Raw genomic sequence first — 111,816 nt, 5'->3', positions numbered from 1 at the left:
AACTTCTTTAGACCTTCTTAGTGACCTGGCAATGGAAAGATTTGTATAGTTGAAGGCTGCCGAAAGAATGACTATAAATGATAAACCGGCCAGTACCCAAAGTACCTCTGCCCCCATACTATTACCAATCTGATTGGAAATATTGGTCGGGCCGGTCATGATGTTGGTGATAGGCTGAATGGTAGTTTGGATAGTGGTATGCTCCATCTTGTCACTTTCTTCTTTGCAAATGACATCGAGTCTTGTCTGAATATCTTCGAGGCTTACGCCTTTCTCGGGACGAAAGTAGACATAGTTCGTCCACATACTTCCGAAGGTGCTCCAGTTGGTATTATCTGGGTTTGCGTTCATCCGCTTTTCAAAAGTAGACAGAGAGACCAGTGCTTCAAATTTCATGTGTGAGTTGAAGGGAGGCTTTTTGACTATGCCAGTTACCGTATAGTCTTCATCTCCTAGTTTTAAGACCTGGTCTAATGGATCGGCTGACTTGAAAAGCTTTTCAGCTGTTTCGTCTGTCAACACAATTGAATTGGGCTCAAGAAGTGCAGTGCTGCTGTTACCTCTGGTCAGGTTGAATGTGAGTACGTCAAAGAAGCCTTCATCGGCATAAAATGCGTCAATAGGGAAGGTGTTTTCTTCAACGGTGGCATCGCCACCTGCACCATTACGGATCAGTGTAATTGCTTCCAGTCCCGGTACATCTTCTTTCATGCGGTTGCCTAAGTAGAGCGAAGTTGAGGCAAAACGCGTTTGCTCTCCCTGCATATACTGGTGCAGGTTGTTGATCCTGTAAAGGTTGTCTACCTCTTTATGGAAACGATCGTAGTTAGAGATCTCTGTGAAGATGGAGATCATCAATAGACAAACAGACATGGATACGGCCAGGCCGAATACATTGATGGCCGAGAAGAGTTTATTTCTGGAAATGCTTCTCAGCGATGTTTTGAAGTAATTTTTAAACATGATGACTTGAGTTAATTGATCAGGAATATTGAGTTTTTTGACCGTGTAGGGCCTGAAAAACCTGAGCACATTCAGTATGAATATGATGCGGGCTTTTCTTGTCCCTTTTTCTTCTATGTGCCTGTAGAAGTGTTCATATAAATCTCCCTGTAAGTCTTCAAAGAGGGAGGCTTTACAATACCACTCTAAAAAGCGGTCGGCCCATTGGGGTGGTATCGGTTTTTTCTTTTTCAAACAATCTTTAAGTTAAAGTCTGGAATGAGGCTCCACAGTTGATCTCGCTGTTCCTTGGCTCTGGTTAGGGCTACTTTGCCTGCGTGCGTTACTGTGAAAAAACGCTTTCTGCGTCCACCTCTTTCCTGTGTGGGTTCTCCCAAATGAGACTTGACGAATCCTTTCTTGTCGAGTCGGTTTAAAACAGCGTGTACAACACTGAGCTTTACCTTTCGTTCTGTGACTCTTTCTATTTCATCACAAATGGCGACACTATAAGCATCGTCTATCAGGGCTGCGATGGTTAGTAAAACTATTTCTTCAAACTCTCCCAGATTGGTTCCTTTCATTTCAAATCTTATTTATTCATTAAATGTATAAAAAATTGATACGGCTAAATTGCTTTTTTATACAAATAGAGAATATATGATTGATCCGTATTTTCACGATGCATAGATAAACCATCATTGACCTGGCTCAAAGCCTGACTCCCTGAGTTGTTACAGGTATGTCTTGAATTGTTGAAAAGCTGTAGGGAGAGAAATTGGATTTTATACGTATAAACTTTTTTTCTTTGTCGTATATTAGAGTGTGGATGCCAAGGTTACACTCAGTTTTGACAAGGAAGTCATTCAATCTGCCAAAGAGTTTGCAGAGCAGCATAATATTAGTCTTTCCAGACTAACCGAGTTTTTATATCGCCAAATTACTTCTAATCATTATAAGGCTTTGGATGATTTGCCTATTGCAGATTGGGTCAATGCTGTAGCAGAGGGGGAGGCTGAATATCATACCAGGCCACGTCAGTTAAAAAAGTCGGATTTCTACGAGAAGAAGTAAGTTGCGAATCTTTATCGATGCCAATGTTCTGGTTTCTGTACTAAATAAGGAGTATCCTCTGTTTACGCATTCTTCCAGAGTTTTGAGTTTAGCCGGGCAGGATGGCTTTGAGTTGTATTCATCCTCTTTGTGTCTGGCCATCGGTTTCTATTTCTCTTCCAAAAAGTCAGGAGCAAAATTGGCCAGAAAGAAAATTGAGCTTCTGAGTAATTACCTTTCCATTGCGCCTATTCATGACTCAGCGGTAAGGGCGGCTATCAATAATCCTAAAGTGGTCGATTTGGAGGATGGGTTTCAGAATTATGCGGCTGTTGATGCTGACTGTTCTTGTATTGTCTCTGAGAATGGAGCCGATTTTTACTTTTCGGACCTGGAAATATTAAGCTCGGAAGGCTTTTTGTCAAAATATGTATTTAAAAAATAAGGCGACCATTGGTCGCCTTGTGTTCTTTTAAGTAAATCTGACTTACACGGTCATAATCTCTTTTTCTTTATGATCGTACAGTTCATCCATTTTCTTGACGTATTTATCAGTCAGTGATTGAACATCGTCTTCGGCACCTTTAACCGCATCTTCAGAAACACCATCTTTCAGAAGTTTTTTCAGTTCATCGTTGGCTTCTTTTCTGGCATTTCTAATGCTGATTTTTCCTTCTTCAGTAACCGATTTAGATTGCTTAGCCAATTGAGCCCTTCTTTCTTCTGTAAGTTGAGGCACATTGAGGATAATGTTTTCTCCATCGTTCTGAGGGTTAAGCCCCAGGTCACTGTTGATAATGGCTTTCTCGATTTCGCCAATCAGCGACTTTTCCCAAGGCTTTACGAAAATGGTTCTGGCATCGGGTGTTGAAACGGAAGCTACCTGGTTAATAGGGGTTGGTGTTCCGTAATATTCTACCATCAGACCATCAAGCATGCTAGGCATGGCTTTACCTGCTCTGATTTTGGACAATTCAGTTTTTGTGTGAGCTACCGCTTTTTCCATCATTTCGCGGGCGGTGTCCAGATATATTTCAATCTCTTCCATCGTATTTTTAACTGATTAGGGTTCCTACTTTTTCTCCGTCAATTAGTCTTTCCAGGTTGCCTGGTTTATTCATGTCGAAAACGATGATTGGTACATTGTTTTCCTGACATAGCGTGAAGGCTGTCATATCCATAATACTGTAGCCTTTTTGTATCACTTCATCAAAGGTAAGATTTTCAAACCTTTCTGCATTCGGGTCTTTTTCCGGATCGGCAGAATAAACGCCATCTACTCTGGTTCCTTTCAATACAACATCTGCCTCAATTTCGATGGCTCTCAAACTGGCAGTGGAGTCTGTTGTAAAATAAGGATTACCAATCCCTGCTCCGAAAATAACAATACGTCCTTTTTCAAGGTGTCTTACAGCTCTTCTTCTAATGAATGGTTCACAAACGGCTTCCATTTTAATACCAGACATCAGGCGGGTATACATACCATGTTTCTCTAATGTACTCTGGATGGCCATTGCATTGATTACTGTAGCCAGCATACCCATGTAGTCTCCCTGAACGCGATCGATACCGGAGGCTTCTGCCTGTACACCTCTATATATGTTACCGCCTCCGATAACAATAGCTACTTCAACTCCTTTTTCTCTTACCCGGTCAATTTCCAGAGCATACTGCTCTAATCTGTCTGGGTCAATTCCATAGCTCTGCTTTCCCATGAGAGCTTCTCCACTTAGTTTAAGGAGTATCCTTTTATAAGACATCTGCTTTTAAAACTTTATTAGTACTTGATTCTTTTCTACGCTATCGCCCTTTTTGACTTCTATGCTGCTGATTTTTCCTTCACCAGCCGCTTTCAGAACATTCTCCATTTTCATGGCTTCCAAAATGACCAGCTGATCTCCCTTCTTAATCTCATCTCCCACGGATACCAATATATCAAGGACCAGCCCGGGCATAGGGGCTTTAAGGTCATTAACCGCACTGGTTAGCGACATGTCTATCCCCATTTTCTCCAGGAGGATATCCATTTTGTCTTTCAGGCTTATTTGGTAGATGCTTTTATTGATTTTGATTTCGGCAGTCTTGGTGAGTTGGTCGAGACTGAGTATTTCACACTTAAAAGTCTTATGATCTTTAAAGATCAGGTACTTCTTATTACCGTCTTCAGTGATTGACCAATTAACGGGAGTTTCATTGATGAAGGGTTGCTTTCCTTCAAAAGAAATTTCGACTTGATCTCCCGCAGCAGTTTCCGTTCGATACATTTATCCAGGTTTGTTCAGAGACTTAATGAGAGCAGTAAAATCTACCCTTCCAAATCGCACAAATATAGGTAACTATTTTAATTAGGAACTGTAAAACTCCTTAGACTTTCAGGATAATTTGTTCAACTTTGCACCCGATCAAAAAAGCTTGATTCCTGAGCCTCAGGGCACTATTTAATAGAGGGGTGAAAAAGAAATATCTTTTTCTGGCAAATGTTTGAATAAAATAAAAAAGGGTCTAATTTTGCATTCCCTTTCGCTGAAAGGCTTTTTTATATCGTTCTTTTAAAGACTGATCGGGGGGATACCAAAGCGGCCAACTGGGACGGACTGTAAATCCGTTGACTTATGTCTTCGCAGGTTCGAATCCTGCTCCCCCCACAGAGTCTTCCGAAGCTTTAGCTAAGGGAGGCAAATGCCAGAGTTGATGTAGGTGCTTGTGCATCTATGCTGAAGCTTCGGTACACAAGCGGGTGTAGCTCAGTTGGTAGAGCGACAGCCTTCCAAGCTGTAGGTCGCGGGTTCGAGCCTCGTCACCCGCTCGATCCTTTGAGTTGTTAGTTCAGGGTTTCGAGTTTCAAGTCAATACTTTAAACCTGAAACTTGAGCTTTTAACTATTTAAGCCGATGTAGCTCAGGGGTAGAGCGCTTCCTTGGTAAGGAAGAGGTCACGAGTTCAAATCTCGTCATTGGCTCTTTTAAGAAATTAAAGAAGTATCCGGTTGGATACCTGATTGTAGAATTATATAAACATTAATATTAACTAATTTCAAACATGGCTAAAGAAACCTTTGACCGTTCCAAGCCGCACGTTAATATTGGTACTATCGGTCACGTTGACCACGGTAAGACCACTTTAACTGCAGCTATTACTACAGTTCTAGCAAATACGGGTCTTGCTGAACTAAGAGACTTCTCTTCAATTGACAACGCTCCTGAAGAGAAAGAAAGAGGTATTACTATCAACACGTCACACGTTGAATACCAAACTGCTAACAGACACTATGCTCACGTTGACTGTCCAGGTCACGCTGACTACGTTAAGAACATGGTAACTGGTGCTGCCCAGATGGACGGTGCTATCCTTGTTGTGGCTGCTACAGATGGTCCAATGCCTCAAACTAGAGAGCACATTCTTTTGGCTCGTCAGGTAGGTGTACCTGCTCTTGTTGTTTTCATGAACAAAGTTGACTTGGTTGACGATGAAGAACTTCTTGAGCTAGTTGAAATGGAAGTAAGAGAATTGCTTTCTTTCTACGAATTCCCAGGTGATGACATTCCGGTAATCCAGGGTTCTGCTCTTGGTGCATTGAATGGTGAGCCTAAATGGGTTGAGAAAGTTGAAGAACTGATGGCTGCTGTGGATGATTACATTCCACTTCCAGAAAGATTGGTTGACAAAGACTTCTTGATGCCTGTTGAGGACGTATTCTCTATTACTGGTCGTGGTACTGTTGCTACTGGTAGAATCGAGAGAGGTGTAATCAACTCAGGTGATCCTGTTGATATCATCGGTATGGGTGCCGAAGGTTTGAAGTCAACTGTTACTGGTGTTGAGATGTTCCGTAAGATTTTGGACAGAGGTGAAGCTGGTGATAACGTAGGTCTTCTTCTTAGAGGTATTGAGAAATCAGATATCAAAAGAGGTATGATCATTTGTAAGCCAGGGTCTGTAACTCCTCACGCTCACTTCAAAGCTGAGGTTTACGTTCTGTCAAAAGAAGAAGGTGGACGTCACACTCCATTCTTTAACAAGTACCGTCCTCAGTTCTACCTAAGAACTACTGACGTTACTGGTGAGATCAAACTTCCTGCTGACATCGAAATGGTAATGCCAGGTGATAACGTAACTATCGAAGTAAACCTGATCAACGCTGTTGCTCTTGAGAAAGGTCTTCGTTTCGCTATCAGAGAAGGTGGTAGAACCGTAGGTGCAGGTCAGGTAACTGAAATCCTAGACTAATCATCTAATAATAGATAAATTTATATCAAACGCGCCTTTCGATTTTTCGAAGGCGCGTTTGTTTCATTAATTAAATTTATCTACATTTGCAGCCCGTTTTGGGTCAGTGCTCGAGCGGCTGTGCATAGACTTTTCGGAAAGAAAAGTTTCCTAAATTATTGTAAAACATTGATGGTCAGTTGATTGACTGATTATCTTGAGATACACGGGTGTAGCTCAGCTGGTAGAGCAGTGGTCTCCAAAACCAAAGGTCGTGAGTTCGAATCTTACCACCCGTGCAAAAATTGAGGAGTAAAACCAATGAGTAAATTAGTATCCTTTGTGAGTGAATCATACGATGAGATGAGACACAAAGTAAGTTGGCCGAAACTGTCAGAGCTTCAAAGTAGCTCTGTGCTGGTTCTTGTGGCCTCTTTAATATTCGCCCTTGTAATCGGTGTTATCGATTTGGGCTTTGATACAGTTATGGAATGGTTTTACGGCCTATAAGATAAGGAGCGATGTCAGAACTGAAATGGTATATGGTTAGGGCTGTGTCGGGCCAGGAGCGTAAAGCAAAAGAGTATCTGGAAAACGAAATTGTTCAGGAGAAATTCACGGAGCAAATTCCACAGGTGCTAATCCCGTCTGAAAAAGTATTCGAGATCAGAAATGGTAAGAAGAAATCGAGAGACAGGAATATGTTTCCGGGCTACATCATGGTTCAAGCCGATTTATCTAACGGTGAAGTCGTTCATTTAATTAAGAATATCCCAGGTATCATAGGGTTCCTAGGTCAAGCTGCTGGCAATGCTTCCACACCGCCAGTTCCATTACGTCAACCAGAAGTAGACCGTATCTTAGGTAAGGTTGAAGAGATTGACGAGTTTGACGAACAACTAGATACGCCATATATAGTCGGAGAGACCGTGAAAGTAATGGATGGTCCCTTTAGTGGTTTTACGGGTACTATAGAGGAGGTATTTGAAGAAAGAAGAAAACTGAACGTAATGGTGAAGATCTTCGGCCGAAATACCCCTGTTGAATTAAGTTACATGCAAGTCGAAAAACAAGATTAAGATGGCTAAGGAAATTTCTGGTTATCTGAAGTTGCAAGTCAAGGGTGGCCAAGCCAATCCTTCTCCTCCGGTAGGTCCTGCTTTGGGTTCAAAGGGACTGAACATCATGGAGTTTTGTAAGCAATTCAACGGACGTACTCAGGATAAAATGGGTCAGGTTTTACCTGTTCTCGTAACTATTTATTCTGATAAGTCTTTTGACTTTGTAATTAAAACTCCTCCAGCACCAGTAATGTTACTGGAAGCTTCTAAGGTAAAGAAGGGTTCAGCTGAGCCTAACAGAGCCAAAGTTGGAAGCGTCACTTGGGCTCAAGTGAAAGAAATTGCTGAAGTGAAAATGCCGGATTTGAATGCTTTCACTGTAGAATCTGCTATGAGAATGGTAGCTGGTACAGCGAGAAGTATGGGTTTGAGGATTTCAGGTAAAGCCCCTTGGGAAAACTAAAGATTTAACAAATGGGAAAGTTAACTAAAAAGCAAAAAGAGGCTTTAAGTAAATATGACCCAACAAAATTATATGCGCTTGCTGAAGCGGCAGGAATTGTGAAAGAGGTAAACTCTGCCAGTTTCGATGCTTCAGTAGACATTGATATAAGATTGGGTGTGGATCCGCGTAAAGCAGACCAAATGGTAAGAGGCGTTGTAGCCCTTCCTCATGGTACTGGTAAAGAGGTGAAAGTGTTGGTGCTTTGTACTCCAGATAAGGAGCAGGAAGCTAAAGATGCCGGAGCTGACTATGTGGGTCTTGACGACTATATAGCAAAGATAGAAGGTGGTTGGACAGATATTGATGTAATCATTACTATGCCAACTGTTATGGCGAAAGTAGGTCGTTTAGGTAGAGTACTTGGTCCTAGAGGTTTGATGCCAAACCCTAAGGCAGGTACAGTAACTCTTGAGGTGGGTAAAGCCGTTCAGGATGTTAAAGGTGGTAAAATCGACTTTAAGGTTGATAAGTATGGTATCATTCATACCAGTATTGGTAAAGCTTCTTTCTCTCCGGAGAAAATCGCTGACAATGCCATTGAAGTGATCCAGACTATCTCTAAGTTGAAGCCTGCATCTGCGAAAGGAACATACTTTAGAAGTATCAACCTTTCAACAACGCAAAGCCCTGGTATTAAAGTAGATAAAAACTCTATTTCCGGACTATAATCATGACTAGAGAAGAAAAAGCAGTTGTTATTGGTGAATTGGTAGAGAAATTTTCTGCCAATATGAACTTCTATATCACTGATGCTTCCGGAATGTCGGTAGCTGAAACCAACTCATTGAGAAGACTGTGCTTCGAGAAAGGTATCGAGTACAAAGTGGTTAAGAATACTTTGATCGCAAAGGCATTGGAGCAAATGAGCACCGATTATACGCCTTTCGATGAGAAAGTATTAAAAGGGTTTTCTGGAGTGATGTTTTCTGGTGAAAACGCGAATACTCCGGCAAAATTGATCAAAGAATTTAGAAAAAAATCGGGCGGACAATCTCCAGTATTAAAAGGCGCTTCCATCGACACAGATCTTTTTATTGGAGAAGAGAATTTAGATATGTTGAGCCAGCTTAAGTCTAAAGCTGAGCTTATCGGTGAGGTTATTACCTTGCTACAATCTCCTGCGAAGAATGTTATTTCTGGTCTTAAAGGATCAGGTGGCAAGCTTGCTGGTATTCTTAAGACTTTGTCTGAACGTGAAAACTAATTATTTAACCAAGATTTAAAACTTTATAACATTTAATAAAATGGCAGATTTGAAAGAATTCGCAGAACAGTTGGTAAACCTTACTGTGAAAGAAGTAAACGAATTGGCTGATATCCTTAAAGAAGAGTATGGTATCGAACCTGCAGCTGCAGCTGTAGCAGTAGCTGGTCCTGCCTCTGGTGGTGGTGACGGTGAAGGCGCTGGTGAAGAGAAATCTTCATTCGATGTTATTCTTAAGGCTCCAGGTGGATCTAAACTTGCTGTAGTTAAGCTTGTGAAAGAATTGACCGGCCTAGGATTGAAAGAAGCTAAAGAAGTAGTTGATGGTGCTCCTAAAGCAGTGAAAGAAGGAGTTGCTAAAGACGAAGCTGAAGCGCTTAAGAAGCAACTTGAAGAAGCTGGCGCTGAAGTAGAGCTTAAGTAATTTGAACAGCCATAAGTAATTATGGCAATGGATCAGGCCCTGGTCTCAGTCCTGATCCCGATAGCTATCGGGAGGGGTCGGGATCACGGGTCTTTTCCTGTTTGTACACACTTGGGAGGTGTTTTACTCCCTCAGCACTGTCTAAGTGCATTTTAATTATTTAGAACAAAAATTATACGGCCTTGGCTATTCTAGCAAATCAATCAGAAAGAATAAATTTCTCTTCGATTAAATCAGTATTAGACTATCCTGATTTTCTTGATGTGCAGATAAAGTCGTTCAAGGATTTCTTCCAATTAGAAACCCCTGCCGACAAAAGAACTCAGGATGGACTGTTCAAAGTGTTCTCTGAGAACTTTCCTATCTCTGATTCACGAGAAAATTTCGTATTAGAATTCATTGATTATTTGGTCGATCCCCCGAAATATTCTGTTTCAGAATGTATCGATAGAGGTCTGACTTACTCAGTGCCTTTGAAGGCAAAACTTCGTCTTACCTGTAATGACGAAGACAATGAAGACTTCGAGACAATTGAACAGGAAGTTTTCCTTGGTAACATTCCTTATATGACTGAAAAGGGATCATTCGTAGTGAATGGTGCTGAAAGAGTTATTGTGTCTCAACTTCACAGGTCTCCGGGTGTGTTCTTTGCTCAAAGTAAGCACACAAACGGTACTACCCTTTATTCGGCCAGAATTATTCCTTTCAAAGGAAGCTGGATTGAATTTGCAACGGATGTGAATAGCGTGATGTACGCTTACATCGACCGTAAGAAAAAATTCCCTGTAACCACGCTTTTAAGAGCTATCGGTTACGGAACAGATAAAGATATCCTGGATCTGTTCGGCCTTTCTGAAGAAGTAGCTGCCAAGAAAACTACACTTAAGAAAGCTGTAGGTAGAAAGCTGGCTGCAAGAGTGCTTAGAACATGGGTAGAAGACTTCGTGGATGAGGATACCGGAGAGGTAGTATCTATTCATAGAAATGAAGTGTTGCTCGAAAGAGATTCTGTATTGTCAGAAGAAGATATCGAGTTGATCATCGAGGCTGATGTAGAATCAGTAATTCTTCACAGAGAAGATATTAACATCGCTGACTACACTATTATCTATAATACACTTCAGAAAGATAATTCAAACTCAGAAAAAGAAGCAGTAGAGCAAATCTATCGTCAGTTGAGAAATACTGAAGCGCCAGATGAGCAAACTGCCAGAGATATTATACAATCACTATTCTTCTCTGATAAGAGATATGATTTGGGTGAGGTTGGTCGATACAGAATCAACAAGAAACTCAATCTGGAGATCGATTCAGAGAAAAGAGTATTGACTACTGAAGATATTATCTCAATTGTGAAGTACCTGATCGGTTTGATCAACTCAAGAGCAGTTGTCGATGATATTGACCACCTTTCAAACAGAAGGGTAAGAACAGTTGGTGAGCAACTTTATGCTCAGTTTGGTGTAGGTCTGGCTCGTATGGCCAGAACCATCAAAGAAAGAATGAACGTTCGTGATAACGAAGACTTCAAGCCGGTTGATTTGATCAACGCAAGAACCTTGTCTTCTGTAATCAACTCATTCTTCGGAACCAACCAGCTTTCTCAGTTTATGGATCAGACTAACCCATTGGCTGAGATTACACACAAAAGAAGAATGTCTGCTTTAGGACCAGGTGGTCTTTCAAGAGAAAGAGCTGGTTTTGAGGTGCGTGACGTTCACTATACTCACTACGGTAGACTTTGTACCATTGAGACTCCTGAAGGTCCGAATATTGGTTTGATCTCGTCTCTTTGTGTGCACGCTAAAGTGAATAGCATGGGCTTTATCGAAACTCCTTACAGAAAGGTGACTGAAGGTAAAGTGAACATGTCTGAAGATGTAGTGTATTTGACTGCTGAAGAAGAGGATACTCACAACATTGCCCAGGCCAACGCGCCTTTAGAGGACAATGGTATCTTCATCAACGATAGAGTAAAGGCGAGATTCGAAGGTGATTTCCCTGTGGTTGAGCCAAAAGAACTGACTTACATGGATGTGGCGCCAAACCAGATTGTTTCTGTGGCTGCTTCATTGATTCCTTTCCTTGAGCATGATGATGCAAACCGTGCTTTGATGGGATCGAACATGCAACGTCAGGCTGTGCCATTGTTGAAACCAGAAGCTCCAATTGTGGGAACTGGTTTGGAAGGTAGAGCTGCCAGAGACTCCAGATCTTTAGTGATTGCTGAAGAGAATGGTGTAGTGCATTACGTAGATTCTGCTAAGATTATAATTAAGTACAATCAGACCGATGAAGACGAATTAGTCAACTTCGATTCTGAGTACAAAACATATGACCTGATCAAGTTCAGAAGAACCAACCAGGATACTTGTATCAACCTGAAGCCAATCGTATTGAAAGGTGAGAAGGTACAAAAAGGACAAGTACTTTGTGAAGGTTACTCAACCCAAAACGGTGAGCTTGCTCTAGGTAAAAACCTTAAAGTGGCTTACATGCCATGGCAAGGATATAACTTTGAGGATGCGATTGTTATTTCTGAAAGAGTAGTAAGAGACGATGTGTTTACTTCAATTCACATCGATGAATACGAACTTGAAGTAAGAGATACCAAGCGTGGTGAAGAAGAATTGACCTCTGAAATTCCTAACGTTAGTGAGGAAGCAGTGAAAAACCTTGATGAGAATGGTATCATCAGAGTAGGTGCTGAAATTAAAGAGGGAGATATTCTGATTGGTAAAATCACTCCTAAAGGTGAAACAGATCCAACTCCTGAAGAGAAACTCTTGAGAGCTATCTTCGGTGACAAAGCCGGTGATGTTAAAGATGCTTCATTGAAAGCTTCGCCTTCACTTAGAGGTGTTGTGATTGATACCAAACTCTTCTCAAGACCTAAGAAAGACAAAGACTTGAGAGCTAAGTCTAAGAAAGAGGTTGAAGTACTCAAAGCACAATTCAGCAAAGACCTGACAGCTGTTAGAAATCAAATGATTGAAAAACTGGTTGAACTTCTTGATGGTAAAGTATCACAAGGTGTGAAACACAAGTTTGGAGATGAGATCATTTCTAAAGGTGTCAAATTCAATAAGAATAATATCTCACAAAACCTCTTCCCTGAGAAGAACATCTACAGAGACGAAAGTAACTATAGTGTTCAGGAAGAAGTGAACCTGATTGCTGACCTTAACCTTGATGGTTGGACCGATGACGAGAAGACAAATGAGCTACTCGTTAGAATGGTGAAAAACTACAACATCAAGAGAAACGAAATTGCTGGTGAATTCAAGCGTGAGCGTTTCACTATTGAGGTGGGTGACGAACTACCAACAGGTATCGTTCAATTGGCCAAAGTTTACATTGCTAAGAAGCGAAAGCTGAAAGTAGGTGATAAAATGGCTGGTCGTCACGGTAACAAAGGTGTAGTTGCCAAAATTGTGAGAGAAGAAGACATGCCATTCCTTGAGGATGGTACTCCAATGGATATCGTATTGAACCCACTGGGTGTACCTTCAAGGATGAACATCGGTCAGATTTACGAAACTGTACTGGCATGGGCCGGAGAAAAACTGGGTAAGAAATATGCTACTCCAATTTTCGATGGTGCCAGTATGGAAGAGGTAGATGCAGAACTTACTGCGGCAGGATTGCCGAAAGCAGGTCGCGTTTATCTGTATGATGGTCTGACTGGTCATAAATTCGACCAACCTGTAACAGTAGGTGTTGCCTACATGTTGAAACTGGGTCACCTGGTTGACGATAAGATGCACGCCAGATCTATCGGACCTTACTCATTGATTACGCAACAACCATTGGGTGGTAAAGCTCAGTTTGGTGGCCAGCGTTTCGGTGAGATGGAGGTTTGGGCACTTGAGGCCTTCGGTGCATCTCACGTACTTCAGGAAATCCTGACCGTGAAGTCGGATGACGTAATTGGTAGAGCTAAGGCGTATGAATCAATCGTTAAGGGAGATTCTATTCCTAAGCCTAATATTCCTGAATCATTCAATGTACTGGTTCACGAATTGAGAGGTTTGGCCCTTGAAATTACGCTAGACTAAGGCATGTTTATTTGGCTTCGGCCACAAAATTGAATCAAAAAAGCTATGGCATTTAAAAAGAATAGAAAACTTAACAACGACTTTAACAAAGTCACTATTAGCTTGGCTTCTCCGGAATCTATATTGGAGTCTTCACATGGTGAAGTAACTCAACCGGAGACGATTAACTACAGGACTTACAAACCTGAAATGGGTGGTTTGTTCTGTGAAAGAATCTTTGGTCCGGTTAAGGACTGGGAATGTCATTGTGGAAAATATAAGAGAATCAGATATAAAGGCATTATCTGCGACCGATGTGGTGTTGAAGTAACTGAGAAGAAGGTTCGTAGAGAAAGAATGGGACACATCGAATTGGTGGTTCCTGTTGCTCATATCTGGTATTTCAAATCGCTTCCTAATAAAATAGGATACCTTCTTGGCTTGCCAACTAAGAAGCTGGATCAGATTATCTATTATGAAAGATATGTTGTGATTCAGCCTGGTATCAAAGAAGAGGAAGGCATCAGCTACATGGATTTCTTGACTGAGGATGAGTATCTGGATATCCTGGATAAACTACCTCGTGAGAATCAAATGTTGGATGATGATGATCCACAGAAATTCATCGCGAAAATGGGTGCTGAAGCACTTGAGATGTTGCTATCCAGATTGAATCTGGACGAGATGTCTTATGCTCTTCGTCACCAGGCAGCTACTGATACTTCTCAGCAGAGAAAGGCTGAAGCCTTGAAAAGACTGAGAGTAGTAGAAGCTTTCCGTGATGCCAAAACCAGAATTGAAAACCGTCCTGAGTGGATGATCATCAAAATGGTACCGGTTATTCCACCGGAATTGAGACCATTGGTGCCATTGGATGGTGGTAGATTTGCTACCTCAGATTTGAACGATCTGTATAGAAGAGTAATCATTAGAAACAACCGTTTGAAGCGTCTCATCGATATTAAGGCACCTGAGGTGATTTTGAGAAACGAGAAGCGTATGCTTCAGGAGGCTGTTGACTCACTCTTCGATAACTCAAGAAAAGTAAATGCAGTAAGATCAGATGGTAACAGAGCCCTGAAATCTTTGAGTGATATGCTTAAAGGTAAGCAAGGTCGTTTCCGTCAGAACCTACTGGGTAAAAGGGTTGACTACTCTGGCCGTTCGGTTATTGTTGTAGGTCCTGAATTGAAGCTACATGAGTGTGGTCTTCCCAAGGACATGGCAGCTGAGCTTTTCAAGCCATTCATTATCAGAAAGCTGATAGAGAGAGGCATTGTTAAGACAGTTAAGTCGGCCAAGAAAATTGTAGACAGAAAAGATCCTGTAGTTTGGGATATCCTTGAAAACGTATTGAAAGGACACCCTGTATTGCTCAACCGTGCTCCAACATTGCACAGATTGGGTATTCAGGCCTTCCAGCCAAAACTGATTGAAGGTAAAGCTATTCAGTTGCACCCCTTAGTATGTACAGCCTTCAACGCTGACTTTGACGGTGACCAGATGGCTGTTCACGTTCCTCTTGGACACGATGCTGTATTGGAAGCCAGCATGTTGATGCTTTCTTCTCACAACATCCTGAACCCTGCAAACGGAGCTCCTATTACAGTACCTTCTCAAGACATGGTTTTGGGTCTGTATTATGTAACTAAGGGAAGAAGGTCTACTGATGACTTCAAAGTTGCAGGTGAGGGTATGAGATTCTATTCTGCTGAAGAAGTAATCATTGCATTGAATGAGGGCAGACTATCTAAGCATGCTTACATTCATGTAAAGACCAAAGTTCGTGAAAATGAGGAGTTGGTAGAAAAGACTATCGAAACGGTAGCTGGTAGAGTACTGTTCAACCAGACAGTGCCTGAGCAGGTAGGTTTCGTTAATGAGCTATTGACTAAAAAGAAACTACAGAAGATCATTCAAAATGTAGTTAATATCTGTGGTGTAGCTGAGACAGCAAGATTCCTTGATGATATCAAAGAACTTGGTTTCCAGACAGCTTTCCAGGGTGGTCTTTCAATGGGTCTTGATGATATTCACATTCCTGAGAATAAAGACGGACTGATTGAAAGCGCCAAAGAAGAGGTAGATGCTGTTTGGCAAAACTACCTGATGGGTCTTATCACGGATAATGAAAGATATAACCAGGTAATTGATATCTGGACTCGTGTAAATACCAGATTGACTAACGGATTGATGCAGGAGATGGAGGAAGACCGTCAGGGCTTTAACTCAATCTACATGATGATGCACTCAGGAGCTCGTGGTTCAAGAGAGCAGATTCGTCAGTTAGGTGGTATGAGAGGTTTGATGGCTAAGCCACAGAAAAACCTTGCAGGTTCTGTGGGTGCCATTATCGAAAACCCGATCCTTTCCAACTTTAAAGAAGGTCTGGATGTACTCGAGTACTTTATCTCTACACACGGTGCACGTAAAGGTCTTGCCGATACAGCCTTGAAAACAGCTGATGCTGGTTACCTGACCAGACGTCTGGTAGACGTTGCACAGGATTGTGTGGTGAATGAAGAAGATTGTGGAACACTCAGAGGTCTTACAGTATCTGCTTTGAAGGACAACGAAGATGTTGTTGAAGCACTTTCTGAAAGAATCCTTGGTAGAGTATCAGTTCACGATATATATGATCCAATTACCGAAGAACTGATCATTGCATCAGGTGAAGAATTCACTGAGAAAATTGCTGAGCAATTGGATGAGTCAGCAATTGAAGATGTAGAGATCAGATCAGTATTGACTTGTGAATCTAAGAGAGGTGTTTGTTCCAAATGTTATGGTAGAAACTTATCTACCAACAAGATGGTACAAAAAGGTGAAGCTGTAGGTGTAATTGCTGCTCAGTCAATTGGTGAGCCAGGTACTCAGCTTACACTAAGAACCTTCCACGTGGGTGGTACTGCATCTAACATTGCAGTAGATGCCATGATTCAGGCTAAATTCGATGGTGTTATCCAATTCGAAGAGCTGAGATCATTGCCAACTACCGATGATGAAGGCAACAAGATCAATATTGTAATGGGACGTACCGGTGAGATTCAGGTGATTGATCCTAAATCTAAGAAAGTATTGATCTCTAACCACGTGCCTTATGGTGCTGTATTGAAAGTCAAAGAGGGAGATAAAGTTGAAAAGGGTCAGGAACTTTGTAAGTGGGATCCGTACAACGCTGTAATCCTTTCTGAATTTGATGGTACTATCGACTTCGAATCCATTGAAGAAGGTATTACTTACAAAGAAGAGTTCGATGAGCAGACAGGTCACAGAGAGAAAGTAATTACAGATACTAAAGACAAGAACAAGAACCCTGCGGTGATTGTGAACTATAAGGATGACTCTAAGTCATACAACATTCCGGTAGGAGCTCACTTGTCAGTAGATATCGGAGATAAAGTTAAAGTTGGTCAGCCACTGGCTAAGATTCCAAGAACCATGGGTAAATCGAGAGATATTACCGGGGGTCTACCAAGAGTAACGGAATTATTCGAGGCCAGAAACCCATCTAACCCGGCAGTAGTGTCTGAGATTGATGGTGTGGTAACTTACGGTGGTATTAAGAGAGGTAACCGAGAAATCTTCATTGAGTCTAAGGACGGTGTGAAGAAGAAATACATGGTGCCACTTTCTAAGCACATCCTTGTTCAGGATAATGACTTTGTGAGAGCAGGTTATCCTTTGTCAGATGGAGCTATTACTCCAAATGATATCCTTAACATTCAAGGACCAACAGCTGTACAGGAGTATCTTGTGAATGAAATTCAGGAGGTATACCGACTTCAAGGTGTGAAGATCAATGATAAGCACATTGAAGTAATTGTTAAGCAAATGATGCAGAAGGTTGAAATCATCGATGCAGGTGATACACAGTTCCTTCCAGGTCAGGTAGCAGATAAGTTCGTCTTCATGGAAGAGAACGATTCTATCCTTGACATGAAGGTGGTATCTGAAGCCGGTGACTCTGAAAATCTGAAGCCAGGTCAGATCGTAACTCCTAGAGAATTGAGAGATGAAAACTCAAGCTTGAAGAGACGCGATTTGAAACTGGTAGAGGTGAGAGATGCACAACCAGCAGTATCTAAACCTAAATTGCAGGGTATTACTCAGGCATCTTTGGGTACAGATAGCTTCATTTCTGCAGCATCATTCCAGGAAACTACCAAAGTATTGAGTGAAGCCTCTATTAAAGGTAAAGCCGATACCTTGAATGGACTGAAGGAGAACGTGATCGTAGGTCACTTGATTCCTGCAGGTACCGGAATGAGAGAGTATGATGACCTGATTGTAGGTAGCAAAGAAGAGCTCGAAAGACTCGAAGCTGCTCAGCAGGCTTATCACTCAGAAACAGAGCAAAGCGTAGAACTTTAAGCAATGGCTGAAAAGGACGAGCAAAAGCAACAGAACCAGTTAAATATTGAGCTTTCAGAAGAAATTGCTGAAGGCCAGTATGTGAACCTGGCAATGATTGCCCACTCGAACAGCGAGTTTGTGATCGATTTTATTAAGATGATGCCTGGCGTTCCAAAAGCTAAGGTAAAGTCGAGAATCGTGATCACTCCGGAACATGCCAAGCGTTTGCTATACGCCCTGAAAGACAATATCGACAAGTTCGAAAGCCATTTCGGGGAAATTAAGCAGGCCGATGCTCCTCCCAAGTTTCCGATGAATTTCGGAGGCACTGTTGGAGAAGCTTAAAGGACTCAAATGAGATCATATAAAAGGGTTACTTTGGTAACCCTTTTTTCTTGTCAGAAGCCTAAAATACAGTCGGTTGACAGTCGGAAACGGGTTCGTTTTTATTTGATAGCAACTGTTTGTTTACAAAACTTCTTTCACTACCTTTGCAGTCCAAAATTTGTAACTAGGAAAAATAAAATCTAAAATTCTGTAAATGCCTACTATACAACAACTAGTAAGAAAGGGCCGTAAAAAATTGACTTCCAAGTCGAAGTCTCCAGCTTTGGATAGCTGCCCACAGAGAAGAGGGGTTTGTACTAGGGTGTATACAACTACTCCAAAGAAACCTAACTCAGCTATGAGAAAAGTAGCAAGGGTAAGGTTAACTAACGGAAAAGAAGTGAACGCCTACATCCCTGGTGAAGGTCACAACCTTCAGGAACACTCAATTGTACTCATCAGAGGAGGTAGAGTAAAAGACCTTCCGGGTGTAAGATATCACATCATCCGTGGTGCCTTGGATACTGCCGGTGTGAATGGTCGTCTGCAAAGAAGATCTAAATACGGTGCAAAAAGACCAAAAGATAAAAAATAAGATAACGCTATTATATAATGAGAAAAGCTAAACCAAAGAAGAGATATATTCTTCCTGACCCGAAGTTCGGAGATACTTTGGTGACAAAGTTCGTGAACTACCTTATGGTGGATGGTAAGAAGAGTATTGCCTACGGAATTTTCTATGATGCAGTGGCATTGGTAGAAAAGCGTACTGGTGAGAATGGTCTTGAGACTTGGAAAAAAGCATTGAGTAACATCATGCCTTCTGTCGAAGTAAAGTCAAGGAGAGTTGGTGGAGCCACCTTCCAGGTGCCTACCGAAGTTAGACCTGCCAGAAAAACATCACTAGGAATTAAGTGGATGATCTCTTTCGCCAGAAAGAGAGGTGAGAAAACCATGACTGAGAGATTGGCCGGAGAGATTGTTGCAGCTTCTAAAGGAGAAGGTGGAGCAGTGAAGAAGAAGGATGATACTCACAGAATGGCAGAAGCAAACAAAGCATTTTCACATTTTAGATTTTAATTCCTAAACTAATCATGGCAAGAGATTTAAGATTAACTCGGAATATTGGTATCGCTGCGCACATCGATGCCGGAAAGACCACTACTACCGAGCGTATCCTATATTATACTGGTGTTTCACACAAAATTGGTGAGGTTCACGATGGTGCTGCCACCATGGACTGGATGGAGCAAGAGCAGGAGAGAGGTATTACCATTACTTCTGCAGCGACTACAGTTTTCTGGCCTTACAAAGGTGACGAATACCACATCAACATTATTGACACTCCTGGTCACGTTGACTTTACCGTTGAGGTAAACAGATCACTTCGTGTATTGGATGGTCTTGTGTTCTTGTTCTCTGCGGTTGACGGTGTTGAGCCTCAGTCTGAGACCAACTGGAGACTGGCAGATAACTATAAAGTTGCTCGTTTGGGCTTCGTGAACAAGATGGACCGTGCTGGTGCTGACTTCTTGAACGTGTGTAAGCAGGTGAAAGAAATGTTGGGTACTAAAGCTGTGCCTCTTCAGTTACCAATTGGTGCTGAGGATACATTCAAAGGAGTAGTTGACCTTGTTGAGAACATTGCTATCGTATGGAACGAAGACGATATGGGTATGACCTATAGCGAAATCGAAATTCCTGCAGATATGGTAGACGATGTGGCTGAGTACAGAGAATACTTGTTGGAGGCTATCGCTGAGTACGATGATACATTGATGGAGAAATTCTTCGATGATCCGGATTCAATTACTAAAGACGAGATTCTTGCTGCTCTAAGACAAGCTACTATCAACTTGGACTTTGTTCCAATGCTTTGTGGTTCTGCTTTCAAAAACAAGGGTGTTCAGTCAATGCTGAACTACGTGATGGAATTACTTCCTTCACCACTTGATAGAGATAACATTGTAGGAACTGATCCTGATACTGAAGAGAAGATTTCAAGAAAGCCAGATCCGAACGGTCCGTTTGCTGCTTTGGCCTTCAAAATTGCAACTGACCCATTCGTAGGTCGTCTTTGCTTTGTGAGGTCTTATTCAGGTATGCTTGATTCAGGTTCTTATGTGTACAATACAAGAACCAGTAAGAAAGAAAGAATTTCAAGAATCTTCCAGATGCACGCAAACAAGCAGAATGCTATTGATAGCCTTCATGCGGGTGATATTGCTGCTGTGGTAGGATTTAAAGATATCAAAACCGGAGATACACTGTGTGACGAGAAACACAAGATCGTTCTTGAATCTATGGTGTTCCCGGATCCTGTAATCGGTTATGCTATTGAGCCTAAGACTCAGGCTGATGTTGATAAACTAGGTATGGCTATCGCTAAGTTGGTAGAAGAAGATCCAACTTTGACGGTGAATACTGACGAAGAAACCGGACAGACTATTCTTAGAGGTATGGGTGAGCTTCACCTGGATATTATCATGGATCGTCTGAAAAGAGAATTCAAGGTAGAGGTGAACCAAGGTGCTCCTCAGGTAGCTTACAAAGAGTCTATCAACTCTAACGTTGAGCACAAAGAGGTTTATAAGAAGCAAACTGGTGGTAAAGGTAAGTTCGCAGATATCGTATTCGAATTGAGCCCTGCTGACGATGAGTTCGAAGGTTTAGGACTTCAGTTTGTAAATGGTATTGTTGGTGGTGTAATTCCAAAGGAATTTATCCCTGCTATCGAGAAGGGCTTCAAGTCAGCGATGGACAATGGTCCATTGGCCGGCTATCCAATCGAGAGAATGAAAGTGAGACTATTCCACGGTTCATTCCACGATGTGGATTCAGATGCACTTTCATTTGAAATGGCAGCCAGACTTGGATTCAAAGAAGCGGCTAGAAAAGCTGCTCCAAGATTGATGGAGCCAATTATGTCAGTTGATGTAGTTACTCCTGATGAGTATACTGGTTCAATTACCGGTGACTTGAACAGAAGAAGAGGTATTATGAAAGGTATGGATACCAAAGGTACTTCAACTGTTGTTAAAGCGAGTGTTCCTCTTTCAGAACTATTCGGTTATGTAACTGACTTGAGAACAATGTCTTCAGGTAGAGCAACTGCTTCATTGACATTCTCTCACTATGATGTTGTTCCGAATAACATTGCTGAAGAGGTTATCAAAAAGTCAAAAGGAGAATAAGCTGTAAATTTTAATAGAATGACACAGAAGATTAGAATCAAATTGAAATCATACGATCACAACCTGGTGGATAAGTCATCTGAGAAGATCGTGAGAGCTGTGAAAACAACTGGTGCTATTGTTAGCGGTCCTATTCCGTTGCCAACAGTTAAGGAGAAATTTACAGTATTGAGATCGCCACACGTGAACAAGAAGTCTCGTGAGCAATTTCAGCTTTGTACTTACAAGAGATTGGTAGATATCTACTCATCTAGTGCAAAGACTGTTGATGCTTTGATGAAACTTGAGTTGCCGTCTGGTGTTGATGTAGAGATCAAGGTGTAATCATACACCCTAAAATAAAGTGAAAGGCCACTCTGGTAAGGGTGGTCTTTTTTATTACTGAATTTCTAGTGATTGAGAGAAATTGTCGGTACTGAATTGGTAGGAAAAATAAGGAAAATCAGGTTGTCTGCGTGGTTTCCGGAGAGTCTAAGCTGGAAGAGCTAAATGTCTGAGAAAAAACTACATCTAATTTTTGTAGCACCCTTGTCTTCCACAATTAATTCTCTATCTTTGCAGTCCGTTTCTCGGAAGCGCTAGATATATAGTGCTTAAAATGAAATAAAAGATGTCTGGAATAATCGGAAAAAAAATCGGAATGACTAGCATCTATGGTGCCGATGGACAAAATGTCGCATGCACGGTTATAGAAGCTGGTCCTTGCGTAGTGACGCAAGTAAAAAATGAAGAAACAGACGGATACAGGGCTGTACAACTTGCTTATGGAGAGCGTAAAGAAAAGAATACGCCAAATGCGTTAAAAGGCCATTTTAAAAAGGCTAATACAACGCCAAAGCAAGAGGTTGTTGAGTTTCGAGATTTCCGTGAAGAATTCGAAGATAAAGTCGTTCTGGGTAACGTCATCAACGTGAGTGATGTGTTCGTAGAAGGCGATTTTGTTGATGCGATTGGAACCTCTAAAGGTAAGGGTTTCCAGGGGGTTGTTAAAAGACACGGCTTCGGTGGTGTTGGACAGGCAACTCACGGTCAGCACAACAGAATGAGAGCTCCGGGTTCTATTGGTGGTGCCTCTTATCCTGCAAGAGTATTTAAAGGTACTCGTATGGCGGGTAGAATGGGTAACGACAGAGTGAAGGTTTTGAACCTGAAAGTGATGAAAGTTATGCCTGAAAAGAACCTCATTGTAGTGAGTGGTTCTATTCCGGGTGCTAAGAATTCAATCGTAGTACTAGAGAAATAAGAAGATGGAGATTGCAGTATTAAAAAATAGTGGAGAAGACACTGGAAGGAAAGTAAATCTTTCAGACGATATCTTCGGTATTGAGCCTAACGATCACGCCATCTACCTGGATGTAAAGCAGTACCTGGCTAACCAACGTCAGGGTACGCACAAGTCCAAGGAAAGAAATGAAATCGCTGGTTCTACGAAAAAGATAAAAAGACAAAAGGGTACTGGTACAGCCAGAGCTGGTAGTATTAAGTCTCCTGTTTTCAGAGGTGGTGGTCGAGTATTCGGTCCTCAGCCTAGAGACTACAGCTTCAAGCTAAACAAGAAGTTGAAAACTCTTGCCAGAAAGTCTGCATTGGCTTATAAGGCTAAAGATAATGGAGTAGTAGTCCTTGAAGATCTTTCTTTCGAGGCTCCTAAGACCAAAGAGTTTATCAAAGTGCTTAATGGTTTATCTGTAGCTGATAAGAAGACGCTTTTGGTTCTTCCTGAGTCTAACAAGAACGTAGTTCTTTCAGGAAGGAATATTAAGAATGCTAAAATAACTACGGCTGACTCTTTGAACACCTATGATGTGTTGAACGCTGATAGCCTATTGATTAGCGAGAGTTCAATTGAAAAGCTTGAAAACCTTCTAAAGTAATTTGAGATGAGTGTTTTAAAGAAGCCATTAGTTACAGAGAAAGTTTCAGCCTTAAACGAAAAAGGTAAGTACGGTTTTATTGTAGACCTGAACGCTAATAAAGTTGAGATTAAGAAGGCTGTTGAAGATATGTACGGTGTAACTGTAGAGGATGTAAATACCATGAAGTATCAGGGTAAAAACAAGTCGCGTTACACAAAGTCCAGAGTAATAGCTGGAAGAGCGAATTCATTTAAGAAAGCAATTGTAACTGTTGCTGAAGGAGAGGTAATCGATTTTTACAGCGGCATTTAATTGAAGTAAGATGGGTGTAAAGAAATTAAGACCAATGACCCCAGGCACTAGAGGCCGTATAGCTCCAGACTTTGCTGATGTTACTGCATCAGCTCCTGAAAAGTCTTTGCTTGCTCCTTTGAAAAGATCTGGTGGTAGAAATAATACCGGTAAAATGACCATGCGCTATATTGGTGGTGGTCACAAAAAGAAACTGAGAGTTGTTGATTTCAAAAGAGACAAGTTCGAGGTTCCGGCAACTGTTAAAAGTATTGAGTACGATCCGTCTAGAAGTGCACGTGTTGCATTGCTTTATTACGCTGACGGTGAGAAGAGATATATCATTGCTCCTCAGGGATTGAAAGTAGGCCAGCAAGTAATTTCTGGCGAAGCGGTAGCTCCTGAGGTAGGTAATGCACTTCCATTAGCAAAGATTCCTTTAGGTACTATCGTTCACAACGTAGAGTTCAAACCTGGTAAGGGAGCTGCTTTGGCAAGAAGTGCTGGTTCTTATGTTCAATTGGTTGCGAGAGAAGGTAAATATGCTACTGTGAAGCTTCCTTCTGGTGAGATGAGAAATATCCTTTCTTCTTGCCTGGCAACAATTGGTTCAGTAGGTAATGCTGAGCACATGAACGTGAGGTTAGGTAAAGCTGGTAGAAACAGATGGTTAGGAAGAAGACCTAGAGTAAGAGGTGTTGTAATGAACCCGGTCGATCACCCAATGGGTGGTGGTGAAGGTAGATCATCTGGAGGTCACCCAAGATCAAGAAAGGGCCTTTATGCTAAAGGTCAGAAAACCAGAACACCTAAGAAATATTCGAATAGACTAATAATCGGTAAAAAGAAATAATCTAGCATGGCACGTTCATTAAAAAAAGGACCATATATCGATTTTAGATTGGCAAATAAGGTTGAGACTATGGAAGCGTCTGGCAAAAAGTCAGTCATCAAAACCTGGTCAAGAAGATCTATGATCTCACCTGATTTCATCGGTCATACCTTTGCTGTACATAATGGAAATAAATTTATCCCTGTGTTTGTTACTGAAAACATGGTAGGTCACAAACTGGGTGAATTTGCTCCAACCAGAAACTTTAGAGGTCACATTGCTAAAAAAGACAAGAAGAGATAATGGAAGCAGTTGCAAAACTTAATAATGTTCCTACTTCTCCTCGTAAGATGAGAATGGTCGCTGATATGATCAGAGGCGAGCGCGTGAATACTGCGTTGAACATCTTAAAATTTGAGCCGAAGGAAGGTGCTGCTAGACTTCAGAAATTGTTGCTTTCAGCAATCTCTAACTGGCAATCTAAAAACGAAGACGAAAGACTGGAAGACGCTGATCTGTATATTAAGGAGATTCGTGTTGACGGTGGTAGAATCTTGAAGAGATTGAGGCCTGCACCACAGGGTAGAGCTCACAGAATTAGAAAAAGATCAAATCATGTAACTATCGTTGTTGCTTCTAAGAATGCAGCCGAAGTTACCGCTGAGGAAGTAGTTAATAACGAAACTGATAATTAAAAACAGATGGGACAAAAAGTTAACCCTGTTGGTTTCAGATTAGGAGTTGTACGTGGCTGGGATTCTAGCTGGTACGGTGGAAAAGACTTCTCTGATAAACTGGTGGAAGATCAGGAAATCAGAAAATATATCGATGCCCGAATTCCTAAAGGTGGTATCTCAAAGGTTATCATTGAGAGAACTATCAAGAGAATCACAATTACTGTTCACACTGCCAGACCTGGTGTTGTGATTGGTAAAGGAGGGCAAGAAGTTGATCGTATTAAAGAAGAGTTGAAAAAATTGACCGGCAAAGACGTTCAAATCAACATCTTCGAAATCAAGAGACCTGAGCTTGATGCTAAATTGGTAGGTGAGTCAATCGCTCAACAATTACAGGCAAGAATCTCTTACAGAAGAGCTATGAAGCAGGCAATTGCTTCTGCGATTCGTGTAGGTGCTCAAGGAATCAAAGTGAAATGTTCTGGTAGACTTGGTGGTGCTGAAATGGCACGAACTGAGATGTATAAAGAGGGAAGAATTCCTTTACATACGCTAAGAGCAGATATTGATTATGCTATCTCTGAGGCCGATACTGTTTACGGTAAAATCGGTATCAAAGTCTGGATCTTCAAAGGTGAAGTTTACGGTAAGAGAGATCTTTCTCCTAACGTAGGCATCTCTAACCAAATGGGTGGTGGAGACAGAAGATCTGGTGGTGGTAGAAGACCAAACAGAAATAAAAAGAAGTAACCCAACTGTAAAAAGGAGAGAAGATGTTACAGCCAAAAAGAACGAAGTTTAGAAAAATGCAGAAAGGTCGCGTTAAAGGCGTGGCTGGACGCGGACATAGCTTGGCATTCGGAACCTTCGGTATCAAGTCTCTTGAGCCGGGTTGGATTACTAGCCGCCAAATCGAGGCCGCTCGTATTGCAATGACAAGAGCAATGAAGAGAGAAGGTCAGGTATGGATCAGAATTTTCCCAGACAAACCAATCACCAGTAAACCTGCTGAGGTAAGGATGGGTAAAGGTAAAGGTGCACCAGATTACTGGGTAGCTGTTATAAAGCCTGGTACTGTGCTTTTCGAAGCGGCAGGCGTGAATATTGAATTGGCGAAAGAAGCCTTGAGACTAGCTGCTCAGAAGTTGCCTCTTTCAACCAAGTTTGTTGTACGTAGAGATTACGTGGGATAATTATGAAAAATTCAGAAATCAAAGCGCTCACTGTAGAAGAGCTTAGAGAAAAGATAAATACGGAAGTTAGCGGTCTGCAGAAGCTTAATTTTGCTCATGCTATTTCTCCGATTGAAAATCCTATGAAAATCAGACACAGCAAGCGTCTGATTGCAAGATTGAAAACTGAGTTAAGGGCTAAGGAACTTGCTAACTGATATAAGCATGGAGACCAGAAATCTTAGAAAAGAAAGAGTCGGTGTTGTAACCAGTAACAAAATGGATAAGACCATTACAGTTGCTGTTCAAAGAAGAGAGAAACACCCGATCTATGGTAAGTTTGTTAAGAAGACAACAAAATTTGCCGCTCATGACGAAAAGAATGATTGCGGTATCGGTGATACTGTGAAAATCATGGAGACTCGTCCGCTGAGTAAAAACAAGCGTTGGAGACTAGTAGAAATTATTGAAAGAGCCAAGTAATCATGATTAGACAGGAATCAAGACTAAGCGTAGCCGATAACAGTGGTGCCAAAGAGGTGCTCTGTATTCGTGTACTTGGTGGTACTAAGAAAAAGTACGCCACAGTAGGTGATAAGATTGTGGTCTCTGTAAAATCTGCTCACTCATCTAGTAACCTCAAAAAAGGTACAGTTTCAAAAGCTGTTATCGTGAGAACTAAGAAGGAAGTGAGAAGAAAAGACGGATCTTATATTCGTTTCGAAGACAATGCTGCAGTATTACTGAACAACAACGATGAGCCAAGAGGAACTCGTATGTTCGGACCTGTAGCCAGAGAGTTGCGTGAAAAGCAATTCATGAAAATCGTTTCATTAGCCCCTGAAGTACTATAATTATGACACAGGCTACAAAACTTCATATCAGAAAAGGAGACAAGGTAAAAGTTCTTTCTGGTAACTATAAAGGAAAAGAAGGTGAAGTACTGGAAGTTAACACTGCCAAGTACAGAGCCATCGTGAAGGGTGTAAATATGGTATCTAAGCATATCAAACCTTCAGCTTCTAATCCTAATGGTGGTATTGAAAAAACAGAAGCTTCTATCCATATTTCTAACCTTATGGTAGTAGATCCATCTACTGGAGATGCAACAAGAATTGGTAGAAAAGCTGATGAAAACGGAAAACTAGTTAGATACGCAAAAAAATCTGGGGAGGTAATTAAAAATGGCTAGTCCGAGATTAAAAGAAATATACAGCAAGGACATTGTTCCTGCGCTGAAGGAGAAATTCCAGTATTCAAGCATCATGCAGGTACCTAAGATTACTAAAGTAGTAATCAATAAGGGTATTGGTGCCGCTGTGGCTGATAAGAAATTAGTAGATGTAGGTGTTGAGGAATTGACTACCATCACTGGTCAGCAGGCCGTTCCTACAGTAGCTAAGAACTCAATCTCGAACTTTAAGTTGAGAGATGGTATGCCTATCGGAGCTAAGGTTACCTTGAGAGGTGACAAGATGTACGAATTCATCGATAGACTTTTGAATATTGCTCTTCCTCGTGTAAGAGACTTTAGAGGAGTGAAAGACAAAGGTTTTGACGGAAGAGGTAATTATACTTTAGGAGTTAAAGAGCAAATCATCTTCCCTGAGATCTCTATCGATAAAGTGAACAAAATCACCGGTATGGACATTACGTTCGTTACCACAGCAAATACTGACGAAGAAAGTTATGAGTTGCTAAGGGCTATGGGAATGCCTTTTGCATCTGGTAAAAAACAAAACTAATTATGGCAAGAGAAGCAGTAAAAGCTAGAGAAAGAAAAAGAGAAAAACTCGTTGCTCGCTATGCCGAGAAAAGAGCCAGGCTAAAGGCCGAAGGCGATTACGAGGGTCTTGATAAGTTGCCTAGAAATGCGTCTCCAGTGAGACTTCACAACAGATGTAAGCTTACCGGAAGACCTAAGGGTTACATGCGTAAGTTTGGTATCTCTAGGGTTACTTTCAGAGAAATGGCTTCTGCAGGAAAAATTCCTGGAGTGACCAAAGCAAGCTGGTAATCTTTCTTTTTTATAACAGAAAAAAATTAATACCTTTGCAGGCCGGTTTCGGCCGGAAGGTATTTAACATTTTATAAAAGGGCATACCTGGGTGATATCGCCAGGATGTCAGCGTTTAAAAGGCGTAAAACAATTGAAAAATGACTGATCCAATAGCAGATTATCTGACGCGTTTAAGAAACGCAATCAAAGCTAAGCACAGAGTGATCGAGATTCCTGCTTCTAAATTGAAGAAGGAAATGACCAAAGTGCTTTTCGACAAAGGCTACATCTTGAACTATAAGTTCGAAGATGATGGTGTTCAGGGTAAGATTAAAATCGCCTTGAAATACAATCAGCGTACTAAAGAACCAGCTATCATTAAGTTGGAGAGAATCAGTAAACCTGGTTTGAGAAAGTATGCAGGTGCTGAAGAGCTTCCAAGAGTATTGAATGGTCTTGGTATTGCTATCATCTCTACTTCTAAAGGTATTATGACCGATAAAGAAGCGAGAACACAGCACATTGGTGGGGAAATATTGTGTCACGTATACTAGAATATAGATAGATGTCACGAATTGGTAATAAACCGATTGCTCTTCCTTCAGGCGTATCTGTAGACGTAGCCGGAAACACGGTTACTGTTAAAGGACCAAAGGGAGAATTGTCTAGGGAGTTAGATCCTGATTTCAAAGTAACTGTTGAAGACGGTGTCTTAACAGTAGTAAGACCAACAGATCAGAAGAGACACAAATCTCTTCATGGCCTTTACAGAGCCCTGATCAATAATATGGTTATTGGTGTTAACGAAGGTTACTCCAAAGAACTGGAACTAGTGGGTGTAGGTTATAAGGCCGCTGTTGCGAATAATGTATTGGAGCTTAACCTGGGTTATTCTCACAGTATTTATCTCCAGGTTCCTCAAGAGGTTTCTGCTGATGCCAAGATGGAGAAAGGTAAGAACCCAATCGTTACTTTGAATAGTAGCGATAAAGAACTAATTGGACAAGTAGCTGCTCAGATCAGATCATTGAGAAAAATTGAACCTTACAAAGGTAAAGGTATCAAATTCGTTGGTGAGAAGATTAGAAGAAAAGCTGGTAAAACTGCTTCTAAATAAAGGGAATCATGGCTATTAGTAACAGTAGACTTAGAATCAAAAGGGGAATCAGAAAGAAGATTTCCGGTACGGCAGCAAGGCCTAGAATCTCTGTATTCAAGAGTAATACAAGAATATATGCACAAATCATTGATGATGAGCAAGGACATACAATTGTATCTGCATCATCTGCTGAGTTAGGTGCCAAGAAAAACACTAACATTGAAGTGGCTAAAGAGGTTGGAAAGAAACTTGCTGAAAAAGCAGCTGCCAGTGGAATTAGTGAAGTAGTATTTGATAGAAACGGATATATCTACCACGGTAAAGTGAAAGCTTTGGCAGATGGAGCCAGAGAAGGTGGTCTTAAATTTTAATAAGAGATGACACAAAAAATGAACAGAGTTAAGGCTAGTGACATCGACTTGAAAGAAAAAGTTGTTGCCATTAAGCGTGTGGCCAAAGTAGTTAAAGGTGGTAGAAGATTCAGTTTCTCTGCAATTGTTGTTGTAGGTGACGGTAACGGTGTTGTAGGTTACGGATTGGGTAAAGCCAACGAGGTAACTGACGCTATCACCAAAGGTATAGATGATGCTAAGAAGAATTTGGTAGAAGTACCTGTATTTAAAGGTACTGTACCTCATGAAGCACTCGGTAAATTCGGTGGAGGTTTTGTATTGGTGAAGCCAGCTTCTGAAGGTACTGGTGTAATTGCCGGTGGTGCAATGCGTGCTGTTTTTGAATCAGCAGGTGTGCACAACGTGTTGGCAAAATCAAAGGGTTCTTCTAACCCGCACAACGTAGTGAAAGCAACTTTCGATGCATTATTGCAAATGAGAGATCCTTACACTGTAGCGGAGCAAAGAGGTGTTGAATTGGATAAAGTTTTTAACGGGTAAGAACAATGGCTAAGGTTATTATTACACAAACTAGAAGTACCATCGACCGACCTGAAAAACAAAAGAGAACTATTCAGGCCCTCGGCTTAGGTAAAATCAACCGATCTGTAGAAGTTGAAATGACTCCTCAGATTGCTGGTATGATCGATAAAGTAAATCACCTTGTATCTGTAAAGGAAGCATAAGATGAAACTGAATACATTAAAACCTGCAGAAGGTTCTACAAAGACAAATAAGAGACTCGGTAGAGGTGCTGGTTCCGGAAAAGGCGGAACTTCTACAAGAGGTCATAAGGGTGCAAAGTCAAGATCAGGTTACAAAAGAAAGTCTGGTTTCGAAGGTGGTCAAATGCCACTTCAAAGACGTGTTCCTAAATTCGGTTTCACTAACCCTAACAGAGTAGAGTACAAGGCTATTAACCTTGATACCCTTCAGCAACTGGCTGAGCAGACGGGAGAAAGCGCTATCACTGTTGAAGTATTGGCTTCACATGGTCTGGCAGCTAAGAACGATCTGATCAAAGTGTTGGGTAGAGGCGAATTGAAATCAAAGGTAGACGTGACAGCTCATAAATTTTCTGCTACTGCTGAAGCAGCTATTGAGAAAGTAGGAGGTACTGTTACAAAGCTTTAATCAGATGAAGAAATTCATAACCACTCTTAAGAATATTTTTGCAATAGAGGAACTAAGAAACAGAATCCTGGCTACGCTGGGATTCCTTGTCATTTTTAGATTGGGTTCTTTTGTGGTGTTACCTGGTGTAGACCCGACCCAGCTATCTGAAGCTGACAGTGGTATTCTTGGTATCCTGAATACACTATTAGGAGGTTCTTTCAGTAGAGCGTCCATTTTTGGTTTAGGTATTATGCCTTACATCTCAGCTTCGATTGTAATCCAGCTGATGACAGTGGCGGTACCTAGTTTCCAGAAAATGCAAAAAGAAGGTGAGTCTGGTAGAAAGAAATTGACACAGATCACCAGAGTTTTAACAATCTTGGTTACACTGGCTCAGAGTGTAGGTTACTTAAGAGTAACTATCCCACCTGAAGCTATTTCGCCAAATGTTGACTCTACATTCTTCATGTTGTCATCAATGATATTGCTCACATCAGGGACTATGTTCTGTATGTGGATTGGTGAGAAGATTACCGATAAAGGAATTGGTAATGGTATCTCAATGCTGATCATGATCGGTATCATTTCAAGGCTTCCAGGTGCAGCGTGGTATGAATTTGTTACAACCAATGGATTGAACAGAGCTTTATTCTCTGTAGTTGAAATATTAGTATTGTTTGGTGTTGTGATTGTTACTGTAGCATTGGTACAGGCAACAAGAAGAATTCCGGTTCAATATGCGAAACAAGTAGTTGGAGGAAAAGTGTATGGTGGCCAACGTCAGTTCATTCCTTTAAAAGTGAATGCTTCTGGTGTAATGCCAATCATCTTTGCTCAGGCACTTATGATCTTACCTACATTGATAGGTCAGATTTGGGCCGATCAGAGTGAGTTTGCACTTAGAGTAGCCAATGTGTTTGCTAATCCTTACTCATGGCAGTACACTGTTGTATTTGCCGTATTGATTATCGCATTTACGTTCTTCTACACGGCTATTACTGTTAACCCGTCAAGTATGGCGGATGACTTGAAAAGAAATGGTGGTTTCATTCCTGGTGTTAAACCGGGTAAACCGACTTCCGAGTTTATCGGAGGTGTTTTGGATAAGATCACTTTGCCTGGATCTTTCTTCCTGGCAATTATCGCCATCCTGCCAACTTTTGCATTCAATGCCGGAGTAGGACAGCAGTTCTCATACTTCTACGGAGGTACATCGCTGTTGATTATGGTGGGTGTGATTTTAGATACGCTACAGCAAATTGAAAGCTACCTGCTGATGAGACATTACGAAGGTATGATGAAGTCAGGTAAGATGAGAGGCAGATCTCAGAACATGGCTGTAGCATAAATATGATCTTTTACAAGACCGAAGAAGAAATACAAAAAATACGTGAGAGTGCTGAGATTTTAGCCAAAGCTCACGGAGAAGTAGCCAAGCTGATAAAGCCTGGTATAAAAACCAAAGATCTGGATAAAGTCGCTGAAGAGTTTATTGCAGATCATGGGGCAACTGGTTCCTTTAAAGGTTACAATGGTTTTCCCGCAACACTCTGTATTTCTGTGAATGAAGTAGTCGTTCACGGTTTTCCGAGTGAATATGAATTGAAAGACGGTGATATAATCTCTGTAGATTGTGGAGTCTTCTACCAAGGTTTTCATAGCGATTCCGCTTATACTTACCCCGTAGGAGACATTTCCCCAGAAATTTTATCACTTCTTAAGACAACGAAAGAGTCGTTGTATATAGGTATTGAAGAAGCCAGGTTTGGTAACCGCATCGGAGACTTAGCCTTCGCCATACAGAAGTATGTAGAAGACAGAGGTTATACAGTGGTGAGAGAGCTTGTAGGACACGGATTGGGCAGAAGCCTTCATGAAGGTCCTGAAGTGCCAAACTATGGTAAAAGAGGTCGTGGACCCAAGTTGAATGAAGGTTTAGTGATTGCCATTGAACCGATGATTAACCTGGGAGCTCGAAACATTGTACAGGAGAGTGATGGATGGACCATTAGGACCAGAGACAGAAAACCTTCTGCACACTTTGAGCACACTGTGGCCATTTTTAAAGACAGGACAGAAATATTGACCAGTCATAAATACATAGAAGAAGTAGTAAAATTTTAATATGGCTAAACAAGGATCTATAGAACAGGACGGAACGATTGTAGAGGCATTGCCTAATGCAACATTTCGTGTTGAGCTAGAAAATGGACATGTGGTGTTGGCTCATATCTCAGGAAAAATGAGAATGCACTACATCAAAATTTTACCGGGTGACAGAGTAAAACTTGAAATGTCGCCTTATGATTTAACAAAAGGAAGAATTACTTACAGGTATAAATAAAGAGAAATGAAAGTTAAAGCCTCTATCAAGAAGCGTAGTGCCGATTGTAAGATAATCCGCAGAAAAGGAAAGTTGTACGTGATTAACAAGAAGAATCCTAGATTCAAACAAAGACAAGGGTAATTATGGCAAGGATTGCAGGAGTAGATATTCCAGACCACAAAAGAGCCGAGATCGGTTTAACCTATATCTTCGGTATTGGTCGTAGCTCAGCCAACTATATTTTGGCTAAAGCCGGTATTGATGTAAATACTAAAATTGGCGACCTGGATGATGATCAGCAAAAAGACATCAGAACTATCATTAGTGAAGAGTTCAAAATCGAAGGTGTGCTTAAGTCTGAGGTACAAATGAACATCAAGCGTTTGATGGACATTGGTTGTTACAGAGGTTTGAGACACAGAAGAGGTCTTCCTGTTCGTGGTCAGCATACTAAGAACAACTCTAGAACCAGAAAAGGTAAGAGAAAGACGGTTGCTAACAAGAAAAAGGCAACTAAGTAATTGGTGAGTTTTTAATGCCGAAAAAGATATTAGAAGATGGCTCAAAAAAGAAAAGATAAAGCTAAAAAGAGAGTAGTACAGGTTGATGCTCTTGGACAGGCGCACATTAAAGCGTCTTTCAACAACATCATCATCTCTTTGACAAATCAGCAAGGACAGGTGATTTCTTGGGCTTCTGCCGGTAAAATGGGTTTTAAGGGTTCTAAAAAGAACACTCCTTATGCAGCTCAGATGGCGGCACAAGATTGTGCTCAGAAAGCCTATGACTTAGGCTTGAGAAAAGTTGAGGTATTTGTGAAAGGTCCTGGATCAGGTCGTGAATCTGCAATCAGAACTATTCAGAATTCAGGTATTGAAGTGACTGTCATTAAAGACGTGACTCCACTACCACACAACGGATGTCGTCCACCGAAAAGAAGAAGAGTTTAATTAAGAATTTAAGAAGTAATGGCAAGATATAACGGACCAAAGGCTAAAATCGCGAGAAGGTTTAACGATCCTATTTTCGGTCATAGCAAAGCATTACAAAAGAAAGCTTATCCTCCTGGCCAACACGGTAGAGGCAGAAGAAGAAAGCAGTCTGAATATGCTATCCAGTTAATGGAAAAGCAAAAGGCCAAATACACTTATGGTGTTTTGGAAAAGCAGTTTGCTAACTTGTTCGATAAAGCATCAAGAAAATCTGGTATTACAGGTGAAATCTTACTTCAGTTATTGGAAGCAAGATTAGACAACATGGTATACAGATTGGGTATTGCCCCTACAAGAAGAGCGGCAAGACAATTAGTGTCTCACAAGCACGTCACTGTTAACGGTGAGATTGTGAACATTCCTTCTTACCATGTTCTTCCTGGAGATGTAGTTGCAGTAAGAGAGAAATCTAAATCTTTAGAGTTGATCTCTGACAGTGTAGCTGCTAATACAGTGCAGAGATACCCATGGTTAGAGTTTAACAAGGCTGAATTGGCTGGTAAAATGATTAATGTTCCTTCAAGAGACGATATTCCTGAGAACATTAAGGAGCAGCTGATTGTCGAGCTTTACTCTAAATAATCAATTTAAGAACCCTTTAAAGATTACATATATGTCGATACTCGCATTTCAAATCCCGGAGAAAGTGGTGATGGAGAAGGCTGACGATTTTCACGGTCAGTTCACGTTCAAACCCCTTGAGAAAGGCTACGGGGTTACAATAGGTAATGCTTTGAGAAGAATATTGCTTTCTTCTCTGGAGGGCTATGCCATCACTGGTATCAAAATACCAGGTGTATTGCACGAGTTCTCTACGATTGAAGGTGTTGTAGAAGACGTATCTGAAATTATCCTAAACCTGAAAAAAGTAAGGTTCAAGAAAATCTCTGATACTGTAGATAACAAAATCAATGTGGTAATCGAAGGTCAGGATAAATTCACTGCCGGTGACATTGGAAAATTCACCAGTGCATTTGAAATCCTGAACCCAGAAGATGTGGTTTGTCATATTGACGATAACGTCAAATTCGAAATCGAACTGACTATCGAAAAGGGAAGAGGATATCTTCCTGCAGAAGAAAACAAACCAAGTGAGCAGGTATTCGGATTTATTCCGATCGATGCCATCTTCACCCCAATCAAAAACGTGAAGTATAGTGTGGAGAACACCAGGGTTGAGCAAAAAACTGACTACGAAATGTTGGTTTTGGACATCAAAACTGATGGTTCTATTCACCCTGAAAACGCTTTGAAAGGTGCTGCTCATATCCTTATCCAGCACTTCATGCTGTTCTCTGATCAGAATATGATTTTGGAGACTGGTGCATTGGATGAGCCTGAGCAGGTTGATGAAGAAATGCTTCACATGCGTAAACTGTTGAAAACTTCACTGAACGATCTAGATCTTTCAGTAAGAGCTTACAACTGTTTGAAAGCTGCTGATGTGCGTACCTTGGGCGACTTAGTGAAACTTGAAATTTCTGACATGATGAAGTTCAGAAACTTCGGTAAGAAATCACTGGCCGAACTGGAGCAACTGGTAGCTGAAAAGAACCTTACCTTCGGTATGGATTTGTCGAAATATAAACTGGACGAGGATTAATAAAGATGAGACACGGGAAGAAATTCAATCATTTGGGTAGAACTGCTTCGCACAGAAAGGCGATGCTTTCTAACATGGCTTCTTCTTTGATTCAGCATAAAAGAATCACTACTACTGTAGCAAAAGCTAAAGCATTGAGAAAGTACGTTGAGCCTTTGATTACTAGAGCAAAGGACGATTCAACTAACTCAAGAAGAGTAGTATTCTCTTACCTGCAAGACAAGGAGTCTGTTACTACTCTTTTTAATGAAGTAGCAGATAAAGTAGCAAACAGACCTGGTGGTTATACCAGAATTATCAAAACCGGTAACAGACTGGGTGATAATGCTGATATGTGTATCATCGAATTGGTTGACTACAACGAACTGTTGCTGGGTGATACCAAAGAAGAGAAAAAGACGACCAGAAGAAGCAGAAGAGGTGGTAAAAAATCTACTACTGAAGCTAAAGCTGCACCTGCTGTAGAAGAAGCTAAAGTAGAAGAGGTAGAGGAAGTAAAGGAAGAAGCTCCTGTTGAAGAAGCTGCTCCGGAAGCTGAAGCTACTGAAGAAGCACCAGCTGCTGAGGCTGAAACTGAAGAGGCTTCTACCACGGCAGACGAGCCTGAAGCATCTGCAGATGAAGCTGATGACTCTGAAGAAGAGAAAAAGTAAGCAAAGAGTAATAATATATTACTTAGATATTGAAAGGGATTGAGCGAAAGTTCAATCCCTTTTTTATTTGGTTTTGCTCCCTAACAAATACACACTATTTTTGCATGATGCGTTAAACGCAAGCCAATCAAACTATGTCGCAAAATTCATTCGATCAATCTCAAAAAAAGGCGGTTTTACTTCTTGCAGACGGTTCCCGTTTCGAGGGTATTGCCATTGGTAAAATTGGAACAGCAGGTGGTGAAATCTGCTTTAACACCGGAATGACCGGGTATCAGGAGATCTATACCGATCCTTCTTATTACGGACAAATTGTTGTGAATACCACTTCTCACATCGGTAATTACGGTGTGGAAGATGATGAGCAGGAGTCTGACTCTCCAAAAATCAGAGGTTTGGTAGTAAATACCTTTTCTCAGGATTTTAGCCGTCCAACTGGAACGGATTCACTTCAGAACTATCTCGATAAGAACAATATTGTCGGTATCTCCGAATTGGATACCAGGTTATTGGTAAGACATATCAGAGATAAAGGGGCTATGAATGCCATCATTTCTTCAGAAGACCTTACTGATGAACAACTCGCTGAAAGACTGGCTGAAGTACCGGATATGAATGGCCTGGAGCTTTCTTCCTTTGTTTCAACTAAAGAGCCATACTTCGTGGGTGAAGAAAGTGCACCCTATAAAGTGGCAGTTCTGGACCTGGGAGTAAAGACCAGTATTTTAAAGCATCTTTCTACCCGAGGTACTTATCTCAAAGTATTCAATGCCAAGACCTCGTTTGAAGAAATGGCCGAGTGGAACCCTGATGGTTACTTCCTTTCCAATGGTCCTGGTGATCCTTCTGCCATGGAATACGCCATAGAAACAGCTAAGAAGATCATGGCGTCAGACAAACCACTCTTTGGTATTTGCCTGGGCCATCAGATCATTTCTCTGGCTTGCGGTGTACCAACCTTTAAGATGCACAATGGTCACAGAGGATTGAATCACCCGGTAAAGAATCTGGTGTCAGGTAAGAGTGAAGTAACTTCTCAAAACCATGGCTTTGCTGTGAACAGAGAAGATGTTGAGAATTCTGATATGGTTGAATTGACACATGTGAACCTCAATGATGATACCTGCGCAGGAATTAGTGTAAAGGGTAAGAAAACGTTTTCCGTACAATATCACCCAGAGTCTTCTCCGGGCCCTCACGATTCGCGTTATTTGTTCGATCAATTCATTGACCTATTTAAATCATAATCAAGATGAGCTTAATTGAAAGCGTACACGCCAGACAAATACTAGACTCTCGCGGCAACCCTACTATTGAGGTAGATGTGATCACCGAAAACGGTGTCATGGGTAGAGCTGCGGTTCCTTCAGGAGCTTCTACAGGAGCACACGAAGCGGTAGAATTGAGAGATGGCGATAAATCAAAATATTTAGGCAAGGGGGTTACCCAGGCCGTTCAGAATGTAAATGATGTATTAGCGGCTGAAATCATCGGGTTTTCTGTATTCGAGCAGAACCTGATTGACAAAATCATGCTGGAAGCCGATGGTACTCCTAACAAAGGCAAATTAGGAGCTAACGCTATTTTGGGTGTTTCTCTCGCAGTAGCCAAAGCTGCTGCTGCTGAGTTGGGACTTCCACTTTACAGATATGTAGGTGGCGTAAGTGCTAACACTTTACCTGTTCCAATGATGAACATCATCAACGGTGGTTCACATGCCGATAACTCTATCGACTTTCAGGAGTTTATGATCATGCCTGTAGGAGGGGAGACTTTCTCAGAAGCCATCAGAATGGGAGCTGAAGTATTCCATCATCTGAAGAAAGTGCTTTCTGATAAGGGATTGGCTACTAACGTAGGTGATGAAGGTGGCTTTGCACCAAACCTTGGTTCTGACGATGAGGCCCTTGAGGTGATCTCTCAGGCAGTAACTAATGCCGGATACAAAGTAGGTGAAGACATTGTATTTGCCTTAGATGTAGCTTCTTCTGAATTCTATCTGGAAGATGAGAAGGTATATTATTTCAAAGATTCTACCGGTAAGAAATTGAGCCCGGTTGAAATGGCAGATTACCTGGCTGGCCTTTGTGAGAAATACCCAATCGTTTCTATTGAAGATGGTATGTTCGAAGATGACTGGGAAGGCTGGAAAGCCCTAACCGATAAGATCGGAGACAAAGTACAATTGGTAGGCGATGACTTGTTTGTAACCAACGTGAACAGACTGCAGAGAGGAATTGACAATGGTATTGCTAACTCTATTCTGATCAAAGTAAATCAAATCGGTACATTGACAGAGACGATTGCTGCCGTGAATCTGGCGAAGACCAATGGCTATACTGCTGTCATGTCACATAGATCTGGAGAAACCGAGGATAATACTATCGCTGATTTGGCTGTAGCGCTAAACACTGGTCAGATCAAAACCGGTTCTGCTTCACGTTCTGATAGAATGGCTAAATACAACCAACTCATCAGAATTGAGGAAGAGTTAGGTGAGGTAGGTAAATTCCCTGCAAAGGACTTTAGAAAAGCGTACTAGTAGAGAGTACATAGACTTTAGATATAGATAAAAGCACCTCAAAGAGGTGCTTTTTTTATGCCCCTGTACCGTCTTCCATCCCTAAGAGACAAGCACTAAGCCAAAATACATTGGGTTATTCTTAAGAATTGACTTTCATTTCAAAACTTCCTTATCTTTATACTATGAACCCTTTCACCAGGCTCCCCAAGTTCGTTAAGAACTACTATTTCTTATTTGGCATGTTTTTCCTGATCTGGATGTTGTTTGTCGATTCCAACGACATCGCATCTCAAATCAAAATGGCTGGAAAGCTTAACGATCTCAAAGCACAGAAGGAATATTACAAAGCAAAAAAGGTAGAGGTGCTAAAAGACCGAGAAGAGTTGAGTACAAATACTGAGTTGCTGGAAAAATTCGCAAGGGAAAACTACATGATGAAAAAGAAAAGTGAAGACCTTTACGTTATCGTTACTGAAGATGACTAGGAGGATTTAAGTTCTGAAATGCTGAACCTGTCTGCTATCAGATGGGTTTTCTTTTTTATAAGAAACTCTGATATATTTTAAAGCATTAGAATCAGGCTTTTGAAATTCTCTTTTTAAGATAAACCCATGAAAAAAATTGCCTCAATATTCATTCTGATTTTCATCAGTACAGTCAGCCTCAGCGCCCAGGTCTATTTCGAAGAAGATGAAAAGGATTCTACAACCTTTAGAGACAGACTCTATTTTGGAGGGAACTTATCATTGAACCTGGGTTTTGGTGGTGGATCAACCTTTATTGATGTGTCGCCCCTGGCGGGTTATATGATCAATGAAAGGCTTTCGGTTGGATTGGGAGCTACCTATCTTTACGTATCCAGAGAATTTATTCTTTTACCCTCTAATGATCGTTTCAGAGTATCTAATAGTGTGTATGGGGGAAGGACTTTCCTAAGACACAGTATTTTGGATAATTACTTTCTACATACAGAATTCGAGACATTGAATACAAAGGTGCTTGCAAATGATGCCAATGGAGACACAACCAGAGAATGGGTCCCCGGCTTCTTTATTGGTGGAGGTACTTTTCAGCCCGTCTTTTCTCGTGGAGGTATTAACATCTCCATTCTCTATAATCTACTCCATGATGAAATCCGATCTCCCTATGGAAGTGCCTGGGTGGTACGAGGTGGTGTGACTTTCTAAATTGTTTCTAGAAACTTACCCCGAACTTCTCTCCCAATGCCTTTAAATCATCCTCTACAGGCTGGAGTAAAGGTATGCCATTCGATCCTCTCTCTTTTTCGTACGCTCTTTCCGGGTCCCCCGGAATAACCACTGGTTGATTTTCATCTGCTCTTTCGGATTCTCTGAAACGTTTGATCCAGTTGTCCATATGATCTTTGAACTCATCAGCAGGACGAAAAGCATCCACGCGCATGGCACCAAAGAAGTGACCTAGTCCTTCACCTACCGGGTCCTTACTAGGCTCAAGAAAGCTGACAAATGGCGGAGCCCATGGTCCGTAATTAGCCCCTGAAAGTACAGCTGAAAATATGTCGACCATTGAGCCGAGAATAAAGCCTTTATGACCTCCATGTAGTCTGTCTCCTCCCAGTGGAAGCCAGGCACCACCCTCTCTTACTCCATGGGCATTATCAGTGTTTTGTCCATCTTTATCCTGAATCCAGCCGTAGGGAGCATTTTCTCCTTTTCTCTGAAGTACTTCTAGTTTACCATTGGCGGCAGGGGTGGTGGCGAAATCACCAACGAAAGGAGGTTCCTCATTGGCCGGTATGGCCACCGCTATGGGGTTTGTGCCCAACATCCTTTCTTTTGAGAAAGTTGGAGAAACCAGGGGACTCGCATTAGTCATTGACATGCCGATCATGTCATGTTTGAGTGCTTGCATGGCATGGTAGCCCGCAATACCATAGTGATTAGAATTTTTTACAGCTACCCATCCTGTTCCGGCATTTTGAGCTTTTTCGATAGCTACCTGCATGGCAAATGGAGCCACAACCAGACCCAGGCCGGCATCTCCATCAACTACCGCAGTACTGGGAGACTCATGAACGACCCTGACATTAGGCTGGGCATTAATACGCTTCTTTTCCCAGAGCCTGACGTAACCACTAAGCCTGGCAACGCCATGTGAATCCACACCTCTCATGTCTGCCGACAATAGTGTTGTAGCAGCTGTAGTAGCATCATCTTCAGGGCAGCCCATGGCCAGAAATATATTCCTGGAGAAATTAAAAAGTTGGTCGTAGCTAAAGTGGTTCATGAATAATGGGTTATTGCTTTTCAGCAATCGGTTTATGTTCTATTGAATACAGCACCCCTTCTTTTAAGGCATAAGTACAGGCAGTAATGTATTCGGTAGGAATAAGGTCAGAAACATAGGAGATCAGACAGCTGGCTACCACAATCATATCTACCCGCATAGATACCATGCCAGGAATAGCCAGACGTGCCGGCTTGTCTTTGGTTAATAGCTCGCGATGAATGTCTCGATAGGCTTTCATGGGTAGCTCAAATACTTTTGGATGTACCGGCCTGTCTTGCTTTGACTCTTTAAAGTAGATTTCAGTAAGAGTATCAAATGTTCCGCTGCAACCAATCAGTCCTTTTGGTTGATGGGTTTTAACGGCTTCTTTGAGGTCGGCTAATTCTTCATCGAGCCACTCGAACATGGCGGTAACTGAGCCGGGAGGCATAGGGTCGTGCTTGTGAAATTTGTCGAGCAATCGCTGTGCTCCGATTTCAAAACTTTGCTTCCAGTAAATATCGGATTCGTTGCCGATGATGAACTCAACACTGCCACCACCAATGTCCATTACCAATTGTGTATCAGAACCCACAGCATCAGCAGCCCTTACTCCTTCAAAAATGAGCTCGGCCTCTTTGTCTCCGTCAATGATTTGAATTTCAATCTGAGTCGAATCGTAAATTTTGTCCAGCAACTCCTGCCCATTGGCGGCATTTCGAATAGCACTGGTGGCTACTCCGGTAACATCATCTACATGGAATTGATTGAGTACAGTTTTGAAGACTTCGAGAGTATGAACAGCGCGTTTCATGGCATCTTTGGCGATCAGTCCTTTGCTGATTCCATTCTTGCCGATTTTTACTGCTATTTTCTCCTTGTATAAGGTTTTAAGCAAACCCTCTTCCAGTTCTACTATGAATAGGTGAAAGGTATTAGTGCCTAAATCGATTACTGCTTTCCTCATACCACACTCCTCGAAAAGTTGGCCGAATATAGGATTTATTCGCTAAAAATAAGAGTGCGAAGAACCACAATTCGTGGATATGAAATTCATATTTCCGACTATGTCTATATCTTTGGCTACCAAATCTCAAACATCCTATGGCAGATAAGAAATCAGAATCTTCGAAAGTGAAACTTCTAAGCAAAAAGGAGAAGTATGCACTGCTGGAAGAGAAGAATAAGAAGGCATTACTCGGAGGAGGTCAGAAAAGAATCGATGCTCAGCATGAGCGGGGAAAACTCACCGCCAGAGAAAGAATAGCTCTTTTGATGGATGAGGGCTCCTTCGAAGAAATTGGAAAGTTTGTTGAGCACAGAGCCAAGGATTTTGGTCTGGATAAACAAGTGTATCTGGGTGATGGCGTAGTGACCGGGTATGGGACTGTAAATGGAAGACTGGTTTATGTTTATTCTCAGGACTTCACCGTATTTGGAGGCTCATTGTCTGAAACTCATGCAGAGAAGATTTGTAAGATCATGGATCTGGCCATGAAGAATGGCGCTCCGGTAATCGGTTTGAACGATAGTGGAGGTGCCAGAATCCAGGAAGGTGTTGTCTCTCTTGGAGGTTATGCTGATATATTCTACAGAAATACCCGTGCTTCAGGTCTGATTCCTCAGATATCTGCGGTGATGGGACCTTGTGCAGGAGGTGCCGTTTATTCTCCGGCCATTACTGACTTCATCTTCATGGTTGAAAACACATCCTACATGTTTGTGACCGGACCGAATGTGGTTAAGACGGTAACTCAGGAAGATGTAACCTCTGAAGAATTGGGTGGAGCCAGTACGCACAGTACAAAGAGTGGTGTAACACACTTTGCATCGGCTAACGAAGTGCAATGTATCAACGATATTAAGCGCCTGCTTTCATACATTCCTCAAAACTGTGAAGACGATGCTCCGGTTTACAAGTATCAATTGCAGGATGAGACCAGAAAGGCATTGAATGAGATCATCCCTGATAATGCTAACCAACCTTATGATATGCATGAGGTAATTGAGCATTTGGTTGATGAAGATTCATTCTTTGAGGTGCATAAGAATTTCGCTGAGAATATCATTGTTGGCTTTGCCAGAATTGGTGGTAGAAGTATCGGTATTGTAGGAAACCAACCAGCTTCGTTGGCCGGTGTGCTCGATATTCATGCTTCAACCAAAGGCGCACGCTTTGTAAGATTCTGTGATAGTTTCAATGTTCCTCTGCTCGTTTTAGAGGATGTTCCGGGCTTCCTGCCAGGTACTGATCAGGAGTGGAATGGTATCATTACCAATGGAGCTAAACTGCTTTATGCTTTCGCAGAGGCTACTGTTCCTAGAATTACGGTGATTACCCGAAAGGCATACGGTGGAGCTTATGATGTAATGAACTCCAAGCACATCGGAGCCGATATGAACTATGCCTGGCCATTGGCTGAGATCGCTGTAATGGGAGCTAAGGGAGCGGCTGAGATTATCTTCAGAAAGGAAATTGCTGAATCGGATGATCCGGAGGCTAAGCTCCAGGAGAAGGTTGATGAATATACTGCAGCTTTCGCCAATCCATATCGGGCAGCGAAGAGAGGCTATATCGATGAAGTAATTGTTCCGGAGCAGACCCGTGAGAAATTGATTAGGGCATTTAAAATGCTCGAGAACAAGGTAGACACACTACCAAAGAAGAAACATGGCAATATTCCACTGTAAACTAATGAATGAAAAGAAGATGATGGAAAGAGAAGAGTTTTTAGTAAAGTATTTGAATAATGCCTCGCCTACAGGTTTCGAGTCCAGTGGGCAACAAATATGGCTCGATTACATGAAGCCATATATCGATGAGTATTTTACAGATAACTATGGTACTGCTGTAGGGGTGATTAACCCTGAAGCAGAATACAAAGTGGTAATTGAAGCACATGCTGATGAGATCAGCTGGTTTGTAAATTATATTACAGATGATGGCTATATCTATGTAATCAGAAATGGTGGCAGTGACCATCAGATTGCACCATCAAAGCGTGTAGACCTGCACACAGCAAAAGGTGTGGTGAAAGGTGTCTTTGGCTGGCCAGCCATTCATGTGCGTGAGAAGGAGAATGAAAATGCTCCAACGCTTAAAAATATCTTCATTGATGTAGGGGCTTCAAGTAAGCAGGAAGTACTCGATATGGGAATCCATGTGGGAACAGTAGCCACATTCGATGATGAGATCTTCAAGCTGAATGAGAAATACTGGTGCGGAAGAGCATTGGATAATCGAATCGGAGGCTATATGATTGCTCAGGTGGCCAGAAAGCTGAAGGAGGAAGGAAAGCAATTGCCATTTGGCCTGTACATTGTAAACTCTGTGCAGGAAGAAATTGGTCTGAGAGGGGCAGAAATGATTGCTTCGAGAATCAAACCTAATGTGGCCATTTGTACCGATGTATGCCATGATACCTATTCTCCTATGTATGATAAGAAGTATCAGGGAGATCAGAAATGTGGTAACGGCCCTGTCTTGACCTATGGTCCTGCGGTTCAGAATAATTTGCTGAACATGTTGATAGAAGTAGCTGAAGGAAGTAAAATTCCTTTCCAGCGTTCTGCTTCTTCAAGATCTACAGGTACAGATACCGATGCTTTTGCCTACTCCAATGAGGGTGTGCCGGCTGCACTTATCTCACTGCCTTTGAAGTATATGCATACAACGGTTGAAACGGCGCATCAGGAGGATATTGAACAGGTGATAGAATTGATGTACCAGTTCCTTGTTCAACTTGAGAGTGGACATGACTTCAGGTATTTGAAGTAATGCCACTACTGGTAGATCAGATGGGGCGGGAGGTGAATGTGCCTGATCGCCCTCAAAGAATTATTTCTCTTGTTCCTTCGCAAACAGAATTGCTCTATGATCTCGGTTTAACAACTGAGGTGGTTGGCGTTACCAAGTTTTGTATTCACCCCGAAAACTGGAGGAAAGAGAAGACTGTGGTAGGAGGTACCAAGCAGGTGCATTTCGATATCATCGAAGAACTTCAGCCAGATCTTATCATTGGCAATAAGGAGGAAAACGAGGAAGGCTTCATCAAAGAACTGCAGTCTAAGTATCCTGTCTGGATGAGTGATATTGAGTCCTTATCTGACGCCCTGGATATGATTGAGGCCATAGGGGAGATAACCTGTAAGATTAAAGAAGCCGAGGCTTTGGTGGTTAATATTCTTTCCGAATTCAGTGAGTTAGAGGCTGTAACCCAACTGAAAAAGGCTGTTTATCTTATCTGGAAGAAGCCCTACATGGCGGCAGGTAATCAAACATTTATTCAGGAGATGCTGGAGCAGGCGGGCTACGAAAACCTGGTGAAGGATGTCCGATATCCTGAATTGAGTAAAAAGCGACTCGTTGAGCTTCAGCCTGAGGTACTACTCCTTTCCTCGGAACCCTATCCTTTTAAAGACAAGCATATTCAAGAATTGAAGGAGGTTTTGCCCAATACTGATATTCGATTGGTGGATGGAGAGATGTTCAGCTGGTATGGTAGCAGGCTCTTGAAGGCCCCGGGCTACTTCAAAAGCTTAAGAGGTTAGTCTGACTTTTTCATTATGGGGAGACCTGTTGCTTCAGTCAAGATGAAACAGAAACTCAGCAGAGTCTTAAAAAAAAATAGGGGAGGCCCCAGCAGCCTCCCCATTCTCAACGTTACCTAAACACGGCAAATGTGTTACACATTTTAGTGTCGTAACACTCCCATATGTCTTGCTTTACAAAGCGGAGCTTATTCGAGTCAGATTCCTTTACCGGAAAGCTGTATTTTCCGGTCCATTTCTTTTTCTTCCACTTCTGTTGATTCTCAGCATAGTAGAAGTATGTTTTTTCATCCGAGACACCCATGTGTCTTTTTTCACCGGCATTTAATGATACCATGCCTTCAGTCTGCCAATCTCCATTGTAGTCCTTATAGCGAATAGCGACTTGAAGAGGCTCTTCTGATCGGTTCTCGAAATAAATGTGGTATTCCTTTTTTCTGATTGTTGATGATTCACTCAGCGTATTTGGCACTGCAGGAAGTTCTGCGATTGAATACTGCTCAAATGGCGAGCTGAGTTCAAGGGAGCTGAGTTGGGCATAATGACTCTCCTTTTTTTCGAAGAAAGAGAGAAGAGTCATCACTCCCGTGCCCAGCAATAATGCATAGACGGTTAGTGTTTTCATACGTTTAGGCGAAACGGTGATTTAAAGATGAGAACTTAATATGAAATATTCAACATATATTCATAAAAAGTTTTGTTGTTAAGTGCTGCTCAACACTAACGGCTGGTCAGGTCAGGTGTCACTGATTGGTTCTAGTGCTTCCGTAAGTACCTGATATATAGTGTGTAAGGAGGTGTGGTTCCAAATAAATAGAACGATTGATCTACTTGAAGACTGACTGTCTTGTATGTGAAATAACCTCAGAAAATACTTATGGCCTGTATAAAAGAGGGCCAATTACCTTGATCCAAAGGTCATAGCCCTTTTTATTCATGTGCAATCCATCTTCAATAAAGATACCTTCTTTCAGTGTTCCATCGGGTTTGAGCATGGGTGACCACACGTCTGCGAATTGAACCTTATCCGATAAGCCGGCCAGAATCTCTAAACTGTCATTGAGTTTTTCATATTGCTCCTTCAGTTCCCATCGGGCAATACTGGGCTTGGGTGAGATGATGACCACACTTTCTACGCCCTCATCAAGTAGCATATTGACAAGCCTTGCAATGTCGGAGAAGACACTAATACCTGATTTACCCGAGTTCAGGTCATTATCACCCTCATAGATAAAAACTTGTTTAGGGTTGAATTGACTAATCAATAAGTCTTTATAATGGATCAGGTCTGAGGTTTCTGATCCCCCAAAGCCAGTGTTAATTACATTGTGCTCGGGGAAATAGGATTTGAAATCAACCCACAGTCTGATGCTTGAACTTCCGGTAAAGACTATTCGGTTGGCAGAAGGAAACTTGCTGGCGTAATTTTCAAACTTGCTTACTTCTTCGGCAAAGCGAAGAGGGTCTTGTGCTTTCAGTTGAAATACAAACAGAGAGAATAATAGAATGCTGCCAACTAGTCTTTTCATACTTGAAATTAATGTTTATTTAATTGAATAGCCCTTTGATGAAGGCATATTGTAGTAACATAATGGTTTTGGCATCCTTGATTTCTCCATTGTCAATCATGTGCATGGCCTTCTCAAAAGAAATTTCCAATACCTGAATATCTTCTTCCTCATCGGTGCCACCTCCTTCGCTCACTTTCATGTGGTCTTCATATTCGGCAACAAAAAAGTAGAGTATCTCCGTTACTGACCCGGGGGACATATAGCTTTCGAAGATCTTGCGCACATTCCGGACTCTGTAACCGGTCTCTTCCTCAGTCTCTTTTCGAATACAATCCTCAGCATTGTCCTTCTCAAGTAAACCGGCACAAGCCTCTATCAAAAAGCCACTCTCGTTTCCATTCAGGTAAGTGGGCATTCTGAATTGTCTGGTCAGAACAACGGTTCCTTTTTCCTTATTATACAGAAGAATGGTAGAGCCATTACCTCTGTCGTAGGCTTCTCGCTCCTGTCTCTGAATACTTCCGTCCTTTTGCCTGTAATCAAAAGTGATTTTATTCAGCGTATACCAGTTATCGGATAGCACCTCCTTCTTTAGGATTTTGATTCTTTCGTTCATTCAGGTCTATTCTTTTGAGATATGATCTGCGGTATCCAGACTTTTCAATTCGCTTATATACGTGCCTGATAGGTGTACAGCTGATAGTATCTGCCTTCTTTGGCTATTAGCTCGTCATGAGTTCCTCTTTCGGCAATCTCTCCTTTTTCTATTACCAAAATCTGGTCAGCTCTTTTAATAGTGCTGAGACGGTGAGCAATAACAAATGTAGTCCGGCCTTTCATTAGCTCATTTAAACTCTGCTGTATAAATGACTCACTCTCGGTATCCAGATTGGAAGTGGCTTCATCGAGAATCAGTATACGAGGGTCTGCCAGAATAGCCCGTGCAATAGCCAGACGCTGTCTTTGACCTCCGGATAGTTTGACACCTCTTTCACCAATGACCGTGTCGAGACCCTTGTCGAACCTGTCGGTGAATTCGTGTACATAGGCCGCCTTGACTGCTGCGTCTAATTGCTCTTCAGTAGAATCGGGACGTGGAAATAGAATGTTCTCACGGATGGTTCCTTCGAACAAGAAATCATCCTGAAGTACCACACCCAGCTGAGTTCTGAAGCTTTTGAGTTTGACTTTAGATAGATCTGTACCATCGACCGTTATTTTACCATCTCTTGGATTCAGAAAAGTAGCTGCCAAGCCTGCAATGGTCGATTTACCTGAGCCGGATGACCCTACAAGAGCCGTTACCGAGCCTGCTGGTGCATCGAATGAGACATCTTTAATTACATCATCATCTTCTTCATAGGCGAAGGATACTTTATCAAACTTTATATCCCCATGAATTACTCCTAATTCTTCTGTTCGGGTTTCGTCATCTTCTTCTGATGGAGTCTGCATGATTTCCTCGGTTCTGTCGAGCCCTGCAAAAGCTTCGGTAATCTGGCTACCGATATTTGACATTTGCAGAACAGGAGCCACAACCACAGCCAAATAGGCAATGAATGCTACCAGCTCACCAGAGGTCATGCTTCCATTGATAATGTAGTATCCTCCTAGTCCTAGTATGCTGGTTGAGGCAACACCAGCCAAGAGAAAAGTAGCAGAGCTTGATACGAATGCTGTAGCTGTCAGGGTTTTTTTGACTACCTCGTATAGCGATATAACCCCTTTTTCGAATATTTTAATTTCCTGTTGTTCTGCTCCGAAACCCTTAATTACTCTGACTCCATTTAAAGTCTCAGTCAATCTACCTGTAACTTCTGCATTGAGCTTTCCTCTTTTTCTGAATTCAGGTCGCAAAATGCCAAATGCTTTCATGGCAATCACTCCAAATAGGACTATGGGAATCACTATTAGAGCAGTCAATCGAGCATTCATATTAATGAGTATTGCCAATACAGCAACAGCCGTAATTGATCCACCTATTAACTGAACAAACCCTGTTCCTACCAGATTTCTGACACCTTCCACATCGGTCATAATTCTGGAGACCAAGGCTCCCGACTTTTGACTATCGAAAAAGTTTATCGGAAGTGATAAAATTTTCTTTTGAACCTGTACTCTGAGGTTTGCTATGAGTTTTTGGGCTTGAACGCTCAAAATTCTGGTAAGCATAAAAGATGTAACGGCCTGAACAACAATTGCAAGAACTACAAAAGCTACTATCCTTTTTAATTCTGAAACATCACCTGCAACCACAACATCATCGATTAAATACTGTGTGGCTTTTGGAGGGACCAAGGTGGCGGCACTTCTTAATAAGATGAGTACCAGGCCGAATAACAACATGCCTCTTTTGGGCCAGATAATTCTGCGAAATACTTCGCCAATCGAGATATTTTCGAGTTTTTTCTTTTTTGCCATGAAGTCGGGGTAATGAGTGACTAACGCCACCTATGTAGAATTGATTCAATTTAGGAAAAGTTATGCAGTTCAGTAGGGCCGAACGAGTAGTTAGAAATTGACTAAATAGTTAGTTATTATTCTCCCTGTTCTTTATTTAGCAATGAACAACGATCGATCTGATGAAAAAGTGGTATTTCTTCTTGATGACTTTTATAGTGGTTGGTCTGATATCTTGCAATAAGCAAGAGGAGGCCAGAGAGTATTCATTAAAGAGCTCAGACTCTCTATTAAGGGTCAAGTTAGATAGTCTTACTTCTAATCTAAGTAGTTGGTTGAACTATCGTCATGATGAAAAACTGGATTCAGGTATGTTGTTTTCAGTAGACCCGGGACAGAATGAAATCGAATTGTATTCCCTTAATGAGGGGAGGCTTCTGGATAAAGTGACCTATGAAAGAGAGGGGCCAAATGGTGTGGGAGTATTGATTGAGATTGGCATTCAAGGGCTGGATAGTGTTCTGATATTTCCGGCATTCGATAATTCCTTTTATCAATCAAGACTTAGTGACTTGGCTTTAAGCAAAGTAGAGTACGAAAAGCCAGACGAATATGCTGCCATTCGTTCTATGACCAACTACTTTGGTTCAAATGCTTATACTGATGAAGACTTTATTTATACGAGGACCTTATTTGGTGGGGATTACACGCTATTGGATAATGAACAGCTATCTGCCAAGCCTTTGATGTATCGAGTGAATGTGGCCAGTGGAGAAGTGGAGTTCTCACGCTTTACATTCCCGGATGACTATTGGGCAGATGGTAAAAGGCATTATGAATTCAGTAGCATCATCGATGAGAATCGGTTTACTTTTTCCTTCCATTCAGATCATCATATTTATTACGGTACATCTTTTCACGAGCCTCTGAAGAAGAAGCCGGCCAAGAGTAAATACCTTAATCAGGAGCTTGAATATTTGCCAATAGCCGGTGACCGAAATGACAGAAGAAGGTACTTTGCAACGGCAGGACATTACGGGAACCTTATTTATGACCAATTCAGAAAGGTTTATTATCGCTTTTGTTACCCGAAGAAGCAGTTGGAACCCGATCAGGATTTACAGCAGATAACACTATTTCCTAAAGAATTCTCCGTGATGATACTGAACTCTGAATTAGAGGTGATTGGTGAAACCCTGATTGGAGATGATAATCATTTGTATGCAACCAGCAATGTGTTCGTAGGGCCAAAAGGCTTGTATATTTCAGTCAATCACCCTGAAAGTGAGATGAACAGGGAAGATACTTTCGGTTTTCAGCTGTTTACGCTGGAGTCAGTGTTGAAGTAAAGGCTGTCAGATACTTTTTGCCAACTCCACATGCTCCCAAAAGCTAGGATATGATTTATTCACTACTGAAGGGTCTTTGATGATAATGCTTTGCTGAGTCATTAGAGGAGCAAAGGCCATGGCCATTCTGTGGTCTTCGTAAGTGTCAATCTCGATGGGCTCTTCGGTGGTCTGGAATTTCGATTTAATCTCCCAGAGTCCTTCTTCAGTCTCCTTCAGCTTGATTTTGAACTTCTTCAATTCCCTCTTCAGAGCTTTAATTCTGTCTGTCTCTTTGATTCTCAGGCTTTCAAGACCAGTCATTTTGCAATGAATGCCCTTTACTCCGCAAACTACAGCAACAGTTTGCGCCAGGTCAGGACAATCGGAAAAATCGAATTCAAGTGACTCCTGATGAGGGATTTTTTGCAGAACTACGCCATCTTCCTCGAAGGTGCTCATGACACCTAACTGATTCATAATACGGACTATAGCAATATCACCTTGCAGCGATTTCTGTCTCAATCCCAGTAATTTAATTTTCGCCTCATCAGCCAGGGCCACAAAACTGTACCAGTAGCTGGCACCTGACCAGTCAGACTCGACCACATAAGGGTAGCTACCATAATCCTGATGAGCAATCTCGATGGTGTTATTAGTCCAGTTGGCATGAACACCAAATAGCTTCATCATATCCAGAGTCATCTGAATATAAGGTCGGCTGCCTACTTTACCCTTGAGGTTAAGTGTAAGTCCTTCCGGTAGAGCGGGTGCAATCATCAATAAGGCTGAAATAAACTGACTACTGACATCGCCCTTTATACTGATGTTATTGTTCTTCTGTTTCCTGAGTGGTTGTATCTGATGTGGAGGGTATCCTTCTTCCTTCAGGTATTTGATTTTGGCTCCGATCTTCTTGAGCGCTTTTACCAGTATATGGATAGGTCGCTTTTGCATACGTTCTGTGCCGGTCATTATTCTGGTTTGTTCCCCAAGAATAGAATAGGCCGTAAGAAATCGCATGGTGGTTCCTGCATCCAGTACATCTAATGTTTCTTCGTCAGAAGCCAATAGCCTTTGCATGGTTTGGGTATCTCTGGCATTGGAAAGGTTCTGCAGGGCCGACTGATTGCTCGAAATAGCATTAATAATCAGGGCGCGGTTACTTTCGCTTTTTGAAGCTTCCAGAGGAATTTCAACCGACTTAAGTGTAGAGCAATGCTCCAGAAGTATAGTGTCCAAGTTGCATCTAAAGTTTTGCGTAGTAGAAAAGAGAGTCCATTACATCTTTCTCATCTACTGCTATGTCATATCCTGCACGACCAATTTCGTAAAGCAATGAATGATTTAAAAAGCTATTCACATTCTTTTTATCCTGATACATCAATTTGATGATAGAAGTAAAGTCAGCTTTATGAATTGTCAGCTCGGGATAAATTTCTTTTATGCTTTGAGTGATGATTTGCAGGTCGTCTTCACTCATGCCAAGCAGTTTACAGGAGAGGTATGCTTCGCAGATCATGCCTATGGCAATAGCCTCTCCATGAAGTAAACGATGATCAGTTTCCAGATAAAAGCTTTCGATGGCATGGCCCACTGTATGACCGAAGTTGAGAATTTTCCTGAGCCCGCCTTCTTTCGGATCCTGGCTAACCACCTCATGCTTAATATGCACGCTATGAGCAACAACAGCATTCCAGTTTTTTTGTGAAAGCCCATCAGCCATTACCTGTTCGAAATAATCTTTGTCGGCAATCAAGCCATGCTTGATTACTTCTGCAAAGCCTGACCTTAACTCACGATCAGGGAGAGTCTGCAGAAAAATCGGATCAATGAATACCTCATTAGGGTCTTGAAAGAAGCCAAGGTGATTTTTAAAACCTTTGAAATCTATACCAAGCTTACCGCCAATATTGGCATCTACTGCAGCCAGCAGCGTGGTGGGAATATTGATGAAATCTATGCCCCGCTTATAGGTGACAGCACAGAAACCACCCATATCTCCGATTACTCCACCTCCGAGATTTACCAGCAGTGATTTTCTATCGAAATGCCGATCGGTCAGTTCGGACCAGATGTGCTCACAGGTTCGGAGGTTTTTGTTGACCTCACCTGATTGAATTTCGATGACATGATGCTCGGGTAGATATTCCTGAATGGTAGGATAACAGTGTCTGATCGTGTTTTCATCGACCAGCACTGCAATCCTTGAATATTGATTTTCGGCAAAAAAAACTTTCAGGCTAGTGCCAATGTCATCGATAGCTATACTCATGCTTTCACTGAAGTCTTGGATTCTTTTAGTTGAGCTTCCTGCATTTTAACTGATTCCTCATGAATAGCAAACAGCAAACTCTTCATAAATTTCTCAGTCATGTTTTTCTTCATGCCTGACTTGATTCTTGATTCCATTACTTCCTGCCAGCGTCCAGGTTGATAAACAGCCAGGTTGTGTTCCTTTTTGTAATCTCCTACTTGCTTGATGATCTGGAACCTGTCTGCAAACATCTCAATAATTTGGGCATCCATGAGGTCAATTTTCTGACGAAGCTGCTCTAATTCTGTAATGGCCTCAGGGTGCTTGTCAATGGACTCACGGAAATTGAGGTTTTCGTAAATGATTTTCAGGGTTTCCGGGGTCACCTGCTGTTTCGCATCACTCCATGCCTTATCAGGATCATGGTGTGTTTCAATCATTAACCCATCAAGTCCGAAGTTTATGGCCCGTTGACTCACCGAAGCAATGATTTCCCGGGTACCACAAATATGGCTTGGGTCGCAAATCACGGAAATACCAGGCATCATGCGTTTCAAGTGGATTGGCATACTCCACTCGGGTTTGTTTCTGTAGCGTTTTTCGTAGGGGTCGGAAAAGCCACGGTGTATCGCGGCAAGCTTGTTAATACCAACTTTATTAAGTCTTTCAAAAGCACCCAGCCAAAGCTGAAGATCGGGGTTGATTGGGTTTTTAACCATGACGGGAATATCTACGCCTCTCAATGCATCGCAGATTTCCTGTACGGAAAATGGATTTACAGTGGTTCTTGCACCGATCCAAAGCACATCGACACCGCCCTTGAGAGCGGCTTCTACATGGGCAGTATTAGCTACCTCTACCGTCACAGGTACGTTCAGTATGTCTTTAGCAATCTGAAGCCACTCCAGAGCGTCTTCGCCAATGCCCTCGAAGGAGCCAGGACGGGTTCTGGGTTTCCAAACGCCTGCTCTAAACATTTCAACAGGGCTGCCCTTTAGTCCTTTAGCAATGGCTTCAATTTGTTCAGGACTCTCTGCGCTGCAAGGTCCTGCGATTAAGGTGTGCTCCGACAATCCTAAACCCCAATCTTTGATGTCTACAATTTCCATGATTTTTAAAATAAAAAAAGCCCGGCTCTTGTGAACCGGGCTTATATATGAGTTAATGTTTTTCTAACAAGCAGCGGTTCACCTCACCCTTTCGATAAAGTAAAAAAAGTAAAAGTAAGCCGCGAATAATCTTTTCATGGTCTAAACATATCTAAGTTGAATTTCTTTCAAAAGCTTTATTTGAAATATTTATTGTAATCGATTGCGCTCAGAGTCTGATCAGCCCAAAAGTGGTGCTATTGTCGACCTCATCCTGAATATTCTCAGAAATGATGAGCATACCTTGCTGACTGAGGGCTTCACTGGAACTGATTACCCCCGCATGGCGATCATGGCTGTTGCGCAATTCATCGATGGCCCCGGCTGTGCTCGAACTGGCCACAAACTTGATGTGACTGTATTTCGAGAAATAGCGGGTAGTTTCCTTAATGGCCATCGGGTGTGAAAAAACCCGTTTGATAGAGTTGATGGTATTAGGGAAAAGACTTCCCAGACACAGATTAACCGGAAGTTCAAACTCTTCCACAATTTGCAGGCCCTTACTTCTAATGAGTTCTTGATTGTTGCCCACCTTACCTGAGCCCGAGTTTTTCAGTGCAATCAGTGCCTGTCCGATCTCACCTGTTTTCAAGGCCTGAAAGATTTCATCGAAACTGTTGAAATAACGATGATTCAGGTGAGGTAAGAATCGTTTACGAGCCAGATCGTGAAAAGTATTCTCCGGACCGAGTAGTCCAAGGTCAGTCATTGGATGAAAGGTTTTTTTCTTCTTTTTGATTAAAAACTTCTGTCTGTGTTTTGACAGATTGCTGGTGCAGCAACCTGAGTATGTCTACTACAAAGTCCTTGTCAAGGTTCAGTTGTTCTGCCCATTCTTGCCTTGAATTGAAAATGGACTTCCATCGGCTCAGTTGGAAAATGGCGACATTGTTCTCCTTTTTGTACTCACCAATTTTCTCCACCAGGTTCATTCTTAGGTTAATGGCTTCCAGAATCTCTCGGTCAGCCTGATCTATCTGCTCTCTGATAATTTCTAACTGGCTGATAATATTCTCCTTGGTGAAGGCAGCATCTCTCAGAAGAAGCCCATCGAGCAGCAGACCTAGCTCCTCACTGGGTATTTGTTGGGCAGCATCACTCCATGCCAGCTGAGGCTGGCAATGAGCCTCTATCATTAAGCCATCATAGTTAAGGTCGAGGGCACGTTGGGCAATGTCTGGTACCAGCTCTGTTTGTCCGGCAATATGGCTGGGGTCGCAAATGAGCGGTAGTTCAGGGAATTCACTTTTCAGGTCTAGTGGTACCTGCCATAGTGGTATGTTTCGGTACTTACTCTTCTGGTAGCTATGGAAACCACGATGAATAGCTCCAAGGTTTTCTACGCCTGCTTTAGAAAACCTCTCCAGAGCTCCTTTCCATAAGGATAGTTCTGCATGGATAGGGTTCTTGACCAAAACAGGAATGGATGCTCCTTGTAGAGCTTCAGCCAGTTCGGCCACGTTAAATGGGTTTACGGTTGTTCTCGCACCAATCCAGAGCAGGTCTACATCGTATTTCATGGCGAGTTCTACATGCTCAGGAGTAGCCACTTCCATGGCAAATTTGAATGGAGTTTCTCGCTTCATGTTAGCTACCCATTGCAGGGCTTTTTCTCCATTGCCTTCAAAGTTACCAGGGCGTGTACGAGGCTTCCAGATACCGCCCCTCACAAAATCAACTTTGTCGAGAATGGGTAAAACGCTTTCACGTAACTGTTTCTCCGTTTCAACACTACATGGCCCCGAAATTATCAAAGGTCTTTTGTACTCTTTGTGCCAATCTTTAAGTTCGCGAATAACCATATAAGGAGAGTATTGGTAGCTGAGTAACAAATGTAAAAAGCTATTGGTTTGTTCTTATATTTGCCGACCGAAATTCGTCTATGGAATTAAAGAAGTTTGTTGATTTCGATGAGCTTGAAGTGGCATTCCGTGCCAAAACTGATGAAGCTCTCAAAAAGCGTCACTTCATATTTAGTACTATGCAGTGGCCATGGTTAGTTAGTGTTGGAACAGCACTAACCAAGTTTGCACTTCAGGTGGGCTTGCCAGTCAAGCGAATTATCAAACGAACCATATTCGATATGTTTTGTGGAGGAGAGACGCTCGATGGTTGTCAGCGCTCCTCGCATGAACTGGCGGCCTTTGGTATTGGAGCTATATTCGACTATTCTGTAGAAGGTGAGAAAACCGAAGAGGGCTTTGATCAAACTACCAATGAAATCCTTAGAACAATAGACAGGGCAGGTGAGATGGAGTATATCCGTTTTGCTGCTTTTAAAGTAACAGGACTCGCTTCTTTCGATTTACTGGCAAAAATTCATGCAGGTGAAAAACTAACAGCCGATGAGCAGGCGGCTTATGATCGTGTCTTCGAAAGAGTAGACAGTATTTGCCGTCTGGCTTATGAGAAAGATGTGTCTGTCTTGATTGATGCCGAGGAGACCTGGATACAGAAGCCCATCGATGAGCTTAGCCTCAAAATGATGAGTATCTACAACAGGGAAAAGGCACTTATCTACTATACTTTCCAGATGTATTGCCACAAGATGCTCGATAATCTGAAGGTCTTGCATGAACATGCTCAGGAAAACAGTTACAGGCTAGGGGCGAAACTCGTGCGTGGCGCCTATATGGAAAAGGAGCGAGAAAGAGCTGAAGAGCTCGGTTATGAAGATCCAATCCAACCTAACAAGGAGGCGACCGACAGAGACTATGACCTGGCTGTAAGATATTGTGTAGAACATATTCACCAGATTGGTCTGTTTTCAGGCTCACATAATGAAGCGTCTAATTATAAGCTTACTTTGGTAATGGATGAGTTTGGTCTTCAGAAGAATGATCACCGTGTGTTCTTTGGTCAGCTGTACGGCATGAGCGACCATATTTCATTCAATCTGGCCAATGCAGGGTACAATGTCATCAAGTATGTGCCTTACGGTCCTTTGAAGGCTACTATTCCTTATTTGATTAGAAGAGCTAATGAAAACACTTCTGTTAAAGGTCAAAGTGGAAGGGAGTTGAGTCTGGTCAAAAAGGAACTTGCCAGAAGAAAGCTTTTCAAAAAACAGTTAGGACATCAGGATAAGTTTTAGTTCTCCCTTTTCGACTACAATAAATTGAGTTGAATCGTTAACTTTGCGCTCCAAAATTTTGAAGCGTCATGCAAGTATTGAGCGAACAGGAGATTCAACGAAGACAGGAAAAAGAAGAGCTGGAGAAACTGGGTATCAACCCTTATCCTTCAGAGACATTTAAGGTATCTGCTTACTCTGCAGATATTAAGAAGAACTTCGAGAAACAGCCTGATCAGTACAAGGAAGTAACCCTTGCGGGAAGAATGATGAGCCGAAGAATTATGGGGTCAGCCTCTTTTGCTGAGCTTCAGGATTCAACGGGACGTATTCAGATTTATGTGGCCAGAGATGAAGTAAGTCCTGGTGAAGACAAAACCCTGTATAATACCGTATTCAAGAAGGTATTGAGTATTGGTGACTTTATTGGCATCAAAGGACATGTTTTCAAAACTCAGGTCGGGGAGATTTCGGTACATGTAAAGGAACTGATTGTTCTTTCTAAATCACTGAAACCACTGCCACTGCCTAAGACAGATGCGGAGGGTAAAGTACACGATGCTTTTACTGATCCGGAACAAAGATACAGACAGCGCTATGTTGACTTAGTGGTGAATCCTCACGTTAAGAAGACTTTCGTGCAGCGTACACAGTTGGTCAATTCCATGCGAAACTTCCTGGCCGATAAAGGTTACCTGGAAGTAGAAACACCCATTTTGCAACCACTATATGGTGGTGCTGCGGCTCGTCCTTTCAAGACACACCACAATACACTCGATATGACTCTTTATCTGCGTATAGCTAATGAGTTATACCTGAAGAGGTTGATCGTAGGTGGTTTCGATGGTGTTTTTGAATTTTCAAAGGACTTTAGAAATGAGGGGATGTCTCGTTTCCATAACCCGGAGTTTACTCAGGTTGAGCTGTATGTAGCTTATAAGGATTATAACTGGATGATGGATTTGGTGGAGGCTATGATTGAAAAGGTAGCACTAGACCTTCATGGTACCACTGAAGTTCAGGTAGGTGAAAACAAGATCAATTTCCAGAGACCCTGGAAACGCTTTACTATGTTCGAAGCCATTGAGCACTTCACAGGAGTAGATATCTCAGAAATGGATGAAGATGCTTTGAGAGTCGCAGCTAAAGACCTCAAAGTGGAGGTTGATGACTCAATGGGTAAAGGAAAACTGATTGATGAAATCTTTGGCGAGCATTGCGAGCCGAAGTTGATTCAACCGACTTTCATTACCGACTATCCGGTTGAGATGTCTCCACTGGCTAAAAAGCACAGAACCAAAGAAGGTCTGGTTGAAAGATTCGAGGCAATCTGTAACGGTAAGGAAATCTGTAATGCTTTCTCAGAGCTGAATGACCCAATCGATCAGAGAGCTCGTTTTGAAGAGCAATTGGAGCTTGGAAAAAGAGGAGACGATGAGGCGATGGTGCTTGATGAAGATTTCCTTCGTGCATTGGAGTACGGTATGCCTCCAACTGCCGGATTGGGAGTAGGTATTGACAGACTGTCTATGATTATGACCAATTCCAATTCTATTCAGGATGTACTTTTCTTCCCTCAAATGAAGCCTGAGAAAAAGGCGACTGTAGAATTGAGTGAAGAAGGAAAAGCTGTACTTGAGACTTTGAAACAGGCAGGTAAAACTGATCTTAATGCCTTCAAGGAAAGTACAGGGCTATCTAACAAGAAATGGGATAAAGCCATTAAGGAACTGACAAGAAATGGTCTTGCGAAAGTTGAAAAGACCGATGATGCTCTGACAGTCGAACCAGTAGCTTAAGTCATCAAGGAATTATTTTTTTCACCTCATCATGACCAGCAATGGTCGATGGTGAGGTGTTTTGTTTTTGGGATATTAGAAGGTTCTGGCGCCATTGTCGAATTGGCTTCTTCTACGACTGATTTTCAAATCCTTCAATACAGAAGACTTAATCTGGATATCAATGGTGTAGGAGGTAAAGGCACCAAAAGGAATCCAGTTGGCTCTCATTTCCCAACAACCCAGGTCCCGGTAAAGGCCTACTGAGGTCGTGGTAAAGTCTTTTACATCGAAATCATAGCCTGTATTATAGGTGACTTGCCATTTTGGAGTTAGAGCCAGTTGCCCATAAGCCTTAACAGACTTTCGTGTGGTTGAGCCTGAAGCTGCCCATCGATAATTATAATCAAAGCTCAGTCTTACGTTCCAGGGGATTTCAATGTCTACATAGGCATTCGGGTCATAGAAGTATTCTCCCATTCGTGCTGCCAAATCGCCACCGCCATCGTTGAGAGAGCCGAATTCGTTAGGGTTCTGATTGTCGAAGCCACTGCCTCCAACAGCCAGTGACTCGCCTCCAAAACCTCCTGCTCCAGCTGAGGCTGAAGCTCTGGAATTGAGGTTAGTGGATAATGAGAATCGGGCATTTGTAATTTTCCCTAGTCCCTGCCCTGATCTAAAGGCAAGAGCATCGACTCGTCTTAAGGTTTCAGTACCAGTCTCAGATACTTGTGTTAAATAGGTGTATGGATCTAGGGTAGCACCCGCGTTGATATTGAGTTTTCTATCAAAAAGAGTTGTTCTGGCGGTAATGGCAATGGGACTCAACTGGAACGAATCAGCCAGGAAGTTATAGCTACCACTAAAGTTTAAGCTCTCGAGTAGTGCTACCTTTTTCGAGTTGGCTGTATCACTCTTTACCTTCATTTCAACCTTGTTACTGACACCAAAGGCCAGTGCGGCCGATTCACCAAGGCTCGGAGTGCCAAAGCGGAAACCATCGTATTTTGAAAGAAGTCTTGTGCTGCCTCCGTTGGTTGTATCTACCTGTACTTCCTGATAGTATCCATATTTGGGGTCACTGAAGTCAGGTCTATAGCTGAAACTGATGGTGGGACTCATAATGTGTCTGATGGCTTCGATTCTGCGGCTGCGTTTCATGTTGAACATACCGTAAATCTGGGTAGACATACTTACGCTGGCAGAGTAAGTCATTGCCCTGCTGAAACCATTGACTGTATCTATTTTTACTGCATTCTGATCTTCCAGAAATTCATACTGAAGTTCTTCCAGATACCATAATTCTTCCAGTCTAAAGGCAGGAGAAAAGTTAAAGTGTTCCAATAAACTGAAGGAGGTTGACAAGTCTACATTATGTCTGGCTCCATTTTTTGCATTGTCCAGCAGTTCGCCCAATGTGTCAAAACCCACAGTAATGGTGTCTACTGCCGTAGCTCTATTGGCAATGTCAAAGCCAGCCGAGCCCGGTCTCACAATGTTAGTGATTTGATTGGAAGCATTGAATCTCCATCCCAGGTTGATTTTGCTAAGGACATCAGCCTCTGCTCCTTTGAAAGGATAGATACGGTTCATATTCAGTGACATCTCCGGCAAAGCCACATCGATAATACCGGTTTGCACATTCTGGTTGTGACGTGCACTGAAGGAATAACTGAATGGGCTGCGGGGAATAGTACCGCTGTACTGGATATTAGATCTGAATTCAGATCTAATATTGTTGGAAATATTGGTAGTGCTCAGGTTATTCTGGTTGTAGGTGCTGGTACCTGCATTGACACTCGCAGAGAAACGGGCATTCCTGCCCCTGGAGTCAGGTTGATGCGACCAGGAAACCCAAAAGTCCTTTGAATCCAGTCTTTCCAGTTCATACTCAGGGGTAAGGTTTCTGTTGTAGGTAACATTAAACTGCCCGGTAAACTTATAGCGCTTCTTGTATACTGATCTTAATGTTGTAGCCCAGCTGCCTTTAGAATAGACATCGGCTGTCAGGGCCGTGTGGATATAATCATTCCACGCAAAGTAATAACCACCTTCTTTAAGGAAGAGTCCCCTGCGTTGTTCATCTCCATACTTAGGGAAGAGTATGCCTGAAGTGGCTTCTTGTGTGTCGGGGAAGTAACCAAAAGGTAGTCCTATAGGAGTTGGAATATCTCCAACATAGAGGAGAAAAGGCCCTGTGATAATGTTTTTACCAGGATTAATCTTAATCTTTTTAGCCTTAATATATGTGCCGGCCTCAGGATCATCTGGGCAGGGGACAAACTTACCGTCCTTGATGTAGGCACTCTGGTCTGCATTCCTTTTTACCACCTCACCTCTCAAGAAACCTTCCTGCTGTTTGGTGGCTACTCCTTTAATGTAAGCTTTCTGTGATTCGAAATTGTATCTGATTTCTTCGGTGTCAAATACATCGGGACCATCTTTGAATACGGGTCTGCCAAGCCAGGTGCCTGTCGAATCCTGTACCCCGGTTGCCGTTAATTCATTCTTATTTCTATCTATGATAATTCTTTCTGCCGCCAGGTTTATATCACCATACTCAATTCGGGCGTTGCCATAAAGAAATGTTTTATTTGAGATCAGGCGAGTAATAATAGAGTCTTCAGCATAGTATTTAATGGTAGTCTGAATTCCGTTAACTACCACTTGAAGGGAATCTGAGGTACCGGAAGGAATCGTATCTCTTTGCACCGTATCTGAAATTTCGGCACGGTTTTGTAGCTGTCCTTCACCGGCTCCTGAGGTTTGAGCTTTGGTCACAAAGGAACAAAAAACAAAAATGAGAAGTAGATATATTTTTCCGTTTGAAAACAAGCTGAATTTCGGTTTTTCGGAATTTTTCAGATTTTTGCGTAAAGTTATCTCAATCAGCCGTTTCATGCGCATCAAAGTGAAATTTTATCTGATTCCTTTAGTTCTTTTAACAATGCTGGCTGTTGTTGACAACAATTCGTTGGCGCAGTCGGCTAAGAAAAAGTATAAGCTGGTGATCGATCCGGGCCATGGTGGTAAAGACTGGGGAACCCGCGGATCTAAAGTGAAGGAAAAGGACGTTGTACTGGCCGTTTCCAAAAAAGTAGGAGAATACATAGAACAGTATGCTAAAGACATTGAGGTAATTTTTACGCGTACTACTGATGAATACAGCCACCCTGCAGTTCGAGCGACTATGGCTAATGAAGCTGAAGCGGATTTATTCGTGTCCATTCATGCAAATGCTATGCCAGCTGGAAACGATCATGTTTATGGTACCGAGACCTATGTGATGGGAACTAAAAATGAGGGAAGAAACTTTGAAGTAGCAAAGCGCGAGAACTCGGTAATCTTGCTGGAAGAAGATTATGCTGAGAAATATCAGGGTTTCGATCCTAACTCTCCGGAGGTAAATATCATGTTCGAAATCATGCAGGAAGCATATCAGGAAAACAGCATAATCCTGGCTCAGAATATTGAAGAGCAGTTTGAAAAAAGGGCCGGAAGGAAGAGCAGGGGAGTAAAGCAATCTAGTCTTTGGGTATTATGGAATACAGCAATGCCAAGTGTTTTAGTAGAAATAGGTTATCTTTCCAATCCAAAGGAGGAGAAGGAGCTCTCTACTGAAAGCGTGCAGGAGTATATAGCTTCAGCAATTTTTAGAGCAATCCGCGACTATTTTGAGTATCAGAAAACGTTAGACGACTAGTGGCTAAAGGTAAGGAATTCAAGGTTGGTTTGTTTGTGGTTTTAATGGCCGCAGTGCTCTATATAGGTTTTAATTACCTGAGAGGGCTTGATGTGTTTTCACCACTCAATACCTACTATGTAAAATATCAGAATGTAAGTGGTCTCAACAAGGGAGATAGAATTATACTCAATGGTTTAGATGTTGGAAGCGTGGTTGAACGCAAGTTTTCTAATGATCAGTATAATGAGATATTAGTTACCCTTGCTGTAGATAAGACCATTAAGCTTACAGATAGTACTTACGCCCGATTGGCTAAACCTGATCTTCTGGGTGGAATTGAAATTCAGTTGATGATTCACCAGGGAGGAACCCGTTTGCTGGAAAGCGGAGATACGCTTGTAGGAGAAATTGACGGAGGTATTACTGAGCTATTAACTCAGGAAGGCCTTTCTGCAGCCAATCAATTGACTTCTTTGGTTAACCAGATCAGTGATGCACTCGAACCCTTTGTTAACAAAAAGGATACAATCGAACTTGCTTTGGGCAATCTGGCGGCTCTTTCCCAAAATGCAGTTTCATTGACCGAAGAAGCTAAAGGAACCTTGGAGCAGCTCAGGCTGAAAATGGACTATGTTACAGATTCATTGGTGGTGGCTATGGGGGGCATTAAGCCAGTAATGAATGAATACAAAAAGCTGGGTGAAAAGCTCAATGCTGTAGATATTGAAAGCAGATTGGTTAAAATTGATTCTGTTCTGCTTGGTACAGAAAGATTCCTTACTCAACTCAACTCTAATGAAGGGACATTGGGTAAGTTGATGACCAACGATTCCCTCTACAATACTTTGAATCAGACCATGTCAGACCTGGATAGCCTGATGATCGATTTGCGCTACAATCCGAAGCGCTACATGCACTTCTCTATATTTGGAAGGAAAAATCGTCCGCCAGCCGATGGCCGATCGTCTAACAAATAACCTTTCTAAACAGAAGCTCTTTTTTCAGGTTTGATTTCTGAGTGTGCGGGTCTATTTTTAGATCAGTAAACTGTAATGGAATAGAGTAACTCACAAAGGAAATTGGATGAATTTAGATTTCAACAAGAATGACGATCAGATGCGTCAGCTGATTTATCGGCTGAATGATAAGCTGAAAAAAGTAAAGCTCGGAGGAGGAGAAAAGAAGATTGAATCTCAGCATAAGAAGGGGAAACTTACTGCGAGAGAACGAATAGACTATCTGATCGACAATCCTGAAGACTTTTTGGAAGTGGCAGCTTTTGCTGGTGACAACATGTACAATGATGTAGGTGGTTGTCCTTCAGGTGGAGTAGTTACCGGAATTGGTAAGGTTAGTGGTCGTCAATGTGTGATTGTCGCTAATGATGCTACAGTAAAGGCAGGAGCCTGGTTTCCGATTACGGCTAAAAAGAACCTGCGAGCTCAGGAGATTGCCATAGAGAATCGCTTACCAATCATCTATTTGGTTGATAGTGCAGGTGTATTCCTGCCAATGCAGGATGAGATTTTCCCTGATAAGGAACACTTTGGAAGACAGTTCAGAAATAATGCGAAGATGTCATCCATGGGCATCATACAGGTAGCTGCCATTATGGGTAGCTGTGTTGCCGGTGGGGCCTATCTGCCTATTATGAGCGATGAAGCCGCTATCGTGGATAAAACCGGATCTATCTTCCTGGCAGGGTCATATCTGGTAAAAGCAGCCATTGGAGAAGATATCGATAATGAAACACTAGGAGGCGCTACCACTCAATGTGAAATTTCAGGTGTTACAGACAACAAGTTTCCTGATGATCAGTCTTGCCTGGATTATATCAAATCAATCTTCGACAAGATTGGTGCTTTCGAAAAAGCTGGTTTTGACAGGAAGGAACCTAAAGCACCTGAAAAGGACCCAGATGAAATTTATGGGCTAATGCCTCAGGATCGTGTGAAGCCATATGATGTCAGAGAACTGATTGCCAGAATGGTTGATGGTTCTGAGTTTGATGAATACAAAGAGAAATATGGGCAGACGATTGTGTGTGGCTATGCCAGAGTCGATGGTTGGGCAGTGGGCATTGTCGCTAATCAGCGCGTGGTTGTTAAATCGAAGAAAGGCGAGATGCAGATGGGAGGAGTTATTTACTCTGATTCTGCAGATAAAGCAGCGCGGTTTATCATGAACTGTAATCAACGTAAGATCCCATTGGTCTTTTTGCAGGATGTCAGCGGTTTTATGGTGGGCAGTCGTGCGGAGCATGGAGGCATTATTAAGGATGGAGCCAAAATGGTTAATGCCATGGCCAACTCCGTTGTACCAAAATTCACCATCATTACGGGGAATTCTTTTGGTGCAGGCAACTATGCCATGTGCGGTAAGGCCTATGACCCTCGTCTTATCTACGCCTGGCCAACGGCTCAGATTGCAGTAATGAGTGGAGCGTCAGCCGCGAAAACCTTGCTGCAGATTAAGGTATCAACACTGAAAGCTCAGGGGAAGGAAATCAGTCCCGAAGAAGAAAAAGAGCTGCTGGAGGAAATTAAAGCCCGTTATGACGAGCAAATGAGCCCATACTATGCTGCGGCTAGATTGTGGGTAGATGGCATCATCGATCCGAAAGAAACAAGAAAAGTAATATCACAAGGAATAGAAGCTGCGAATCATGCTCCCATTGAACAAGCCTTCAATGTTGGTGTGATTCAAACTTAACAATGGAAGAGTCGAATAATTTGAACAACAGCGAGTTAAAGGCGCTGGTATCACTTCTCGATGATGATGATACAGAAGTAGTTCAGCATGTGGAAGATAGGATAATGGCCCTGGGTACTTACATTATTCCGTACCTGGAGTTTGAGTGGGAGAATAGTTTTAACCCTGTTGTTCAGAAACGAATTGAAGAGCTTGTACATGGTCTTCAGTTTGAACTGACCAAAGAGAAGCTTTATGCCTGGAAAGTTCAGGGAGGTAAAGACTTGCTGGAAGGCATGTGGTTGATCAATACGTATCAATATCCCGATATAGAACTGGAGCAACTGTCTAAGGAAATTGAGCAGATTTATTATGATGTATGGATGGAGTTTAAAACGGATCTTCACCCTGTAGATCAGATTAAGCTCATAAACTCTGTGCTTTTTAATAAGTTGAAGTTTGGAGCCAATACCAAGAATTTTCATTCCCCCGGAAACTCCATGCTCAATGTAGTCCTTCAGACTCGTAAGGGAAATCCAATATCGTTGTGCATCATCTATATGCTGGTCGCTCAAAAACTGAGCCTTCCAGTGTACGGAGTCAATTTGCCTAACCTGTTTGTGATGACTTATAAAGAGGGTGATGTACAATTCTATATCAATGCCTTTAATAGAGGATTGGTTTTTTCGAAAAAGGAGATTGATGAGTACCTGACTAACCTTAGATTGGCTCCGCATGATAAATTTTATGAACCATGTGATAATACCGAAATTGTTGCCCGTGTTTTGAGAAACCTACTCAATGCCCATGAAAAGCTTGGACATACTGATAAGGTTAATGAGGTAGAAGAGATGTTGAAAATTATTGAGTCCAAATAGCAGCGTCTATCACTTTAGCTTTGTGTCATCAAGGAGAGAAATCAGGCTATTGAATACCTTTAGATAGGAAAGTGATAATCTCTTCTTGATTATTATCTGAAAGAAATAGGTGTTTTCTGATGATGCCATCTTCTATCTTCAGTAATAATGGAGCTGAACTGATTCCCGTTTCGTAATCATAGAAGGAGGAATTGAGGTCGAAAAAGGAGTTGTTGTTCTGATAGTTTCTAACTATTTGGCTGTAGGTGGTGTCTCCTAAAAAGAAAATTTTGAGGTCTTTGGTAAATTCCTTTTTTTCCAGAATACCCAATTTAGATAACATGCAGTCATCGCAGGAAACATTCACAAATAATAGTTCTTCATTATTCAAAGAGACTAAGTTCATGTTATACTCCTCCTGAAGAAACCACTCGAGACCGCTGGCATAAGGGTAATCACTTGAGCTTTCTTTCGAGCAAGCAGATAAAAGGATGAGAATAAGGAGGAATGTGGGCTTTTTCATTTTTTAGTATAGACTGATCGGTAGTAGTAGCAGTAGAACTCTTTCTCACCTTCGGTTAAGGTCTTTCTATACATGACTTTACTATCATGAATCAAATCCATATAGCCCATCACATTAGTAAGTAAGGTCCTGGAATTGGTTTTTAAGTCTATCTGGTATATATCGAAGCTGTTGTCTGCTTTATGGGCAATTAGAAAATGAGTGCCGTTCATTTTATCTATAGTGAGAAACCAGCTATTGGCTCCATCTTCTGGGAAGATGACAGTTTTGACTTTTTTGCTTTTTGAATTGAGAATGTAACACCTTCCAGCCATGGGGATGTTAAAGTAGAGCTCATCTTTATATTGACTGACATCTCCCAAGGCGAATGGAAACCTGCTTAAGAATGACTCCCATTGGTCTCCGACTACTTTTTCTTCACCTGAGTTGATAAAAATTCTTTCCCCATTTTGGTTGAGATAGAAATATTGAGGTATGTTTTTTTTATTTCTTTTTTGGGTTCGGTCTTTTGCCTTACTAATATATCCAAGGTTGAGGCCATTAATGGAGCCAATTAGATACTCATCTTTTTCAGTTGACTCCTGATTCGGAGTATTCTTGGAAACCAGGTTGAATTGCCCGTCTCCAATGTTGTAGATGTTAGTTGTATAATTACTGCTGATGGAGATTGTGCTTTCATCCAGTATATTCAAAGTCTTATTCAATCCACTAACATATACCGTGTCTGTTATTAAGTGAGTTTTATCGAAGAGTAAGAACATATTGGAGCTGATCAGACGCTCACCAGTAAACTGGTTTTTGCTTTGGTATCTGATATTGGCTACAAATTGTTCGTTGGTCACTGGCCACAACTCTCTTATCTCCAGGTTTTCGTGACAAAAGAAAATATCACTATCCAAATCCTGACCTTTCAAAGATGTACTTATCGCGACAAGTACAATCAGTATTGCCTTAATTGATGATTTCTTCCAGGTCATATTTAATATTAAATTCAAAGAAGTCTTCCCCGGAGCTTTCCTGACAAATACCAGGTACAACATAACCACTTGGGGTAGGTAGGGCTCTATTCCAAAGATCAAGATTTTGCAGATCAATTTCTGATAATAAGTTTAACTCTGAATCGAATAGGATTAAGGAATAAGTCCTGTCGCAAGCTGATCGATTTAACTTGCCATCACTTTTATAAAGGTCTTTTTCATGGAAAACTACCCTGCTGAATATTCCTGGAGTTGAATGGAAGTTAATCTTACCATAGTAAGCATTTGAAATCTGGAAATTGATGTTCTCCTGATCTGAGTGATTGAGTTCCAATGGTATTCCTAATTCACCAATAAACTGGCTTGAAAGACAAGTGGTTTTTACGAGTTCTTTTGTAGTGGCATCATACTTATAAAGGTTGTGATCATAAGGGTAACTTACGTATATGTATCCCTGATAGTGTTCCATATAAGGCATGGTGTACATATCGTGAAGCTCTATGGGTGCTTTTGTCAAAGCCGTAGCCATTTTGGAAAAATTTGAGGTCATTTGACTCTTATCAAGATCGAGTTCGGCCAATAGCTTAATATCTTTTTTGTTTCGGTAATACCAGAAGCCAAATGTATTGAGTGTTGAAATAACCCGGTTGCGGCTTAGAAACTTGAGTTCTGCCTGATGTATCTCGTTAAAGAAGCCAGGAGGATTTCCTCTCACTTGCCAATCAGTTTGAATGTCCTTGATGATTGTTTTTTCGCCTACTACTCCCGCACTGTCAAACCTGATTATAGTATTCTTCATTGGTAGTTGAAAGTAGATAGAGTCGAATGATTTGAAGGTTGCTTGTCCAATCTCAAGAGGGGGGTAATCTAGTTTGGTGTTTTTAATTATCTCTCCATGTGTGATGTCATAAATTGTGAACTCCTGATTTCCCGGAGATGTAGCCAGGACATAGGAAGCTTTGTCTGTATTAAGGATAGAATAGGCAGCCATTGGCTTATGATGCTCTGGACCAACTTCAATGGGGGTAAGCTTTTGCCGAACAGCTGTAAATGACCTTTCAGTCATTTGGGTTTGATTTGCACAAGCCTGCAGAAATTCTCTGTTAACTAACTCTGTATTACCACAGCCTATTAAGAAGATAAAAAATAAAGTATAAAACTGCTTCATGTAAGTTATTGTACTCTTTATCGGAGGTTTATTTAATCAGACGTGGTGTTGTTAGTAACTAAAAACAGGCTTTTTTACAAGGCCCGTTTTTAGTTGTTTGGTGATGTTAATAGTAGCGTATGGTTTAGTGTTGAGGATCAGGGATCACATCGCCTTCACCGCTGTTACACTCTTTGATAAAGAGGTGATAACGACAAGATACTACGTCTACATGGTCCCCTTCTTTATCAATGTAATGTGTGGTTTGTGTTTTGCCTCTCCAGGCTTGTGCCGAGCCGGGAAGTATAGCAGTTCCGAATAGTGCCAACGCACATACTAAAAGGATACTCTTCTTTTTCATAACAATAAATTTAAAAATGATAATTAAATATATAATAATGTAATGTTATAAAGGATAAAAAATAAATGGTTACATAAGTATTTTTTATATATATCACGTAATTGGAGGTTGATAAAAGGCGCTACAACAGTATTGCAATAACTGTAAGAATGGGGTTAATAAAGCTAGGTTAAATTAGTAGGCGAGAACGGTAATAATAGGTGTGTCTGCTGGCTGGTAAAGCTTATATAGTGATACACCTTCTTTTTTCTCTATAATGCGTCCTTCACCATGAGGTTCATGCAGGTTTTTGGTAATGAGTTGTTCAGCAAAGGCAAGCTGGGTTCTTCCATGCAACTTATACAAAGCTTCCTTAGCTGACCACACTTGCGTTAGCTTGTGAATGTCTTGCTCAACCCAAACTCTCTCCGTTGAGTGGACAAATTTATGAGCTATTTTTATGACCTGCTCCCTCTCATGTTCGATGTCAATACCAATAGGTCCGTTAAGGTTAATAGCAGCTGCAGCAAAACCCTTGGCATGTGAGATAGACAAGCCAATACTTTCATCTCTTAAATGAGGCTTGCCAAATTGATCCTTGTAGATCTCAAATTTACCGAGCGGTTCAAGTAGAGACCTTAGAGCACATCTGGCGGCTAATGACTCCATTCTTCTGCTCTCAACTTTAATGTCGGTTAAAGGGGTTTCATCGGCAATACTACTGCCCAAAATGGAAAGCAATTCCTCTTCCCTCTCTACAATCTCCCAAATGGCAAACTTAATATGTGGTTCAGCTTCACCTTTTTTTATAATAGGCATGCGCTTTCTAAAATTTTGATTGGCTGCTTCTTAGCTTTGTAACCCATTCAACAAAGTCCAAAGATATGTCTAAAATTCAAGTCACTAAAGTAGAGACCCTGGCTGGACACCAGGATTGTGTTTATATTCTTGAGAAAGGTCCTGAGCCACATCTCTTTTTTTCATCAGGAGGAGATGGGGTTATTGCTCAGTGGGATTTGAACGATTTGGAAAATGGACGCATGTTGGCCAAAGTACCCAGCTCGGTATATGCCCTATGTTATTATCCGGAGAGAAATGCCTTGATTGTGGGTCAGAATTTCGATGGTATACATATCATCGATCTAACTGAAAGAAAAGAGAAGGGATCAATTAAACTGGGTAACACTCAGATATTCGATATTAAAGTAGTTAATGACCATGTCTTTTGTGCCCTGGGCAATGGCGAAGTTCATGTATTAAACCTCACTACTCTGGAGACGGTGAAAGTAATCAGAGGATCTGAACAAAGCGCCCGTTGTATAGCAATCTCTGAGGTCAATCAGGAATTGGCTGTTGGGTTTAGTGATAACTGTATCAGAATTTATAACCTTCAGAACCTCAGTGAGAAAAAGGTTATTCAGGCACATAAAATATCTGTTTTCACAGTACAATATTCACCAGATCAACGTTACCTTATCAGTGGTAGCAGAGATGCCCACCTGAAAGTTTGGGAAGTGAGTCAGGCTTATGCACTCAAACAATCGATTGTGGCGCATATGTATGCAATTAACCACCTGGTTTTTAGTGCTGATGGTAAACATTTTGTAACTTGTAGCATGGATAAGTCCATAAAGGTCTGGGATGCCAGGACTTTCCAACTGCTCAAAGTGATCGATAAGGCGAGACACGCAGGTCACGGTACTTCTGTCAATAAAGTACTTTGGACCAATTTCAACAACCTATTATTGTCGGCAAGTGACGACCGGAGTATTTCAATCTGGGATATCAATTTTAATTTTTCTGAGGAATGAATATTACACCATTAGAAATTAGACAAAAGGAGTTCGAAAAGAACTTCAGAGGCTTCGACAAAGATGAGGTTAAGGCCTTTTTAAACTCACTTTCCATAGAGTGGGAGAAACTAAACGATGTTAACAAAGAGCTGAAGTTTAAACTTGAAGCAGCTCAGGAAGAAGTGAAGAAACTACGAGAAGTGGAGAATTCGCTCTTTAAGACTTTGAAAACTGCTGAAGATACAGGAGCCAATATGATTGAACAGGCTACCAGAACAGCAGAACTACACATGCGTGAGACGGAGATGAAGGCTGATGCTCTTATGAGCGAAGCTAAGTCCAGAGCCAAGTCTATCATTGAAGATGCCGAAGATAAGGCACGCATGATTGTCGATGATATGGAAGACGAAATTCGTCAACTGGAACAGGTGTTCAGAAGTATGGATGCCAATAAATCATCCTTGATTTCCGATCTCAAAATGTTGGCAGAAGACATTCTTTCAAAGATCGGTCGACATGAAGACTTTCCAGCAGATATTAAACCCCACCTGAAGAAGGCAAAGGAGCTCGCAAGGGAGGTCAATGACAATGTGGCTCCCGTAGATGTGAACAAAATCATCGCCCACAACGAGAAGAAAGAAGCAGAAGCCAGTATAGATGAAATGGTCGAAGATTCAGACGATGAGGAAACCATAGAAATGGTTGAGGACATTGATGAGGCGCCTGTGGCGGAAACACCTCAAGAAGAAAAGGTGAAAGAACCTGAGGCTAAAAAAGAGCCTAAAAAAGAAGAGGTGATGGAAGATGCTTCTGACAATAAAGAGAAGGGTTCATTCTTCGATCAGTTCGACTAATTTCAGTTTTCCAGGTCAATAATATTCATTCCAACCTTTACGAATCAATGAATAAAGATATCGTGGCACTGGAAGGCATGGAGTTCTATGCCTTTCATGGTTTTTATGAGGAGGAAAGAGAAAAGGGTAACCATTTTGTGGTAGACGCTGCCCTGACTACTTCTTTTGACCAGGCTGCCGATACAGATGAACTTTCAGGTACAGTTAATTATGAAGAACTCCACAGTTTAGTGCAAAAGGAGATGGAGATTCCGTCAAAACTATTGGAACATGTGGCAGGAAGAATCATCAATAAATGTTTTGAAAGCTTTCCACATGTCACCGAAGTAAAAGTTTCGGTGGCTAAGAAGAATCCACCAATCAAGGCGAAAATTGAGCAATCGAAAATAACGATGGTCAGAGCTCGATAAATCTTCGCTCCTTATATTCTTTGCTATTTATTTTGATCACCGAACTAGCAAAGTGTGCAAAGACTTATTCTATATCAGAACAATCCACCATCTTGCGGCCTATCTAAGCAATGACTCCAGCACAGGCCGAAATATCCCGATTGATAGACCTTCTGACAATTGAGAAGGATGAAGATTATGCCCAGTATCAGCAGAAAATGCTGAATACTTCTCTCGATGAAAGAAGAAGGCAAGGTGTTACCTGGTATCCTGTAGTAAAGACTAACCACTTCATTAGTACCGGTGAAAGGTATACCATTGAGCTGGAAAGAACTTCACATTTAGAACAGAATCACGCCTTTCAGTCCGGAGCCGTTGTCAACTTGTTTTCCGGACATGACGAAGATAGTTGCTCAACACAAGGGGTGGTGAGTTATATCAGGGAGCATAAGATGAAGATTGTCATCAATCAGGACGACCTGCCTGATTGGATCTATGATGGCAAACTGGGAGTTAATCTATTGTTTGATGAGGGCAGTTACCGCGAAATGCACAAAGCCCTTAAAGAAGTGCTCAATGCAGAGCATGGACGATTGGCTGATTTGCGTGAGACTTTCTATGGCGCAAAGGCTCCGACTTTCAAAAATGGTTTTGAGTTTCAATCTGTCAACCTGAATGACAGCCAGAACAAAGCATTGACTAATATTTTTAATGCGCAGGATCTGGCCGTTATACATGGCCCTCCCGGAACGGGAAAGACCACTACTTTGGTCAATGCTATTAAGGAAGTAGTAAAAAGCGAGAAACAGGTATTGGTTTGTGCGCAGAGCAATGCAGCGGTTGATCTGTTAGTAGAGAAGCTGGATAGTATGGGGCTGGATGTCCTTAGGCTGGGTCACCCGGCCAGACTCACTCCGGAGGTAATTGAGAATAGCCTTGATGTCAAGATTTCCAGGCATGGCTACTTTAAGGAGTTGCGTGAGATTCGAAAGCGCTCTGAGGAATACCGCAGAATGGCCGGTAAGTATAAGCGTAATTTTGGCAGCCATGAGCGAATGCAACGTAATCTGTTGCGCAAGGAAGCCAGAATGTTGAAAGAGGATGCAGATCATATTGAACGTCATATTACGGAAGACTTGCTGGATAGAGCACAGGTGATTGCCTGTACACTGGTTGGTTCTACTCATTCATTGGTCAATGAACGAATGTTCAAAACTGTCTTTATCGATGAGGCTTCTCAAGCCCTGGAACCGGCAGCATGGATTGCCATACGAAAGGCTTTCCGGGTGGTAATGGCAGGAGATCATCTGCAGTTACCTCCAACAGTAAAGTCGATCAAGGCCGCTAAGGAAGGACTGGAGAACACCTTGTTTGAGAAGGCTATGAAGATACCTTCTGCCTCTGTTATGTTGGAGACTCAATATAGAATGCATCCGCAGATTATGGAGTTTTCCAGTAAATACTTTTATCAGGGTGGTTTGATTACAGCCGATTCAGTTGTAGAACGAGAAAGGGCGGCTGAGTACGATCATTTCATTTTCATAGATACTGCTGGTACCGGCTTTACCGAAAAAGTAAAGAAGCAAACGCTTAGTACTTATAATGAGGAGGAGGCATCGTTGCTGGTCAGACATTTAACAGAGAATCAACTCGAGAGTTCTTCTATCGGTATTATTGCTCCTTATAAAGCTCAGGTTGAAGTACTCAGAGACCTAGTCAAAGATGCAGGTGGTCTCGATGATGTCCGTGAGCAAATCAGCATCAATTCAGTCGATGCATTTCAAGGGCAGGAACGAGACATTATCTATATCAGCCTGACTCGGTCTAACGATAAAAATGAGATCGGCTTTCTGAAGGAATACCGAAGAATGAATGTTGCCATGACCAGGGCCAAAACGCGTCTTGTCATTATTGGTGACTCAGGTACCCTGGGAAAGGACCCTTTTTATAATGCCGTGATTGATTATGCACAGCAAATCAATGGCTATCATTCGGCATTCGAATATCTATATTAAAAGCTTTCAAGAATCATGTCGTAGTTGACTCCAGAACCTGCCACTGTTCCTGAAGAAACGGCTACTGACACAGAGCGCATATTGGAAGCATCTCCACAGGCAGAGACTCCGTGAATTGTTGTTCTTTGAAGTGGGTCTACTTTGATTAAGCCATGATCTGTTAGTTCACAGCCGAGCTGTTCAGACAATGGACTATGTTGTTCGAAGCGTGGCCCATGATAAATAGCTTTCAACGGGTGTCTTGACCCATCCTTTAACAGTAACTCGTTTATCTGTCCCTTGTCGTGAAATATTTCCTGTACCTCTGTTTCAATAATTGGAATGCCGTGTTTAGTAATAGACTCCAATTGCTCGTCCGTGAGATGATGAGGACCATTAGTAAAAATACTCAACTCTTGAGTCCAGTGAGAAATTAGCTGGGCATAGTGGTGGGCCATATCGCCACTGGCCAGGATACCGGTCTTTTCCATTCGCACTTCGTAACCATGACAGTAGGGGCAATGGATAACACTTTTACCCCAACAGTCTAATAAGCCGGGAATTTCAGGGAGTAAATCTTTCAGGCCTGAAGCAATAATGAGTCGTTTGGTGGTGAATTGTTCTCCATCAGAAGTTAAAATTTGGAATCCATCTTGTGTTTTTTTTCCCTGGGTTACTAAACCCGACTTGAACTCAACAGTATCATACTTTAACACCTGTTCCAGAGCCAGGCTTGCAATTTCTGCTGGTTTACGGCCATCATGGGTAATGAAGTTATGCGAGTGGGGTGTATATCGATTACAGGGTTTGCCCGAGTCTATGATCAATGTTTTTCGTAGGGAACGTCCAAGGGTCATGGCCGCAGAAAGGCCAGAGTAGCTGCCACCTACCACAATTACATCGTATTGCATCATTTTGAGTTTCTTTGAGTTCAAAGGTACTCATGTGAAATTTAAATGCAACTATGTTGCATAAATGATTTGAAAATACTTGGCTAGCCACTTCAATGAAAACTTTAACTGGTCCTCGTTTGTAACGAGGACTGTCAGATTAGCCTTTAAATGCCTTCGCGCTAAGTGTTTCTGAAAAGGAACTTGACAGTATTGCTGTGTTAGATTGTTTTAATTTACATTTAAAAATTATATTTAATATTAAAAATAAATAATTAAGTATCATGTCAGGAGACACTTACAAGATACAGGATCAATTTGGCTACTATTTTTTGACAATTACTGTTATCCATTGGATTGACATTTTTACACGTGTGGATTACAGAGATGTCATTGTAGATTCATTGAATTACTGCATTCAATTTAAAAAACTAGAGATCAATGCCTGGGTTATCATGTCGAATCATGTGCATTTGGTCGGTCGTGTTGATGCTCCTGTTGGTATGTCTGCTTTTCTAAGAGACTTCAAGAAATTTACATCAAAAAGAATTCTGGACTTGATACAGGAAATTCCGGAAAGCAGAAAAGATTGGCTTCTGGATAAATTTGGTTTCGAGGCCAGACGTACACGAAGAGCTGAGAATTTTAAGCTTTGGAAGGATGGTAATCATGCAGTGAGTCTTCAAAACATCGATGCCCTGAGTAAGATTAATTACATTCATATGAATCCAGTTAGAGCACACCTGGTTGCTAGTCCAGAACATTACCTTTATAGCAGTGCAATTGATTATGCAGGAGGTAAGGGTCTGGTAAAAACTGAGGTTATATGAGGGCGTATACACGCCTTTCTCTAAAAACCTCGTTACAAACGAGGTCGAGATATGAAGTACTTTATTACAAATAGGTTTAAATTCTGACTAAGTCAATAACTCAATCTTTAGAACTATTCCCCAATAGAATGAGATAATCAGTCATTTTAACTGGTCCTCGTTTGTAACGAGGACTGCAGAGGTAAGCATTTCAAATGCCTTTATTCTCTTGGCTCAGATTAAACTGCGGTTTACAATGGAATATATCTGTCTTTCCGTGCCAACCTCTCTACAAACAAGGTAAAATTATTAGTGAGTCTTTTAAGAAGGAAGGCTTCAATCAGATAGAAATAGATCGGGCCAAAACCTCGGCTGCTTCAGGCTTGAGCCTGAACCATAGCTCGGGTTCTATTAGCTCCATTTCAATCACAGCCAGGTTTTCCTGATTGTCACGGATGATATCAACTCTTGCGTAAAATGGTTGAGGCGAGCAGGCAGCTACCGCTTTTTCAGCAAAGGCAATTTCTTCCGCAGTTGGCTCATATTCATGAACCGTCCCGCCAAAGTCGTCTTGTACTCTGAAGTCTCCCGGTTTAGCTATTTTGAGTACGGCATGGGTAAACTGTCCTCCCATAACCATCAATGAAATCTCTCCTTTTTCAACCACATTTTTCTGAAAGGGTTGAAGCATCATTGCCTCTTCCAGAATGAGTTGTTGAAAAGTGGCTTCATGTTCATGGATATTGCTCAGGTCAATTCTGTAAGTGTGTCTGGCTGCTCCTGAAATACAAGGCTTGAGAATACACTCTGTCCAGCCTTTTTGGGCAAACAGGGCAGTAAGCGTGGTAGTGACTCCTATTTCTACATAATGTGTTTCAGGGATATTAATTCCTTTCTCTTGTAGGTCAGACAGATAGTGTTTGTCCATGTTCCAACGAATGAGTTCATATGGATTGATCATTTCAGTTACCTGACTGACCGATTCAAGCCAGTTTTTCCATTCCTCATATCGATCGAAATAGTCCCAGGTTGTGCGGAAAACTATGGCCCTGGTGTGAGACCAGTCAAAGTCCGGATCGCTCCAGCTTTTCCTGCCCACTCGATATCCCTTGGCCTTGAGGGCCTCTACCACAAGGCCATCTTCCTGCAGGATATTCTGAATGTACCAGTTAGGATTTTCAGGGTTGACATAGCGGTCGTCTGTCAAGACAATGATGTCGTAAAGTGAGTCTTCCAAGGCTTCAATTTTGGCGCTAATAAACGAAAGATTACTTACAAATAAGATGGTTTTCTATAACCAAAACGTCCAATGCCGAATTTAGAAAAAGCTCAATGGCCTCGTACGGCTGTTCCACCATAGGCTGTCCTTTTCTATTGAATGAGGTATTTAAAACAGCACCGGTACCGGTTTCCGCTTTAATGGCTTCCAGTAGCCGATAGAATCTGGGATTCCAGCCGGCATCTACGGTTTGTGTTCTGGAGGTACCATCGGCATGAATGGTGGCGGCTAGCTGTTCATAAGCGTCTTCCTGAGGTCTGTCAATCAGAATCATATATGGGCTATCGAACTGGTCCAGAAATAAGCGAGAAAGCTCATTAATCAATATTGCGGGTGCAAATGGCCTAAAGTCTTCTCTAAATTTGATGTTGGCGTTGATATGATCTTGCATGTCCTTGTTGCCCGGGTTGGCCAGTATGGACCTTCGGCCTAAGGCGCGTGGCCCAAATTCACAACCTCCCTGAAACCAGCCTACCGTTTTATTCTCTTTGATCAGACGGGCGGTAGTTGCAACCAGTTCTTCTTCGTCCATTTCTTTTACAGAACATGATTGAAGCTCATTCTTGAATTGATTGTTTAAATCGAAAGTATAGCTTTTCCCGAAGCAGGTATTGCCATTGTGAGCTTGCCTTTTCCCTTGAAGTATTTCTAACCATCCGTAATAGGCGCAGCCGAGGGCCAGCCCATTATCAGCGGCAGCAGGTTCTATATACAGCTTATCGATCAGTCCTGACCTTAGTATCAGGCTGTTGGCCACAGCATTCAGCGCAACCCCTCCTGAATAGGCCAGGGGTAGGACGTCTTTGTTCTTTAAGCGTGATTGAAAGACATATAGTAAGGCCTTTTCAACTTGTCTTTGAGCCCAAAAGGCCATATCGGCATAATGTTGTCGATTAGCTTTAAATCCTTCCCAGTCATTGGCTTCCTGAATTAGAGGTTTGTCCCAATCAGACTTCAGGAATACACGGCCTTCCTTCAATTCAAAAGCCTCATGCTCAATAGCCCGTTTGCCAAAAGGAGCTAACCCCATCAGTTTTCCAACATCATCCATATTACCAAAACAGTAATGGCTGATGGCTGAATAAAAGCCCCCAATAGAATGATTGGTGGTGGGAAGCCAGCCAGACTTCCGGGTGTTGAATGGGCTGAAATCTTTAAAGACTGTGTGGAGCTTTTTCCCATCATAATGGTAAAAGCTGTCTTTTTCACAGATCAGTCCCTCATTTAAACTCAATGCCAATGATTCCAGTGAAGGTAGTGTCGGTTCAGTGCATTGATCATATGGGCTACCACAGCCATCGATTACCAAAACATTGAACTCTTCGAAAGGACAGGTGCCTATGGCACTATAAGCATGAGCCAGGTGATGGGAGATTGAGATGAACCGGTCTTCGGGGAAATCTTCAAAAACACGTGGTCCTTTGAACCGATTTTTCGATGGGATAACAAAGTTTTCACACTGTACTACGAGATCTACCTCTTTCAGACTTATACCAGCCGTCTCAAGGCAATAATTAACGGTCAGTGTGTCGTTTCCTCCATCATGTTTAATTCTGCTGAGACGTTCTTTCTCTATGCCTACCAGAACGTGACCATTTTTTAAGAGTACGGTCGATCCATTATGAGAAAGTCCGGTGCCTAAAATGTAGATGTCTTTTTTCAATGAGTGTGTGTTGTGAGTAGGTATTAGGTCTGGCCGGGACTGATAAAGGTAAAGCCTCTGGCGTCACTGCCCTCATAGAAATCTACCTGCAGACCAATAAGGTACATGGTTTGCCTCTTTTCTATATGAACCGGTATGCCTTCTACCTCATAGTTAATATCACCTTCCTTGGGTTTGTCGAATCCCAGCATATAGCCAAGGCCGGCACAACCCATACCACCTTTTACTCCAATCCTCAGGCCATAGCCTTCGGGAATATTTTTGTTTTCCATAATATTCCTCACTTCAGCAATGGCTTTATCTGTCAGTTTAACTGGTTGTGGTACCGGGATTGTAGAATTTTTCTGCATTTCTGGTGTAAACTTAATACCTATTGTAGATTCTCACTATTTTCAAATCCAAATTGAGCCAATAATTAAGGCAACTGTTTATGGATTATATAACCGAGTTTATCAAAATCTTAGTTCCAGCCATTTTAGTGATGTACGCCATGTTTCTGGTGATGCGGAATTTTCTGCAGAAACAGTATGATCAGAAACTTATAGAAGTACGACTAAAACAAACAGAAACCACCTTGCCCTTGAGACTACAGGCTTATGAGCGTCTGGCTTTGTTACTGGAGAGGGTTTCCCCGAATAACATGTTGCTCAGACTGAGTGATCCTTCCATTTCGGCATTTGAATTTCAACAATTACTGCAAAGGGAAATCAGAGAAGAGCTGAATCACAATCTTTCGCAACAGGTATATGTAAGTGATGAAGCCTGGAAGAGAACCAAGTCTGCAGTGAATGATGTCGTTTCTCTCGTGCAGGCCGCTGCTGAAAAAATGACAGAGAAAAATAATGCAATAGATTTGGCAGAAGCGATATTTGACCGTATGATAAAGGAGAGTTCAGATCCCATTGCCGAATCCCTTACTTTTGTAAAGGCTGAAGCAAGACAACTGATGTAAGATATGGCCAGAACAGAACCTAATGCTACCGAAAAAAGATTTTTCAATCGCTTTAAAGACAAAGCCATGCAGATTGTTGGTGACTCCAGCGCTTTGAAAAATGTATTGGTGAAGGTTCAGGATAAACTGGATAGAATGGAGAACGATGATAGCCTGAAAGGGAAGATCGTTGCTTATCTGAATCTTATCATCCGAATGGTTTCTAACTCAGTTTCTGGCGCCTATCCTGATATGCCCTGGCAAACCATGGTGATGATCATAGCCGGCCTTCTTTACTTCATTGCACCCCTTGATGCACTTCCTGATTTTATTCCGGTGGCAGGTCTTCTGGATGACGCAACTATCCTTGCATGGCTGGGGAAATCATTCAAAGACGACCTTTCCCGCTACAAAGAGTGGGAAGAAGTGAACCTTTCCCGTTAAACATAGTGTTTGCTCATTATTCTAAAAATGAGCAAGGTTATGTCCATCACTTCAGAACTGATTAAAAAAGCTTACGACTATTCGAGCTATCGTCAATTGATTGATGATTTACTGGCCGAAGGTAAAACTACAGGTAGTAATCAATCTGAATCCTATATCAGTTACGCTCTCATGAGCCAAAAGCGAATGAAGAAGTGGGAGAAAATCGGACAGCTTAACCCCGAACTTGTCGAGAAAGTAAAGGACATTACTCAGCCCATGACCTGGTTGGTAATTACCGAAGGCTGGTGTGGAGATGCTGGTCAACTGCTGCCATTTGTTGCCAAACTGGCTGAGGAGAATCCGCAAATAGAACTGAAGTTCATACTACGAGATGAAAATCCTGAATTGATGAATCAGTTCCTTACGAACGGAGCCCGCTCCATTCCCATTATTATTGGTCTTTCTCAGCATCAGGATGTATTAGGACAATGGGGCCCAAGACCTGCTCCTATTCAAAAGGAGTTTCTGGAAAACAAGATTTCAGGAGAGCGCTCAGGAAAAGAATTCAGCGAATACATGCACCTCTGGTATGCCAAAGACAAGGGAATCACCTTTCAAAATGAATTTTTGGCTATTTTAGATGTATGGATTCAAAAACTGCAATCATTGCCGGTGCAAGCGGGCTGATTGGGAGGTCACTCACTCAAAACCTTTTACAAAGCAAGAACTACGGTCAGGTCGTTGCTTTGGTCCGCAAGCCATTAGGCATCCAGCACGAGAAGCTCCAGGAGCTTACCGTTGATTTCGATACAATTTCAGCAATGAATGATTTCCCCAAAGGGGATGATATCTTCTGTTGTCTTGGTACAACCATGAAAAAGGCAGGTTCGAAAGACGCTTTTTATAAAGTGGATTTTACCTACTGCTATGAATTGGCTAAGAAAGCATTGGAGCATGGAGCTGATAGATTCTTTTTGGTTTCCGCCATGGGTTCCAACAAGAAGAGTCGCTTCTTTTACAATAGGGTTAAGGGTGAATTGGAAGATAGAATCTCATTTCTTGATTACAGAACCATTTATATCTTCAAGCCTTCACTGATTAGAGGGCTAAGAGAGGAGCGCAGGCCTGGAGAACGTTTTGCCCAGTTCATTACACGACTCATTCCATTTTTAGGTCCCTGGAAAAAATACAGGCCCATTCATGCAGACAAAATTGTCGATGCCATGATGAAGGTAGCGCGTCAGGAAGATAAAGGTTGCTACTTCTATGAGTCGGAGATCATGAGGAAAATGTAGGCCAATTTGAAGATTTGGCAATGGGTCAATTTGATAATTGATCTAAAATCCGCTTCATGGCCTGATCCACTGTTTTCTTGCCACCGACAATCGGCAAGGTCAGACTGGTGCCATTTAAGTCAATATCAATTGAGTTCCAGGCTGAGATTATGAGGAAAATGCAAGTTGATTTGAAGGCTTTTATTTTTTGACAAGCTGGATTAGCTCTAAAGACATAACATCTTCATTCTCTTCAAAAAGGTCAGTACGAGCTAATAATAGTCCGTCTTGATTGTAGGCAATCATGCTTGGCTGGTAAGAGCTATTGTTTAGTTTTATTTCTGCCAGTTTGTTGTAATTCAAATCATAAGCAGTTATACCCAGATTGGTAGCCTTGTTTCCAGAATCGTATTCCTCTTCTGTTGGTCTTACAAAAGTAATGCGGTAAATGGTTTTGTTAAAAGGATTGAAAATCAGCCCGGCATAGTCAGAGGTCTTCAGGCTATAATCATTCATGTCTTCCCAGTATTCTGGGGAGGGGTTGCTCATCCCTAAAGTGATATCTTCATTAAACGGCTCGAATTGATCGATCCATTGAGATGACGCCATATGCTTAGAGCTCTTATTGGGATCATTCAGGCTGTAAGCGTATAGTTCATCAATGATGGGATAACTTACCAGAATTTCTTGTCGGTCAGGAATGAAAGCTAAAGACGTATTGTATTTGAATGTTGCACCCCAGTGAGCCTCTGAATAACGGTTGGGATATGGATACTGGGTATGGACAGTTTTGTCATTCAGGTTGAATCGCGTAACGCTGGGTACTCCTTGATAGCTTTTCAATCTTCTTTTAAAGATAGAGGGTAAGAATATCTGGTTTCCTGCTATGATCATCCTGTTTAAGCCAATGGGCTCGGGCATAATGGGAACAGAATCATCATCAAAGCGCATGATTACCTGCTTCTCCATCAATTGACCTTCTCTATTGAATAAAAACAGTGAGGCACGGCTGGCGCTGTAAACGAATATGGAATCCAGATTGTGAATCAATAAGGTTGAGATAACCGGATCACCAATACCTTGAGGTCCCTCCCTGTTTAACTGAAAGGAAACCAATTGATCACCAGTTGTGGCCGAGTATATGTAAACAGAGCTGTTAATATAGTTAATGAAAGAAATAACAGGTTCTCCTTCCGTGGTTTGATCAACCCGAAATGTTAATTGTTGGTAGAAATTTGTGACACTGTCTAATTCAATAGAAACCAACTTGCCACTTGGAATCAGGTTAAATGAATGTTCTGCTTCTTCGTGAGAGGTTGGTTGGCAGGAATAAATAAACAAGCCTAATATGGCAGTAATCACAAGTGTGTGTTTCATTGCTGTAGATTTATTTTATTTCATAGCTGAGTCCACTGCTTTCTTTCCACCGACAATCGGCAAGGTCAGACGGGTGCCATTTAAGTCAATCGTGAGTTGAGTTCCAGGCTGTGGATGTAGGGTAAATTCCTTATCACTGGAAAAGATCATTAAACCAATTTGCTGCCCGGCCGGAACGATTTGATCATCTGGCTGCAAATCAAAAGTGATGGTATAAAACTTTCCTGGTTCTAAGGGGTCACTTTCACTGATGGACTTGTGATTTTGCGGATCGGCCCAGCCTCTGGTGATAATATTGTCGTAGATCATGGCATCATCTGCATTGTTCCATGGCAATGATACGAGCCAGACTGAAAGGTTAGCTGCGGGTTTACTGCTGGCTAATTTAATGGTCACCTCACTCACTCCTGAAATGTGCAGGTCTTCTGTCAGCGTTGGACTCACATAAAGTAATCTGTTATCAGAATTACTGGCTTGCGCCAGCTCCGACCCACTGAAGTTGACATTGTCAGTCAATATTTCGGTGTCTTTCTTATTGCCCTTCTTTGTGCTCAACAGTCCCTGACTGTTGCCCCCTGGCTGAGGGTAGAATGTTACCTGGCTCGCTTGAGGATTTGGATAGTCAGCATAAGAAGTCGGGTTTTGTCGATCATCGCCCTCTCTGACAATCCAGGCTTTGGCATCATTTTCCACACCATTATCAATGCCGTGCAGGTACCTGGTAAACCATCTGTTCATTAAAGTCATTGGTGGCGGCCCACCATGACCTGCCTGGTGATAAAAAATTTGAACAGGCAAACCCATTTCCTTGGCCTTCATGGCAATACGGTAGCTATGTTCAGGCATTACATTCCAGTCATTGAAACCATGAGACATAAGCAAGGCGGCTTTCATGGGCTTCATATCATTGAGATAGTCGCGCCCCGCCCAGAAATCATTATAGTCTCCGGTAATTCGGTCCAGGTTGTTGGCCATTTCGGTATCGCGAATCTTTTCATTGCTATAAGCTCTTTTAGATTCATCACCGCTATGGATGAAATCATATAGCACGTCAATATCTTCACCCAGGTATCCGCCAGGGCTTCTCACCAGGCCATTTGAACGGTAATAGTGATAATAAGAGGTGTTAGGCGCAATGGGAATGATGGCTTTTAGCCCATCTACTCCGGTGGTAGCAGCGGCCAGGGGTAATGTACCATTGTAAGAAGTGCCTGTCATGCCGACTCTACCGGTTGACCAGTAGGCCATTACTTTTTCATTGCCGTCACGGCTGGTATAACCGTTGTCTTTTCCTGCCAACCACTCTATCACTGCTTTAGGTGCCAGCGACTCGTTATCTCCTCCAACGGTAGGTGAACCATCAGACAGCCCTGTGCCTGGTGAGGAAGAATGGACTACGATATAGCCCCTTGGCACCCAGGTTCTGATTTGTGAATTTGAAATAATCGGTCTTTCACCTCTTCGCTGTACTTCAACATGGGTACGAGGAGGAGGAGGAGCACCCAGTTCATGCTCCACATTCCAGAATAATCCTTTGGCCAGACCGGCTGTGCCTGCATAATATGGGCTGCTTTCATAGACTACAGGTAGTTTTAACCCTTCGGTTTCTGTTTGACGAGGTCGGGTAACATCAACATGCACTCTGTCCGGTTTGCCATCACCATCCGTATCAAACTCGGTTTCTACCCATAGGTCTTCACGTATCCATTCATCAGGATTGTTGAAAGCAGGGACAACCTGTGCCTCTCCATTTTCAAATATCGGTTTGGCTTCCTGTGCGTAGCATGACGAAAAAACAAATAGGATTAGACCTGAAAGAAGGAATAACTGATGACGCTTCATGAACTTGAGTTTAATGCAGGTCAACAAGTTAGAAAATTATGCTTTCTAATTCCTGGCTAATTCCATGAGCATGTCCTTGATCACAGATGCGATTAGCTCCGGTTGATCGATATGAATGCTATGCCCACTCTTTTTGGCTATGATCTGTTGGCTGTTGGTAGACAATTTCAAAAAGTCTTTTTGAAGTTGTCTGGAGTGATGCCTTAGCGCTTTACCACTCCAGTTTTCATCGCCCTCTGGTTTTTTCTTCTTAACTCCGGTGATAACGACCAAAGGAAGATCACCTAAATCATATTGATCGTAGTGTTCATACATTTCCTGAAATATTTCGGCCTCATAGGTGGAAGACTGTCCTTTAATATAGGTCCATGGACGTTCATTGTAAATCCAGTTGAACCTTTGCTGATCCTCCTGGCTGAACTTTTCTAACTGATCTCCAAAGTCTCGTTGTGCCTTAAAAGAAGCAATTTCCCTTTCAGAGTTTATGGAGCCGGTAGACACCTCGGGTACTTCTCTTTTGGCATTGAGGCGCATCTGTTTCCATTCCATAGTTTCACTCTCACGATTGAATATTTTTAAGACCACATCAGGATGTGTGGCATCTACGAATATTAAACCGGCTGTTTCACGCTTGTACTGAACAGCGAACTGATGGGCTAATATTCCGCCTAATGAATGGCCAACTACAATGTAAGGCCCTGATATGCCAGCCTCTTTAAGCATTTGATGGGAGTCATAAACCTGTTGTTTCAGAGAATTACCGTGACCATGTTCACTCCAGCCTTCTCCATTTTGATCAATGGCTATGGAATGAGCAAATTCAGCCACAAGAGGGAGAACAAGGTTCCAGTGTAAAGCGATGTCGCCAGCACCGTGAAAAAATATAACTGTAGGCCCATTCTTAGATTCTCCTGTTTCGAGGTAGTGCATCTTGTAACCACCCATTTCCACCATTTTACCTGGAGGAATTTGAATATTGGATTGTGCAACAAGTTGTCCGGATAGTAGTAGCGTGAGTAAAAAGTGTTTCATATATGTAATTGCTTACATAATGGATGAAAACCGGGATCATTTTGTTTGATGGGTACCAATAAAAAAGGGAGGTCTTTTGACCTCCCCTCCAACAAAGTTACCCCAATAATCAATTGTAAGTCTTTTTCAACTTGTCCCAATTGTCATTGGCTTTTTTAACCAAACCAGCATGGTTATTTTCTTTCAACCATAGTTGTTGTGCATCCAGCTCCAGGTTGTAGAGGTAAAGGAAGTATTTACCATCCTTCACGATAAATTTATTTGGATCTGGTCTGAACTTAGCACCGGCATATACACCGAAGGCACAGTATCCGCCATATTGAGGAAGATATTTGTCCGGGTTTTTGTCGAATTTCTGTTTTTGCTCTGCAGAGGTGAAGTAGTAAACTACTTTGTCGTGCTCTGATTTGAATTCTTTCAAACCTTTCTGTGCAAGACCTAAGTCCAGGTAGGAAACAGGAGAGTATCCTTCCAATGCAATGTTACTGTTGTCAATGTTAAAGGCTTTTTTGTCTTGAGCCAAAGCCAATTGGCTTACGAGTGTAAGGGCCATGAAGTACATGGCGATTCTTCTGATTGTTTTCATGATTTAATTATTCATTTGTTGATGTTTCACAATTGTCGCTGAGTGCGACTACCAGGAATACTACCACCGCATTGGCGATATAGTAGTACATGTCTATCCCCTCGAAGTGGAAGAGAAAAGGAGCCACCGCGAAGGTAGTGGCCGCCAATAGATCGATCAGCAGGTGACCATCGAATGGAATGGTATTGAGCAGACTGAACTTATAGGTGGTGTTCAGACTCACTACAATTACCGCCACTCCTGTAGCAACTGATAGCCACTTGGCCATGGCCGCACTTTCACCCAATCCCAGTAGAAAAGGACTGGAGATCAGCGCCACGGCAGCTGAATAGTCGATAATACCATGAACTGTGGGAGAAATAAATCTCAGTTTCATGATTAGGCTATTTTGGCGTCAAAGTAGGTTTCTTGTACTACCTCACCGGCATCGTTCCAGATTCTTCTGATGATCTCATGCCAAAGAATCTTTGAGTTATCCTTCATGTCGAAACTGAAAGTGAACTCTGAAGCTGAAGCATTACCATCGATGATGGTTCTGTGGTGAGTGATTCCATTGACCTGTGCAATGGCTCCTGTAAAGCCTTCCATTTTTTCCACCATCTGATCTTTAGTAGAAGTCTTCACCCCTCCGTAGTCAGAAGTGTCGGCAGTGGCTGCAAAGAATTGCTTTACTGCGTTTACGATATCGCCTTGCGATACCATTTCGTCCATTTTTCTTACTTGTTCTTTTATGTCCATGTGATTTTTTGTTTTGTCACAGGACAAAGGTGCAGGGTTGCAAGGGCTGAATACCTACAAAAAAAGCCCCATCAATTGGACTTTTTATTCAGGTATTGACTTGGGGTGAATTGTGTATAGTGTTTGAAGAACTGGCTGAAATGATTAGGCTCTTCGAAACCAAGAGAGAAGGCTACTTCGGTGATAGGCATTTGCTCCTCTAATAACCTCTTGGCTGTTTTAATGATCTGTTGTCTGATCAGTTGACCCAGGCTTATCTGTAGCTTTTCCTTTACCTGATGGCTGAGAGCCTTTACTGAAAGGTTCATCTTGTCGGCATAGAAGCCCAACTCCCTATGTTGAGTATGGAATTGGTGAAGTAAATCGAAGAGTTGTGTATTGAAAGCGTCTTCCTTTTCAATTCCGGACTGTTCAATGAATTCTCCCGGAGTCTTTGAGGTCTCTTTTTTGAACACCCGGTTGAAGTAAGCAGGGTCATTAAATCCATGGTCGTAGGCTATTTCCTTAATGCTCTTACCGGAAAAGACCAGGTCTTTCTGACTTTCTGTGAGTCGTTTTTTATTCAATAGCCTTTTAATGGTTAAACCGACCTTATCGGTCATAAGCCTGTGAGGGTTTAACCCATTCGACTCGAACAGCAGTTTAAAATCTGCCTGCTGTAATTGTTCCCTGTACTTCTCATCAATGAATTCCTTGATATCGAATATCAGGTGGTATTCTTCTGGTCGTGCATTGAAGGGGTTTTGCCAGAACCATTGCCTGGCCGAAACATCGATGATGTCTTTGGGTGCCCCAAATACAGATTCATTGAGGTAGCGCTGACAGTCGAGACAATCTTCAAAGTTGATGTAGCCCAGGCTGACCATGTGCTTAAAGAGCACTCTGACTTGTTTGTCTTTAAACTGAATTTCACTGGGGAAGTCAATTCTTCTCACTACGAAATCAGCAGCCATGAATTTGATGTACTGCCCTTTTTCCAGAAAGATGATTTTGTCTTCCCAGTCGAAATAATTTTTGAAATCTACCTGCAGTCCTCCTGTACCCTCCAGGATATGGAGCATACAATGGGTGTTAATGAAAATAACCTCATTGGCCTTCGGATGAATCTTCTGTACCATTTCATTTACAAAGTGAAAGGGTTTAATGCAGTTCTGTTGTCAGATAAGATACATTTTATTTAAATGCATCCAGCCGGGGAGTTACATTTTGTATACCGTAAGGAAGTACCAGAAGAAAGCGCCAATGCCAATAGATCCTATGAAAATAAGGGCAATCTGAATCCGCTCTTTTTTCTGCTGTTTTTTGAGTTTGGCTCGGAATGCTTCCATCTCTTCCGGACTGGCTTCTTTGAGTTTGATCGGACCTCCCGAAAAAGGGCCATTCTCTTTTCTCAGGTCTTTCAGGCTTTTCCTTTTACCCAGCAAAGATCGGTTGCCTTTAACCGACTTCTGCATTTCATTTCCAGGTCCATATCCAAATACCATAAGTCAATATAGTTTTTTAATGACAAAAGCACCGAATAGTGAGAAGCCTAAAACAATAAGCACTGTTTCCCATCCCATAAACTCCGGATACCAGCTTTCCCATACTTCCCATTGCCAGGCCGGGTCGGGAATGTGCTTCCAGATAAAGGTTAGTGGTAAGGAAAGAAGACCAATAAGTAATAGTCTTTTAGTGCCGGTTTCCTGAAGCTCCAGCATGATCCAGGACGCAACAAACGGGAAACCAAGGAAGATGATTCGTGTCATGTCGCCTCCGGCCAGCAAGCCAAAGGATAGGTAAAGTGCTGTATAAATTACCAGCAGGTTGCGGGTGTTGTCGTAGCGATTGGTTTTCCCATAGTGATGAATAGCCAGCCATAGGGCAGGACCAAAGGCCATGGACATGGCCGCCAGCCACCTCACTAATTCAAAAGGATGTGTCAATGCTTCTCTGGCGTGATAGGCTATAGTGATGATTGCATTTTTACCGCTTTCTGCCGGAGGGAAATAATGACTCGCAGCAATTTGTGCCATAATGGCTAATAAGACAGCCAACCCGATAAGAGGGAGCTTATAGTAGCCTTCCTGGGTTTTCTTATTGTGCCAGGCACCATAGACCAGTAGTATAATGGGCAGTGCCATAAATGACTCTTTCTGTAAAGTAGCCAAAGGGGCAAGCCATAATAGGTGAATGAATCTCCTTTCCAGAACCAGCCATAGAAACAGAGCCTGAAAAGCAAAAGTAGGCAGATCAACTGTAATGGGATCGAAAGCATTCAGGCGAATCATTCCTGTCCAGTGAAAAATGAGCCATATAAACCCGGCCCAGAACCATTTCAACTCGAAGCCTAACCTTCTCCATAGCAGAAAGAGTATAATAACAGCTGCTATACTGAAAACCAGGTTCAGCCAATGGAAGGCCTGAATAATTTCACCACTCACTACAGAAGCCAGCCATGGCACAAGAATACGCTGATGAAAAGGAGGCGGTACCTGGTAGTCATTTCGGTAACCCACAAAGTAATCGTAGCCATTGCGATAGTCATTACCATCAAATGAAGGCGCGAGATCATAAGTCAGGTGATCCTGATTTTGTTGATAATAGAAAAATGAGGCCAGGGTAATACCCAGAAAAATGAGGAGCCAGTAGCTTTTGATCCGCATAGGGTGAAAATACCAAGTTCATTTGAAATTTTGGCAGATGCAGACAAATGAGTTAATGATTGAAATGAATAATTGGGTCTCTGTCTTCTCTTTTAGCCAACTAAGCGCTTTTTTTGAATTATGATTGCAGTAGTACAACGGGTAAAGGAGTCTTCGGTGTCTATTGAAGGAGAGATCAAGTCGGCCATAGGGCAGGGGCTTATGATTTTACTGGGAATAGAGGAGGCCGATGGACCGGACGATATCGAATGGCTTAGTAGAAAGATAGCCAACATGCGTATTTTCGATGATGAGGAGGGGGTAATGAATAAGAGCCTCTTAGATATTGAAGGTGAGGCATTGGTCATCAGTCAGTTTACACTGCATGCCAGCACAAAGAAGGGCAACAGGCCTTCTTACATTAAAGCCGCCAAACCAGATATAGCTATTCCTTTGTATGAAGGGTTTAAGCAGCAACTGGCAAACGATTTGTCAAAAGATGTGGGTTCTGGTGAGTTTGGAGCAGATATGAAAGTATCTTTAATTAATGATGGCCCGGTGACTATTATCATCGACACAAAAGACAAGAAATAAATGAGTATAGAAGAGAAAGGGATTACCGCTTTACAGCAGGAGGTAGATCAGTGGATCAAGGATTTTGGAGTTCGTTACTTCAATGAGCTCACCAACATGGCTCAATTGAGTGAGGAGGTGGGTGAGGTGGCCAGAATTATAGCCCGCAGGTACGGTGAACAGTCTGAAAAGGAATCAGACAAGTCGAAAGATCTGGGGGAAGAGTTGGCAGATGTACTGTTTGTAGTGGTGTGTCTGGCCAATCAGACAGGTACTGATTTGCAGGCAGCATGGGAAAAAAGAATGGAGAAGAAGACTTCCAGAGACAAGGACAGACACAAAAACAATGAGAAGTTGCAAGGCTGATTTCTGTGTAATAGCTGACAATTCAGAATTGAAAAACAAAAAGGGGAGGAAACTATAAGGGTAGTAAAAATCGTTAAGCTCACATTCAACTAAAAATTAATAACACTGGTCATGTTAATACTTGAAATCATCGGTATCCTTATTCTGGGGTTCATTTTACTTAATGTAATTCTCTATTTTTTAGAACCCAGTCTCATTGCCATTACCTTCTCGCTGGTATTGAGGCTATTTTTCAGGAACCCGCCAATGGTGGATATGGAGAAGCATTTTCCGGCCCACCAACTCTTAAAAGATAACTGGAAGCTTATTCAGGAAGAGTTGCTGGAAGTACTAAGAGATGAACAGAGTATTCCCAAATTCCATGAGGTCGATAAGATTCAGCGCTTTATCAATGACGGAGATAAGTCGCCATGGAGGGTCTTTATGTTTAAGGCCTATGACAACTGGCAGGAGAAGAACTGCGCCAAAGCACCTAAGACGACTGAGTTGCTGAAACAGATTCCCGGGATTACTACAGCCATGTTTTCTATTCTGGGGCCGCAAAAGCATATTCCACCCCACAATGGTTTCTATAAAGGCGTTTATCGTTACCATTTAGGTCTTATTATTCCGAAAGATGGAGAGTGCTACATTGTGAACGGAGGTAAGCGATATGACTGGAAAGAGGGGGAAGGAGTACTGTTCGATGATACCTTCAAGCATGCGGTGTGGAATAAAACAGACGAAACCAGAGTAGTGCTTTTCTGCGATGTGTTCAGAACCGACTTGCCCAAAGTATTCCAGCCACTTAACCGTTGGGTATATGGTTTGAGAGAAAAGAGTCAGCGATTGAAAAAGGTATTGAAGAATGCCGAAGTACAAGTGGATCTCAAGCCACAGGCGGGATAGATTGTGAATTGTTGGTTAATTAGTTGAGGCGAATTATTTCGAGGGATAAACTCTAAGTCTCATGTGTACCGCTATGAGCAAACGGATTACTTCGTCATAATTAATTGCTACGCATTAATTTTTCCTGGTAATAACGGTTCGGCCTTAAAGGAGGGTTATCAGTAATTGTATTGTGTTCAGTGTTCTTATTGCCCGTTGCAGTGGGTTAAACCACTAACTCCCCATTCTTCAACTTTGGCACCACGTCAAACTCATTTAATCTGGAGCAATATTCGATGTCTTTCAGTACACCGAATTTAGAAAGTCTTTGGGCGTGGTTACTTCTGCTGATGAAGTAATAAGGGTCGCCTTTCATGGATTGGTAAAGGTAGAGTGCTGCAGTTGCAGCATCTGATTCAAATTCAGCTTGTTTCTTAAGTCCATCGCAAACCGCACCGGCAAATAAGCTGTCTTCAAGGTTGTACTTACCCTTCCACCCAGCACAGAAAAGCAAAATATCTCTACTGCTTTTGGAGAGGTGCTTTACTACAGCATTCAGGTTTAAGAAAGCACCAATAATCACTTCAGCGGCCTCTTTTGAAAGGTCGAGCGCACGGGTACCATTGGTGGTAGTAGTAGCAATCTTCTTTCCTTTCAAACTTTTATCCATATAGTCGAAAGGAGAGTTGCCTAATTGAAACTGTGGAAGTTTTTCTCCATTCCTTTCACCTGCCATCACGTAACCCTGAAGGCCTAATGCTTCACATTCCTCAACAGTGGCTACAGGAGTAACACTGGCAACACCAGAGCCTAAACCGGCAACCATACAAGAAGTAGCACGAAGCACATCAATCACCACCACTGTCTTATCAGTTACATCGAATTGATGAATCAGTTCGGGGGTGTAGCAAATGTCAATTTTCATTTTGGCGATTCTATTGTCAAAAGACAATCTCAGAGGTGTACTTAACGTCACCCTGAGCTTGCCTCAGGGCCTCTGTGACCTTGAAAGCAAGTGAGGAGTTAAGATTCCTTTGAGATTGCCTCTATTTCTTTTTTTGATAAATCCTTACCTCCAGATAGAGGTTCTGGATCTTTATTTTTGGACGAAAGGCAGCTTAACTACCTCCGCTTTTAGTCTTCTGTTTCTTACAGCCACGAGGATCTCGGTACCTGCTTTGCCGTATCCTTTCTTAACATAACCCAAGCCAATGCCATATCCCAAAGTAGGAGACATGGTGCCAGAGGTTACCTCTCCGATGACTTCCTCTTCGGTATTCATTAGCTCATAATGACCCCTTGGAATACCTTTGTCAATCATTTTGAAAGCAACCAGTTTGGTATCAACACCTTCCTCTTTTTGTTGTTGAATGGCTTTGCTATTGGTAAACTCTTTAGTGAATTTGGTTACCCAACCTAATCCTGCTGCAATAGGAGATGTCTCGTCAGTAATGTCGTTACCGTAGAGGCAATATCCCATTTCTAATCTCAAAGTATCTCTTGCTCCAAGACCAATTGGTTTAATGTCAAATTCGGTACCGGCTTCGAATATTTGTTTCCAAACAGACTCAGCGTGGTCATTGTGAAGATAGATTTCAAAACCTCCTGCTCCGGTATAACCGGTGGCCGAGATGATCACGTGTTCAACACCAGCCATTGGCCCAACTACAAAGTTGTAGAACTTGATGGCTGAAAGGTCTACGGTTGTCAGCTTTTGAAGTGCTTCAACGGCTTTAGGCCCCTGAACCGCAAATAGTGAATGTGAGTCTGAAACATCCTTCATGGTCACCCCTTTAGTATTGAATTGACTGATCCAGTTCCAGTCTTTTTCAATATTTGAGGCGTTCACTACCAACATGTATTTGTTCTCATTGAAACGGTATACCAGCAGGTCATCAACAATACCACCATCCTTATTAGGCAGGTAAGAATATTGAGCCTGTCCGTCTACCAGCTTAGAGGCATCATTACTGGTTACTCTTTGGATTAAATCCAGTGCATCGGGACCTTCCAGTACAAATTCACCCATGTGTGAAACATCGAACACGCCTACACCATTTCTAACGGTGTTATGTTCTTCAATATCAGATGAATACCTGACAGGCATGTTATATCCTGCAAAGGGCACCATTTTAGCACCCAGGCTTTCGTGAAGGTCGTTTAATGCTACTTTTTTTAATTCCATTTCTGTTCTCGTTTTGCTCGACAAAAGTAAGCATTGAGGTAGAAAAATATCATCCCACGGACATTTATTCTCAACTAGGTCAGTCACTATGCAACTCTTGCGAAAGGAACTGCGTCTTTGGTTTGTCAAACCAAAAACAGGTCAAACTCATGTTCAAGAATTTTTTAAAGGTTACTGTACGAAGTCTGCTCAAAAGTAAGGTCTTCGTATTCATTAACATCATTGGTTTAGGTCTGGCATTAGCCTGCTGTATCATTGCTTTCCTAAACTATCAATTCGCAACTACCTTCGATCGGCAACACGAAAATCTGGATGAATTATATCAGATTTCGGTTAGAATTGATCAGAATGGTTCTCAGGTTCCCTACGGTTTCATACCAATGCCTTTGGGGCCATTAGTTAAGACAGAAATACCCGGAGTCGATAAGGTCAGCCGGCTCGAAAGGTCCTGGGTGACCATTAAGCGGGAGAACAATGTATTCAACAGAAGCATGGCCTTTGTTGATGAAGATTTTCTCGATATGTTCTCTTTCCCTGTCATTCATGGTAATGCCGATAGTTACAAGGAACTGTCTTCTGTACTCATTTCGGATAGAACAGCCATTGCTTTATTTGGTAAAGAGAATGCGGTGGGAGAAACCATTGAAATCGTGCTATCCGGCAAGCCCAACCTTCTCTTTACTGTAGGAGGTGTTTTTGAAGAACCGGGTTTAAAAAGCTCATTGCAGTTTCAGTTGATTGCTGATTTCGAAAATTACTATCGCAACTTTAATGTGCAGAAAACGGATTGGAGACAATTTGCTGACGGACTGTTCATTCAGAGCAAAGACCCCTCAATCATGCAGACGGCTCCTGAGTTGTTGAAGAAATATGCTCCTGTTCAGGCTGAAGTAAGGAAGGATCTTGCTGCCAGCGGATTCTGGATTCAGAAAATGGAAGATGTAGCTTTCAATCAGAGGGATTACAATGGTACCAACCTGGGGAATGAGGCTTTACACCCTGCCCATATTCTGGCACCTAACATCATGGCTATATTGATTCTACTGCTGGCCTGTTTCAACTTCACCAATACTGCCATTGCCATGTCTAACAAACGCCTGAAAGAAATAGGAGTAAGAAAGACGGTAGGTGGTTCGAGAGCCCAGCTGGCCTTTCAATTCCTGGGAGAAAACTTAGTACTGTGCCTTCTGGCTTTGGTGATGGGCTTTGTGTTTTCGCTGTGGTTAGTGCCGAAATACAATGGCATGTGGCCGAATGTAAATGTGCAGGTTACGCTGCTTGATAACCCTGGAATGATCATCTTTCTGGTAGGTACACTTTTACTTACCGCCCTTTTGGCCGGAGGTTATCCAGCCATTTTCGTTAGTAAATATCGTCCTGTGGCTATCCTTCGGGGTACGTTAAAGGTTGGGTCATCTAGTATCTTGTCGAAAATATTATTGGGCTTTCAGATGCTTATTTCAGTAATGGCACTGGTCTTTGGCTTTACCTTCCTGCAAAACTCTAATTATCAGGATAGCCTGGATTTGGGCTACGATAAGGAAGGCTTGTTAATGGTTCAGGTAGATAATTCCAATGAAGCAGAAAGATTCCGTGCAGCCATACAGACCAATCCCATGATCAAAGAAGTGAGTCTGACCAATGGTCATATTGGTTGGAACACTTATGAAGGAACGGTAAAGACGGAGAATGATGAAGGGCTGGTAGATATGATGAATATCGGTCTGAATTATATTGAGACTATGGGCTTACAGGTGATTGAGGGAAGGTCATTTACTGCCGATAATCAGGAGTCAGATCAGCAAAACAGTGTAGTGATCAATGAGAAGATGGCTGCGAGATTTGGCTGGCAAAACCCTGTGGGTCAGCAAATCACTATGAATGATACGCTGAGGTATACAGTAGTGGGTATGGTGAAAGACTTCTACACTTTCGGACTTTGGGTACCAATCGATCCGATGATGCTTCGTCTAAAAGATGACAGCGAGTTGAATATGGTGATTGCCAAAGTTGATGAGGCTCAGGTGGGTGCCGGTTTCGATTATCTTGAAACTACCTGGGGAGAGTTGATTCCTGATAGATTGTCACAGGTTTACATGCATGAAAACATTGTGCTCGGTGAAGCCCGTGACGTAAATAAGAATATCGTGCAGATGTTTCTCTTCCTGGCTGCCATAGCTGTGGTGCTCTCTGCCATTGGTTTGTTTACGCTTGTATCCATTAACATTCAGAGCAGAACCAAAGAAATCGGTATCAGAAAAGTGCTGGGGGCCTCAGTGGCCAGAATTACCACTTTGATCAATCAACCCTTCTTAATTATCGTGGCTATCGCTTCCATACTGGGAGGAGGAACCGGTATTTATGTGGCTGGTCTGTTGATGAGTAGCATCTGGACTTACCATGTGACTCCGGGCTTTGTCAGTGCTATGATTCCGATTCTGGTGATCTTGTTGATTGCCTTGTTATCTATTTCGAGTAAGGTGATCAGTGCTGCCAGAAGAAATCCGGTAGAGTCTTTAAGGTACGAATAGCAAGATTCGCATAAGAAGGCTCAATAAAATCTTAAAAGAGCCCCTGAACCTGTTTCAGGGGCTCTTTAGGTTAAAAGATGCTGGAATAAATTCAGCATAATATTTTTTGTTCGCTATTGAGATCACCTTAGTGTAACCCGATACTTCATGATTGAGTATTCAACCTTGAAACTAAAAACTCAAACCATGAAAAAGATCATCACCCTGGCCCTGTCGTTGGCCGCTATTGCTTTCATTACTTTTTCCTTTAGCCATAAAGATGTCGAAGAGGCAGAAGCTGTAGAAGAAGTCAAAGAGCTCGTGTACAACGCTTACATCAATGGAGCTTTTAATGAACTGAATGCTGATGCTATGCGAAAGGGCTTCCATGAAGATTTTGCTATTTACTCACCTAAGGGGGAGGCCATAAGCAAGTACCCTATCGCCAACTGGGTAGATGGAGTAGCTAAGCGAAAGGCCGGCAACTACGATCCGAAAGACCCTAAAAACAAATGGGATCATAAGTTTGCCCATGTAGATGTGACCGGTCATGCGGCTCAGGTGAAGGTTGAACTTTATAACCAGGACAAGCATGTCTACACCGATTACTTAAGCCTGCTAAAATTTGACAGTGGATGGAGAATTGTGGCTAAGGTTTACATGCAGCACTAAGATGCTTTTATCTCACCTCTCAGTAGGTGAGATAATCTTCCTAAAATAGCTCTAATTGTTCAGGCAATAGCCTGAATGATTTTCTATGATAGGGAGTCACTCCCAATTGCCTTATCGCCTCTCTGTGTTTCAGAGTAGGATAGCCGGCATTGCTTTCCCATCCATAGCCAGGATACTGTTGAGCCAATGTTTTCATCAGCCTGTCGCGATGGGTTTTGGCTAAAATAGAAGCTGCGGCAATGCTCATATAAATTCCATCGCCTTTGATAATACACTCATGGGGAATGCCCTCATAGGGTTTAAATCTGTTGCCATCGATGAGAAGTAATTCCGGTTGAATACTCAGGTCTTTCACAGACAGATGCATGGCTAGGTATGAGGCATTCAGTATGTTGATCTCATCAATCTGGGTATGACTCACTTCCTGTACAGAATAGGCAAGGGCTTCCTTTTTGATAACCCCTTCAAGACTTTCCAATTCCTTTTTCTTTAGTTTTTTGGAATCGTTCAGCAACTCATTGCTGTAATCAGGAGGGAGGATCACTGCGGCTGCTACTACCGGACCGGCAAGTGGGCCTCGACCAGCTTCGTCACAACCAGCTTCAATTAAACCTTCTTTAAAAAATGGCTTTAGCATAGGGTATTAAACATAGTGAATGCGTCATGAACTTGAAAGCTTTCTCTATTTTTGAGCCATGAGCAAGGAAGAGAATCCATGGAAAACATTGAGTGGAAAACTGGTCTATGAGAACCCGTGGATCAGGTTAGATGAGTTTCAGGTGATTAACCCCTCCGGCAATCCCGGAATATATGGTAAAGTGTCTTTCAAAGGACGCGCAGTGGGTATTATTCCTGTTGATGAAGAAGGCAATACCTGGTTGGTTGGTCAATATCGCTACACGCTCGATGAGTATAGCTGGGAGATACCTATGGGGGCAGTACCCTTCAATGAGACGTATGAAGAGGGTGCTTTGAGAGAATTGAAAGAAGAGAGTGGCCTGTCCGCTAAGAAGCTCGACTTCCTTTGTAAGATTCATACTTCCAATTCTGTGACAGATGAAGTAGGAATGGTTTACGTAGCCACGGAACTAACTGAGGGTGAAACAGAGTTTGACGATACTGAGGATATCCAGGTGAAGAAACTACCTTTTGCAGAAGCTTTGGAATGGGTGATGGATGGAAGAATTACAGATAGCCTCAGTGTAGGAGGTATATTGAAATTAGCCCGCTTAAAGGGCCTTTAATGGGATCAGAACTTTTATCATATAGAAATCACTTTGGAAAGACTTTTCACCTGGCCTATCCGGTCATGTTAAGTCAGCTAGGGCATATACTCGTAGGTATTGTCGATAGTATTATGGTAGGTCAGTTAGGGCCGACTGAACTGGCGGCATCTTCGTTTGCCAACAACTTTCTGGCTGTCTTTATGATGTTCGGTATAGGAGTCACTTATGGCGTTACGCCAATGGTGGCTCAGGCCGATGGCAAGAAAGACCATAGTAAGATCACCAGATTGCTTCGTCATGGTATTATACTGAGTATTATAGCTGGTGCCTTATTGGTACTGTTGATGTATGTACTGACCCTGTTCTTCCCTTATATGCGTCAACCGGAAATAGTAATAGATCTGGGAAAACCTTATTTCTTCATCATTGCCTCATCGCTTTTTCCATTGATCGTGTTTCAGGGATTTCGTCAGTTTGCTGAAGGAATGTCCATCACAAAACCAACCATGTTCATAACCATTCTGGCGAATGGTCTGAATGTATTGCTAAACTACCTGTTGATCTATGGTAAGCTGGGTTTTCCGGAACTTGGACTAAACGGGGCGGGTTGGGCAACTTTGGTTTCAAGAATTGTGATGGCCATTGCAATGATCTGGTTTGTTCGAAACTATAGTCGATTTAAGGAATACAGAAGTGGATTTTCACTGAAGCATTTTAAAGCGGACTTCTTCAAGCCCATGCTAAAGATTGGTATTCCTACGGGCGGACAGTTTGTCTTTGAAGTAGGAGCCTTTGCCATGGCGGCCATTATGATGGGCTGGTTGGGGACAGTTCCATTGGCCGCTCACCAGATTGCCATTAGTCTGGTGTCATTAAGCTATATGATGGCATCTGGTATTTCAGCAGCTTCTACCGTCAGGGTGGGCAATCAACTGGGTAAAGAAGATTACCCTAATCTAAAGAGGGCAGGGAATACCAGCTACATTATGGTGCTCATCTTTATGGCTTGTTGTTCGGCTATTTATATTCTCTTCAGCAATTTCTTTCCCACCATTTATGTGGATGAGCAGGAAGTAATTGGTATTGCTTCCTCTCTGATTATCATTGCGGGACTGTTTCAGCTTTCCGATGGTGTACAGGTTGTTGGTTTGGGTTGTCTGAGAGGAATGTCTGATGTTCGCGTTCCTACTATCATCACCCTGGTTTCCTATTGGGGACTGGCTATTCCTACGAGTTATGTTTTTGGTTTTGTGCTGGATCTTGGCCCCCAGGGAATATGGTATGGTTTGTTGATCGGTCTTACTGTAGCTGCCATAACTTTGTATATTCGTTTTAATCAGCTGGCTAGCCATAAAATCAAATCAGACGCTGCGTGATGCAACTTTCTGAGATAGGTGTAGTCTTTGAATCGTAAAGTTTAATACCATGAGAAAATATTCAATCATCTTAATACTTAGTTTATTCGTTTCACTGGCCTGGTCACAGACCAAAGAAACCCGTGATGTCGGCAACTTCGATTTTATTGCCATGAATATCTCAGGCAAGGTCTATTTAACTCAAGGAGATAAGAATGAAGTGATTGTAGAGGCTGATCGTGATGACCTGGAGAAAATTCGCACAGAGGTCAGAGGAGGAAGGCTCTCTATTTCTACCCGAAATGAGAGAAGGTGGTTCAGTTGGGGCGATGGCCTGGACGGCCGGGTGAATATTTATATTACGGTGAAGGAGTTACGAGGCGTAAGTGTCAGCGGTTCAGGTGATGTAATCAGTCAAAATGTGATTAAGGGAGATGATTTCGAAACGTCAATTTCCGGTTCTGGTGATATTGAAATAGAACTTGATGTAAGAAGAGTAGAATCTAAAATAACCGGTTCAGGAAATATTGAACTCAAAGGATCAGCTCAAAGAGCCCGACTGGGTATCAGTGGTTCAGGAAAATACTTTGCAGAGGAATTGAAGGTAGATGATTATCAGGTGAGCATTTCAGGATCAGGGAGAGCGTCAATCAACACCAATGGTGAACTCGATGTGAGAATCTCAGGAAGTGGAAGTGTCTACTATTCAGGAGACCCCACAGGGGTTAATACCAATGTTTCCGGCTCCGGCAGAGTGAGAAGAAATAACTAGGCTACAAGTTTATTGACAAACCTTTTATAGCCTTCAATCATCAGATATTGACCCAGTAAGTAGGTAATCATAATGGCTGGCCCGTTCATTTGAAATTCTCCTACAAACTTATTGACTGCCAATAAAGAGTCACTGGCTACAAAGCTGCAGGCACCCAGCATCACAAACCAGAAGCTTTCGCTATCTGATTTCTTCCAGCGCTTTCTCGCGGTAATGGCCATCAGGCAAATGATTACTGTGTACACAAGGGCCGGTATGTACATTTCTCCCAGTCCGTTTTTAATCACAGAGAAGATGGCCAATCCATAAATGACGAAGATGATATCCTGCCACTGAGGCTTTAGACCCTTCTCCATTACGTTCTTGGCGCTCATGTTAATGATGATATAAACCACGTGCGCAATCAGAAAACTAACCAATCCACTCAAAAAGAACAGCTCATTTTCTCCCTGGAACATTAGTAGCGTATCTCCCATAAAGGAAAAGAAAAGCGCTATGGTGATGTATCGGTTGAGTGGAGAGGCTGAGGTGGTACCCACAAAGTAGAAAATCAAAGCAGGCATAAGCAATGGCTTGGTTACCATGTCCATTGTACTGTTCCCGGTTGTTAAGGCAATGATGTGTACAAATGAGAGCAGAATGAATGGAAGTAGCTTCTTGGAAAAAATCATAAGTCCCGAATGGTAAAAAGTTTGCTTCCCCAATTTAAGCCGAAAATTAAAAACAGAAAGCCAAGGAAAGCCAGAGCTGCACAGGTCAGAAAGGCATTCCGAATGTTTTCAATTTCATTACTGTAGATAAATCCCGAAATCAAAGCCCCTAAGCCTATGCCTATTTCCAAGGCAATATACATAGTGGCCAAGCCTTTCCCCCTGGCCTTGTCATGACTTAAATCGATTGTCCATGCATAGATGGTGGGTGTATTCAGTCCTACCGCTACACCGAATGACACCGCACTGATCATGAGCATGGTTTGGGAATGGGAAAAGGCGATCAGTAAATCTGATATAACTATCGCAATAGCCGCCCATTTAAGCACAATTACTCTTCCGTACTTGTCTGAAGCTTTTCCGGCAAGGATTCTTATAAGCAGGGATGCAAAAACAAAGATGGTGAAGAATATGCCCTTTTCGCCTCCGTCAAAGCCCAGGTCTACCGTTAAGTCAGGTGTTAGAGTCAGTGCCGCCCCGAATGAAAAAGAAGTCAGTAAAAAGAGTACAGAAGGGTTGAATACACGGGGTTCAAAAATGTCTGACTTATTAATTTTTAAAAGTTTCCAGCTGAATCGCTGCTTCTCTTGCAGGGTCTCTTTCATCCCTATCAGGATAAGCACAGATAATAAAGCAAGGGTAGAGGATGTATAGAACATCACATCCAGCCCAAACCATTCTGTGATTTTAGGCCCGAAGCTTGGTCCTGCTGCCATGCCCAGGCTGCCAAACAGACCGGAATAGCCCATCGCTTCACCTCTTCTGTGAATCGGAACAATATCGGCAATATAGGCTGATGTCCCTGTGGGTTTAAAGCCTGTTGAAAAGCCATGCAGAAATCTCAGTAGCAGAAAAGCCCATACAGTGCCCAGCATGGGATATAAAAAACCGACAATAAAACAGACTCCTGCTCCGAAGATCATCACCGGAATCCTGCCAACAGTATCGGAGAGCTTACCGCTAAAGGGACGTGATAATCCTGCAGTGACGGTAAACAATGAAATAACCAGGCCCTTGAGTTCCCCTCCTCCCAAGGAAGTGAGGTAATCATAGAGGTCTGGCACAATCATATTGAAGCTCGAGAAAAATAAGAACGAGCTAAGGCAGAGCAAAACGAATTGTAAAGAGAAAATCGTTTTTTGCTCTGCCATCAGTTATAACTGCATTAAGTAAGCTTTGATAAAATCATCCAGATCACCATCCAGCACATTCTGAACATCGGTTCTTTCTACTCCGGTACGGTTGTCTTTGATGAGCTTGTAGGGATGTAGTACATAGTTTCTGATTTGCGAACCGAAGTCTACGCGCATCTTTTCACCTTCGACCTTATCGCGCTCAGCATTTCGTTTCTCCATCTCAATCTGATAGAGGCGAGACTTTAAAAGGGCCATGGCTCTTTCCTTATTGTCTAGCTGAGAACGAGTTTCGGTGTTTTCTATAACGATACCTGTAGGTGCGTGCTTAAGCCGAACACCGGTTTCCACTTTGTTTACGTTCTGACCACCGGCACCTCCGGAACGGAATGTATCCCAGGTAATATCAGATGGGTTGACTTCAATTTCAATGGTGTCGTCTATAACAGGGTAAGAAAACACAGAGGCGAATGAGGTATGTCTTCTTCCTCCAGAGTCGAAGGGAGAAATACGTACCAGCCGGTGTACTCCAGACTCTGACTTCAGCTGACCATAGGCAAAGTCTCCTTCAAACTCGAGTGTACAGGATTTGAGGCCTGCTACTTCACCAGGTTGGTAGTTGACTTGTTTTACCTTCATGCCGCTTTTCTCACCCCACATGATGTACATGCGCATAAGTATTTCGGCCCAGTCATTACTTTCTGTTCCTCCGGCACCAGGGTTGATTTCTATGATCGCGTTGAGTTGATCTTCCTCTCCGCTCAGCATTTTCTTGAATTCGATTTCTTCGAGAACTTCCTGGGCGTTTTGGTAAGCCGCTTCAATATCAGCAGCATCGCCTTCACCCATTTCGAAAAACTCATACAGGGTTTCCAGGTCGTCTACAGCCTCTTTGGCTTTCTCAAAACTGTCGGTCCATACTTTTTTAGCACGGATAGCCTTGAGCGTTTTTTCCGCTTCTTTGGGGTCGTTCCAGAAATCAGGTTGAGCTGTTACCAGCTCCTCTTCCTCTACTTCTTGTTTCTTGACATCGTAGTCAAAGATACCTCCTCAAGGCCGAGATGCGAGCCTTCAAATCTTTTAATTGATCTGCGTTCATGGTGGTTAAAATTTAGAAGCTGCAAAGGTGGGGATTTGAATTAAGAATTCTAAGTGTTCAATTGTGATTTCTCAGACGAAGTGAATGCATTGTAATTATAGCTGCTCACTTTCATTGAGTAAGTTTTTTATTTCTGACCATTTACTGCCGCTCAACATTGTTTTGAACTCTGGGTGTTTGAGTATATCGAATCTGTTTTTCCATTCTCTCCAAATGAGTACTTTAAGTATTTGCACGGTTAAATTTTCATAGCTGGTGTTTCTGGTTTGAGCCAGCTTTAATGCTGCCGAAAAGAGCTGATCATTAGTAATTGCTCCATGAGCTTTGATTGCTTTTCGGAGAAGTACTACCGCAGAGTCAGCTTTTCCATTAAAGTATAGCTGTTCAAAGTTGTGATAGTTGGTTTGGGCTAACTGGTCGAGACTGTCTACTTCTTCACTATCGGGGATACTGTAATCAATACCATGATATAGAGCATATACCTCAACCGGTTCGTATAGTCCTAACGCTATTCTTCGCTTATTCACCTCTGCCACGTTTTTTATAGGGTATGGGCTTAGTTCTCCCATACTGGCTCCAAAGGTTTGTTTTTGCCACGTTTCCCGAGCTATTCTGTCATTCAACTCAGCATAGTGATTTGGGTCTGCATCGCCTTCTTTCATTGCCTTTTGTATTAAGGCCAGGCACTTTTTCTTAAAGAAGACATTAGGATGGTGTTGGGCGATAGACCAGGCTATTTTAGCACCATCTTCTCCAACGAGTCGATTTCCAGGCCATCCATAAATTGTAACTATGCTATCTAACTTCCTTCTATTGGTTTGCCATCGGGTTTCTACTGGTTCGAACAGTCTGTCATAATCTTTCAAAGTGGCTGTACTATCCAGCTTGGAAACTTCGTATTCATAAGTTGAAAGGGCTTTTTGATCTTCAGCCCATAGCATTTGCAGCTCTTTGAAGAGTGCTGGATTTTTAATGTTAGATAAATATTCATTTTGTCTGTTTTCGACCTTTGAAATTACTTGCTCCCACTTTGGACTACTCTTGAGCGAAGAGAACTCAGGCATGTTCTCGAGCAATTCAACATCTCTAAGTCCATACTCTATGGCCCTGTCTATCGACAGAAAAGCTTTTTCTACAGACTCACTTTCTGCATAGACTATCGCACAGACAAAGTAGTTTTCCCAATTCTTTTTTGGCATTTGCTCAGTGGCATTAAATACCAGGTCGGCTGACCTTTGGTTTCTGTCTTTATTGAAGGTCTTATAGGCAATAATCAGTTGACTTGCCCACTCAGGGTTTTGATAGAAAGGCTCTTCTTTGTTTAGTTCGCAGCTGTTTGTCGAAAGGAAAATTGATGCAATAAGAAATGCGATTAGGCTGCTTTTTTGTATGAGACTGTTGTTTAATAACATTCTTGAAATTTTGACTATTTGCCAAAATAGGCCATTCCCAAATAGAAAAAATAGAATGGAATTAGCCTCTCTCAGATTTTAGCCAATTCTTTAGGCAGATGGCCGGTGGTTGCCTTAAAAACTCTGGTGAAATGGCTGTGGTCCGCAAAACCACAAGCATATGCCGTTTCGGTTAACGAGAGGTTGGTTGATCGCAATAGTGTAATGGCCTGTTTCACCTTAAGCTTCCTCATGTACTCCCCGAAAGTACAGTGGAAATATCGCTTGAAGTGTTTAGATATTGTAATGGGGTGCACCTGTGTCTCTTGGGCGAGATCATGGAGCGAGATGTTTTCGTTCCATCGGTCATTGAGTACCTCTTCAACTGTTTTTATCCATTCTGGTAAATAGGTGTTGAGCTCCTTTTCATTTGAACTTTGAATGAAAGAGAGAAGGATTGATTCAATTGAGCTTTTAGCTTGCTCATCATTAATAGCAGCTTCTTTCAAAAGTTTTAAAAAGATCAACTGTGAATCCTCACAGTTTTGAACTGCTGCTTCAATATCAGCCTCCCGGTAATCGTATTTCTTGAGGAATTTATCTTCAAGCTCTAACCCTATATGTATCGAAGGAAATACTTTGTATTCATTCTTATGGACTTCATGGGCGTGGTAGAAGTTGACACAACCTGTGGTTCGCTGAATTTCCTTCCCCTTTCTTTTTTCCAGATTCCCTCCATAGAGAACCATGCTTATCATTGGTCTTTCATGAAGATGCCAGGTGCCGGTTTTTTCCGGGTTATCATATTTAGTGTGACCAATTAGAAAATCGCCAAAGTCATAGGTTTGATACCTGGGAGCGAGATAGTGACCTCTTTTAAGCGTATGGATTTGATGGGTCAAAATATAATTGAATGGGGTTGGGTTACTTCGAACGATAAAATCATAAACATGTTTATCATAAAGCTTCTACCATAAAATTCTATCTAACTGGAATAGCAAAACCTTGATGGGTTGCATACCCTATCTGATTACTATATAGGCCTCAAACTTTTCCTTGGTCAGGTCAATGCGCTTTCTGCGAAAAACTTTCAGGGCATAGCCAGAAGCTACCAAAGCTCCGGAAGTGATGGTAGTTCCCTTGTCTAATGAAAACTCATTACCATCTACAACGGTGTTGTTGAAGAGGTCAATGGCCAGAAGTCCGTAACCAATAGTTGGGAGGGTACGTTCGGCTGCCAGCAATAGCTGAGGCCGGTTAGTGAAAGCATTTTGTACATCTACTTCTATAATCTGGTCAATCAGCACAATGTTATTTTCCATGACAATGGTACTGTCAACAAACTGGGTGATGCGGTCCTTGAAGAATTCCTTCATTCCCTTTTGCTTGTAGACAAAGGTATCGCCAACGCGGTATTCATAGCGTCTCATTGATCCTTTCTTGCGGATCAGAAGATAGTCTTGTGCTGAGAGTCCCTGAAAAAGAAAAAGCAGCAAAAGAAAGCTAAGTGTGTATCTGACTTTCATCTTGCTGCAAGTAAAGCAAAAACTTCGTTAACGGGAGTTAAATTTTATAGATCCAGCCATAACGGTCATCAATTTCTCCGGTTCTGATGCCGTTGAGCTCGTTCAGTATCTTTTTAGAGAAAGAATTGTCGTCTGAAGCGGGTAGATCGTACAATTCTTCTTCGAAGCCAATAGAAGCAATAGGGGCAATGGTGGCTGCTGTGCCAACACCGAAGGCTTCTTTCAGGCGACCTTCTTTGGCTGCATTGACTACCTCAGCCACTGCGACAGGAGCTTCTTCCACTGTCAATCCCCAGTCTCTGGCGATAGTAAGTACTGAATCACGGGTAATACCTTTTAAAATAGTGCCTGAAGTTGGTGCCGTTCTGAGTACATCATCAATCACAAACATCACGTTCATGGTACCTGACTCTTCAATGTACTCATGAGACTTGCCATCTGTCCAGATCAATTGATCGAAGCCCTGTTTCTGGGCGAGTTGAGCAGGGTATAAGCTGGCGGCATAGTTTCCACCTGCTTTGGCAAAACCGGTTCCGCCTTCAAAAGCTCTTGAGAATTTAGTTTCGATTTTAACTTTTACCGGCTTGGTATAGTACGATCCTACAGGACCGGTAATGATCATAAACCTGAAGTTTTCAGAAGGTCTGATGCCAATGTATTCATCCATGGCAAAGACAAAAGGTCTGATATATAATGCCGTACCAGGCTTAGATGGTACCCAAGATGAATCAAGCTTTAGCAGCTCTGTTAAAGATTCCATGAAGAGCGATTCCGGCACTTCAGGAATACACATTCTCTCAGCCGATATGTTGAGACGGGCAGCATTGGCCTGAGGTCTGAATACTACTACCTCACCATCAGCATTTCTGTAGGCTTTGAGCCCTTCGAAAATAGTAATGGCGTAGTGCAGGGTAGTGTTAGCCGGAGAAACAGAGATGTTTTGAAAAGGCACAATTCGCGCGTCTTGCCATTCACCATTTTTGTAGTCAGCTATGAACATATGGTCAGAATAGAGCTTTCCGAAAGGAATGTTATTCTCGTCCAACTCATTGATTCTCGACTGTGTCGTTTGCTCTATACGAATGGTGCTGGTATCAATCATCTTCTTCTGCTTAATAGGTAGTTTACAAATTTAACCAAAATCAGACCGAGTGCAAACCTTTGCATTCATGTAAGATTCTAGTATTCAGTAAGTTATAAATGGATACTTCCGAATATATTATCCTGTATAACCCCTGATTTGGTTAAATATTTCGCATTTAATCCTAAATGCCCAATTATTTTCTGAGTAAATTATTTCTTCCTCGGCTCCCATTTAACCTCTTCGGCATTGAGTTCCATGCTCATGGTTCTGCCCAGAACAAAAAGGTAGTCGGAAAGGCGATTGAGGTATTGGGTGACCATCGGAGAAATAGGCTCCTGTTCATTCAGGGCTATGCTGATCCTTTCTGCCCTTCGACAGACACACCTGGCAATGTGGCAAAAGGAAACAGACTGATGTCCGCCTGGTAAAACAAAGCTCTTCAGGGGAGGCAATGCATCATCCATTTGGTCCATGGCTTGTTCAAGCGCAGTAATATCTGTGTCCAGCAAATCTGGCTTTACTACTTTATCTTTGCCCGGTTCTGTAGCCAGATCAGCTCCAATGGTAAAAAGTCTGTCCTGAATTTCTTTGAGGAAGTCTTTTCTGGGGTCGTTTACTTCCTGGTCTCTGAGAAGACCGATGTAGCTATTCAATTCATCTACTGTTCCATAGGCTTCAATTCGGATGTGAGCCTTTGAAACACGAGCACCACCCAGTAATGAGGTGGTGCCAGAATCTCCCGTTTTGGTATATATCTTCAAATCAGATTTTATTCTTCAGTGGCATTAGCCATTTGGGCCTTCAATACATTCACTTTAGTAGGATTGTGATTGATTTCATCTTTTTCAACCAATCCATCTCTCAATCTAACGATTCTGTGTGAGTACTGAGCAATATCATCTTCGTGAGTTACCATAATGATGGTGTTCCCTTTGTCGTGCAGTTGCGCGAACAAATCCATGATGTCGTAAGAGGTTTTGGTATCCAGGTTACCAGTAGGCTCATCGGCCAGGATAATCGAAGGGTCATTAACGAGCGCCCTTGCAATGGCTACACGTTGACGCTGACCACCTGAAAGCTCATTAGGCTTGTGGTGAGCACGAGTATCAAGACCTACACCTGCCAGAGCTGCCATGGCTTTTTCTTCTCTTTCAGCTTTGCTGTATCCGGCATAGATTAATGGAAGAGCAACGTTTTCCAGTGAAGAGGCTCTTGGTAGGAGGTTAAACGTTTGGAATACGAAGCCAATTTCTTTGTTTCTGATTTCGGCCAACTCGTTTTCTGTCATGTCAGAAACATCATGTCCGTTCAGAATATATTGTCCGCCCGAAGGAGTATCCAGACAGCCGATGGTGTTCATCAATGTAGACTTACCTGAACCTGAAGGTCCCATAAAAGCCACATACTCACCTTGTTTAATCTCAATGCTCACTGATTTGAGGGCCTGGATTGTCTCACTACCCATCTGGTAGACTTTAGAGATGTTGGTAGTTTTGATTACTGTTTTACTCATACTCGTTGGACGTATCTAAATGCCGAAAAGTTTAATCTAATACTCGTTAATTATATAAATGGTTTAACCACGAACAAAAGAATCAAAAGAAAATGGTGTGCTAAAAAGACTTTCCGTGAACGGAATTCCCGGAGGATTACAGGCGAGAGAGTGACCTAAAGATTAGGCTTAGTTGAAAATGGAGCTCTTTTTAGCTGCCAGAATTTCTTCAAAGTCTTCTCTGACTGACTCAAGTTCTTCCTCACTGACAAGAACAGATAAACTTTCAAGAGCAGTCTCTCCGAAAGTACGGTAGTTGTTTTCTGCACAGGCAATAACATAGGCCTTCCAAAGCTCAGCCGACTGGTTATTTACTTTGATGGCATTTCTCAAGAGCTCATATTTTTCTTGAGTAGTAAGTCCCGCAGACTCAGCTAAAGTCAATGCCTCTAGTGTCGTTGATACATCGAAGGCGTTGGTACTGGCGATTTCCTTAAGTTTTTCTAAAAACTCCTCCGGACTTACAGAAGCCTGATTAGCTCTGGCTTCTTGCAGCAATGGGCTAATATCAGCCTGCTGGTCGTAGTCTACCACCAGTTTGAGATCATCCATGAAGTTGCGCAGGGCCGGTTCATCAAAACCTCGCTTTCTGGCGTTGTTGATTGATTCTACTGCCAGATCTGATTGTCCCTGATCGTAGGCCCAGACAGCTTTCACATAATAGGGGAAGCCGGCTGCAGCCAGATTGGATGCTATGACGAGCTCAATTGTTTCGAAGGCGTTGTTGACTCTCCTGGAATGATAATACAAAAAGGAAAGTGAGGTGAGCAGGAATGTATTGTATTGAGCATTCTTCAGATTGGAACGATAGTAAGTAATGGCTTCTTCCACCTCCTTGTAATCATCTCTCTTTTGACTCAATGCTGCATTGTAAATATAGAACAGTTGCTCCCTGGTGAGGATGGTGTCAGGATCGAGTTCAATAGAAAAGGGTAGGAATTGGTGCTGGGCATTGGCCAGTGCCTGCCTGTTCAGTTTCAGGTGAATGTTGTTTTCGTATTCGTAATTAATGGTGGTGTCAAAGTCTACCTGGGCAGCAATATCATAGTTGAGTGCAGCCAGGTTGCTTTCGCTAACGTAGGCGCCACCACCAAGAGAGGCACTGAAATATCGATAAGCAGAGTCATAGTTCTGATATTCGTAGTGAGCCATTCCAAGGTTGTTTTGCACCTGATCATTGTATTCACTCTCTGGTGCATACATCAGCGAACTTAGCGTTCGGTAAAGGTCATTTCTTTCAGCAAAGTAATTGGAGTAGGCTACTCTGGCTTTAGGGTTTTCACCACCTCGCATAATGGCAATAAGTCTTTCAGGAATCTCCTGACGCTCTTTCGTTGTTCTGGCCTTTTGAGCCAGGGCGTAGTTGGACCTGAAGTTATAGAACTCAAAGAAATTGCTTTGCTGATGATATTGATCTGCCAATAGATCGTTGTCAATGTATTCTGCCAGGCTGGCCAGCATGGTATATTGTCCTGCCTTAGCCATGCGATATGGTCTGTTTTCCAGGTACAGAAATCCTCCAACAATCATGATCACACAAAAAAGCCGAACTGTCAACATAGGTGTTCGGGGACCTTCAAAGAAGATGTGCCATACCTGCATGTTTTGCATTAGAGCAGGCAAAAAGTTAATGAGTGCGTAGACAAAGAAGGCTGCTCCAAAGGCCAGATGACTAATGAGAATGACCCAATCGACAGCATTCTCAATGGCATCGTTCGCAGTGATTTTAGCATAGGCCACTACGCCTAAGGTTAAGGCACAAAGAACAGGGTAAAGCCAGTCTTTCAACACAAAAGTGTCGCCTCCGATATTGAATGTTTTAATCTTCTGATCGAAGCAAAAATAACCCGAGATCATGGAAGCGATCAGCAGGCTTTCGGGGCTGATGAGGAAGAGATCTAACTGCAGGTCTTCATTCTTTTCCATGAACATTAAGGCTACGAGCAATACATAAACAGCCCCTATAATTCCAAAATGTATCAGGCTGTTTTTGCCTTCTGTTGAACCCTGGGTAGTGAGCTTAAAGAGGCTGTAGATGTTATCTCCGGCAATGAAAATAATGAATAAAGTCACCCAAAGCAGAGGCCCGAGGAAGCCAAAGGATAGGACAACTATATTGGGGTAGTCCATGTTGGGTAAGTAGTTCACCAGGGCTATAAATGAGCCATAAAGTAGCGTAATGGTGATAAGCCTTATTAGAACGGACACCTTTTTATTAATGGCCTGGAAGTAATAGGTGAGGAGTAGGTAGGCGCCAATTAGTCCATAGGTGAGATAAGGGTCAGCAACGCCTAATTCTTCTAACCTCAATTGAATCAGACAAAAAATGATAAACCCTGAGAAGATAAAGTAGCTAAAGCGGTTGAGATAAGTGACTGTCAATGTGCCTATGGCCATGGTAATCATAATGATGATGAACAGTACTTTCTCCGGCCAAAGCAGATATTGTAATTCACCAGTTCTGAATTTTTGCCAGCTGATGATTTGATCGGCAACCACACCACCGGGCTTGCCATTGATGCTAAAGTATTCCAGCAAGAAGGGTCTGGTTTTAAAGCTGGACTCTACCTGCCAGGGAAGGGTGAGTTCATCTCCCGTAACCCATGCATATCCAAACCATATGAGCCCCAATGAAGCCAGTACAAGACCAAGGTATTTTAATATGTTAAAGGTGGTGCTGTTCAAATGGTTTGAATCTAATTATTAGGATTAGTTGGGTGGATACGTACCAGATAATTCTCGTTTGTTAACGCTGTTGAAAGTCTAGTCATTACGTTTGAGCACTTTGGGTACCTTGAAATATTTTCCATCCTCATCAGGTGCGTTCTTGAGTGCTTCCTTGCGGCTAATGGAGATTTCTGCTTCATCGTTACGCAAAACATTTACCTCCTGAGTCATGTGAGTAATAGGTTCAACACCCTCTGTATCTACTTCACG

125 protein-coding genes and 4 tRNA genes (2 of these 129 cut by a window edge) are annotated in these 111,816 nt (G+C 42.2%); 80 read left to right on the top strand and 49 right to left on the bottom strand.

Annotated features, from left to right (window positions below; genetic code table 11):
- On the bottom strand, positions 1-1,197 hold the 5' portion of the coding sequence (locus ACOOEY_RS06810; RefSeq protein WP_420387920.1) for an ABC transporter permease. It extends 1,431 nt beyond the left edge of the window; the window shows 1,197 of its 2,628 coding nt (coding positions 1-1,197); its start codon is at positions 1,195-1,197; its stop codon lies beyond the left edge, outside the window.
- Positions 1,194-1,526: a PadR family transcriptional regulator gene (locus ACOOEY_RS06805; protein WP_420387919.1), complete on the bottom strand. Its 333-nt coding sequence runs from the start codon at positions 1,524-1,526 to the stop codon at positions 1,194-1,196. The genes ACOOEY_RS06810 and ACOOEY_RS06805 overlap by 4 nt, the downstream gene beginning before the upstream one ends.
- 241 nt (positions 1,527-1,767) lie before the next feature.
- Between ACOOEY_RS06805 and ACOOEY_RS06800 the strand changes: the two genes are divergently transcribed.
- Both ACOOEY_RS06800 and ACOOEY_RS06795 read left to right on the top strand, forming a co-directional pair.
- Positions 1,768-2,016, top strand: coding sequence for a DUF6364 family protein (locus ACOOEY_RS06800; RefSeq protein WP_420387918.1), 249 nt, complete (start codon positions 1,768-1,770; stop codon positions 2,014-2,016).
- A gap of 1 nt (position 2,017) precedes the next feature.
- A complete protein-coding gene (locus ACOOEY_RS06795; protein ID WP_420387917.1) occupies positions 2,018-2,440 on the top strand; it encodes a type II toxin-antitoxin system VapC family toxin in 423 nt (140 codons plus the stop codon).
- A 42-nt stretch (positions 2,441-2,482) separates the two neighbouring features.
- Here ACOOEY_RS06795 and frr read toward each other — a convergent pair whose 3' ends face one another.
- The 3 genes from frr to ACOOEY_RS06780 are packed head-to-tail and all read right to left on the bottom strand — an operon-like array spanning position 2,483 to position 4,259.
- Positions 2,483-3,043, bottom strand: a complete 561-nt coding sequence (gene frr, locus ACOOEY_RS06790) for a ribosome recycling factor (protein ID WP_420387916.1) — start codon at positions 3,041-3,043, stop codon at positions 2,483-2,485.
- A 7-nt stretch (positions 3,044-3,050) separates the two neighbouring features.
- On the bottom strand, positions 3,051-3,755 hold the full coding sequence (gene pyrH, locus ACOOEY_RS06785; RefSeq protein WP_420387915.1) for a UMP kinase: 705 nt from the start codon (positions 3,753-3,755) through the stop codon (positions 3,051-3,053).
- Between the two features lie 6 nt (positions 3,756-3,761).
- Positions 3,762-4,259 (bottom strand): biotin/lipoyl-containing protein, encoded by a 498-nt coding sequence (locus ACOOEY_RS06780; RefSeq protein ID WP_420387914.1) that lies wholly within the window; start codon positions 4,257-4,259, stop codon positions 3,762-3,764.
- A gap of 298 nt (positions 4,260-4,557) precedes the next feature.
- Here ACOOEY_RS06780 and ACOOEY_RS06775 point away from each other — a divergent pair.
- From ACOOEY_RS06775 to ACOOEY_RS06525, 51 genes are all read left to right on the top strand, one after another.
- Positions 4,558-4,640 (top strand) — tRNA-Tyr (locus ACOOEY_RS06775).
- A gap of 88 nt (positions 4,641-4,728) precedes the next feature.
- Positions 4,729-4,801: transfer RNA gene (locus tag ACOOEY_RS06770), tRNA-Gly, on the top strand.
- 81 nt (positions 4,802-4,882) lie between these two features.
- Positions 4,883-4,954 (top strand) — tRNA-Thr (locus tag ACOOEY_RS06765).
- Between the two features lie 80 nt (positions 4,955-5,034).
- Positions 5,035-6,222, top strand: a complete 1,188-nt coding sequence (gene tuf / locus ACOOEY_RS06760) for an elongation factor Tu (protein WP_420387913.1) — start codon at positions 5,035-5,037, stop codon at positions 6,220-6,222.
- Between the two features lie 205 nt (positions 6,223-6,427).
- A tRNA-Trp gene (locus ACOOEY_RS06755) sits at positions 6,428-6,500 on the top strand.
- A gap of 22 nt (positions 6,501-6,522) precedes the next feature.
- Entirely contained in the window at positions 6,523-6,711 is a 189-nt protein-coding gene (gene secE, locus ACOOEY_RS06750) for a preprotein translocase subunit SecE (RefSeq protein ID WP_420387912.1), read from the top strand.
- An 11-nt stretch (positions 6,712-6,722) separates the two neighbouring features.
- Positions 6,723-7,280 (top strand): transcription termination/antitermination protein NusG, encoded by a 558-nt coding sequence (nusG, locus tag ACOOEY_RS06745; protein ID WP_420387911.1) that lies wholly within the window; start codon positions 6,723-6,725, stop codon positions 7,278-7,280.
- A 1-nt stretch (position 7,281) separates the two neighbouring features.
- Positions 7,282-7,725 (top strand): 50S ribosomal protein L11, encoded by a 444-nt coding sequence (gene rplK, locus ACOOEY_RS06740; protein ID WP_420387910.1) that lies wholly within the window; start codon positions 7,282-7,284, stop codon positions 7,723-7,725.
- 11 nt (positions 7,726-7,736) lie between these two features.
- Positions 7,737-8,435: a 50S ribosomal protein L1 gene (rplA, locus tag ACOOEY_RS06735; protein WP_420387909.1), complete on the top strand. Its 699-nt coding sequence runs from the start codon at positions 7,737-7,739 to the stop codon at positions 8,433-8,435.
- Between the two features lie 2 nt (positions 8,436-8,437).
- Positions 8,438-8,971, top strand: coding sequence for a 50S ribosomal protein L10 (gene rplJ, locus ACOOEY_RS06730; protein WP_420387908.1), 534 nt, complete (start codon positions 8,438-8,440; stop codon positions 8,969-8,971).
- Positions 8,972-9,011: 40 nt separating this feature from the next.
- On the top strand, positions 9,012-9,395 hold the full coding sequence (gene rplL, locus ACOOEY_RS06725; protein ID WP_420387907.1) for a 50S ribosomal protein L7/L12: 384 nt from the start codon (positions 9,012-9,014) through the stop codon (positions 9,393-9,395).
- A 188-nt stretch (positions 9,396-9,583) separates the two neighbouring features.
- A complete protein-coding gene (rpoB, locus tag ACOOEY_RS06720; RefSeq protein ID WP_420388640.1) occupies positions 9,584-13,453 on the top strand; it encodes a DNA-directed RNA polymerase subunit beta in 3,870 nt (1,289 codons plus the stop codon).
- A 45-nt stretch (positions 13,454-13,498) separates the two neighbouring features.
- Entirely contained in the window at positions 13,499-17,806 is a 4,308-nt protein-coding gene (rpoC, locus tag ACOOEY_RS06715) for a DNA-directed RNA polymerase subunit beta' (RefSeq protein WP_420387906.1), read from the top strand.
- 3 nt (positions 17,807-17,809) lie between these two features.
- Positions 17,810-18,133: a DUF3467 domain-containing protein gene (locus ACOOEY_RS06710; RefSeq protein WP_420387905.1), complete on the top strand. Its 324-nt coding sequence runs from the start codon at positions 17,810-17,812 to the stop codon at positions 18,131-18,133.
- A gap of 196 nt (positions 18,134-18,329) precedes the next feature.
- On the top strand, positions 18,330-18,710 hold the full coding sequence (gene rpsL, locus ACOOEY_RS06705) for a 30S ribosomal protein S12 (RefSeq protein ID WP_068221218.1): 381 nt from the start codon (positions 18,330-18,332) through the stop codon (positions 18,708-18,710).
- A gap of 17 nt (positions 18,711-18,727) precedes the next feature.
- The gene (rpsG, locus tag ACOOEY_RS06700; protein WP_420387904.1) at positions 18,728-19,195 is read left to right on the top strand and encodes a 30S ribosomal protein S7; all 468 of its coding nucleotides are present in this window, start codon (positions 18,728-18,730) and stop codon (positions 19,193-19,195) included.
- A 14-nt stretch (positions 19,196-19,209) separates the two neighbouring features.
- On the top strand, positions 19,210-21,309 hold the full coding sequence (fusA, locus tag ACOOEY_RS06695) for an elongation factor G (RefSeq protein ID WP_420387903.1): 2,100 nt from the start codon (positions 19,210-19,212) through the stop codon (positions 21,307-21,309).
- Between the two features lie 18 nt (positions 21,310-21,327).
- Complete coding sequence (gene rpsJ, locus ACOOEY_RS06690; RefSeq protein WP_068221223.1) at positions 21,328-21,633, top strand: 30S ribosomal protein S10; 306 nt, start codon at positions 21,328-21,330, stop codon at positions 21,631-21,633.
- 286 nt (positions 21,634-21,919) lie between these two features.
- The gene (rplC, locus tag ACOOEY_RS06685) at positions 21,920-22,552 is read left to right on the top strand and encodes a 50S ribosomal protein L3 (RefSeq protein WP_420387902.1); all 633 of its coding nucleotides are present in this window, start codon (positions 21,920-21,922) and stop codon (positions 22,550-22,552) included.
- A gap of 4 nt (positions 22,553-22,556) precedes the next feature.
- Positions 22,557-23,183, top strand: coding sequence for a 50S ribosomal protein L4 (rplD, locus tag ACOOEY_RS06680; RefSeq protein WP_420387901.1), 627 nt, complete (start codon positions 22,557-22,559; stop codon positions 23,181-23,183).
- Positions 23,184-23,189: 6 nt separating this feature from the next.
- A complete protein-coding gene (rplW, locus tag ACOOEY_RS06675) occupies positions 23,190-23,477 on the top strand; it encodes a 50S ribosomal protein L23 (protein ID WP_420387900.1) in 288 nt (95 codons plus the stop codon).
- A 10-nt stretch (positions 23,478-23,487) separates the two neighbouring features.
- Complete coding sequence (gene rplB / locus ACOOEY_RS06670; protein ID WP_420387899.1) at positions 23,488-24,309, top strand: 50S ribosomal protein L2; 822 nt, start codon at positions 23,488-23,490, stop codon at positions 24,307-24,309.
- A gap of 6 nt (positions 24,310-24,315) precedes the next feature.
- Positions 24,316-24,591: a 30S ribosomal protein S19 gene (rpsS, locus tag ACOOEY_RS06665; protein WP_420387898.1), complete on the top strand. Its 276-nt coding sequence runs from the start codon at positions 24,316-24,318 to the stop codon at positions 24,589-24,591.
- Positions 24,591-24,983 carry a 50S ribosomal protein L22 gene (rplV, locus tag ACOOEY_RS06660; protein WP_420387897.1) on the top strand — a complete coding sequence of 131 codons (393 nt, stop codon included), beginning with the start codon at positions 24,591-24,593 and terminating at the stop codon, positions 24,981-24,983. Before rpsS ends, rplV begins: the two co-directional genes overlap by 1 nt.
- A gap of 6 nt (positions 24,984-24,989) precedes the next feature.
- Complete coding sequence (gene rpsC, locus ACOOEY_RS06655) at positions 24,990-25,715, top strand: 30S ribosomal protein S3 (protein ID WP_420387896.1); 726 nt, start codon at positions 24,990-24,992, stop codon at positions 25,713-25,715.
- 23 nt (positions 25,716-25,738) lie between these two features.
- Entirely contained in the window at positions 25,739-26,158 is a 420-nt protein-coding gene (gene rplP, locus ACOOEY_RS06650; RefSeq protein WP_420387895.1) for a 50S ribosomal protein L16, read from the top strand.
- A 2-nt stretch (positions 26,159-26,160) separates the two neighbouring features.
- Entirely contained in the window at positions 26,161-26,355 is a 195-nt protein-coding gene (rpmC, locus tag ACOOEY_RS06645; RefSeq protein ID WP_420387894.1) for a 50S ribosomal protein L29, read from the top strand.
- A gap of 7 nt (positions 26,356-26,362) precedes the next feature.
- Positions 26,363-26,620 carry a 30S ribosomal protein S17 gene (rpsQ, locus tag ACOOEY_RS06640; RefSeq protein WP_420387893.1) on the top strand — a complete coding sequence of 86 codons (258 nt, stop codon included), beginning with the start codon at positions 26,363-26,365 and terminating at the stop codon, positions 26,618-26,620.
- 2 nt (positions 26,621-26,622) lie between these two features.
- Positions 26,623-26,991: a 50S ribosomal protein L14 gene (gene rplN, locus ACOOEY_RS06635; protein ID WP_068221245.1), complete on the top strand. Its 369-nt coding sequence runs from the start codon at positions 26,623-26,625 to the stop codon at positions 26,989-26,991.
- A gap of 2 nt (positions 26,992-26,993) precedes the next feature.
- On the top strand, positions 26,994-27,329 hold the full coding sequence (gene rplX / locus ACOOEY_RS06630; RefSeq protein WP_420387892.1) for a 50S ribosomal protein L24: 336 nt from the start codon (positions 26,994-26,996) through the stop codon (positions 27,327-27,329).
- The gene (rplE, locus tag ACOOEY_RS06625; RefSeq protein ID WP_420387891.1) at positions 27,322-27,882 is read left to right on the top strand and encodes a 50S ribosomal protein L5; all 561 of its coding nucleotides are present in this window, start codon (positions 27,322-27,324) and stop codon (positions 27,880-27,882) included. The genes rplX and rplE overlap by 8 nt, the downstream gene beginning before the upstream one ends.
- Positions 27,883-27,884: 2 nt before the next feature.
- Positions 27,885-28,154 carry a 30S ribosomal protein S14 gene (rpsN, locus tag ACOOEY_RS06620; RefSeq protein WP_068221251.1) on the top strand — a complete coding sequence of 90 codons (270 nt, stop codon included), beginning with the start codon at positions 27,885-27,887 and terminating at the stop codon, positions 28,152-28,154.
- Positions 28,155-28,294: 140 nt separating this feature from the next.
- On the top strand, positions 28,295-28,690 hold the full coding sequence (gene rpsH, locus ACOOEY_RS06615) for a 30S ribosomal protein S8 (protein ID WP_420387890.1): 396 nt from the start codon (positions 28,295-28,297) through the stop codon (positions 28,688-28,690).
- An 11-nt stretch (positions 28,691-28,701) separates the two neighbouring features.
- Positions 28,702-29,253 carry a 50S ribosomal protein L6 gene (rplF, locus tag ACOOEY_RS06610; protein WP_420387889.1) on the top strand — a complete coding sequence of 184 codons (552 nt, stop codon included), beginning with the start codon at positions 28,702-28,704 and terminating at the stop codon, positions 29,251-29,253.
- Positions 29,254-29,261: 8 nt separating this feature from the next.
- Positions 29,262-29,606 (top strand): 50S ribosomal protein L18, encoded by a 345-nt coding sequence (rplR, locus tag ACOOEY_RS06605; protein ID WP_420387888.1) that lies wholly within the window; start codon positions 29,262-29,264, stop codon positions 29,604-29,606.
- A gap of 18 nt (positions 29,607-29,624) precedes the next feature.
- Entirely contained in the window at positions 29,625-30,128 is a 504-nt protein-coding gene (gene rpsE, locus ACOOEY_RS06600; RefSeq protein WP_420387887.1) for a 30S ribosomal protein S5, read from the top strand.
- Positions 30,129-30,133: 5 nt separating this feature from the next.
- The gene (gene rpmD / locus ACOOEY_RS06595; protein WP_420387886.1) at positions 30,134-30,313 is read left to right on the top strand and encodes a 50S ribosomal protein L30; all 180 of its coding nucleotides are present in this window, start codon (positions 30,134-30,136) and stop codon (positions 30,311-30,313) included.
- 1 nt (position 30,314) lies between these two features.
- Positions 30,315-30,761, top strand: a complete 447-nt coding sequence (gene rplO / locus ACOOEY_RS06590) for a 50S ribosomal protein L15 (RefSeq protein WP_420387885.1) — start codon at positions 30,315-30,317, stop codon at positions 30,759-30,761.
- Between the two features lie 4 nt (positions 30,762-30,765).
- Complete coding sequence (gene secY / locus ACOOEY_RS06585) at positions 30,766-32,091, top strand: preprotein translocase subunit SecY (protein WP_420387884.1); 1,326 nt, start codon at positions 30,766-30,768, stop codon at positions 32,089-32,091.
- A 2-nt stretch (positions 32,092-32,093) separates the two neighbouring features.
- The gene (map, locus tag ACOOEY_RS06580; RefSeq protein ID WP_420387883.1) at positions 32,094-32,867 is read left to right on the top strand and encodes a type I methionyl aminopeptidase; all 774 of its coding nucleotides are present in this window, start codon (positions 32,094-32,096) and stop codon (positions 32,865-32,867) included.
- Between the two features lies 1 nt (position 32,868).
- Entirely contained in the window at positions 32,869-33,087 is a 219-nt protein-coding gene (infA, locus tag ACOOEY_RS06575; RefSeq protein ID WP_189630281.1) for a translation initiation factor IF-1, read from the top strand.
- 6 nt (positions 33,088-33,093) lie between these two features.
- On the top strand, positions 33,094-33,210 hold the full coding sequence (gene ykgO / locus ACOOEY_RS06570) for a type B 50S ribosomal protein L36 (RefSeq protein ID WP_073141609.1): 117 nt from the start codon (positions 33,094-33,096) through the stop codon (positions 33,208-33,210).
- Between the two features lie 2 nt (positions 33,211-33,212).
- On the top strand, positions 33,213-33,590 hold the full coding sequence (rpsM, locus tag ACOOEY_RS06565; RefSeq protein WP_420387882.1) for a 30S ribosomal protein S13: 378 nt from the start codon (positions 33,213-33,215) through the stop codon (positions 33,588-33,590).
- 36 nt (positions 33,591-33,626) lie between these two features.
- Positions 33,627-34,019, top strand: a complete 393-nt coding sequence (gene rpsK, locus ACOOEY_RS06560; RefSeq protein ID WP_420387881.1) for a 30S ribosomal protein S11 — start codon at positions 33,627-33,629, stop codon at positions 34,017-34,019.
- Positions 34,020-34,037: 18 nt separating this feature from the next.
- The gene (rpsD, locus tag ACOOEY_RS06555) at positions 34,038-34,643 is read left to right on the top strand and encodes a 30S ribosomal protein S4 (protein ID WP_420387880.1); all 606 of its coding nucleotides are present in this window, start codon (positions 34,038-34,040) and stop codon (positions 34,641-34,643) included.
- Positions 34,644-34,674: 31 nt separating this feature from the next.
- Positions 34,675-35,664, top strand: coding sequence for a DNA-directed RNA polymerase subunit alpha (locus ACOOEY_RS06550; RefSeq protein WP_420387879.1), 990 nt, complete (start codon positions 34,675-34,677; stop codon positions 35,662-35,664).
- A 5-nt stretch (positions 35,665-35,669) separates the two neighbouring features.
- Positions 35,670-36,317, top strand: a complete 648-nt coding sequence (gene rplQ, locus ACOOEY_RS06545) for a 50S ribosomal protein L17 (RefSeq protein ID WP_420387878.1) — start codon at positions 35,670-35,672, stop codon at positions 36,315-36,317.
- Positions 36,318-36,451: 134 nt separating this feature from the next.
- Entirely contained in the window at positions 36,452-37,564 is a 1,113-nt protein-coding gene (gene carA / locus ACOOEY_RS06540) for a glutamine-hydrolyzing carbamoyl-phosphate synthase small subunit (protein WP_420387877.1), read from the top strand.
- 5 nt (positions 37,565-37,569) lie between these two features.
- On the top strand, positions 37,570-38,859 hold the full coding sequence (eno, locus tag ACOOEY_RS06535; protein ID WP_420387876.1) for a phosphopyruvate hydratase: 1,290 nt from the start codon (positions 37,570-37,572) through the stop codon (positions 38,857-38,859).
- A 164-nt stretch (positions 38,860-39,023) separates the two neighbouring features.
- Positions 39,024-39,326 carry an FtsB family cell division protein gene (locus tag ACOOEY_RS06530; protein WP_420387875.1) on the top strand — a complete coding sequence of 101 codons (303 nt, stop codon included), beginning with the start codon at positions 39,024-39,026 and terminating at the stop codon, positions 39,324-39,326.
- A gap of 126 nt (positions 39,327-39,452) precedes the next feature.
- The gene (locus ACOOEY_RS06525; protein ID WP_420387874.1) at positions 39,453-40,028 is read left to right on the top strand and encodes a hypothetical protein; all 576 of its coding nucleotides are present in this window, start codon (positions 39,453-39,455) and stop codon (positions 40,026-40,028) included.
- Between the two features lie 7 nt (positions 40,029-40,035).
- Here the strand turns inward: ACOOEY_RS06525 and ACOOEY_RS06520 are convergent, their stop codons facing one another.
- Together ACOOEY_RS06520 and ACOOEY_RS06515 are read right to left on the bottom strand one after the other, a co-directional pair.
- On the bottom strand, positions 40,036-41,109 hold the full coding sequence (locus tag ACOOEY_RS06520) for an Ldh family oxidoreductase (protein WP_420387873.1): 1,074 nt from the start codon (positions 41,107-41,109) through the stop codon (positions 40,036-40,038).
- Positions 41,110-41,119: 10 nt separating this feature from the next.
- Positions 41,120-42,058 carry an exopolyphosphatase gene (locus ACOOEY_RS06515; RefSeq protein ID WP_420387872.1) on the bottom strand — a complete coding sequence of 313 codons (939 nt, stop codon included), beginning with the start codon at positions 42,056-42,058 and terminating at the stop codon, positions 41,120-41,122.
- Between the two features lie 137 nt (positions 42,059-42,195).
- Between ACOOEY_RS06515 and ACOOEY_RS06510 the strand changes: the two genes are divergently transcribed.
- Genes ACOOEY_RS06510 through ACOOEY_RS06500 form a run of 3 tightly spaced genes read left to right on the top strand, consistent with a single transcriptional unit; the run spans position 42,196 to position 45,642 of the window.
- Positions 42,196-43,782, top strand: coding sequence for an acyl-CoA carboxylase subunit beta (locus ACOOEY_RS06510; protein WP_420387871.1), 1,587 nt, complete (start codon positions 42,196-42,198; stop codon positions 43,780-43,782).
- A 4-nt stretch (positions 43,783-43,786) separates the two neighbouring features.
- Positions 43,787-44,869, top strand: a complete 1,083-nt coding sequence (locus tag ACOOEY_RS06505; RefSeq protein WP_420387870.1) for a M42 family metallopeptidase — start codon at positions 43,787-43,789, stop codon at positions 44,867-44,869.
- Positions 44,869-45,642 carry an ABC transporter substrate-binding protein gene (locus ACOOEY_RS06500; RefSeq protein ID WP_420387869.1) on the top strand — a complete coding sequence of 258 codons (774 nt, stop codon included), beginning with the start codon at positions 44,869-44,871 and terminating at the stop codon, positions 45,640-45,642. Before ACOOEY_RS06505 ends, ACOOEY_RS06500 begins: the two co-directional genes overlap by 1 nt.
- Positions 45,643-45,754: 112 nt before the next feature.
- On the opposite strand, the gene ACOOEY_RS06495 is transcribed toward ACOOEY_RS06500, so the two are convergent.
- The 4 genes from ACOOEY_RS06495 to ACOOEY_RS06480 all read right to left on the bottom strand — a co-directional run bounded on the left by ACOOEY_RS06495 (position 45,755) and on the right by ACOOEY_RS06480 (position 49,574).
- Positions 45,755-46,267, bottom strand: a complete 513-nt coding sequence (locus tag ACOOEY_RS06495; protein WP_420387868.1) for a DUF1036 domain-containing protein — start codon at positions 46,265-46,267, stop codon at positions 45,755-45,757.
- Positions 46,268-46,517: 250 nt separating this feature from the next.
- On the bottom strand, positions 46,518-47,171 hold the full coding sequence (locus tag ACOOEY_RS06490) for a GDSL-type esterase/lipase family protein (protein ID WP_420387867.1): 654 nt from the start codon (positions 47,169-47,171) through the stop codon (positions 46,518-46,520).
- Between the two features lie 19 nt (positions 47,172-47,190).
- Complete coding sequence (gene nudK / locus ACOOEY_RS06485) at positions 47,191-47,769, bottom strand: GDP-mannose pyrophosphatase NudK (protein WP_420387866.1); 579 nt, start codon at positions 47,767-47,769, stop codon at positions 47,191-47,193.
- Between the two features lie 53 nt (positions 47,770-47,822).
- The gene (locus tag ACOOEY_RS06480) at positions 47,823-49,574 is read right to left on the bottom strand and encodes an ABC transporter ATP-binding protein (protein ID WP_420387865.1); all 1,752 of its coding nucleotides are present in this window, start codon (positions 49,572-49,574) and stop codon (positions 47,823-47,825) included.
- A gap of 161 nt (positions 49,575-49,735) precedes the next feature.
- Here ACOOEY_RS06480 and ACOOEY_RS06475 point away from each other — a divergent pair, with 161 nt between their 5' ends.
- Complete coding sequence (locus ACOOEY_RS06475; protein WP_420387864.1) at positions 49,736-50,902, top strand: DUF4221 family protein; 1,167 nt, start codon at positions 49,736-49,738, stop codon at positions 50,900-50,902.
- A 6-nt stretch (positions 50,903-50,908) separates the two neighbouring features.
- Here ACOOEY_RS06475 and ACOOEY_RS06470 read toward each other — a convergent pair whose 3' ends face one another.
- From ACOOEY_RS06470 to ACOOEY_RS06450, 5 genes are all read right to left on the bottom strand, one after another.
- Positions 50,909-52,123, bottom strand: a complete 1,215-nt coding sequence (locus tag ACOOEY_RS06470) for a 3-phosphoshikimate 1-carboxyvinyltransferase (RefSeq protein WP_420387863.1) — start codon at positions 52,121-52,123, stop codon at positions 50,909-50,911.
- A 7-nt stretch (positions 52,124-52,130) separates the two neighbouring features.
- Positions 52,131-53,156 (bottom strand): 3-dehydroquinate synthase, encoded by a 1,026-nt coding sequence (aroB, locus tag ACOOEY_RS06465; protein WP_420387862.1) that lies wholly within the window; start codon positions 53,154-53,156, stop codon positions 52,131-52,133.
- Positions 53,153-54,250, bottom strand: a complete 1,098-nt coding sequence (locus ACOOEY_RS06460) for a chorismate mutase (RefSeq protein WP_420388639.1) — start codon at positions 54,248-54,250, stop codon at positions 53,153-53,155. The genes aroB and ACOOEY_RS06460 overlap by 4 nt, the downstream gene beginning before the upstream one ends.
- A gap of 205 nt (positions 54,251-54,455) precedes the next feature.
- Positions 54,456-54,995, bottom strand: a complete 540-nt coding sequence (locus ACOOEY_RS06455) for a prephenate dehydratase domain-containing protein (protein WP_420387861.1) — start codon at positions 54,993-54,995, stop codon at positions 54,456-54,458.
- Positions 54,988-56,088 carry a chorismate mutase gene (locus tag ACOOEY_RS06450; protein ID WP_420387860.1) on the bottom strand — a complete coding sequence of 367 codons (1,101 nt, stop codon included), beginning with the start codon at positions 56,086-56,088 and terminating at the stop codon, positions 54,988-54,990. The genes ACOOEY_RS06455 and ACOOEY_RS06450 overlap by 8 nt, the downstream gene beginning before the upstream one ends.
- An 80-nt stretch (positions 56,089-56,168) precedes the next feature.
- On the opposite strand from ACOOEY_RS06450, the gene ACOOEY_RS06445 reads away from it, so the two are divergent.
- Both ACOOEY_RS06445 and lysS read left to right on the top strand, forming a co-directional pair.
- The gene (locus tag ACOOEY_RS06445) at positions 56,169-57,380 is read left to right on the top strand and encodes a proline dehydrogenase family protein (RefSeq protein ID WP_420387859.1); all 1,212 of its coding nucleotides are present in this window, start codon (positions 56,169-56,171) and stop codon (positions 57,378-57,380) included.
- Between the two features lie 68 nt (positions 57,381-57,448).
- Complete coding sequence (gene lysS, locus ACOOEY_RS06440; protein ID WP_420387858.1) at positions 57,449-59,158, top strand: lysine--tRNA ligase; 1,710 nt, start codon at positions 57,449-57,451, stop codon at positions 59,156-59,158.
- A 75-nt stretch (positions 59,159-59,233) separates the two neighbouring features.
- Here the strand turns inward: lysS and ACOOEY_RS06435 are convergent, their stop codons facing one another.
- A complete protein-coding gene (locus tag ACOOEY_RS06435) occupies positions 59,234-61,918 on the bottom strand; it encodes a putative LPS assembly protein LptD (protein WP_420387857.1) in 2,685 nt (894 codons plus the stop codon).
- Between the two features lie 118 nt (positions 61,919-62,036).
- On the opposite strand from ACOOEY_RS06435, the gene ACOOEY_RS06430 reads away from it, so the two are divergent.
- From ACOOEY_RS06430 to ACOOEY_RS06415, 4 genes are all read left to right on the top strand, one after another.
- Complete coding sequence (locus tag ACOOEY_RS06430) at positions 62,037-62,840, top strand: N-acetylmuramoyl-L-alanine amidase family protein (RefSeq protein ID WP_420387856.1); 804 nt, start codon at positions 62,037-62,039, stop codon at positions 62,838-62,840.
- Positions 62,840-63,799: an MlaD family protein gene (locus ACOOEY_RS06425; RefSeq protein WP_420387855.1), complete on the top strand. Its 960-nt coding sequence runs from the start codon at positions 62,840-62,842 to the stop codon at positions 63,797-63,799. The genes ACOOEY_RS06430 and ACOOEY_RS06425 overlap by 1 nt, the downstream gene beginning before the upstream one ends.
- Positions 63,800-63,905: 106 nt before the next feature.
- Positions 63,906-65,534 (top strand): acyl-CoA carboxylase subunit beta, encoded by a 1,629-nt coding sequence (locus ACOOEY_RS06420; RefSeq protein WP_420387854.1) that lies wholly within the window; start codon positions 63,906-63,908, stop codon positions 65,532-65,534.
- Positions 65,535-65,536: 2 nt separating this feature from the next.
- Positions 65,537-66,391 carry a transglutaminase-like domain-containing protein gene (locus ACOOEY_RS06415; protein ID WP_420387853.1) on the top strand — a complete coding sequence of 285 codons (855 nt, stop codon included), beginning with the start codon at positions 65,537-65,539 and terminating at the stop codon, positions 66,389-66,391.
- A 46-nt stretch (positions 66,392-66,437) separates the two neighbouring features.
- Here ACOOEY_RS06415 and ACOOEY_RS06410 read toward each other — a convergent pair whose 3' ends face one another.
- From ACOOEY_RS06410 to ACOOEY_RS06390, 5 genes are all read right to left on the bottom strand, one after another.
- On the bottom strand, positions 66,438-66,893 hold the full coding sequence (locus tag ACOOEY_RS06410; RefSeq protein WP_420387852.1) for a hypothetical protein: 456 nt from the start codon (positions 66,891-66,893) through the stop codon (positions 66,438-66,440).
- Positions 66,890-67,870, bottom strand: coding sequence for a hypothetical protein (locus ACOOEY_RS06405; protein WP_420387851.1), 981 nt, complete (start codon positions 67,868-67,870; stop codon positions 66,890-66,892). Before ACOOEY_RS06405 ends, ACOOEY_RS06410 begins: the two co-directional genes overlap by 4 nt.
- Positions 67,845-68,936 (bottom strand): DUF4221 family protein, encoded by a 1,092-nt coding sequence (locus ACOOEY_RS06400; protein WP_420387850.1) that lies wholly within the window; start codon positions 68,934-68,936, stop codon positions 67,845-67,847. Before ACOOEY_RS06400 ends, ACOOEY_RS06405 begins: the two co-directional genes overlap by 26 nt.
- 226 nt (positions 68,937-69,162) lie before the next feature.
- The gene (locus ACOOEY_RS06395) at positions 69,163-69,378 is read right to left on the bottom strand and encodes a hypothetical protein (protein ID WP_420387849.1); all 216 of its coding nucleotides are present in this window, start codon (positions 69,376-69,378) and stop codon (positions 69,163-69,165) included.
- 174 nt (positions 69,379-69,552) lie between these two features.
- On the bottom strand, positions 69,553-70,176 hold the full coding sequence (locus ACOOEY_RS06390) for a 4'-phosphopantetheinyl transferase family protein (protein WP_420387848.1): 624 nt from the start codon (positions 70,174-70,176) through the stop codon (positions 69,553-69,555).
- 65 nt (positions 70,177-70,241) lie between these two features.
- Between ACOOEY_RS06390 and ACOOEY_RS06385 the strand changes: the two genes are divergently transcribed.
- The 4 genes from ACOOEY_RS06385 to ACOOEY_RS06370 all read left to right on the top strand — a co-directional run bounded on the left by ACOOEY_RS06385 (position 70,242) and on the right by ACOOEY_RS06370 (position 74,408).
- Complete coding sequence (locus ACOOEY_RS06385) at positions 70,242-71,168, top strand: WD40 repeat domain-containing protein (protein WP_420387847.1); 927 nt, start codon at positions 70,242-70,244, stop codon at positions 71,166-71,168.
- Complete coding sequence (locus ACOOEY_RS06380) at positions 71,165-72,004, top strand: DivIVA domain-containing protein (protein WP_420387846.1); 840 nt, start codon at positions 71,165-71,167, stop codon at positions 72,002-72,004. Before ACOOEY_RS06385 ends, ACOOEY_RS06380 begins: the two co-directional genes overlap by 4 nt.
- Positions 72,005-72,051: 47 nt before the next feature.
- Positions 72,052-72,414, top strand: coding sequence for a dihydroneopterin aldolase (gene folB / locus ACOOEY_RS06375; RefSeq protein WP_420387845.1), 363 nt, complete (start codon positions 72,052-72,054; stop codon positions 72,412-72,414).
- Positions 72,415-72,524: 110 nt separating this feature from the next.
- Positions 72,525-74,408 carry an IGHMBP2 family helicase gene (locus ACOOEY_RS06370; RefSeq protein WP_420387844.1) on the top strand — a complete coding sequence of 628 codons (1,884 nt, stop codon included), beginning with the start codon at positions 72,525-72,527 and terminating at the stop codon, positions 74,406-74,408.
- Here the strand turns inward: ACOOEY_RS06370 and ACOOEY_RS06365 are convergent.
- Complete coding sequence (locus ACOOEY_RS06365) at positions 74,405-75,301, bottom strand: NAD(P)/FAD-dependent oxidoreductase (protein WP_420387843.1); 897 nt, start codon at positions 75,299-75,301, stop codon at positions 74,405-74,407. The two genes, ACOOEY_RS06370 and ACOOEY_RS06365, sit on opposite strands and share 4 nt — an antisense overlap.
- Positions 75,302-75,561: 260 nt before the next feature.
- Here ACOOEY_RS06365 and ACOOEY_RS06360 point away from each other — a divergent pair, with 260 nt between their 5' ends.
- Positions 75,562-76,107, top strand: a complete 546-nt coding sequence (locus ACOOEY_RS06360; protein ID WP_420387842.1) for an REP-associated tyrosine transposase — start codon at positions 75,562-75,564, stop codon at positions 76,105-76,107.
- 319 nt (positions 76,108-76,426) lie between these two features.
- Here the strand turns inward: ACOOEY_RS06360 and ACOOEY_RS06355 are convergent, their stop codons facing one another.
- The 3 genes from ACOOEY_RS06355 to ACOOEY_RS06345 are packed head-to-tail and all read right to left on the bottom strand — an operon-like array spanning position 76,427 to position 79,378.
- On the bottom strand, positions 76,427-77,323 hold the full coding sequence (locus tag ACOOEY_RS06355; protein WP_420387841.1) for an ATP-grasp domain-containing protein: 897 nt from the start codon (positions 77,321-77,323) through the stop codon (positions 76,427-76,429).
- Positions 77,324-77,354: 31 nt separating this feature from the next.
- Entirely contained in the window at positions 77,355-79,028 is a 1,674-nt protein-coding gene (locus ACOOEY_RS06350; RefSeq protein WP_420387840.1) for a carbamoyltransferase, read from the bottom strand.
- A 23-nt stretch (positions 79,029-79,051) separates the two neighbouring features.
- The gene (locus ACOOEY_RS06345) at positions 79,052-79,378 is read right to left on the bottom strand and encodes a HesB/IscA family protein (protein WP_420387839.1); all 327 of its coding nucleotides are present in this window, start codon (positions 79,376-79,378) and stop codon (positions 79,052-79,054) included.
- Positions 79,379-79,458: 80 nt separating this feature from the next.
- Between ACOOEY_RS06345 and ACOOEY_RS06340 the strand changes: the two genes are divergently transcribed.
- From ACOOEY_RS06340 to ACOOEY_RS06325, 4 genes are read left to right on the top strand one after another with little or no spacing between them, the layout of a single operon-like run.
- Entirely contained in the window at positions 79,459-79,980 is a 522-nt protein-coding gene (locus ACOOEY_RS06340) for a hypothetical protein (RefSeq protein ID WP_420387838.1), read from the top strand.
- Positions 79,981-79,983: 3 nt separating this feature from the next.
- Positions 79,984-80,403, top strand: coding sequence for a YkvA family protein (locus tag ACOOEY_RS06335; RefSeq protein ID WP_420387837.1), 420 nt, complete (start codon positions 79,984-79,986; stop codon positions 80,401-80,403).
- Positions 80,404-80,430: 27 nt separating this feature from the next.
- On the top strand, positions 80,431-81,072 hold the full coding sequence (locus ACOOEY_RS06330) for a thioredoxin family protein (protein ID WP_420387836.1): 642 nt from the start codon (positions 80,431-80,433) through the stop codon (positions 81,070-81,072).
- Positions 81,030-81,680, top strand: a complete 651-nt coding sequence (locus ACOOEY_RS06325) for an oxidoreductase (RefSeq protein ID WP_420387835.1) — start codon at positions 81,030-81,032, stop codon at positions 81,678-81,680. The genes ACOOEY_RS06330 and ACOOEY_RS06325 overlap by 43 nt, the downstream gene beginning before the upstream one ends.
- A 180-nt stretch (positions 81,681-81,860) precedes the next feature.
- Here ACOOEY_RS06325 and ACOOEY_RS06320 read toward each other — a convergent pair whose 3' ends face one another.
- From ACOOEY_RS06320 to ACOOEY_RS06280, 9 genes are all read right to left on the bottom strand, one after another.
- Positions 81,861-83,036, bottom strand: coding sequence for a DUF4221 family protein (locus tag ACOOEY_RS06320; RefSeq protein ID WP_420387834.1), 1,176 nt, complete (start codon positions 83,034-83,036; stop codon positions 81,861-81,863).
- Between the two features lie 15 nt (positions 83,037-83,051).
- Positions 83,052-84,878, bottom strand: a complete 1,827-nt coding sequence (locus ACOOEY_RS06315; protein ID WP_420387833.1) for a Xaa-Pro dipeptidyl-peptidase — start codon at positions 84,876-84,878, stop codon at positions 83,052-83,054.
- Between the two features lie 45 nt (positions 84,879-84,923).
- Entirely contained in the window at positions 84,924-85,910 is a 987-nt protein-coding gene (locus ACOOEY_RS06310) for an alpha/beta hydrolase (protein ID WP_420387832.1), read from the bottom strand.
- Between the two features lie 109 nt (positions 85,911-86,019).
- Positions 86,020-86,496 carry a YHS domain-containing (seleno)protein gene (locus ACOOEY_RS06305; RefSeq protein ID WP_420387831.1) on the bottom strand — a complete coding sequence of 159 codons (477 nt, stop codon included), beginning with the start codon at positions 86,494-86,496 and terminating at the stop codon, positions 86,020-86,022.
- Positions 86,497-86,503: 7 nt separating this feature from the next.
- Positions 86,504-86,872 carry an SPW repeat domain-containing protein gene (locus tag ACOOEY_RS06300; protein ID WP_420387830.1) on the bottom strand — a complete coding sequence of 123 codons (369 nt, stop codon included), beginning with the start codon at positions 86,870-86,872 and terminating at the stop codon, positions 86,504-86,506.
- Between the two features lie 2 nt (positions 86,873-86,874).
- A complete protein-coding gene (locus ACOOEY_RS06295; protein WP_420387829.1) occupies positions 86,875-87,234 on the bottom strand; it encodes a hypothetical protein in 360 nt (119 codons plus the stop codon).
- Between the two features lie 71 nt (positions 87,235-87,305).
- A complete protein-coding gene (locus tag ACOOEY_RS06290) occupies positions 87,306-88,352 on the bottom strand; it encodes a helix-turn-helix domain-containing protein (RefSeq protein WP_420387828.1) in 1,047 nt (348 codons plus the stop codon).
- A gap of 81 nt (positions 88,353-88,433) precedes the next feature.
- Entirely contained in the window at positions 88,434-88,718 is a 285-nt protein-coding gene (locus tag ACOOEY_RS06285; protein WP_420387827.1) for a hypothetical protein, read from the bottom strand.
- Between the two features lie 3 nt (positions 88,719-88,721).
- Entirely contained in the window at positions 88,722-89,879 is a 1,158-nt protein-coding gene (locus ACOOEY_RS06280; protein ID WP_420387826.1) for a hypothetical protein, read from the bottom strand.
- A 120-nt stretch (positions 89,880-89,999) separates the two neighbouring features.
- On the opposite strand from ACOOEY_RS06280, the gene dtd reads away from it, so the two are divergent.
- The 3 genes from dtd (at position 90,000) to ACOOEY_RS06265 (ending at position 91,685) form a co-directional block, all read left to right on the top strand.
- Positions 90,000-90,452, top strand: a complete 453-nt coding sequence (dtd, locus tag ACOOEY_RS06275; protein ID WP_420387825.1) for a D-aminoacyl-tRNA deacylase — start codon at positions 90,000-90,002, stop codon at positions 90,450-90,452.
- Complete coding sequence (locus tag ACOOEY_RS06270) at positions 90,453-90,797, top strand: nucleotide pyrophosphohydrolase (RefSeq protein WP_420387824.1); 345 nt, start codon at positions 90,453-90,455, stop codon at positions 90,795-90,797.
- Positions 90,798-90,908: 111 nt separating this feature from the next.
- Positions 90,909-91,685: an aspartyl/asparaginyl beta-hydroxylase domain-containing protein gene (locus ACOOEY_RS06265; RefSeq protein WP_420387823.1), complete on the top strand. Its 777-nt coding sequence runs from the start codon at positions 90,909-90,911 to the stop codon at positions 91,683-91,685.
- A 205-nt stretch (positions 91,686-91,890) separates the two neighbouring features.
- On the opposite strand, the gene ACOOEY_RS06260 is transcribed toward ACOOEY_RS06265, so the two are convergent.
- Both ACOOEY_RS06260 and gcvT read right to left on the bottom strand, forming a co-directional pair.
- On the bottom strand, positions 91,891-92,589 hold the full coding sequence (locus ACOOEY_RS06260; RefSeq protein ID WP_420387822.1) for a 2-phosphosulfolactate phosphatase: 699 nt from the start codon (positions 92,587-92,589) through the stop codon (positions 91,891-91,893).
- A 171-nt stretch (positions 92,590-92,760) separates the two neighbouring features.
- Positions 92,761-93,849: a glycine cleavage system aminomethyltransferase GcvT gene (gcvT, locus tag ACOOEY_RS06255; RefSeq protein WP_420387821.1), complete on the bottom strand. Its 1,089-nt coding sequence runs from the start codon at positions 93,847-93,849 to the stop codon at positions 92,761-92,763.
- Positions 93,850-93,998: 149 nt separating this feature from the next.
- On the opposite strand from gcvT, the gene ACOOEY_RS06250 reads away from it, so the two are divergent.
- Both ACOOEY_RS06250 and ACOOEY_RS06245 read left to right on the top strand, forming a co-directional pair.
- Positions 93,999-96,380: an ABC transporter permease gene (locus ACOOEY_RS06250; RefSeq protein ID WP_420387820.1), complete on the top strand. Its 2,382-nt coding sequence runs from the start codon at positions 93,999-94,001 to the stop codon at positions 96,378-96,380.
- A gap of 186 nt (positions 96,381-96,566) precedes the next feature.
- Entirely contained in the window at positions 96,567-97,031 is a 465-nt protein-coding gene (locus ACOOEY_RS06245; protein ID WP_420387819.1) for a nuclear transport factor 2 family protein, read from the top strand.
- A gap of 40 nt (positions 97,032-97,071) precedes the next feature.
- On the opposite strand, the gene ACOOEY_RS06240 is transcribed toward ACOOEY_RS06245, so the two are convergent.
- A complete protein-coding gene (locus ACOOEY_RS06240; RefSeq protein WP_420387818.1) occupies positions 97,072-97,668 on the bottom strand; it encodes a ribonuclease HII in 597 nt (198 codons plus the stop codon).
- 58 nt (positions 97,669-97,726) lie between these two features.
- Here ACOOEY_RS06240 and ACOOEY_RS06235 point away from each other — a divergent pair, with 58 nt between their 5' ends.
- From ACOOEY_RS06235 to ACOOEY_RS06225, 3 genes are read left to right on the top strand one after another with little or no spacing between them, the layout of a single operon-like run.
- Positions 97,727-98,275, top strand: coding sequence for an NUDIX domain-containing protein (locus ACOOEY_RS06235; RefSeq protein ID WP_420387817.1), 549 nt, complete (start codon positions 97,727-97,729; stop codon positions 98,273-98,275).
- Positions 98,275-99,633 (top strand): MATE family efflux transporter, encoded by a 1,359-nt coding sequence (locus ACOOEY_RS06230; RefSeq protein ID WP_420387816.1) that lies wholly within the window; start codon positions 98,275-98,277, stop codon positions 99,631-99,633. Before ACOOEY_RS06235 ends, ACOOEY_RS06230 begins: the two co-directional genes overlap by 1 nt.
- Before the next feature lie 49 nt (positions 99,634-99,682).
- A complete protein-coding gene (locus ACOOEY_RS06225) occupies positions 99,683-100,384 on the top strand; it encodes a head GIN domain-containing protein (protein WP_420387815.1) in 702 nt (233 codons plus the stop codon).
- Here the strand turns inward: ACOOEY_RS06225 and ACOOEY_RS06220 are convergent.
- The 11 genes from ACOOEY_RS06220 to gatC all read right to left on the bottom strand — a co-directional run.
- Positions 100,381-101,055: a lysoplasmalogenase gene (locus ACOOEY_RS06220; protein WP_420387814.1), complete on the bottom strand. Its 675-nt coding sequence runs from the start codon at positions 101,053-101,055 to the stop codon at positions 100,381-100,383. The genes ACOOEY_RS06225 and ACOOEY_RS06220 overlap by 4 nt on opposite strands.
- Positions 101,052-102,245 carry an MFS transporter gene (locus tag ACOOEY_RS06215; protein ID WP_420387813.1) on the bottom strand — a complete coding sequence of 398 codons (1,194 nt, stop codon included), beginning with the start codon at positions 102,243-102,245 and terminating at the stop codon, positions 101,052-101,054. Before ACOOEY_RS06215 ends, ACOOEY_RS06220 begins: the two co-directional genes overlap by 4 nt.
- 3 nt (positions 102,246-102,248) lie before the next feature.
- Positions 102,249-103,326, bottom strand: a protein-coding gene (prfB, locus tag ACOOEY_RS06210; protein WP_420387812.1) for a peptide chain release factor 2 whose coding sequence is annotated in 2 segments (ribosomal slippage) — positions 102,249-103,265 and positions 103,267-103,326 — 1,077 coding nt in all. Because the reading frame shifts where the segments join, the coding sequence is not laid out codon by codon here.
- A 95-nt stretch (positions 103,327-103,421) separates the two neighbouring features.
- Positions 103,422-104,738, bottom strand: coding sequence for a DUF6624 domain-containing protein (locus tag ACOOEY_RS06205; protein ID WP_420387811.1), 1,317 nt, complete (start codon positions 104,736-104,738; stop codon positions 103,422-103,424).
- A gap of 71 nt (positions 104,739-104,809) precedes the next feature.
- On the bottom strand, positions 104,810-105,619 hold the full coding sequence (locus tag ACOOEY_RS06200) for a helix-turn-helix transcriptional regulator (protein ID WP_420387810.1): 810 nt from the start codon (positions 105,617-105,619) through the stop codon (positions 104,810-104,812).
- A gap of 120 nt (positions 105,620-105,739) precedes the next feature.
- Positions 105,740-106,243, bottom strand: coding sequence for a hypothetical protein (locus ACOOEY_RS06195; RefSeq protein ID WP_420387809.1), 504 nt, complete (start codon positions 106,241-106,243; stop codon positions 105,740-105,742).
- A 37-nt stretch (positions 106,244-106,280) separates the two neighbouring features.
- Complete coding sequence (locus ACOOEY_RS06190; protein ID WP_420387808.1) at positions 106,281-107,345, bottom strand: branched-chain amino acid aminotransferase; 1,065 nt, start codon at positions 107,343-107,345, stop codon at positions 106,281-106,283.
- A 191-nt stretch (positions 107,346-107,536) separates the two neighbouring features.
- Entirely contained in the window at positions 107,537-108,088 is a 552-nt protein-coding gene (locus ACOOEY_RS06185) for a cob(I)yrinic acid a,c-diamide adenosyltransferase (protein ID WP_420387807.1), read from the bottom strand.
- Positions 108,089-108,096: 8 nt separating this feature from the next.
- On the bottom strand, positions 108,097-108,840 hold the full coding sequence (locus ACOOEY_RS06180) for an ABC transporter ATP-binding protein (RefSeq protein WP_420387806.1): 744 nt from the start codon (positions 108,838-108,840) through the stop codon (positions 108,097-108,099).
- Between the two features lie 168 nt (positions 108,841-109,008).
- On the bottom strand, positions 109,009-111,564 hold the full coding sequence (locus ACOOEY_RS06175) for a hypothetical protein (protein WP_420387805.1): 2,556 nt from the start codon (positions 111,562-111,564) through the stop codon (positions 109,009-109,011).
- A gap of 78 nt (positions 111,565-111,642) precedes the next feature.
- Positions 111,643-111,816, bottom strand: partial view of an Asp-tRNA(Asn)/Glu-tRNA(Gln) amidotransferase subunit GatC gene (gene gatC / locus ACOOEY_RS06170; RefSeq protein WP_420387804.1) — the 3' portion only. Its footprint extends 123 nt past the window's final position; 174 of the gene's 297 nt are visible here — the last part of the coding sequence; its start codon lies off the right edge, out of view; the stop codon is at positions 111,643-111,645.

The sequence above is a fragment of the Roseivirga sp. genome, assembly GCF_965216855.1.
In the GTDB taxonomy this organism is placed as follows: domain Bacteria; phylum Bacteroidota; class Bacteroidia; order Cytophagales; family Cyclobacteriaceae; genus Roseivirga.
This window is presented reverse-complemented; position numbering and strand designations above follow the sequence as displayed.

Excerpts from the sequence above, each read along its gene's own strand:
- ACOOEY_RS06380 (WP_420387846.1), top strand. The coding sequence starts at position 71,165 with ATGAATATTACACCATTAGAAATTAGACAAAAGGAGTTCGAAAAGAAC.
- ACOOEY_RS06195 (WP_420387809.1), bottom strand. The coding sequence starts at position 106,243 with ATGAAAGTCAGATACACACTTAGCTTTCTTTTGCTGCTTTTTCTTTTT.
- rpsE (WP_420387887.1), top strand. The coding sequence starts at position 29,625 with ATGAACAGAGTTAAGGCTAGTGACATCGACTTGAAAGAAAAAGTTGTT.
- ACOOEY_RS06445 (WP_420387859.1), top strand. The coding sequence starts at position 56,169 with ATGGAATTAAAGAAGTTTGTTGATTTCGATGAGCTTGAAGTGGCATTC.
- rplP (WP_420387895.1), top strand. The coding sequence starts at position 25,739 with ATGTTACAGCCAAAAAGAACGAAGTTTAGAAAAATGCAGAAAGGTCGC.
- ykgO (WP_073141609.1), top strand. The coding sequence starts at position 33,094 with ATGAAAGTTAAAGCCTCTATCAAGAAGCGTAGTGCCGATTGTAAGATA.
- ACOOEY_RS06295 (WP_420387829.1), bottom strand. The coding sequence starts at position 87,234 with ATGGACATAAAAGAACAAGTAAGAAAAATGGACGAAATGGTATCGCAA.
- ACOOEY_RS06335 (WP_420387837.1), top strand. The coding sequence starts at position 79,984 with ATGGCCAGAACAGAACCTAATGCTACCGAAAAAAGATTTTTCAATCGC.
- ACOOEY_RS06285 (WP_420387827.1), bottom strand. The coding sequence starts at position 88,718 with ATGGTATTTGGATATGGACCTGGAAATGAAATGCAGAAGTCGGTTAAA.
- carA (WP_420387877.1), top strand. The coding sequence starts at position 36,452 with ATGTCGCAAAATTCATTCGATCAATCTCAAAAAAAGGCGGTTTTACTT.
- rplD (WP_420387901.1), top strand. The coding sequence starts at position 22,557 with ATGGAGATTGCAGTATTAAAAAATAGTGGAGAAGACACTGGAAGGAAA.
- ACOOEY_RS06410 (WP_420387852.1), bottom strand. The coding sequence starts at position 66,893 with ATGAAAAAGCCCACATTCCTCCTTATTCTCATCCTTTTATCTGCTTGC.
- ACOOEY_RS06265 (WP_420387823.1), top strand. The coding sequence starts at position 90,909 with ATGTTAATACTTGAAATCATCGGTATCCTTATTCTGGGGTTCATTTTA.
- ACOOEY_RS06225 (WP_420387815.1), top strand. The coding sequence starts at position 99,683 with ATGAGAAAATATTCAATCATCTTAATACTTAGTTTATTCGTTTCACTG.
- ACOOEY_RS06240 (WP_420387818.1), bottom strand. The coding sequence starts at position 97,668 with ATGCTAAAGCCATTTTTTAAAGAAGGTTTAATTGAAGCTGGTTGTGAC.
- rplB (WP_420387899.1), top strand. The coding sequence starts at position 23,488 with ATGGGTGTAAAGAAATTAAGACCAATGACCCCAGGCACTAGAGGCCGT.
- rplA (WP_420387909.1), top strand. The coding sequence starts at position 7,737 with ATGGGAAAGTTAACTAAAAAGCAAAAAGAGGCTTTAAGTAAATATGAC.
- ACOOEY_RS06260 (WP_420387822.1), bottom strand. The coding sequence starts at position 92,589 with ATGAAAATTGACATTTGCTACACCCCCGAACTGATTCATCAATTCGAT.
- ACOOEY_RS06710 (WP_420387905.1), top strand. The coding sequence starts at position 17,810 with ATGGCTGAAAAGGACGAGCAAAAGCAACAGAACCAGTTAAATATTGAG.
- map (WP_420387883.1), top strand. The coding sequence starts at position 32,094 with ATGATCTTTTACAAGACCGAAGAAGAAATACAAAAAATACGTGAGAGT.
- ACOOEY_RS06430 (WP_420387856.1), top strand. The coding sequence starts at position 62,037 with ATGCGCATCAAAGTGAAATTTTATCTGATTCCTTTAGTTCTTTTAACA.
- gcvT (WP_420387821.1), bottom strand. The coding sequence starts at position 93,849 with ATGGAATTAAAAAAAGTAGCATTAAACGACCTTCACGAAAGCCTGGGT.
- ACOOEY_RS06510 (WP_420387871.1), top strand. The coding sequence starts at position 42,196 with ATGGCAGATAAGAAATCAGAATCTTCGAAAGTGAAACTTCTAAGCAAA.
- ACOOEY_RS06420 (WP_420387854.1), top strand. The coding sequence starts at position 63,906 with ATGAATTTAGATTTCAACAAGAATGACGATCAGATGCGTCAGCTGATT.
- ACOOEY_RS06245 (WP_420387819.1), top strand. The coding sequence starts at position 96,567 with ATGAAAAAGATCATCACCCTGGCCCTGTCGTTGGCCGCTATTGCTTTC.
- rplC (WP_420387902.1), top strand. The coding sequence starts at position 21,920 with ATGTCTGGAATAATCGGAAAAAAAATCGGAATGACTAGCATCTATGGT.
- ACOOEY_RS06455 (WP_420387861.1), bottom strand. The coding sequence starts at position 54,995 with ATGACTGACCTTGGACTACTCGGTCCGGAGAATACTTTTCACGATCTG.
- rpsG (WP_420387904.1), top strand. The coding sequence starts at position 18,728 with ATGAGAAAAGCTAAACCAAAGAAGAGATATATTCTTCCTGACCCGAAG.
- ACOOEY_RS06205 (WP_420387811.1), bottom strand. The coding sequence starts at position 104,738 with ATGTTATTAAACAACAGTCTCATACAAAAAAGCAGCCTAATCGCATTT.
- eno (WP_420387876.1), top strand. The coding sequence starts at position 37,570 with ATGAGCTTAATTGAAAGCGTACACGCCAGACAAATACTAGACTCTCGC.
- ACOOEY_RS06230 (WP_420387816.1), top strand. The coding sequence starts at position 98,275 with ATGGGATCAGAACTTTTATCATATAGAAATCACTTTGGAAAGACTTTT.
- ACOOEY_RS06500 (WP_420387869.1), top strand. The coding sequence starts at position 44,869 with ATGCCACTACTGGTAGATCAGATGGGGCGGGAGGTGAATGTGCCTGAT.
- rpmC (WP_420387894.1), top strand. The coding sequence starts at position 26,161 with ATGAAAAATTCAGAAATCAAAGCGCTCACTGTAGAAGAGCTTAGAGAA.
- ACOOEY_RS06215 (WP_420387813.1), bottom strand. The coding sequence starts at position 102,245 with ATGGCAGAGCAAAAAACGATTTTCTCTTTACAATTCGTTTTGCTCTGC.
- rpsK (WP_420387881.1), top strand. The coding sequence starts at position 33,627 with ATGGCTCAAAAAAGAAAAGATAAAGCTAAAAAGAGAGTAGTACAGGTT.
- ACOOEY_RS06525 (WP_420387874.1), top strand. The coding sequence starts at position 39,453 with ATGAAAAAAATTGCCTCAATATTCATTCTGATTTTCATCAGTACAGTC.
- rplX (WP_420387892.1), top strand. The coding sequence starts at position 26,994 with ATGACACAGGCTACAAAACTTCATATCAGAAAAGGAGACAAGGTAAAA.
- secY (WP_420387884.1), top strand. The coding sequence starts at position 30,766 with ATGAAGAAATTCATAACCACTCTTAAGAATATTTTTGCAATAGAGGAA.
- ACOOEY_RS06270 (WP_420387824.1), top strand. The coding sequence starts at position 90,453 with ATGAGTATAGAAGAGAAAGGGATTACCGCTTTACAGCAGGAGGTAGAT.
- ACOOEY_RS06495 (WP_420387868.1), bottom strand. The coding sequence starts at position 46,267 with ATGAAAACACTAACCGTCTATGCATTATTGCTGGGCACGGGAGTGATG.
- ACOOEY_RS06290 (WP_420387828.1), bottom strand. The coding sequence starts at position 88,352 with ATGGTACAGAAGATTCATCCGAAGGCCAATGAGGTTATTTTCATTAAC.
- ACOOEY_RS06235 (WP_420387817.1), top strand. The coding sequence starts at position 97,727 with ATGAGCAAGGAAGAGAATCCATGGAAAACATTGAGTGGAAAACTGGTC.
- rpoC (WP_420387906.1), top strand. The coding sequence starts at position 13,499 with ATGGCATTTAAAAAGAATAGAAAACTTAACAACGACTTTAACAAAGTC.
- ACOOEY_RS06250 (WP_420387820.1), top strand. The coding sequence starts at position 93,999 with ATGTTCAAGAATTTTTTAAAGGTTACTGTACGAAGTCTGCTCAAAAGT.
- ACOOEY_RS06780 (WP_420387914.1), bottom strand. The coding sequence starts at position 4,259 with ATGTATCGAACGGAAACTGCTGCGGGAGATCAAGTCGAAATTTCTTTT.
- rplV (WP_420387897.1), top strand. The coding sequence starts at position 24,591 with ATGGAAGCAGTTGCAAAACTTAATAATGTTCCTACTTCTCCTCGTAAG.
- ACOOEY_RS06415 (WP_420387853.1), top strand. The coding sequence starts at position 65,537 with ATGGAAGAGTCGAATAATTTGAACAACAGCGAGTTAAAGGCGCTGGTA.
- secE (WP_420387912.1), top strand. The coding sequence starts at position 6,523 with ATGAGTAAATTAGTATCCTTTGTGAGTGAATCATACGATGAGATGAGA.
- folB (WP_420387845.1), top strand. The coding sequence starts at position 72,052 with ATGAATAAAGATATCGTGGCACTGGAAGGCATGGAGTTCTATGCCTTT.
- infA (WP_189630281.1), top strand. The coding sequence starts at position 32,869 with ATGGCTAAACAAGGATCTATAGAACAGGACGGAACGATTGTAGAGGCA.
- rplE (WP_420387891.1), top strand. The coding sequence starts at position 27,322 with ATGGCTAGTCCGAGATTAAAAGAAATATACAGCAAGGACATTGTTCCT.
- rpsC (WP_420387896.1), top strand. The coding sequence starts at position 24,990 with ATGGGACAAAAAGTTAACCCTGTTGGTTTCAGATTAGGAGTTGTACGT.
- ACOOEY_RS06325 (WP_420387835.1), top strand. The coding sequence starts at position 81,030 with ATGGATTCAAAAACTGCAATCATTGCCGGTGCAAGCGGGCTGATTGGG.
- ACOOEY_RS06520 (WP_420387873.1), bottom strand. The coding sequence starts at position 41,109 with ATGAACCACTTTAGCTACGACCAACTTTTTAATTTCTCCAGGAATATA.
- rpsN (WP_068221251.1), top strand. The coding sequence starts at position 27,885 with ATGGCAAGAGAAGCAGTAAAAGCTAGAGAAAGAAAAAGAGAAAAACTC.
- dtd (WP_420387825.1), top strand. The coding sequence starts at position 90,000 with ATGATTGCAGTAGTACAACGGGTAAAGGAGTCTTCGGTGTCTATTGAA.
- rplN (WP_068221245.1), top strand. The coding sequence starts at position 26,623 with ATGATTAGACAGGAATCAAGACTAAGCGTAGCCGATAACAGTGGTGCC.
- ACOOEY_RS06360 (WP_420387842.1), top strand. The coding sequence starts at position 75,562 with ATGTCAGGAGACACTTACAAGATACAGGATCAATTTGGCTACTATTTT.
- ACOOEY_RS06395 (WP_420387849.1), bottom strand. The coding sequence starts at position 69,378 with ATGAAAAAGAAGAGTATCCTTTTAGTATGTGCGTTGGCACTATTCGGA.
- rpmD (WP_420387886.1), top strand. The coding sequence starts at position 30,134 with ATGGCTAAGGTTATTATTACACAAACTAGAAGTACCATCGACCGACCT.
- rpsM (WP_420387882.1), top strand. The coding sequence starts at position 33,213 with ATGGCAAGGATTGCAGGAGTAGATATTCCAGACCACAAAAGAGCCGAG.
- rplW (WP_420387900.1), top strand. The coding sequence starts at position 23,190 with ATGAGTGTTTTAAAGAAGCCATTAGTTACAGAGAAAGTTTCAGCCTTA.
- ACOOEY_RS06450 (WP_420387860.1), bottom strand. The coding sequence starts at position 56,088 with ATGGTTATTCGCGAACTTAAAGATTGGCACAAAGAGTACAAAAGACCT.
- rplK (WP_420387910.1), top strand. The coding sequence starts at position 7,282 with ATGGCTAAGGAAATTTCTGGTTATCTGAAGTTGCAAGTCAAGGGTGGC.
- ACOOEY_RS06300 (WP_420387830.1), bottom strand. The coding sequence starts at position 86,872 with ATGAAACTGAGATTTATTTCTCCCACAGTTCATGGTATTATCGACTAT.
- aroB (WP_420387862.1), bottom strand. The coding sequence starts at position 53,156 with ATGAGTATAGCTATCGATGACATTGGCACTAGCCTGAAAGTTTTTTTT.
- ACOOEY_RS06550 (WP_420387879.1), top strand. The coding sequence starts at position 34,675 with ATGTCGATACTCGCATTTCAAATCCCGGAGAAAGTGGTGATGGAGAAG.
- ACOOEY_RS06340 (WP_420387838.1), top strand. The coding sequence starts at position 79,459 with ATGGATTATATAACCGAGTTTATCAAAATCTTAGTTCCAGCCATTTTA.
- ACOOEY_RS06400 (WP_420387850.1), bottom strand. The coding sequence starts at position 68,936 with ATGACTGAAAGGTCATTTACAGCTGTTCGGCAAAAGCTTACCCCCATT.
- rpsH (WP_420387890.1), top strand. The coding sequence starts at position 28,295 with ATGACTGATCCAATAGCAGATTATCTGACGCGTTTAAGAAACGCAATC.
- rpsD (WP_420387880.1), top strand. The coding sequence starts at position 34,038 with ATGGCAAGATATAACGGACCAAAGGCTAAAATCGCGAGAAGGTTTAAC.
- rplF (WP_420387889.1), top strand. The coding sequence starts at position 28,702 with ATGTCACGAATTGGTAATAAACCGATTGCTCTTCCTTCAGGCGTATCT.
- ACOOEY_RS06505 (WP_420387870.1), top strand. The coding sequence starts at position 43,787 with ATGAATGAAAAGAAGATGATGGAAAGAGAAGAGTTTTTAGTAAAGTAT.
- ACOOEY_RS06345 (WP_420387839.1), bottom strand. The coding sequence starts at position 79,378 with ATGCAGAAAAATTCTACAATCCCGGTACCACAACCAGTTAAACTGACA.
- nudK (WP_420387866.1), bottom strand. The coding sequence starts at position 47,769 with ATGAACGAAAGAATCAAAATCCTAAAGAAGGAGGTGCTATCCGATAAC.
- ACOOEY_RS06190 (WP_420387808.1), bottom strand. The coding sequence starts at position 107,345 with ATGATTGATACCAGCACCATTCGTATAGAGCAAACGACACAGTCGAGA.
- rpsJ (WP_068221223.1), top strand. The coding sequence starts at position 21,328 with ATGACACAGAAGATTAGAATCAAATTGAAATCATACGATCACAACCTG.
- ACOOEY_RS06390 (WP_420387848.1), bottom strand. The coding sequence starts at position 70,176 with ATGCCTATTATAAAAAAAGGTGAAGCTGAACCACATATTAAGTTTGCC.
- rpsS (WP_420387898.1), top strand. The coding sequence starts at position 24,316 with ATGGCACGTTCATTAAAAAAAGGACCATATATCGATTTTAGATTGGCA.
- lysS (WP_420387858.1), top strand. The coding sequence starts at position 57,449 with ATGCAAGTATTGAGCGAACAGGAGATTCAACGAAGACAGGAAAAAGAA.
- pyrH (WP_420387915.1), bottom strand. The coding sequence starts at position 3,755 with ATGTCTTATAAAAGGATACTCCTTAAACTAAGTGGAGAAGCTCTCATG.
- ACOOEY_RS06805 (WP_420387919.1), bottom strand. The coding sequence starts at position 1,526 with ATGAAAGGAACCAATCTGGGAGAGTTTGAAGAAATAGTTTTACTAACC.
- ACOOEY_RS06180 (WP_420387806.1), bottom strand. The coding sequence starts at position 108,840 with ATGAGTAAAACAGTAATCAAAACTACCAACATCTCTAAAGTCTACCAG.
- rplL (WP_420387907.1), top strand. The coding sequence starts at position 9,012 with ATGGCAGATTTGAAAGAATTCGCAGAACAGTTGGTAAACCTTACTGTG.
- rplQ (WP_420387878.1), top strand. The coding sequence starts at position 35,670 with ATGAGACACGGGAAGAAATTCAATCATTTGGGTAGAACTGCTTCGCAC.
- ACOOEY_RS06405 (WP_420387851.1), bottom strand. The coding sequence starts at position 67,870 with ATGACCTGGAAGAAATCATCAATTAAGGCAATACTGATTGTACTTGTC.
- ACOOEY_RS06385 (WP_420387847.1), top strand. The coding sequence starts at position 70,242 with ATGTCTAAAATTCAAGTCACTAAAGTAGAGACCCTGGCTGGACACCAG.
- ACOOEY_RS06305 (WP_420387831.1), bottom strand. The coding sequence starts at position 86,496 with ATGAAAACAATCAGAAGAATCGCCATGTACTTCATGGCCCTTACACTC.
- ACOOEY_RS06370 (WP_420387844.1), top strand. The coding sequence starts at position 72,525 with ATGACTCCAGCACAGGCCGAAATATCCCGATTGATAGACCTTCTGACA.
- ACOOEY_RS06320 (WP_420387834.1), bottom strand. The coding sequence starts at position 83,036 with ATGAAACACACACTTGTGATTACTGCCATATTAGGCTTGTTTATTTAT.
- rpsL (WP_068221218.1), top strand. The coding sequence starts at position 18,330 with ATGCCTACTATACAACAACTAGTAAGAAAGGGCCGTAAAAAATTGACT.
- rplJ (WP_420387908.1), top strand. The coding sequence starts at position 8,438 with ATGACTAGAGAAGAAAAAGCAGTTGTTATTGGTGAATTGGTAGAGAAA.
- ACOOEY_RS06480 (WP_420387865.1), bottom strand. The coding sequence starts at position 49,574 with ATGGCAAAAAAGAAAAAACTCGAAAATATCTCGATTGGCGAAGTATTT.
- nusG (WP_420387911.1), top strand. The coding sequence starts at position 6,723 with ATGTCAGAACTGAAATGGTATATGGTTAGGGCTGTGTCGGGCCAGGAG.
- ACOOEY_RS06330 (WP_420387836.1), top strand. The coding sequence starts at position 80,431 with ATGAGCAAGGTTATGTCCATCACTTCAGAACTGATTAAAAAAGCTTAC.
- frr (WP_420387916.1), bottom strand. The coding sequence starts at position 3,043 with ATGGAAGAGATTGAAATATATCTGGACACCGCCCGCGAAATGATGGAA.
- fusA (WP_420387903.1), top strand. The coding sequence starts at position 19,210 with ATGGCAAGAGATTTAAGATTAACTCGGAATATTGGTATCGCTGCGCAC.
- rplR (WP_420387888.1), top strand. The coding sequence starts at position 29,262 with ATGGCTATTAGTAACAGTAGACTTAGAATCAAAAGGGGAATCAGAAAG.
- ACOOEY_RS06475 (WP_420387864.1), top strand. The coding sequence starts at position 49,736 with ATGAAAAAGTGGTATTTCTTCTTGATGACTTTTATAGTGGTTGGTCTG.
- ACOOEY_RS06490 (WP_420387867.1), bottom strand. The coding sequence starts at position 47,171 with ATGAAAAGACTAGTTGGCAGCATTCTATTATTCTCTCTGTTTGTATTT.
- ACOOEY_RS06220 (WP_420387814.1), bottom strand. The coding sequence starts at position 101,055 with ATGATTTTTTCCAAGAAGCTACTTCCATTCATTCTGCTCTCATTTGTA.
- ACOOEY_RS06315 (WP_420387833.1), bottom strand. The coding sequence starts at position 84,878 with ATGAAGCGTCATCAGTTATTCCTTCTTTCAGGTCTAATCCTATTTGTT.
- ACOOEY_RS06515 (WP_420387872.1), bottom strand. The coding sequence starts at position 42,058 with ATGAGGAAAGCAGTAATCGATTTAGGCACTAATACCTTTCACCTATTC.
- ACOOEY_RS06365 (WP_420387843.1), bottom strand. The coding sequence starts at position 75,301 with ATGATGCAATACGATGTAATTGTGGTAGGTGGCAGCTACTCTGGCCTT.
- ACOOEY_RS06530 (WP_420387875.1), top strand. The coding sequence starts at position 39,024 with ATGAACCCTTTCACCAGGCTCCCCAAGTTCGTTAAGAACTACTATTTC.
- rpsQ (WP_420387893.1), top strand. The coding sequence starts at position 26,363 with ATGGAGACCAGAAATCTTAGAAAAGAAAGAGTCGGTGTTGTAACCAGT.
- ACOOEY_RS06310 (WP_420387832.1), bottom strand. The coding sequence starts at position 85,910 with ATGAAACACTTTTTACTCACGCTACTACTATCCGGACAACTTGTTGCA.
- rplO (WP_420387885.1), top strand. The coding sequence starts at position 30,315 with ATGAAACTGAATACATTAAAACCTGCAGAAGGTTCTACAAAGACAAAT.
- tuf (WP_420387913.1), top strand. The coding sequence starts at position 5,035 with ATGGCTAAAGAAACCTTTGACCGTTCCAAGCCGCACGTTAATATTGGT.
- ACOOEY_RS06280 (WP_420387826.1), bottom strand. The coding sequence starts at position 89,879 with ATGCGGATCAAAAGCTACTGGCTCCTCATTTTTCTGGGTATTACCCTG.